The sequence below is a fragment of the Paenibacillus sp. FSL H8-0283 genome (assembly GCF_045040675.1).
Lineage (GTDB): Bacteria > Bacillota > Bacilli > Paenibacillales > Paenibacillaceae > Paenibacillus > Paenibacillus amylolyticus.
Genome location: NZ_CP150295.1, coordinates 230,687 through 346,029, shown reverse-complemented (window position 1 = coordinate 346,029; position 115,343 = coordinate 230,687). Strand labels below are relative to the sequence as shown.

At 47.6% G+C, this 115,343-nt stretch carries 90 protein-coding genes, 17 tRNA genes, 3 rRNA genes and 1 riboswitch (2 of these 111 running past the window's edge); of the genes, 23 read left to right on the top strand and 87 right to left on the bottom strand.

What is annotated here, in order from left to right; genetic code table 11:
- The 4 genes from MHI52_RS01650 to MHI52_RS01635 form a co-directional block, all read right to left on the bottom strand.
- Positions 1 to 214 carry the 5' portion of a cold-shock protein gene (locus MHI52_RS01650; protein WP_017691121.1) on the bottom strand. 14 nt of this gene lie to the left of the window's left edge, so 214 of the gene's 228 nt are visible here — the first part of the coding sequence; it begins with the start codon at positions 212 to 214; the stop codon falls past the left edge of the window.
- Between the two features lie 188 nt (positions 215 to 402).
- Complete coding sequence (locus MHI52_RS01645) at positions 403 to 603, bottom strand: cold-shock protein (protein WP_024633772.1); 201 nt, start codon at positions 601 to 603, stop codon at positions 403 to 405.
- A gap of 395 nt (positions 604 to 998) precedes the next feature.
- Positions 999 to 1,235, bottom strand: coding sequence for a DUF6953 family protein (locus tag MHI52_RS01640; protein WP_036607962.1), 237 nt, complete (start codon positions 1,233 to 1,235; stop codon positions 999 to 1,001).
- 150 nt (positions 1,236 to 1,385) lie between these two features.
- A complete protein-coding gene (locus MHI52_RS01635) occupies positions 1,386 to 2,174 on the bottom strand; it encodes a CPBP family intramembrane glutamic endopeptidase (protein ID WP_405158319.1) in 789 nt (262 codons plus the stop codon).
- Positions 2,175 to 2,478: 304 nt separating this feature from the next.
- Between MHI52_RS01635 and MHI52_RS01630 the strand changes: the two genes are divergently transcribed.
- Complete coding sequence (locus MHI52_RS01630; RefSeq protein WP_405158318.1) at positions 2,479 to 3,150, top strand: phosphatase PAP2 family protein; 672 nt, start codon at positions 2,479 to 2,481, stop codon at positions 3,148 to 3,150.
- Positions 3,151 to 3,284: 134 nt separating this feature from the next.
- Here the strand turns inward: MHI52_RS01630 and MHI52_RS01625 are convergent, their stop codons facing one another.
- Positions 3,285 to 4,064 (bottom strand): AraC family transcriptional regulator, encoded by a 780-nt coding sequence (locus MHI52_RS01625; RefSeq protein ID WP_036607966.1) that lies wholly within the window; start codon positions 4,062 to 4,064, stop codon positions 3,285 to 3,287.
- 112 nt (positions 4,065 to 4,176) lie between these two features.
- Here MHI52_RS01625 and pyk point away from each other — a divergent pair, with 112 nt between their 5' ends.
- Positions 4,177 to 5,592, top strand: a complete 1,416-nt coding sequence (gene pyk, locus MHI52_RS01620; RefSeq protein WP_036607968.1) for a pyruvate kinase — start codon at positions 4,177 to 4,179, stop codon at positions 5,590 to 5,592.
- A gap of 145 nt (positions 5,593 to 5,737) precedes the next feature.
- Here pyk and MHI52_RS01615 read toward each other — a convergent pair whose 3' ends face one another.
- Complete coding sequence (locus MHI52_RS01615; RefSeq protein ID WP_339190260.1) at positions 5,738 to 7,267, bottom strand: PAS domain-containing protein; 1,530 nt, start codon at positions 7,265 to 7,267, stop codon at positions 5,738 to 5,740.
- Between the two features lie 177 nt (positions 7,268 to 7,444).
- Positions 7,445 to 7,894 (bottom strand): SRPBCC family protein, encoded by a 450-nt coding sequence (locus MHI52_RS01610; RefSeq protein WP_282319669.1) that lies wholly within the window; start codon positions 7,892 to 7,894, stop codon positions 7,445 to 7,447.
- 226 nt (positions 7,895 to 8,120) lie between these two features.
- Between MHI52_RS01610 and MHI52_RS01605 the strand changes: the two genes are divergently transcribed.
- Genes MHI52_RS01605 through MHI52_RS01595 form a run of 3 tightly spaced genes read left to right on the top strand, consistent with a single transcriptional unit; the run spans position 8,121 to position 10,262 of the window.
- Positions 8,121 to 8,660 (top strand): SUKH-3 domain-containing protein, encoded by a 540-nt coding sequence (locus tag MHI52_RS01605; protein ID WP_405158317.1) that lies wholly within the window; start codon positions 8,121 to 8,123, stop codon positions 8,658 to 8,660.
- Positions 8,657 to 9,394 carry a WecB/TagA/CpsF family glycosyltransferase gene (locus MHI52_RS01600; protein ID WP_253505032.1) on the top strand — a complete coding sequence of 246 codons (738 nt, stop codon included), beginning with the start codon at positions 8,657 to 8,659 and terminating at the stop codon, positions 9,392 to 9,394. Before MHI52_RS01605 ends, MHI52_RS01600 begins: the two co-directional genes overlap by 4 nt.
- Positions 9,395 to 9,422: 28 nt before the next feature.
- Positions 9,423 to 10,262, top strand: coding sequence for a DUF6597 domain-containing transcriptional factor (locus MHI52_RS01595; RefSeq protein ID WP_405158316.1), 840 nt, complete (start codon positions 9,423 to 9,425; stop codon positions 10,260 to 10,262).
- Positions 10,263 to 10,278: 16 nt separating this feature from the next.
- Here the strand turns inward: MHI52_RS01595 and MHI52_RS01590 are convergent, their stop codons facing one another.
- Entirely contained in the window at positions 10,279 to 10,812 is a 534-nt protein-coding gene (locus MHI52_RS01590; RefSeq protein ID WP_253505025.1) for an MOSC domain-containing protein, read from the bottom strand.
- Positions 10,813 to 11,069: 257 nt separating this feature from the next.
- Between MHI52_RS01590 and MHI52_RS01585 the strand changes: the two genes are divergently transcribed.
- The 3 genes from MHI52_RS01585 (at position 11,070) to MHI52_RS01575 (ending at position 12,972) form a co-directional block, all read left to right on the top strand.
- Positions 11,070 to 11,435, top strand: a complete 366-nt coding sequence (locus MHI52_RS01585) for a DUF1304 domain-containing protein (protein ID WP_081745883.1) — start codon at positions 11,070 to 11,072, stop codon at positions 11,433 to 11,435.
- Positions 11,436 to 11,511: 76 nt separating this feature from the next.
- Complete coding sequence (locus tag MHI52_RS01580; RefSeq protein WP_405158315.1) at positions 11,512 to 12,351, top strand: DUF4261 domain-containing protein; 840 nt, start codon at positions 11,512 to 11,514, stop codon at positions 12,349 to 12,351.
- A gap of 261 nt (positions 12,352 to 12,612) precedes the next feature.
- Complete coding sequence (locus MHI52_RS01575; RefSeq protein ID WP_036607981.1) at positions 12,613 to 12,972, top strand: hypothetical protein; 360 nt, start codon at positions 12,613 to 12,615, stop codon at positions 12,970 to 12,972.
- A gap of 148 nt (positions 12,973 to 13,120) precedes the next feature.
- Here MHI52_RS01575 and MHI52_RS01570 read toward each other — a convergent pair whose 3' ends face one another.
- From MHI52_RS01570 to MHI52_RS01395, 36 genes are all read right to left on the bottom strand, one after another.
- Positions 13,121 to 13,627, bottom strand: coding sequence for a GNAT family N-acetyltransferase (locus tag MHI52_RS01570; RefSeq protein ID WP_253505021.1), 507 nt, complete (start codon positions 13,625 to 13,627; stop codon positions 13,121 to 13,123).
- The gene (locus MHI52_RS01565; RefSeq protein ID WP_253505018.1) at positions 13,624 to 14,151 is read right to left on the bottom strand and encodes a hypothetical protein; all 528 of its coding nucleotides are present in this window, start codon (positions 14,149 to 14,151) and stop codon (positions 13,624 to 13,626) included. Before MHI52_RS01565 ends, MHI52_RS01570 begins: the two co-directional genes overlap by 4 nt.
- 330 nt (positions 14,152 to 14,481) lie before the next feature.
- On the bottom strand, positions 14,482 to 15,489 hold the full coding sequence (locus MHI52_RS01560) for a LacI family DNA-binding transcriptional regulator (protein WP_253505015.1): 1,008 nt from the start codon (positions 15,487 to 15,489) through the stop codon (positions 14,482 to 14,484).
- Positions 15,490 to 15,619: 130 nt separating this feature from the next.
- The gene (iolB, locus tag MHI52_RS01555; RefSeq protein WP_074093115.1) at positions 15,620 to 16,426 is read right to left on the bottom strand and encodes a 5-deoxy-glucuronate isomerase; all 807 of its coding nucleotides are present in this window, start codon (positions 16,424 to 16,426) and stop codon (positions 15,620 to 15,622) included.
- 110 nt (positions 16,427 to 16,536) lie between these two features.
- Complete coding sequence (gene iolG / locus MHI52_RS01550; protein WP_047841170.1) at positions 16,537 to 17,589, bottom strand: inositol 2-dehydrogenase; 1,053 nt, start codon at positions 17,587 to 17,589, stop codon at positions 16,537 to 16,539.
- 69 nt (positions 17,590 to 17,658) lie between these two features.
- A complete protein-coding gene (locus MHI52_RS01545; RefSeq protein ID WP_282319683.1) occupies positions 17,659 to 19,134 on the bottom strand; it encodes a CoA-acylating methylmalonate-semialdehyde dehydrogenase in 1,476 nt (491 codons plus the stop codon).
- 98 nt (positions 19,135 to 19,232) lie between these two features.
- Positions 19,233 to 20,243, bottom strand: a complete 1,011-nt coding sequence (iolC, locus tag MHI52_RS01540) for a 5-dehydro-2-deoxygluconokinase (protein ID WP_047841171.1) — start codon at positions 20,241 to 20,243, stop codon at positions 19,233 to 19,235.
- A gap of 199 nt (positions 20,244 to 20,442) precedes the next feature.
- Positions 20,443 to 21,345, bottom strand: coding sequence for a myo-inosose-2 dehydratase (iolE, locus tag MHI52_RS01535; RefSeq protein WP_127551649.1), 903 nt, complete (start codon positions 21,343 to 21,345; stop codon positions 20,443 to 20,445).
- A 53-nt stretch (positions 21,346 to 21,398) separates the two neighbouring features.
- Positions 21,399 to 23,264 carry a 3D-(3,5/4)-trihydroxycyclohexane-1,2-dione acylhydrolase (decyclizing) gene (gene iolD / locus MHI52_RS01530; protein ID WP_340983709.1) on the bottom strand — a complete coding sequence of 622 codons (1,866 nt, stop codon included), beginning with the start codon at positions 23,262 to 23,264 and terminating at the stop codon, positions 21,399 to 21,401.
- Between the two features lie 391 nt (positions 23,265 to 23,655).
- Positions 23,656 to 23,726 (bottom strand) — tRNA-Gly (locus tag MHI52_RS01525).
- An 11-nt stretch (positions 23,727 to 23,737) separates the two neighbouring features.
- Positions 23,738 to 23,811, bottom strand: a tRNA-Pro gene (locus MHI52_RS01520).
- Positions 23,812 to 23,818: 7 nt separating this feature from the next.
- Positions 23,819 to 23,897: transfer RNA gene (locus MHI52_RS01515), tRNA-Leu, on the bottom strand.
- A gap of 17 nt (positions 23,898 to 23,914) precedes the next feature.
- Positions 23,915 to 23,991: transfer RNA gene (locus MHI52_RS01510), tRNA-Arg, on the bottom strand.
- Between the two features lie 7 nt (positions 23,992 to 23,998).
- Positions 23,999 to 24,073 (bottom strand) — tRNA-Gly (locus MHI52_RS01505).
- Between the two features lie 10 nt (positions 24,074 to 24,083).
- Positions 24,084 to 24,164: transfer RNA gene (locus tag MHI52_RS01500), tRNA-Leu, on the bottom strand.
- Positions 24,165 to 24,170: 6 nt separating this feature from the next.
- Positions 24,171 to 24,246 (bottom strand) — tRNA-Lys (locus MHI52_RS01495).
- Positions 24,247 to 24,256: 10 nt separating this feature from the next.
- A tRNA-Tyr gene (locus tag MHI52_RS01490) sits at positions 24,257 to 24,342 on the bottom strand.
- 9 nt (positions 24,343 to 24,351) lie between these two features.
- Positions 24,352 to 24,427: transfer RNA gene (locus MHI52_RS01485), tRNA-Thr, on the bottom strand.
- 20 nt (positions 24,428 to 24,447) lie between these two features.
- A tRNA-Phe gene (locus tag MHI52_RS01480) sits at positions 24,448 to 24,523 on the bottom strand.
- 17 nt (positions 24,524 to 24,540) lie between these two features.
- A tRNA-Asp gene (locus MHI52_RS01475) sits at positions 24,541 to 24,618 on the bottom strand.
- Positions 24,619 to 24,645: 27 nt separating this feature from the next.
- Positions 24,646 to 24,719: transfer RNA gene (locus tag MHI52_RS01470), tRNA-Met, on the bottom strand.
- 17 nt (positions 24,720 to 24,736) lie between these two features.
- A tRNA-Val gene (locus MHI52_RS01465) sits at positions 24,737 to 24,812 on the bottom strand.
- Between the two features lie 6 nt (positions 24,813 to 24,818).
- Positions 24,819 to 24,890, bottom strand: a tRNA-Glu gene (locus MHI52_RS01460).
- A 4-nt stretch (positions 24,891 to 24,894) separates the two neighbouring features.
- A tRNA-Asn gene (locus MHI52_RS01455) sits at positions 24,895 to 24,970 on the bottom strand.
- Position 24,971: 1 nt separating this feature from the next.
- A tRNA-Ala gene (locus tag MHI52_RS01450) sits at positions 24,972 to 25,047 on the bottom strand.
- A 34-nt stretch (positions 25,048 to 25,081) separates the two neighbouring features.
- Positions 25,082 to 25,155, bottom strand: a tRNA-Ile gene (locus MHI52_RS01445).
- Between the two features lie 38 nt (positions 25,156 to 25,193).
- Positions 25,194 to 25,310 (bottom strand): 5S ribosomal RNA (gene rrf, locus MHI52_RS01440).
- 143 nt (positions 25,311 to 25,453) lie between these two features.
- Positions 25,454 to 28,379, bottom strand: a 23S ribosomal RNA gene (locus tag MHI52_RS01435).
- Positions 28,380 to 28,686: 307 nt separating this feature from the next.
- Positions 28,687 to 30,239, bottom strand: a 16S ribosomal RNA gene (locus tag MHI52_RS01430).
- The 16S, 23S and 5S rRNA genes sit together here with 17 tRNA genes alongside, the layout of an rRNA operon.
- Before the next feature lie 632 nt (positions 30,240 to 30,871).
- Positions 30,872 to 31,420: a GNAT family N-acetyltransferase gene (locus MHI52_RS01425; protein WP_340983710.1), complete on the bottom strand. Its 549-nt coding sequence runs from the start codon at positions 31,418 to 31,420 to the stop codon at positions 30,872 to 30,874.
- Between the two features lie 51 nt (positions 31,421 to 31,471).
- Positions 31,472 to 33,076, bottom strand: coding sequence for a response regulator (locus MHI52_RS01420; RefSeq protein ID WP_340983711.1), 1,605 nt, complete (start codon positions 33,074 to 33,076; stop codon positions 31,472 to 31,474).
- The gene (locus MHI52_RS01415; RefSeq protein ID WP_340983712.1) at positions 33,073 to 34,941 is read right to left on the bottom strand and encodes a sensor histidine kinase; all 1,869 of its coding nucleotides are present in this window, start codon (positions 34,939 to 34,941) and stop codon (positions 33,073 to 33,075) included. The genes MHI52_RS01420 and MHI52_RS01415 overlap by 4 nt, the downstream gene beginning before the upstream one ends.
- A 28-nt stretch (positions 34,942 to 34,969) precedes the next feature.
- Complete coding sequence (locus tag MHI52_RS01410; RefSeq protein ID WP_100526499.1) at positions 34,970 to 35,818, bottom strand: carbohydrate ABC transporter permease; 849 nt, start codon at positions 35,816 to 35,818, stop codon at positions 34,970 to 34,972.
- The gene (locus MHI52_RS01405; protein ID WP_036616398.1) at positions 35,815 to 36,765 is read right to left on the bottom strand and encodes a carbohydrate ABC transporter permease; all 951 of its coding nucleotides are present in this window, start codon (positions 36,763 to 36,765) and stop codon (positions 35,815 to 35,817) included. The genes MHI52_RS01410 and MHI52_RS01405 overlap by 4 nt, the downstream gene beginning before the upstream one ends.
- Positions 36,766 to 36,812: 47 nt before the next feature.
- Positions 36,813 to 38,153: an ABC transporter substrate-binding protein gene (locus tag MHI52_RS01400; RefSeq protein WP_315371281.1), complete on the bottom strand. Its 1,341-nt coding sequence runs from the start codon at positions 38,151 to 38,153 to the stop codon at positions 36,813 to 36,815.
- Between the two features lie 262 nt (positions 38,154 to 38,415).
- Entirely contained in the window at positions 38,416 to 40,659 is a 2,244-nt protein-coding gene (locus MHI52_RS01395) for a glycoside hydrolase family 88 protein (RefSeq protein ID WP_315371283.1), read from the bottom strand.
- Positions 40,660 to 41,258: 599 nt separating this feature from the next.
- Between MHI52_RS01395 and MHI52_RS01390 the strand changes: the two genes are divergently transcribed.
- Positions 41,259 to 42,086: a methyl-accepting chemotaxis protein gene (locus MHI52_RS01390; RefSeq protein WP_405158314.1), complete on the top strand. Its 828-nt coding sequence runs from the start codon at positions 41,259 to 41,261 to the stop codon at positions 42,084 to 42,086.
- Between the two features lie 162 nt (positions 42,087 to 42,248).
- Here the strand turns inward: MHI52_RS01390 and MHI52_RS01385 are convergent, their stop codons facing one another.
- Positions 42,249 to 43,067, bottom strand: a complete 819-nt coding sequence (locus tag MHI52_RS01385) for an endonuclease/exonuclease/phosphatase family protein (RefSeq protein WP_282319695.1) — start codon at positions 43,065 to 43,067, stop codon at positions 42,249 to 42,251.
- 301 nt (positions 43,068 to 43,368) lie between these two features.
- Here MHI52_RS01385 and MHI52_RS01380 point away from each other — a divergent pair, with 301 nt between their 5' ends.
- Together MHI52_RS01380 and MHI52_RS01375 are read left to right on the top strand one after the other, a co-directional pair.
- Positions 43,369 to 45,126, top strand: coding sequence for an SWIM zinc finger domain-containing protein (locus MHI52_RS01380; RefSeq protein ID WP_405158313.1), 1,758 nt, complete (start codon positions 43,369 to 43,371; stop codon positions 45,124 to 45,126).
- 5 nt (positions 45,127 to 45,131) lie between these two features.
- Complete coding sequence (locus MHI52_RS01375) at positions 45,132 to 48,152, top strand: SNF2-related protein (protein ID WP_353884095.1); 3,021 nt, start codon at positions 45,132 to 45,134, stop codon at positions 48,150 to 48,152.
- 112 nt (positions 48,153 to 48,264) lie between these two features.
- On the opposite strand, the gene MHI52_RS01370 is transcribed toward MHI52_RS01375, so the two are convergent.
- Positions 48,265 to 48,732: a hypothetical protein gene (locus tag MHI52_RS01370; protein ID WP_353884083.1), complete on the bottom strand. Its 468-nt coding sequence runs from the start codon at positions 48,730 to 48,732 to the stop codon at positions 48,265 to 48,267.
- Positions 48,733 to 49,115: 383 nt separating this feature from the next.
- Here MHI52_RS01370 and MHI52_RS01365 point away from each other — a divergent pair, with 383 nt between their 5' ends.
- Positions 49,116 to 49,799: a type 1 glutamine amidotransferase domain-containing protein gene (locus MHI52_RS01365; RefSeq protein ID WP_127546516.1), complete on the top strand. Its 684-nt coding sequence runs from the start codon at positions 49,116 to 49,118 to the stop codon at positions 49,797 to 49,799.
- Positions 49,800 to 49,903: 104 nt separating this feature from the next.
- Here the strand turns inward: MHI52_RS01365 and MHI52_RS01360 are convergent, their stop codons facing one another.
- The 4 genes from MHI52_RS01360 to MHI52_RS01345 all read right to left on the bottom strand — a co-directional run bounded on the left by MHI52_RS01360 (position 49,904) and on the right by MHI52_RS01345 (position 55,319).
- On the bottom strand, positions 49,904 to 50,863 hold the full coding sequence (locus tag MHI52_RS01360) for a 2-keto-3-deoxygluconate permease (RefSeq protein ID WP_353884082.1): 960 nt from the start codon (positions 50,861 to 50,863) through the stop codon (positions 49,904 to 49,906).
- A gap of 6 nt (positions 50,864 to 50,869) precedes the next feature.
- Positions 50,870 to 52,327, bottom strand: coding sequence for a glycoside hydrolase family 1 protein (locus MHI52_RS01355; RefSeq protein WP_036616385.1), 1,458 nt, complete (start codon positions 52,325 to 52,327; stop codon positions 50,870 to 50,872).
- 79 nt (positions 52,328 to 52,406) lie between these two features.
- Complete coding sequence (locus MHI52_RS01350; protein ID WP_405158312.1) at positions 52,407 to 54,335, bottom strand: beta-glucoside-specific PTS transporter subunit IIABC; 1,929 nt, start codon at positions 54,333 to 54,335, stop codon at positions 52,407 to 52,409.
- 138 nt (positions 54,336 to 54,473) lie between these two features.
- Complete coding sequence (locus MHI52_RS01345) at positions 54,474 to 55,319, bottom strand: PRD domain-containing protein (protein ID WP_405158311.1); 846 nt, start codon at positions 55,317 to 55,319, stop codon at positions 54,474 to 54,476.
- Positions 55,320 to 55,648: 329 nt separating this feature from the next.
- On the opposite strand from MHI52_RS01345, the gene MHI52_RS01340 reads away from it, so the two are divergent.
- From MHI52_RS01340 to MHI52_RS01310, 7 genes are all read left to right on the top strand, one after another.
- Entirely contained in the window at positions 55,649 to 56,185 is a 537-nt protein-coding gene (locus MHI52_RS01340; RefSeq protein ID WP_405158310.1) for an RNA polymerase sigma factor, read from the top strand.
- Positions 56,169 to 57,293, top strand: a complete 1,125-nt coding sequence (locus MHI52_RS01335) for a DUF4179 domain-containing protein (protein WP_405158309.1) — start codon at positions 56,169 to 56,171, stop codon at positions 57,291 to 57,293. Before MHI52_RS01340 ends, MHI52_RS01335 begins: the two co-directional genes overlap by 17 nt.
- A 34-nt stretch (positions 57,294 to 57,327) precedes the next feature.
- Positions 57,328 to 57,909 (top strand): VanZ family protein, encoded by a 582-nt coding sequence (locus MHI52_RS01330; protein WP_405158308.1) that lies wholly within the window; start codon positions 57,328 to 57,330, stop codon positions 57,907 to 57,909.
- 201 nt (positions 57,910 to 58,110) lie between these two features.
- The gene (udk, locus tag MHI52_RS01325) at positions 58,111 to 58,743 is read left to right on the top strand and encodes a uridine kinase (RefSeq protein ID WP_036616377.1); all 633 of its coding nucleotides are present in this window, start codon (positions 58,111 to 58,113) and stop codon (positions 58,741 to 58,743) included.
- A 112-nt stretch (positions 58,744 to 58,855) separates the two neighbouring features.
- Positions 58,856 to 59,185 (top strand): chaperone CsaA, encoded by a 330-nt coding sequence (csaA, locus tag MHI52_RS01320; RefSeq protein WP_062837691.1) that lies wholly within the window; start codon positions 58,856 to 58,858, stop codon positions 59,183 to 59,185.
- Between the two features lie 344 nt (positions 59,186 to 59,529).
- The gene (locus tag MHI52_RS01315) at positions 59,530 to 60,801 is read left to right on the top strand and encodes an S-layer homology domain-containing protein (RefSeq protein WP_405158307.1); all 1,272 of its coding nucleotides are present in this window, start codon (positions 59,530 to 59,532) and stop codon (positions 60,799 to 60,801) included.
- 448 nt (positions 60,802 to 61,249) lie between these two features.
- Positions 61,250 to 64,189 carry a DUF5704 domain-containing protein gene (locus tag MHI52_RS01310; RefSeq protein WP_405158306.1) on the top strand — a complete coding sequence of 980 codons (2,940 nt, stop codon included), beginning with the start codon at positions 61,250 to 61,252 and terminating at the stop codon, positions 64,187 to 64,189.
- 708 nt (positions 64,190 to 64,897) lie between these two features.
- Positions 64,898 to 65,091: riboswitch (cobalamin riboswitch) on the bottom strand.
- Positions 65,092 to 65,170: 79 nt separating this feature from the next.
- On the opposite strand, the gene MHI52_RS01305 is transcribed toward MHI52_RS01310, so the two are convergent.
- Positions 65,171 to 65,998 carry an AraC family transcriptional regulator gene (locus MHI52_RS01305; protein ID WP_047841510.1) on the bottom strand — a complete coding sequence of 276 codons (828 nt, stop codon included), beginning with the start codon at positions 65,996 to 65,998 and terminating at the stop codon, positions 65,171 to 65,173.
- 202 nt (positions 65,999 to 66,200) lie between these two features.
- Between MHI52_RS01305 and MHI52_RS01300 the strand changes: the two genes are divergently transcribed.
- Positions 66,201 to 67,502: an alpha-glucosidase/alpha-galactosidase gene (locus tag MHI52_RS01300; protein WP_405158305.1), complete on the top strand. Its 1,302-nt coding sequence runs from the start codon at positions 66,201 to 66,203 to the stop codon at positions 67,500 to 67,502.
- A gap of 117 nt (positions 67,503 to 67,619) precedes the next feature.
- Here the strand turns inward: MHI52_RS01300 and MHI52_RS01295 are convergent, their stop codons facing one another.
- From MHI52_RS01295 to ytxJ, 11 genes are all read right to left on the bottom strand, one after another.
- On the bottom strand, positions 67,620 to 68,321 hold the full coding sequence (locus tag MHI52_RS01295; protein WP_405158304.1) for a response regulator: 702 nt from the start codon (positions 68,319 to 68,321) through the stop codon (positions 67,620 to 67,622).
- Position 68,322: 1 nt separating this feature from the next.
- Positions 68,323 to 69,918 (bottom strand): ATP-binding protein, encoded by a 1,596-nt coding sequence (locus MHI52_RS01290; RefSeq protein ID WP_405158303.1) that lies wholly within the window; start codon positions 69,916 to 69,918, stop codon positions 68,323 to 68,325.
- A 4-nt stretch (positions 69,919 to 69,922) separates the two neighbouring features.
- Positions 69,923 to 72,262 (bottom strand): histidine kinase, encoded by a 2,340-nt coding sequence (locus MHI52_RS01285; protein ID WP_405158302.1) that lies wholly within the window; start codon positions 72,260 to 72,262, stop codon positions 69,923 to 69,925.
- 92 nt (positions 72,263 to 72,354) lie between these two features.
- Positions 72,355 to 72,915, bottom strand: coding sequence for a potassium-transporting ATPase subunit KdpC (gene kdpC / locus MHI52_RS01280; protein WP_405158301.1), 561 nt, complete (start codon positions 72,913 to 72,915; stop codon positions 72,355 to 72,357).
- Positions 72,916 to 72,976: 61 nt separating this feature from the next.
- The gene (kdpB, locus tag MHI52_RS01275; RefSeq protein WP_405158300.1) at positions 72,977 to 75,118 is read right to left on the bottom strand and encodes a potassium-transporting ATPase subunit KdpB; all 2,142 of its coding nucleotides are present in this window, start codon (positions 75,116 to 75,118) and stop codon (positions 72,977 to 72,979) included.
- A 72-nt stretch (positions 75,119 to 75,190) separates the two neighbouring features.
- Complete coding sequence (gene kdpA, locus MHI52_RS01270) at positions 75,191 to 76,870, bottom strand: potassium-transporting ATPase subunit KdpA (RefSeq protein ID WP_405158299.1); 1,680 nt, start codon at positions 76,868 to 76,870, stop codon at positions 75,191 to 75,193.
- Positions 76,871 to 76,929: 59 nt separating this feature from the next.
- Complete coding sequence (locus tag MHI52_RS01265; RefSeq protein WP_353884092.1) at positions 76,930 to 76,992, bottom strand: potassium-transporting ATPase subunit F; 63 nt, start codon at positions 76,990 to 76,992, stop codon at positions 76,930 to 76,932.
- A gap of 36 nt (positions 76,993 to 77,028) precedes the next feature.
- A complete protein-coding gene (locus MHI52_RS01260) occupies positions 77,029 to 77,211 on the bottom strand; it encodes a hypothetical protein (RefSeq protein WP_405158298.1) in 183 nt (60 codons plus the stop codon).
- 121 nt (positions 77,212 to 77,332) lie between these two features.
- Positions 77,333 to 78,529, bottom strand: coding sequence for a helix-turn-helix domain-containing protein (locus MHI52_RS01255; protein ID WP_405158297.1), 1,197 nt, complete (start codon positions 78,527 to 78,529; stop codon positions 77,333 to 77,335).
- 38 nt (positions 78,530 to 78,567) lie between these two features.
- Positions 78,568 to 79,335 carry a hypothetical protein gene (locus MHI52_RS01250; RefSeq protein WP_405158296.1) on the bottom strand — a complete coding sequence of 256 codons (768 nt, stop codon included), beginning with the start codon at positions 79,333 to 79,335 and terminating at the stop codon, positions 78,568 to 78,570.
- Between the two features lie 112 nt (positions 79,336 to 79,447).
- On the bottom strand, positions 79,448 to 79,987 hold the full coding sequence (gene ytxJ / locus MHI52_RS01245; protein WP_405158295.1) for a bacillithiol system redox-active protein YtxJ: 540 nt from the start codon (positions 79,985 to 79,987) through the stop codon (positions 79,448 to 79,450).
- Positions 79,988 to 80,207: 220 nt separating this feature from the next.
- Between ytxJ and MHI52_RS01240 the strand changes: the two genes are divergently transcribed.
- A complete protein-coding gene (locus MHI52_RS01240) occupies positions 80,208 to 81,065 on the top strand; it encodes a hypothetical protein (RefSeq protein WP_405158294.1) in 858 nt (285 codons plus the stop codon).
- A 116-nt stretch (positions 81,066 to 81,181) separates the two neighbouring features.
- On the opposite strand, the gene MHI52_RS01235 is transcribed toward MHI52_RS01240, so the two are convergent.
- From MHI52_RS01235 to MHI52_RS01225, 3 genes are all read right to left on the bottom strand, one after another.
- Complete coding sequence (locus tag MHI52_RS01235; protein ID WP_047841503.1) at positions 81,182 to 81,610, bottom strand: VOC family protein; 429 nt, start codon at positions 81,608 to 81,610, stop codon at positions 81,182 to 81,184.
- 166 nt (positions 81,611 to 81,776) lie between these two features.
- The gene (locus MHI52_RS01230) at positions 81,777 to 82,337 is read right to left on the bottom strand and encodes a hypothetical protein (protein WP_282319709.1); all 561 of its coding nucleotides are present in this window, start codon (positions 82,335 to 82,337) and stop codon (positions 81,777 to 81,779) included.
- Positions 82,338 to 82,416: 79 nt separating this feature from the next.
- Entirely contained in the window at positions 82,417 to 82,644 is a 228-nt protein-coding gene (locus MHI52_RS01225) for a hypothetical protein (protein WP_017691180.1), read from the bottom strand.
- Between the two features lie 177 nt (positions 82,645 to 82,821).
- Between MHI52_RS01225 and MHI52_RS01220 the strand changes: the two genes are divergently transcribed.
- Both MHI52_RS01220 and MHI52_RS01215 read left to right on the top strand, forming a co-directional pair.
- Positions 82,822 to 83,697, top strand: coding sequence for a type II CAAX prenyl endopeptidase Rce1 family protein (locus tag MHI52_RS01220; protein WP_405158293.1), 876 nt, complete (start codon positions 82,822 to 82,824; stop codon positions 83,695 to 83,697).
- A 16-nt stretch (positions 83,698 to 83,713) separates the two neighbouring features.
- Positions 83,714 to 84,475 carry a MerR family transcriptional regulator gene (locus tag MHI52_RS01215; protein WP_405158292.1) on the top strand — a complete coding sequence of 254 codons (762 nt, stop codon included), beginning with the start codon at positions 83,714 to 83,716 and terminating at the stop codon, positions 84,473 to 84,475.
- 58 nt (positions 84,476 to 84,533) lie between these two features.
- Here the strand turns inward: MHI52_RS01215 and MHI52_RS01210 are convergent, their stop codons facing one another.
- The 22 genes from MHI52_RS01210 to MHI52_RS01105 all read right to left on the bottom strand — a co-directional run.
- The gene (locus MHI52_RS01210; protein ID WP_405158291.1) at positions 84,534 to 85,406 is read right to left on the bottom strand and encodes a sugar phosphate isomerase/epimerase family protein; all 873 of its coding nucleotides are present in this window, start codon (positions 85,404 to 85,406) and stop codon (positions 84,534 to 84,536) included.
- A 12-nt stretch (positions 85,407 to 85,418) separates the two neighbouring features.
- On the bottom strand, positions 85,419 to 86,294 hold the full coding sequence (locus MHI52_RS01205) for a sugar phosphate isomerase/epimerase (protein ID WP_282319713.1): 876 nt from the start codon (positions 86,292 to 86,294) through the stop codon (positions 85,419 to 85,421).
- Positions 86,295 to 86,332: 38 nt separating this feature from the next.
- The gene (locus MHI52_RS01200) at positions 86,333 to 89,479 is read right to left on the bottom strand and encodes an alpha-mannosidase (protein WP_405158290.1); all 3,147 of its coding nucleotides are present in this window, start codon (positions 89,477 to 89,479) and stop codon (positions 86,333 to 86,335) included.
- Positions 89,476 to 91,788, bottom strand: a complete 2,313-nt coding sequence (locus tag MHI52_RS01195; protein ID WP_282319715.1) for a glycoside hydrolase family 3 N-terminal domain-containing protein — start codon at positions 91,786 to 91,788, stop codon at positions 89,476 to 89,478. Before MHI52_RS01195 ends, MHI52_RS01200 begins: the two co-directional genes overlap by 4 nt.
- A gap of 45 nt (positions 91,789 to 91,833) precedes the next feature.
- Positions 91,834 to 94,053, bottom strand: a complete 2,220-nt coding sequence (locus MHI52_RS01190) for a helix-turn-helix domain-containing protein (RefSeq protein WP_164783175.1) — start codon at positions 94,051 to 94,053, stop codon at positions 91,834 to 91,836.
- 175 nt (positions 94,054 to 94,228) lie between these two features.
- Complete coding sequence (locus MHI52_RS01185) at positions 94,229 to 95,866, bottom strand: extracellular solute-binding protein (protein WP_282319716.1); 1,638 nt, start codon at positions 95,864 to 95,866, stop codon at positions 94,229 to 94,231.
- Positions 95,867 to 95,995: 129 nt separating this feature from the next.
- On the bottom strand, positions 95,996 to 96,904 hold the full coding sequence (locus tag MHI52_RS01180) for a carbohydrate ABC transporter permease (RefSeq protein ID WP_017691189.1): 909 nt from the start codon (positions 96,902 to 96,904) through the stop codon (positions 95,996 to 95,998).
- Between the two features lie 15 nt (positions 96,905 to 96,919).
- Entirely contained in the window at positions 96,920 to 97,897 is a 978-nt protein-coding gene (locus MHI52_RS01175) for a sugar ABC transporter permease (protein ID WP_074093076.1), read from the bottom strand.
- Between the two features lie 314 nt (positions 97,898 to 98,211).
- Positions 98,212 to 99,624 carry an alpha-L-fucosidase gene (locus MHI52_RS01170; RefSeq protein ID WP_405158289.1) on the bottom strand — a complete coding sequence of 471 codons (1,413 nt, stop codon included), beginning with the start codon at positions 99,622 to 99,624 and terminating at the stop codon, positions 98,212 to 98,214.
- Between the two features lie 694 nt (positions 99,625 to 100,318).
- Entirely contained in the window at positions 100,319 to 101,377 is a 1,059-nt protein-coding gene (locus tag MHI52_RS01165; protein WP_405158288.1) for a Gfo/Idh/MocA family protein, read from the bottom strand.
- A 251-nt stretch (positions 101,378 to 101,628) separates the two neighbouring features.
- Positions 101,629 to 102,495, bottom strand: a complete 867-nt coding sequence (locus tag MHI52_RS01160) for a sugar phosphate isomerase/epimerase family protein (protein WP_405158287.1) — start codon at positions 102,493 to 102,495, stop codon at positions 101,629 to 101,631.
- A gap of 267 nt (positions 102,496 to 102,762) precedes the next feature.
- Positions 102,763 to 104,544 carry a beta-galactosidase gene (locus MHI52_RS01155; RefSeq protein WP_405158286.1) on the bottom strand — a complete coding sequence of 594 codons (1,782 nt, stop codon included), beginning with the start codon at positions 104,542 to 104,544 and terminating at the stop codon, positions 102,763 to 102,765.
- Position 104,545: 1 nt separating this feature from the next.
- Positions 104,546 to 106,006, bottom strand: coding sequence for an alpha-L-fucosidase (locus MHI52_RS01150; RefSeq protein WP_405158285.1), 1,461 nt, complete (start codon positions 106,004 to 106,006; stop codon positions 104,546 to 104,548).
- Positions 106,007 to 106,036: 30 nt separating this feature from the next.
- The gene (locus tag MHI52_RS01145) at positions 106,037 to 106,801 is read right to left on the bottom strand and encodes a copper homeostasis protein CutC (RefSeq protein WP_340983751.1); all 765 of its coding nucleotides are present in this window, start codon (positions 106,799 to 106,801) and stop codon (positions 106,037 to 106,039) included.
- A gap of 448 nt (positions 106,802 to 107,249) precedes the next feature.
- The gene (locus MHI52_RS01140) at positions 107,250 to 107,441 is read right to left on the bottom strand and encodes a hypothetical protein (protein WP_017691199.1); all 192 of its coding nucleotides are present in this window, start codon (positions 107,439 to 107,441) and stop codon (positions 107,250 to 107,252) included.
- A 189-nt stretch (positions 107,442 to 107,630) separates the two neighbouring features.
- Positions 107,631 to 110,414, bottom strand: a complete 2,784-nt coding sequence (locus tag MHI52_RS01135) for a glycoside hydrolase family 3 C-terminal domain-containing protein (protein WP_405158284.1) — start codon at positions 110,412 to 110,414, stop codon at positions 107,631 to 107,633.
- Between the two features lie 267 nt (positions 110,415 to 110,681).
- The gene (locus tag MHI52_RS01130) at positions 110,682 to 111,770 is read right to left on the bottom strand and encodes a low temperature requirement protein A (RefSeq protein ID WP_405158283.1); all 1,089 of its coding nucleotides are present in this window, start codon (positions 111,768 to 111,770) and stop codon (positions 110,682 to 110,684) included.
- Between the two features lie 116 nt (positions 111,771 to 111,886).
- The gene (locus MHI52_RS01125) at positions 111,887 to 112,840 is read right to left on the bottom strand and encodes a ring-cleaving dioxygenase (protein WP_405158282.1); all 954 of its coding nucleotides are present in this window, start codon (positions 112,838 to 112,840) and stop codon (positions 111,887 to 111,889) included.
- Between the two features lie 86 nt (positions 112,841 to 112,926).
- Complete coding sequence (locus MHI52_RS01120; protein ID WP_145326414.1) at positions 112,927 to 113,154, bottom strand: DUF896 domain-containing protein; 228 nt, start codon at positions 113,152 to 113,154, stop codon at positions 112,927 to 112,929.
- A gap of 246 nt (positions 113,155 to 113,400) precedes the next feature.
- Complete coding sequence (locus MHI52_RS01115; protein WP_339285034.1) at positions 113,401 to 114,444, bottom strand: SPFH domain-containing protein; 1,044 nt, start codon at positions 114,442 to 114,444, stop codon at positions 113,401 to 113,403.
- 78 nt (positions 114,445 to 114,522) lie between these two features.
- Positions 114,523 to 115,329: a TPM domain-containing protein gene (locus MHI52_RS01110; protein WP_340983755.1), complete on the bottom strand. Its 807-nt coding sequence runs from the start codon at positions 115,327 to 115,329 to the stop codon at positions 114,523 to 114,525.
- On the bottom strand, positions 115,326 to 115,343 hold the 3' portion of the coding sequence (locus MHI52_RS01105) for a TFIIB-type zinc ribbon-containing protein (protein WP_338707501.1). The gene runs 1,014 nt beyond the window's last position; only the last 18 of its 1,032 coding nucleotides appear in the window; the start codon falls outside the window, past its right edge; its stop codon occupies positions 115,326 to 115,328. The genes MHI52_RS01110 and MHI52_RS01105 overlap by 4 nt, the downstream gene beginning before the upstream one ends.

The following is a 115,343-nucleotide window of genomic DNA, read 5'->3' as shown; positions in this document are numbered from 1 at the left end:
CTTTAGGCATCGTTTTCAGATTACTATTCGAATTCTCAAGCAATGGTAGCATCCTAGTCGTGCTGACCATCTCAGAAGCACATATCGGACAAGTAGGTACGTTATCAAACGCAAAATTGTCCCGCATCCATCCTTTGCACGTATCACTCGTACATTCCCAGATTGCCGCATCAGCTTGTGGAATCTCTTCCAACGGTTTTTTGCGATTATACATGACTTCTACCCCCTTTGTTATGGAAAAACATCTAACCGACGTTATTTCACAGAAGACTACACTTAGCGGAAGTTTAACGTCCCACCGGACTCCTGCCTCGACAACTAATGGGCCGACTTTTATATAACTGATCAAAAAAAAGAAGCTGCCTTTACCATTATAACATGTTAAAGGCAGCTATGCTTTAATTACAGTTTTACAACTTCTTCTGCTTGAGGACCACGGTTTCCTTGTACAATTTTAAATTGTACGCGTTGACCTTCGTCCAGCGTTTTGAAGCCTTCGCCTGTAATAGCGCTGAAGTGTACGAATACATCTTCTCCGCCTTCAACTTCGATGAAACCGAAGCCTTTATCAGCGTTGAACCATTTTACTGTTCCGTTTTGCATGTGAATTACACCTCCAAATAAAGATTAACATGTTCCTTTGTTCTTTGCAGCAAGCAAATAAAAATTCACACATTGAAAAAGGTACCAGTCATAAACCTATAAGTGATCGCCCTTTACAATATATGAATTAGGTTTTCCACTCTCTACAACTTGTTTTTATTATAACTCCATTTCAGCCAAAAAGCAAATCTTTGTATTTTCTTTTCAAACAGCTTTGGAAATACATGTTATTAACACGCGTGGGGCCAGGGTTTATAACGCTTATGTGCCTGATCACTTGTGTACGGTCTTATGAAAGGATATGCAGATCTAATCCATCTTATACATTTTTTATATAATATTCTGACATGCATATCCAACACAACCAACGAATCATCTTACTCCAGTATAACACACTATGTCCATGCCCACATAAATGCATCCCGATCCCAGGCGATCTGCCCACGATGAAGCTTTCGGAAAGCTTTCTTCACTTCCTTGGACAATGATGTATTGCCGTTCTCGTTCACAAAAACAAACTCTTCACCAAAATGGGTCTTCACATATTCTATGGCAGCTTCCTGATGAAGTGTTCCTGTGAATTTAATCTCCTGTACCATCCATTCTGCTACACCTTGTGCTGTCTTCTCCACTATATCACCTACTGTCTAAACCTATTGTACGGATAGGCAGACCTCGTATCATGAACATATCTGTCTTCCCGCCAGACTGAAGTATACCATGATCCAACTGCTGACGGGAAACTGTATGATAACTACTTCGAAGCAATACCCGCAATACCCTTAATGAACAACCGTATTCGCTTGCTCACTCCCTTTGGATGGAATAGACGAATTTGTTCGAATGCTCCACACTAACCATGCACAGTAAGCAATCAGTACTGCCAGTATAAACAGATCGTAAGGGAGTGTACCTGTGTCCTCCAGATCATTCCCTAGAAATTGAATCAGATTATGTATGAAATGAAACAATATAAGCGGTACGATATTTCCGTTCTTCAGCATCAATAACGCCAATACAGCTCCCAGGAGTAGCGCATAGATCAATTGTATGATCGTATCCGTCATATCCTGACCAGACAATGCGTTCAATAGATGTGTAATGGAAAACAAGATGCTGGAGGTCACAACTGCGGCCACTGCACTTTTTTGAAGCAAGGTCTTGAAGATAAGCCCCCGATAGATCGTTTCCTCAACAAAAGCTACGAGCAAGGTAAAAAAGATGAAAAAGGCTACCCGTGACAAGCTCAGCTCCCAAAATCCTTTCAGGGCAAGTGTACCCAGTACAAGGAGTAGTGGAATATAATACTTTGCATGGCCAGCTGGGATACTTCGCAAAGATCGGAAGCCAGTCTCTCTCCACTTGCGCCTTAACGTCAGATAGATCATCAGAACAATGGCGATGGGTGTAAAGGAAATGAGTACAGGGGAAGTGTAGTCGAGTTGTTTTATCGTTGCAATGGCCCCTGCTGCAAATACGGCTAACAGGAGAAGCAGCTCAATAATCACAACGGTGAGTACAGGTTTCCGCTCGGAAAAGGAATGTTTTGGCTTGGCTTGCGGATTAATCATACATTTGCCTACCTCGTTTCATTTATGTTTTCCGTTGTCATAAGAACTTATATGCCAATATAGTTGTATCACATTATCCGTATATTGAATATTCCTATTATGGATAAAACTATAAAAGTAACAAAAAAGAGACTTATCCTGACTTCTTTTCCCCTAAAATCAGGTATGGCTTATACCTTTATCTGTCCATTATAGTATTACAAGAGTTCAAAGTTGCAGGGGTGTGGCGACTCTTCAGCGTCTTATATCTATGAAGTACCCATAACGATAGACTCACAATGCATAATGAAATCAGGAGGATACTATGAAAGCATTCTTTCAGCGCTGGGGGCATTTACTGGCTATTCTGTGCATACCGCTCCAAGGCTCCATTTACGTATTTCTAGGCAGCAACACCGGAAGTGATGTCTTCTACAATTATGCTTGGATTGACACACAGATTCCTTTTCTCAAAGAATTTATTTATCCGTACATTAGCTGGATGCCCATTCTGTATCTTGGATTTCTCTATTTGGGTCTGACGAACAAGTCGCTATTCTGGCGTACGTTGATTACCTATAATGTTGGTGTCATGGCTGCCAATGTCTGTTTTGCGGTGTTTCCTACCCATGTCCCGCGCCCGGAGGTCGGCGGAACTGATCTGAGCAGCGTGTTAGTACAGTTTATCTATACCAATGATGCGCCCTTCAACTGTTTCCCAAGTGTTCACGTTCTGACCAGCTATTTGCTGTTTATTGTGATTAACAGACACTTGAACTTTAGGCCTTTGGCACGGATTTCTTGGTCGGTATGGCTGTGGTTGATCATTGCTTCGACGGTGTTTGTAAAACAGCATTCCTTGCTGGACATCGCTGGAGGCATTTTGTTTGCTGAGGGAGCGTATTGGACTGTACATGTCTTTGCTCTTCGTCTTGGGCAGGCACGAAAAAAAGGCAAGCAGCCACTCACAGCCTCTAACCCAAGCAGTCATGTATAACGACATTTATTGATGTAACAGGTGGGATGATGATCCTGCTATACAGCAAAAGAGGGCATAGGCCCTCTTTTTTTGTACTCATTGAATTAAACCTACTTATATAGAAGAACTTTATTTGGGTTGGACTACGCGTTTCACGCTATAGGTGGTCGTTCATGAAGAAGGTCAGACGGTGGACTCCCGGTTATACGTTTGAATATGCGGTAAAAATAAGACAGGTCCCGGTAGCCGAGAAATTCGGCAATTTCCTGGATGGAGAGTTGTGACTCAGTGAGCAGATATATGGCTCGTTTCATCCGTTGATCATGGACATATTGACTGATGGTCTGATTTGTCATGCTTTTGAATAATGCGGCAGCATAATTGGGAGTTTTATTGATCTCGTCCCCGAGTTCTTCCTTCGTCACTTTCTCCCGATAATGCCGCTCAATATATCGCTTCATCCGTTCAACATGATTATGCCTCTCCGGCGGGATAACTCCACGATCAAGCTCCCTGTTCATATAAATCAACACTTCCATCAATAAGGCTTGGCTCATCATGACATAATAAGACGGACGCTCCTGCCATTGTTGATAAATAGCGCTCATGCGTTGATGGATCAGTTCGTAACATCCAGGTTTATGCCGCAAAGCCTCATACCGTTCCAGTGCAGGCAGAGTTTCGGTATGGTCGCGTTGCAATTGAATTACAATCTGTGTGTGCGTTACTGTAGGAATACTCTTGCCGTAATATGGGGTACCACCTGGAATGAGGAGCAATTCCCCCTTTTCCATGATCTGTTTATCACCGTTCACCCAATATACACATTTTCCATAAGTAACCAAGCTAAGCCGCCAAGTTTCTTGAGATTGCACAGCTTCTTCGTACCAACCGACACCATTAATATGTCGTACTTCAAGTGGAGTGACCATAACACACCTCATTATCGGACTATACTCTAATCATTGTACTATAGTTCATACCCTGATTCGACAGAAAACGCTACAATACACATATAAGCTTAAATATGAGGAGGAAATTAGCATGTTAAAAACAAAAATTATTTGTACCATGGGACCTGCTTGTGACTCAATCGAATTGTTAAAAGTAATGATTCAGGAAGGTATGACCGTTGCCCGTCTGAACATGGCTCATGGCGAACTGGAAGATCACGTTACACGGATTAATAATATCCGCAAAGCAGCTTCCGAACTGAACACCTATATACCGATCATGATGGACATCAAAGGGCCGGAAGTACGTATCGGTAAACTGAAAGAAGCATCCTGCCATCTGCAAGCTGGTAAAGAGTTGATCCTGACTACCGAAGAAATTCTTGGTGACGCTGAGCGTATCTCGGTAAACTATCCGGAACTGAACCTCGTTGTGAAACCTGGCGATCGTATCCTCATTGATGATGGCCTTGTGGATCTGACTGTACTGTCTGTGGAAGGATCCGATATCCATTGTAAAATCATCAGTGGCGGCATTCTGAAACCACGCAAAGGGGTTAACTTGCCAGGAATCAAAACGACATTGCCAGGTGTAACCGAGCGTGACGTTATGCACATCGGATTTGGGATCGAAAACGATATCGAAATTATCGCAGCATCCTTTGTTCGTAAAGGTGATGACATCCGTGAAATCCGCAGCATTTTGAAAGAACGCGGTGTAGACCACGTTCAGATCATCTCCAAAATCGAAAACCAGGAAGGTATGACCAACCTGGACGATATTATTGAAGCATCTGACGGCATCATGGTAGCTCGTGGAGATCTCGGGGTTGAAGTTCCGATCGAAGACGTACCAATGATGCAAAAAGAAATGATCGATAAATGTAACCGCGCTGGTAAACCAGTTATCGTAGCTACACACATGCTGGAGTCCATGCAAGTGAACCCACGCCCTACTCGTTCCGAAGTTAGTGACGTGGCCAATGCTGTACTTCAAGGTGCTGACGTTGTGATGTTGTCCGGTGAATCAGCTGCTGGTAAATATCCGGTACAATCCGTGCGCACGATGGCTGCTGTTGCTCGCCGTGCTGAAACGATGATCGATTACAAAGAGCAATTCGCACAAAAATCGGCTCAACAGATCGCTGATATTACTGAAGTTATCAGTCAGGGCGCTGTAAGTTCTTCCCTCGTACTGAATGCAAAAGCAATCATCACTTCAACTGAGAGTGGATTCACAGCACGTATGATCTCCAAGTATCGTCCAAAAGCACCAATCATCGCAGTTACACAACATGAAGAAGTATTGGCGAAAATCTGCCTGCTCTCCGGTGTTATTCCGGTTATGGGCGACAAAGTAACCACAACGGATGAAATGTTCGAGTCTGCTACGCGTAACGCAATCAAAACAGGTTACATTGAAAAAGGTGATATCATTGTGTTGTCCGCTGGTGTTCCAATCGGTCAATCCGGTAATACAAACCTGATCAAAGTTCAACAAGTTTAATTCAATAACTGAACTGAAGCTATATATCTTAGCTATAAAATAGAAATAGAAATACAAAAAACCACCGGGAGCTGAAATGCTTCCCGGTGGTTTTTTGTTGATGTTGTTGCCAATGATCGTGATGTTATAACAAACGGCTTCGAGATTATAGATTCCTCGAGTAATTAACCAGATCCTGTGACATGGTGTTGATCTCATCCATTGAAGCATTTACCTGCTGTGTCAGGGCAGCCTGATTTTGTGTTAACGTGGACATATTACCGATATGTTCAAGAATCTGATCAATCAATGTTTTCATCTTCTGCATGCTATCTTCGATATTTACTGTGGCCTCCGAACTGTGATCAGCCAGTTTCCGCACTTCACCTGCAACGACGCCAAATCCCAGTCCCAGCTCTCCCGCTCGTGCAGCTTCAATGGCTGCATTCAACCCCAGCAGATTGGTTTGACTGGCAATCTCTCGAATAAATACGGTGATATTCTTCGTATCATCTGCACTGCTTTTCACTTGAATGGCTGCATCGGCAGATAATTCCTGCGCAGTCACCAGATCCTGTGCCTGATCGGTAATCGAGTTGATTCCACGTACCATCTCGCCAATGGACTCCGACAATTGTTTTGTTTTCAGATTCATGGCTTCCACGATCTGTTCCTTATTCTTCTCATGGGTAACATCTCGAATGGTTCCAGCTACACGGAGTGGTACTCCATCCTGATCCCGAATGGTCTCCCCACCCGCGTGATACCAACGATACTCCCCGTCTTTGCGTTGCAGACGATAATCCAGATCGTACGGTGTACGACCACTGTAATCGTTCATATGTCTGGCAAATTCGTTGATCGTCCGATCATGGTCTTCCGGATGAAGTCGGCCGCTCCAGCTGCTGAACACATTCGGGAAATCCTGCTCGTCTTTAAACCCTAATTCTTTACGGAACTGGGGTGACCACCAAAATTCGTTATTTGGATTAACTACATCTCCAGCCACAACGGTCATATCCCACGGAGCCTCCACCAAGGCGCGGTTAACCAGATCATATCGGGTGACGAGTGCTTCCAGCTCATCAGACTTGCTCTTCTCCTCATGAATATCAAACATGATGCCCAGGAGTTTGACCGGAACTCCAGCCTGATTTCGGATGACTTGTCCAAGGCATCGGAACCAGCGGATTTCTCCACTTTTTGTAATCATACGGCTGATGACGTTATAGGCAGTTGTTGCTCTTGTGTCATTCACATGTTTCATAATCTCCTGCACCAGTTGAGGTCTGTCATCCGGATATATCGATTTGGCCCAGCTTGCAAATGAATTGGGATAATCCTTGGCATTATGGAACCCTAACATTTGGCGGAATTCATTCGAAAATGTGACGATATTATTGTTATCCAGTGGATCACCAGCAACAATTTCAGATTCCCATAATCCCACGTTCATCGCCTGATTCAGCATTCTAAGGCGCATTTCCGCGTCTTCGTTTTGAGCTTTCATCATATGTACTGCTTTTTTGATATTACTAGCTATTTCATCGGTATCCTGAAACTCAATGCCATCTTCGATCCATGTGTCATAGTCGCCCTTTTCTGCGTTTGCTACCAGTTTACGACTATACTCCAATAATCTCTGATGAGTATCTGTACGAAGGTGTTTGGTCGAATCATTACGTTTACGAAACATGCTCATTTCTCCTCTTAGCTCATATGTTATATATTTCGACATTATCAGACATTAAGTGTAGAGCAATGGTCTTAATTTTGTATAAAAACAAGAACCAGCGCTGAAACAGCACTGGTTCTTATATTAAATGCCTTTATTTTTTATGAAAATAAATCTTAAATGACTACCTCTTCCCAGCTACCAGCCAAAATTCAGTGTTTTCCCCGTCTCCACCCAAGTTTTGATGCTGCTTAGAATCATCCACCAGCTGCTCTGTGCATTCGCAACGGAAGGATGGTTATCTGTAAATTGATCATTGATCAGCGTCAGCTTCGTACACTCACCTACAGTTTCCAACTGGAAGACCACTCTGGATTGAAGCTCGGCATGATTCGCATGGTACGACGGTCCAGGATGCTCCTGATAACTAAGTCTGGACAACGGTTCAAATTCTAATATATCTCCATACACATGGACAGTCTCCGCACCATCATTGCCCGGTCCTACATAAGCAAACGGCTGACCTGGTTGGAAATTGGTGCGGAGTTCGCTGCCGAAAAAACTATTCCGTGTGCCGTCTGGTGATATTAGAGCATTCCACACCTCTTCCAGTCCTGCATTGATATAGAATTCATATTTCAGTTCCATGGACTCACTCCCTTTATGTATTGGATACGCGATCTGCCAAGCTCGCACTCCTATCCTATCGTTATACCCCAAAGGCCGTATTGTAAAAACGCGACAACAGGTAAAATATAAGCTCTTTATGTTGCTGGGAATGTTATACCATGATCCCAACGGATTGCGCCTATATAGTGCTTTCCCAGAAGATCAGATATACTAAACTGGAATGAAATAACAGGAGTTGTTCAATATGACTGGAACGTCACAATCCTCATTGTTACCCTATCAACAAATGATTCAGTTGCTGCAGAAAGCGGGTTGGTATGAGAACCGATGCGTTGACATCTCGGCATACATAGAGCAGTGCCCTACATCCGCAGATTTATTTCCGGCTGCCCGATCGTTTCTAGAAGAGTTTTGGGGAATAGATGAAATTATATATTTTAAATACTATAGCCACATCTCCGGGGAAGTGCTGGCTGAAAGCCCCTGGCATGAATATGAAGTTCATTTTATTCCGAATGCTGAAGAGACACTACGTTGTTCCACAGAGATGCATTCGATCTTGAAATACGCTAATGAAGATTGTTATTGTCTTGGATTAACCGGATACTACTATTCCGCAGTCACAGCCATTGGCCGTTCGGGCAAACTGTATCTGTTACACGACTATGATCCAAACGTACATGCATTCGATAATCTGATTGACAGTATGATACATGAACTTCACATGCATAAGCTTGTTCCCCATTCACTCATGGGATGGAATAAGAAAGGAAATGAGATATGAGCCAATCAACCAATATTATGGGTATCCCTTTTCCCAATGTCACGATGAATCAAACGGTTGCAATCCTTGGTGAAGTTGTAGATCAGGGAAGCAATGAACTGTTCCATGTCATCACAGGCAATCCCGAGATTGTTATGTCCTGTCAAAAGAATGCCTCTCTTCGCAAGGTTGTCGATCAAGCCGGGTTGGTCACGGCTGACGGTGCTGGCATTGTGATGGTATCCCGTTTCCGCGGCGGTCAATTGACTGAACGGGTAACCGGTTGTGATCTGCTGTTTCGTTTATTAGAGGAAGGCAATCAAAAACACTGGTCATTCTACATGCTGGGAGCAGAAGAAAGTGTCAGTGAAGAGGCCGTGAAAGTTATTGCGCAACGTTATCCGGGAGTTGTTGTAAAAGGTAGACATCATGGTTACTTCCAGGCAGATGAGGAACAACAGATTGTGGAAGAGATTTGTACTGCTCAACCAGACTTTCTTATCGTGGCTCTTGGCGCCCCCCATGCGGAACACTGGATTAACAAGTATCGCCACCAGTTGAACGCTCGTGTAGCCATAGGTGTTGGAGGCAGTCTCGATATCGTGGCTGGCAAAACCAAGCGTGCCCCTGCGATATGGCAGAAGTTTAACCTGGAATGGCTCTATCGCCTCCTCAGTCAACCATCGAGATGGCGCAGGCAACTCATTTTACCCCGTTTTGCTGTGCGGGCATTGTTGTTCAGAGAACCTAAATAATGTGAGATGAGCAGGAGGGATGATTCGGATGAAACAGGTAGAACAAGGAGACAGACCAAGTATGGGCCTGTTGAATCTGAATGAAGGTGACCATAAATATCAACTGACACGCCATGCTCCTTCCGAAGCACTTCGACCTTTTGTTAAACATTACTGGATCGTATCGTGGGATCTGACTGGACTTGAACCGTATCCCCAACATGTCGTGCCTAACCCTTGTGTCAATCTGATTGTGGAACGGAACAATACGTTTTTCTTCGGACCATCGGGACGTAAATTCTCCTATCTTGTGAGCGGGAAAGGTCGTGTATTTGGCGTGAAATTCAACCCAGGAGGGTTTCATCCCTTCCTTCGGGTTCCTGTTTCTTCATTGTACGGACAACCGATGAATGTATCCAATATTCTTGACGTCACAGCGGATTCCTTGGAAGACCGGCTTCTTGGGGCGGGGGATGATGCGGATAAAACCAGTTACATCGACCAGCTATTGTGTGCACACCTTCCTGCTGAAGATGCTCAAGCGAGAATGGTTAATGATATTGTGCAACAGATTGAACAGAACCGAGAGATGCTGAGAGTGGATGATCTGTCTTCTTATTGGAATATGCATACCCGAAAGCTTCAACGGCTGTTCAATCAGTATGTGGGCATCGGACCCAAAACGGTAATCAAGTTGTATCGTCTGCAAAATGCTGCAGAATGGATGGACCGCGGTCTTCACTGTGACCTGATTAAGCTATCTCAGGATCTTGGATATCATGATCAATCCCATTTCATCCGAGATTTCAAGTCCATTATTGGCAGTACACCAGAGGAGTACTTACACTCTAGACATCCCCATGGTGAGCGCCGAGGGCTGATCAATTAGAAACCTGTCCTGAAAATCAGGACAGGTGAATGACTTCTATGGTATCCCCCGCATGAATTACACCCTCCCGTTCAACTGAGCACACGATTCCACGTTTTTTGCGCGCCGCAGGCACGAATTTTTTGCGCAAACCGTCCTGTTCGTAGAATTGTTCAATCATTTTTCCCGGATGTACACAGGGAAGGTTCTCTCCTTCGCATATTAACCCTGTCCCGTTTGGAAATAGGAGCCGCGTTCCAGCAGGCAGTTCCGTCAATCGATCAATGCCACGGACCAGTATATTGGCACCAAGCCACTCTGGACGCACTTCAGGAATGTTCATTTTCTCAGCAATAAGAGCACATTCTTCCTCAGACACAATACTGATCTGGCGGCGATTCGCAATCGGTGTACCACGCTTGTAGATTTTCTGACGTGAGTCCGCCGGACGAAGCAGACCATAATGACGGTCACCCGGAATTCCTGCAAGCTCAATATCGATAAAAGGTACAACTCGGGTCACAAATGTGGATGGATCATCAGCCAACATGACGAATTGAACTGTTCCCATAGTAATCTCCTCCCTTTCCTGAGCAATATTACTTCTTTATTGTTCATTATTACCCAATGAATGGATTGTCGACAATCGGCGTATGCTTAGCTTTGTAACCATTTTTTAATTTCAACATCAAAACTCAACTGGAAAACGATAAATAATTTTAATAATACGCAATTAAATTGTTACAAATTAAATTTACTCTTTCCGTTCTTATTACAAACATTTATACTAGGATGGACAAGTAAATAAATTACATATCAGAAAGCAAGGTGTTTCCATTGATTAGTATCATTTTTGTAGCTCTTGTAGCTGTCGAACACTTCTATATCATGGTGATGGAGATGTTTATGTGGACTCGTCCACGCACAATGAAAACCTTTAATCTCACGCCGGAATTCGCCAAATCCACCAAATCTCTCGCGGCCAATCAAGGTCTTTACAATGGATTTCTTGCGGCAGGTCTGATCTGGGGACTCGTATATCCGGATGCAGCCGTTGGACAGCATATTCAGATTTTCTTCCTAGCGTGTGTGATTATTGCGGCTCTTTATGGAGGAGCAACTTCTTCACGGTCGATCATTATCAAACAAGGTTTGCCTGCGATCATTGCGTTGTTGCTAGTTCTGTTCCTGTAATTTCTGTCGAATGGTGCATTGCTTCGATTCATGTTAACTCCTTTATGGTAAGGTAGTGAATAGATAGCAGTGTACAATGACCAGAATCGTTCTGGAATTGGAAGGAGAACATGTCATGGGATTGTTTGACAAGCTTCGGCGGCGCAAAAAGGAGAAAGTACCTGCAGGTGGTGCTGTCGAATCAACGAATTACAGTGAAACCATCGTGGGTTTTGTCCTGCTGGAGCGTGACGATTGTGATTTTGGCCTCTTCATCAGGAACATGAAGAACGAATGGGATATCGAGATTGAAGAACGCCCGGAGGAGGGCAATCTCTTTTTCGAAGTGAATGGAATGCAAGTGGTGTGTGCCCACATTCCTGCGCCTGTGCCTGACCGTGAAGTTGAGGAAAATGCCAAACTCAACATCCTTTGGCGAGAAGCGGAGCAAGTTACCTCACGGCACCAGTCTCAGATTATTGTCTCTGTTCTGAACGCAACAAATGCTATTGATGGACATGTTCTGTTCACTCAAACAGCGAGTGCCTTATTACAGTTGGATCACGCACTGGCCATATACATGGCCCCACTTGTTGTTGAAGCCAGTCAATATGTTGAAACCAGCCGTGGGATCAAACATGATGAGCTGCCAGTCTCGCTCTGGATTTTCATCGGATTATTCCAAAATGCCGAAGGCGCTTCAGCTTACACTTACGGACTACGTAACTTTGGTAAAGAAGAGATGGAGATTATGCAATCGTCTGAATCCTTAAGCGATGTATTTGAGATGATGTTCATGACCACAACGTATGTGATTGAAAACGACGTCACACTGCATGATGGGGAAACACTTGGTTTCTCGGCAGAACAAAAGCTGAGCATTTCCCTTTCCAAAGGTGTAGCAACTAAAGGTAACAGTTTGAAGATTGGCTTCTAATTTACGTAGGATTTTCAATTTATCATGTTACAGTTATAGAGGCCGTCTGGAGTTCATTCTCTGGGCGGCTTTTAGCTATTTAACCTTCCCTTCCAATGAAGATATGATAACAATCCCTGAATTTAACTTCCCTAGGAATAAGTAGTCCATAAGAACCACTTAATTATGAATTTAGTTTTCATTCTCGTTATAAAAAGGTATAATTAATAGGCTTATAGTCTCATATATTACATATTATTTTATTATCGAGGAGTTGCCTACATGTCTGTTAGACGTTTGGATTCAACTAAACCTATTATTGAAATTATCTGGGAAGGTATTGTTTCTCCTGAACATGTCGAACAAACGAATACAGAAATCCAGAGAATAGCGGAACAATTGGGAAATTCGTTTGATGTGCTAGTAGATATGCGGAACATGAAGGCTTTCCCTCAGGATACCAAAGAAAAAATTGTGGAACACCAGAAACTACTGACACAGTGGGGGATGAAGCGAGCTAGTGTAGCCGTAGGTGGTGCGATCGCCAAAATGCAATTGAATCGGATCTCCAAAGAGTCCGCGCACCAGACTGAATTCCAATGGGAAACGTATGACGAGGCTTTGGCATTTTTGTTGAAATAATATTGAAGTGCTACGGACTTAGTATAATAAGAGAGATACCGATGCTGTACATGGCACACAGAAAGAGGCGTTCCCATGAGGAAACGCCTCTTCTTTTGCAGTTCCACGTGGTTTACTCAGTTTTGCCAGTGATCCGAACGCTCATCATTTAAGATTCAAGTTTACTTACACGCACCATCGTTACTGATGTACCATTTAGGGACTCCTCCACGAATCCTAACCGGTTATATAAGCGAATCGCTTGGTTATCCGGGTCAACACTGAGCGAGACTGCTTCAATTCCCCGCCGTTCAACCTCATCTAATGCGGACTGAAGCAGCAAGGTACCTATTCCTTTTCCACGTGCATCTTCCGTTACAGCCATCCCCATCTCTGGCGTAGCTGCATTCACATAACCGTATCCCGCATTCTGATCCGTATAGAATCGTAATGTTATTGAACCTAGTCTCTTGCCCTGCTGGTCAACTGCAACATACCCGAAATCCCCTTCTCTCCCCCATTCTTCAACGTATTTGGATAGTCCGGGAGTATGAATACTTTCGATTGGAAAAGGTTCATCACCTTCTCTTCTATGCAGGGATGCGTATAACATCTCCCATAGAAAGGGAATATCCTGTTCCTCAATCGCACGTACATGATAGTTGGTCTTGGTCATGTTTGCTCCTCCTTCATCTTTTCAAAAAGGCGGTCCATCTCATTCAGATTAATCTCATTGGTAATCTCGTAGTCTTCAAGTTCGTCTCTCGTTTTTGCCTCGCTGTAGATTGAGATGGACTTTTCATTATAAAACGTCAGTCCGAATCCATCGGTAAAGCGGCCTTCTTTATTAATGGTAAGTCGCCACTCATAGTAATGCGGATTCCTTTCGGAAACGTCAAATTCCCGTACTCTTTTAAGATCAACATCCTTTAATAGCTTCAGCATGTCTCTAATCTCTTTGGGATCTGTAATCGTTATTTCATCATCTTCATTATACGGTTCATTGTCGGAAATTTTCCTAATCGTCAGTCGATCCAATGTATCCAGCATCGTCATATGATCGGTGACCTCTGCTCGAAACGTCGTATGTTTGCTAGGGATATACATAGTGTATTGACCGGAGGTATACATACGCACTGCAATAGCTAAAAAAACAATAATCATGGCGATACCCATAATCATCTTGATTCGTTTAGTCATCTCAATCCCCTCTCTATACCTACACAAAACATATAAATTGGTAATTATTGATATATTCCAGTATAACATCTCACTCCTTCTGTTCCAATGTCATTTCTTATCTCTGGTCCCTCAATTACGATGACGTTTTGGGCTACACTAAATTAAAGATTTAAACAAACAAGCCGTGTTCTCCCATAGGGTGAACGCGGCTTGTTTGTTTACTTTGTTATATTGTTTTATTACCTATTCAGAACCAGGTAAGACGATAACCCTTATCCCGAGCCATGAATATTACACACGTAGACTTGGCCTCACGTCTGTTCAGCGTACGCCGAAAACTATTTGTTTTCAGCCCAATACACGGCCTGCTGATTCTCGGATGACCAGCTCAGGCTTCAGCACAATCTTCTGTGGCTCTTTTTGTTCATCCTTTAACTCTTCAATCAACAGATCTACAGCACGATGTCCCAGTTCTTCAATTGGCTGGGCAACGGTCGTAAGCGGTGGACTGGTCACCGAAGCCAGAATGGTGTTATCAAACCCTATGATGGACACATCCTCTGGAACGCGTAGCCCCAGCTCCTTGGCTGCCTGAAGAGCACCGATGGCCTGAATGTCATTACAACAGAACAAACCTGTCGGGTGATCCTTCTCACCGAGCAGCAGTAAGGCCTCTTTTTTGGCCGAGCTCAGATCAGCTGCCGATTCTCGGATCTGATTCGGTTCCAGCGTATGACCTGCCTTAATCAGTGTTTCACGGAATCCACGTACACGTTCCTGACTGCTGCTGACTTTGGACGGTTCCGACAGAACCGCTACACGGGTGTGCCCAAGTTCAAGCAGATGATCTGCTGCGAGTGCTCCGCCAAGTATGTCGTCAATAGTGACCGTATGTACCGACAGGGATGGCATATGACGGGCAATCAGAGCAACAGGGATGGACTGCTGCAAGAGGGGTGACAAAATTTCGGCATTATCGATCCCGGTTCCGATCATCATGCCATCTACCCTTTTTTGCTGGAGCAAATTCAGGTAACGCTCTACCCGCTCGTCCTTATTATCCGTACTGCAGATGACCACGCTATAACCCAATTGACGGCTACGATCCTCGACAGCTCTGGCGAGTTCTGCGAAATACGGGTTTGAGATGTCCGGTACGAGCAGCCCCAATGTATACGTCTGCTTCCCTGTAAGTGCAGCTGCGATCGCACTGGGTTGATAATGAAGGCGTTCCATGATCTCCATAATCTCAGCGCGCCGCTTCTCGCTGATCTTGCCTTTGCCATTAATGACCTGCGAGACGGTTGCAATGGATACACCCGCCTCGCGTGCTATATCGTATATGGTTGCTTTCATTGTTTTTTCCCCATTTGTGCTATATATAAATTTCGTTATACATAGATAATTGTTCTCTTCTTCTCATTATGCAGGGGGAAGTCTGCATACGCAACTTGAAGCCAGCACAATGTGCGTAGCATGAACTGTTTTACTTTTTCATCAACCACTCATGGTCAGGGTCATTATGGAATTTCCAGGTCCGGGTTGGTCCAGCCATCACGTTCAGATAGTAGACCTCATACCCCGGAGGAGCGCCTACCGGATGATATCCGTCCGGAACAAGCACCACTTCTCCGTTCTTCACTGCTAGCGTCTCGTCCACAGAACGATCATCCGTGTATATACGCTGAATGGCAAACCCCTGCTCAGGCTGTACACGGAAATAATACGTTTCTTCCAGCAAAGATTCATCCGGGAGTGCGTCCCGATCATGCTTATGTGGCGGGTAACTGGACCAATGCCCATCTGGCGTGAATACCTCAACAACGAGCAGACTGTCCGCTTCCTTCTGTTCCGGCAAAATGTTGTGAATCTGGCGTTCCAGATTGCCATATCCTCGTGCCTCAACCCCTACATCTTCGGGTGCAATGAGACGAGCCGGGTACGTGCCTTTACCGGGTGCAACACATATAGCGATTTCCAGTTCGGTACGTGCTGTGATCTGTACTTGATCGGAAGTTGAGACGTAGACCGAATACGGCGGAATTTTCTCGAAAACACTCATTCTTTTTCCGATATTATCCCATGTGTGCTCCCGGGTACTTACATTGGCGAAACCACTGAGAAGCACCACACAGAGTTCTTGATCACCGCTCTCACGGGTTAGCGTCTCCCCCTCCGCCAGCTTCGCTACCTGAAAGCCAACATATTCCCACCCCGCCGACTCCGGTGTTACGTTTATAAGTGTACCGTCTCCCTCCGGGTTGACCACGGGTTTCACAATACGTTCTGACATCTTGTCATCCACTCCTTTCTGTAATCGTCCACAACAACCTGATACTTATAAAAAACAAAAACTTGGACCATTCTTACGCTCTATTAGAAAAAAGTGACTTTAATCATCCACTATGGCGTTGCCGTTTGCGATTCCAGTGACATCCCAGGAACTTCACTCAGCTTCACAGGTCTTCCCCGCTCCATGGACATTTTTGCTGCCAGTGCAATTCGTTCTGCCTGTACTGCATCGTGGCCATCAACGATAACCGGTGTATCATGAATGATTGCATCGATAAAGAGGGCTGTCTCCTGTACATATGCTTCATTGTAGCGTTCCAGGAAAAAGTGTAACGGTTTGTCGCGCATAAGCCCGGCCGCTGTACTGATCTCAGCCGTATTTGGATGATCATTCGCCGCTACGGCGCTGCCCTTCGAGCCAAATACTTCAACACGCTGATCGTATCCGTATACTGCCTGACGACTGTTATCAATAACACCAATCGCTCCATTGGCAAAAGTCATCGTTACAATCGCTGTATCCACGTCACCATGTTCCGCAAAAACCGGATTGATCAGCACGTTGCCCTGAGCGTACACTTCTTCCACTTCACTCCCGGACAGATAACGGGCCATGTCAAAATCGTGGATCATCATGTCCATGAAGATCCCGCCAGACACCCGGATATACTCCGCAGGCGGTGGACTCGGGTCGCGAGACGTAATTTTGATAATATGTGGATCACCAATCGTACCATCCTGCACATGCGTACGTATCCGTCTGAAGTTGTGATCAAAGCGGCGGTTAAATCCAATTTGTAGCTTCACGCCAGCCTTCTGAACTGCCGCTACAGCCGCTTGGGTCTGTGCCAGATCCATGCTGACCGGCTTCTCGCAGAAGATATGTTTGCCCGCCTGGGCGGCCTGTTCGATCAGCGGCACATGTGTATCTGTTGAAGAACAGATCAGCACCGCGTCTACATTAGGCATCGAGATCAACTCGCTGCTGTTCGTTGTTACAACAGGGATGCCACGACTGGAGGCCCAAGCCTCCAATTCAGGACCTGCAAATAAGTCACTGATTCCCACAATCTCGGCATGCGGGTTACGCAGGAGATTGTCTGCATGAATTTTGCCGATCCGTCCAGCACCGATGATGCCAATTCTCACTTTGTCCTTGCCCATTCCGTTATCCTCCCTATGTGCGTCCATATGGGCTGGGCGTTCCCCTTAGCCCGAGTGATGCTCTGGTTGTTACCAGCGCGCCGTTACCATCTTCTTGCGAGTGTAGAATTCAACACCATCCGTACCATTGGCATGTAGATCACCATAGAAGGACTTTTTCCAACCGGAAAACGGGAAAAATGCCATTGGTGCAGGTACGCCCAGGTTAATACCCAACATGCCCGCATCAATCGTTTCACGGAATTGACGCATACTCGCTCCGCTGCGGGTGAACAGACACGCCCCGTTGGCAAAGTCGGAACGGTTCGCCAGCTCAACGGCTTCCTCCAGCGTAGACACTCTTGCCACCGAGAGTACCGGAGCAAAGATCTCATCCTGCCAGATTTTCATATTGCTATCAACTTGGTCGAATACCGTAGGCCCTACAAAATAACCGGATTCACCTGTCGCCTGATCCTTACGTCCATCCCGAATCAATGCCGCGCCTTCCTGCTCTCCGGCTTCAATGTAACTGAGTGTACGCTCTTTATGTGGTCCACGGATGACAGGACCGAGGAACACGCCCTCATCCATGCCGTTACCAATGGTAATGCGGTCTGCCGCTTCCACCAGCTTTTGTACCAGTTCGTCAGCCACATCACCCACAGCCACAACAACCGCACATGCCATGCAACGTTCCCCTGCTGAACCAAAAGCTGCACTGGTAATCTCTTTCACGGTTAGATCCAGATCGGCGTCCGGCATAACGATGGAGTGGTTTTTGGCACCCGCGAGTGCCTGTACCCGTTTGCCATGCTTGGATGCAGTGGTGTAGACGTATTCAGCTACAGGTTGTGATCCGACAAAGGAGATCGCTTGAACATCCTTATGTTCCAGCAACCCGTTCACGACATCATGTGCACCGTGAACGATGTTGAGCACACCGTCCGGAAGCCCCGCTTCCTTGAACAGCTCTGCCAGGCGGCCTGCCAGCAGCGGTGTGCGCTCGGACGGCTTCAGGACAAAGGTGTTACCACACGCAATAGCCAGCGGGAACATCCAGCACGGCACCATCATCGGGAAGTTGAATGGGGTAATCCCCCCAATTACGCCGATTGGGTAGCGGTACATGCCCGACTCCAGTCCTGTCGCGATGTCAGGCAGTTGTTTGCCCATCATCAGATTCGGGGCACCTGCCGCGAACTCGACGCATTCAATGCCACGTAATACCTCGCCGTACGCTTCGGCATAACTTTTACCGTTCTCCAGTGTCACCAGGCGAGCGAGCTCTTCCCAATGTTCAACCAGCAGCTGCTGGTAGCGGAACAGAATACGTGCACGGCGCGGAACCGGTGTGCTGCTCCAGGATTTGAACGCTTCTCGTGCTGTCTGAACCGCCAGATCCACGTCCGCTTGTTCGGACAGTGGCACATGTGCAATAACCTCTTCTGTAGCCGGATTCACCACTGGGTCCGTGCGAGTTGACGCTGGGGTTACCCAGGCACCTCCGATCCAGTTTTGTACCATTGTCGCTGTTGCAGACGCTTCAGAAATTCCTTTTCCCATAGCCCTGTCTCCCTTCGCTTATGTGTGATCCCTTATGTTCAACATGTTCATTGTTATAGATCTGTATGAGTACGTTGTTCAAAGTATTGCAACGTGCTTCAAGACACGGTAATCTCGCCCCGATTGCAACGTTCAATGTAGTCATTCACCTGTTCCACCGTTGGCATTGCATCCGAACAGCTGTGGCTTGAAATAACGATACTTGCTGCGCCACTGCCATACGCCATACTGCGCTCAATTGTCCAGCCCTGCATCAATCCATACAGGAACCCAGCCGCGTAAGAGTCGCCTGCGCCGAACGTTTTGACCACTTTTGCCGGATAGCTGTCCGCACGATGGGAAAGCCCTTCACGCGTATAAGCAATGGACCCTTCCTTGCCGTGTTTGATTACTACAATATTCGCTGAGAAATCAAACCATTTCTGTGCAGTCACCTGATCGCTATGATCCGGATTGTGGTCGAATGTCTCCATCATGTCGAACTCTTCACGTGTGCCGAGGATGATATCGCATTTCTCGGCTGCAAGGTTGTAATAGACCGCTGTCTCTTCGTCCGATGTCCATGTGTATGGGCGATAGTCCAGATCAAACACAATAACTGTGCCATGTTTTTTTGCATACGTTAGTGCCTGTAATACGGCTTCACGGGATGGGCTCTGCGCGAGGGCTGTGCCTGAGATTAACAGCACTTTGGAGTCAGCAATCAACTGCTCTTGTACCTCTTGCGCCTGTAATAACAAATCCGCTACATTGTCCCGGTACATCAGGATACTGCAATCCGTTGGGCTTTTGATTTCGGTAAAAGCAAGCCCTGTCACCGCTCCAGTGTCATCTGTAACTACATTTGATGTGTCGATGCCGTTCTTCTCCAAATAACTCTGGATGAATCTGCCCATCTGGTCACCCGCGATCTTACCGATAAAAGCCGTCTCCATACCCAGTCTGGACATGCCAATCGTAATATTGGCCGGAGAGCCACCTACATACTTCGTAAACGTCATCGTCTCTTCCATCGGGCGATTGATCTCATTGGCGTTCAAGTCGATGCACAAGCGGCCAATCGCGGTGAAATCCTTCTTCCTGGATACCGGAAAGGATACGTAAGTCATTGCATGTGAGCCCCTTTCTGTAGTGGGATTTTCCATGTTGTATATCGATATCTAGACTAGTTACTCATTCCATCGTAAGAACTCGTAAACGGCTAGAGTAAGTCAGTTTTATTTTCCAATCGTAACTTTATACTCTTGCTGGCCTTCTTCCTTTTTCACTTCATAGGTGCAGCATCTGACCGCTGCAATGCTGAACGAATCAGCTGTGTTGGTATAACGACTCCATATAGTTCAGGGAGCGTTTGGCATACTCATACGGGTTATGAATCGCAGGGTCCTGCTCTCCTTCAAGCATCGCCCAGCCATCGTACCCTCGTGTGATCAGTTCTTGCAGAATTGGTGCAAAATCAATGCATCCATCGCCTGGTACAGTGAACACTCCTCTACGAATACAGCCGACAAAGTCAGATTGCTCCGCGCGTGCTTCATCCAGCACATGCGGGCGGATATCTTTCAGATGGATATAGGCGATCCGATCATAATGTTTGCGTAGCAGTTCAAGTGGATCGGCTCCGCCATAATAGGCATGACCAGTATCATAGAGCAGGTACACGAGAGAAGGGTCTGTCAGCTCCATCAATCGATCAATCTCATCCGGTTGCTCTACCACTGTGCCTCCATGATGATGGTACGTAAGCTTCAACCCATGTTCGCGAGCAATAGCACCTGCTTCGTTCAACCCTTCAGCAAGAATATGCCATTCAGATTCGCTGAGTCTGAGCACTTCTTTTTCATTCGGAGTTCGTCTTGGATCAAAATGAAGTGACCCGCCTACCTCCGCCGTACTGATTACCTTACTGCCCATGGATTGCAGAAACTCCGCATGTCTGCGATAACTGTCCAGCTCCGACTGACGATATGCCGGATCGGAGAAAAGTACGGATTTCCACTGGGAGACCAGCTTGATATTCCTTTTGCTCAATTCCTCACGCAATATAGCAGGATCGGTAGGATATTTACGTCCCATCTCTGTACCCGTCAGCCCAAGACGCTGAATGTCATCCAGAATCTGTGCACACGTTGTCGCATCACCATGCTCCTTCACATCTTCACCGACCCAATTGATCGGATGAATCCCCAGCTGGAATGGCAGCTTGCTCATTGCCCCACGTCTCCTTTGTCGTTCAACATTGTGGTTCACTATATTAAACCGGATTAAATCGGTCTTGCTTTGGCACGGTTGGCTTGCATGGTGTGATGAGCATGAACTACCTTTTCTTCGGCAGATACCTCAGGTACACCCACATTCCACCATGACTCGTATCCACCTGCGTTGGTTCCAGGCACGACCGGAATCTCAATCAACGTACTCACTGTTTCGTTCTTCGCATCTCGGAGTGCTTGTTCCAGCTGTTCTGCTGTCTCCGCTCTATAGGATTTGGCTCCCATGCTTCGGGCGTGTGCAGCAAAGTCCATTGGCATGTAATCCCCGGTCAATCGTCCACTCTCGGATTCCCGATAACGGAACTCATTGCCAAACCCGTCACTACCATGTTCCCGCTGCAAATTATGAATACATTGGAATCCATTGTTGTTGAATAATAAAATAGTCATCTTCTTCTGTTCCTGCAAACTGGTCACAAACTCCGAATGCAGCATCAGATAACTGCCATCACCGACCATCGCGTACACTTCACGATCCGGCTCGGCAAGTGCTGCTCCGAACGCTCCACTTACCTCGTACCCCATACAGGAGAACCCATACTCCATGTGATACGTCTTTGGTTCAGACGCACGCCACAGACGATGCAGATCGCCTGGCAGACTGCCCGCCGCACACACAATAACGGAAGATGGATCAATGGTCCGGTTAACGATGCCAACTGCTGTAGTCTGTGCCAGCCCTGCTTCATGTTGAGCTGCATACAGCCGATCCACTTCTGCATTCCATTCAGCGCGGAGATCAGCGATTTCGGATGCGCCATATGCACATCGATATTGTCTTTCCTGCAATTCCTTTTGCAAAGCCTGCAATCCTTCGCGTGCATCTGCCAGAATGGCTTCCCCGCCTAACTTGGCGGCATCCATGCCGTTCAGGTTAATGTTGATGAATGAAGCTTCCGGATGTTGAAAAGCAGAGCGGGACGCCGTCGTAAAATCCGAGAACCGCGTACCGACGCCGATCACAACGTCTGCTTCTCTCGCCAGCCTATTGGCTGCTAGAGAACCTGTAACCCCGATGGCCCCCACATTTAGTGGGTGGTCCCAAGAAACTGCGCTCTTGCCCGCCTGCGTCTCGGCGATCGGAATACCAAATGCCTCGGCGAATTCCACGAGCTGGGCGGATGCCTCAGAATACAACACACCGCCGCCTGCAACGAGCAACGGTTTCCTGCCTCGGGCAATCTGCTCCGTTGCCCGCTCAATCGCTGCCTGTACCGGGGGACGACGATCCAGATAATGTACTTTGCGGGCAAAGAACGATTCTGGATAATCGTATGCCTCTGCCTGCACATCCTGCGGCAATGCGAGCGTTACTGCTCCTGTCTCTGCTGGATCGGTTAGCACACGCATGGCCTGTGTAACAGCAATCATCAACTGTTCAGGACGAACGATGCGATCCCAGTATTTACTGACGGCTTTGAATGGATCAGTGGCTGAGATTGTATAATCACTGCTCACTTCCAACTGCTGAAGTACCGGGTCCGGTTCCCGTGTAGCAAAGTTGTCTCCAGGAAGCAATAAAACCGGAATTCGGTTCACTGTTGCAGTAGCTGCCGCCGTAATCATATTCAAAGCACCAGGTCCAATGGATGTAGTACATGCATAGATCTGTCTACGGTTCTTCTGCTTGGCATAAGCCGCTGCCGTATGCACCATGCCTTGTTCGTTCTTGCCTTGCATATACGTCAGGCTTCCCGGACTGCGCTCCAGCGCTTCTCCAATGCCTGTTACATTGCCATGTCCAAAAATACCGATGATTCCCTTCACAAACTTGGTTTCCACCCCGTCAACCGAGATATATTGCTGATCCAGGTATCGAAGCAGTGCCTGAGCCATCGTTAGTCGAATTGTATTCATGAATTGATCGCCGTCCTTTCCTTTACGGGTTAAGCGCTTAATCTACGTTAAGTTTAAGCGCCTTACCCCTAAAGGTTAAGCGCTTAATTGATATGGTATTACAGGTTAATGATTTACGCAAGCTATTTTTGTAAGCGTTTTTATAAATTGTGATAAAGAAAAGATATTCTTGTGTTCGAACATGTGTTAGACCTTCTCTATTCGTACACTTAAAAAATGACTAAGAACAGACTTAAAAAAGGGGGAAATATATCGTGAGGATGGGATACATGTTGGTACATGCTAATCAGCCATATAGTCCGTGATCTTTGCATACAATTATGATCAATATGCCTGTGAATGCAAAAAAAGAAAGAGACGGTGAGTACCATCTCTTTCTTTTCAATATTTAAGCGGGTGATGGGAATCGAACCCACGCTATTAGCTTGGAAGGCTAAAGTTCTACCATTGAACTACACCCGCATAACAAACAATCGGGATGACACGATTTGAACATGCGACCCCCTGGTCCCAAACCAGGTGCTCTACCAAGCTGAGCTACATCCCGTTATCTATACCGGCGAGAGGACTCGAACCTCCACGGTTTCCCACTCGATTTTGAGTCGAGCGCGTCTGCCATTCCGCCACGCCGGCAAAATATGAAGTTATAATGGCGCGCCCTGAGAGATTCGAACTCCCGGCCTTTTGATTCGTAGTCAAACGCTCTATCCAGCTGAGCTAAGGGCGCAAAATATTGGAGCGGAAGACGGGAATCGAACCCGCGACCCTCGCCTTGGCAAGGCGATGCTCTACCGCTGAGCCACTTCCGCAAATAAAGGATGCGCGTGGAGGGACTTGAACCCCCACGTCAAAGACGCTAGATCCTAAGTCTAGTGCGTCTGCCAATTCCGCCACACGCGCATATAATGGTGAGTCATGAAGGGCTCGAACCTTCGACACCCTGATTAAAAGTCAGGTGCTCTACCAACTGAGCTAATGACTCATAGAAAAACTGGTGGAGGATGATGGATTCGAACCACCGAACCCGTACGGGAGCAGATTTACAGTCTGATGCGTTTGGCCGCTTCGCTAATCCTCCAGGATTACATGGTGCCGGCGAGAGGACTTGAACCCCCAACCTACTGATTACAAGTCAGTTGCTCTACCAGTTGAGCTACACCGGCGTATTACATGGTGTTATAAATGGTGGCTCGGGACGGAATCGAACCGCCGACACGAGGATTTTCAGTCCTCTGCTCTACCGACTGAGCTACCGAGCCTTACTACATTAAAAAAATGGCGGAACCGACGGGATTCGAACCCGCGATCTCCTGCGTGACAGGCAGGCATGTTAGGCCAACTACACCACGGTTCCAGATCACTTTCTCAAAGGAAAGTATAATTGCGGGGGCAGGATTTGAACCTGCGGCCTTCGGGTTATGAGCCCGACGAGCTACCGGGCTGCTCCACCCCGCGTCGTTATAAAGTTTATATGGTGGAGGCTGAGGGGATCGAACCCCCGACCCTCTGCTTGTAAGGCAGATGCTCTCCCAGCTGAGCTAAGCCTCCATAATATGACCCGTAGGGGATTCGAACCCCTGTTACCTCCGTGAAAGGGAGGTGTCTTAACCCCTTGACCAACGGGCCTTACTGGCTCCCCGAACAGGGCTCGAACCTGTGACAACTCGATTAACAGTCGAGTGCTCTACCAACTGAGCTATCAGGGAATGGTGGAGCCAAGCGGGATCGAACCGCTGACCTCCTGCTTGCAAGGCAGGCGCTCTCCCAGCTGAGCTATGGCCCCATACTCTGGTGTATTTCTTGTTGTGGTCTTGCTATGGGCCCTGGTGGACTCGAACCACCGGCCTCACCCTTATCAGAGGTGCGCTCTAACCAACTGAGCTAAGGGCCCTTATCAATTTTCGAAAAAAAATACCCCAATGGGGTTTCGCTTGGCGGCGTCCTACTCTCCCAGGACCCTGCGGTCCAAGTACCATCGGCGCTAGAGGGCTTAACGGTCGTGTTCGGGATGGGTACGTGTGGAACCCCTCCGCCATCGCCACCAAACGCGATTTGTCGAAGCATAGCTTCTTAAAATCAGATATGGAACTGAAAATCATACACACGTTATGTGATGTACCAATTTTCATTTCAGAGATCATTCTCTGAAAACTAGATTCGAAACGAAACATGCGAATTAGAACTTGCTATTGGATAAGCCCTCGACCGATTAGTACTGGTCAGCTCCATGCATTGCTGCACTTCCACCCCCAGCCTATCTACCTCGTCGTCTTCAAGGGGTCTTACATACTGGGAAATCTCATCTTGAGGGGGGCTTCACGCTTAGATGCTTTCAGCGTTTATCCCGTCCGTACATAGCTACCCAGCGGTGCTCCTGGCGGAACAACTGGTACACCAGCGGTACGTCCATCCCGGTCCTCTCGTACTAAGGACAGCTCCTCTCAAATTTCCTACGCCCACGACAGATAGGGACCGAACTGTCTCACGACGTTCTGAACCCAGCTCGCGTACCGCTTTAATGGGCGAACAGCCCAACCCTTGGGACCTACTTCAGCCCCAGGATGCGATGAGCCGACATCGAGGTGCCAAACCTCCCCGTCGATGTGGACTCTTGGGGGAGATAAGCCTGTTATCCCCAGGGTAGCTTTTATCCGTTGAGCGATGGCCCTTCCATGCGGTACCACCGGATCACTAAGCCCGACTTTCGTCCCTGCTCGACTTGTAGGTCTCGCAGTCAAGCTCCCTTATGCCTTTGCACTCTTCGAATGATTTCCAACCATTCTGAGGGAACCTTTGGGCGCCTCCGTTACTCTTTAGGAGGCGACCGCCCCAGTCAAACTGCCCACCTGACACTGTCCCCGCACCGGATTACGGTACCAGGTTAGAACCTAGATACGATCAGGGTGGTATCCCAACGTTGCCTCCACGCAAGCTGGCGCTCACGTTTCAAAGGCTCCCACCTATCCTGTACAGATCGTACCCAAATTCAATATCAAGCTGCAGTAAAGCTCCATGGGGTCTTTCCGTCTTGTCGCGGGTAACCTGCATCTTCACAGGTATTAAAATTTCACCGGATCTCTCGTTGAGACAGCGCCCAAGTCGTTACGCCATTCGTGCGGGTCAGAATTTACCTGACAAGGAATTTCGCTACCTTAGGACCGTTATAGTTACGGCCGCCGTTTACTGGGGCTTCGGTTCACAGCTTCGGATTGCTCCTAACCACTCCCCTTAACCTTCCAGCACCGGGCAGGCGTCAGCCCGTATACTTCGCCTTACGGCTTCGCACAGACCTGTGTTTTTGCTAAACAGTCGCTTGGGCCTTTTCACTGCGGCCCCCTCGTGCTATTCACACTACCGGGGCACCCCTTCTCCCGAAGTTACGGGGTCATTTTGCCGAGTTCCTTAACGAGAGTTCTTCCGCGCGCCTTAGAATACTCTTCTCGCCTACCTGTGTCGGTTTGCGGTACGGGCACCATCACCTGGCTAGAGGCTTTTCTTGGCAGTGTGAGATCATGACCTTCGCTACTATAATTTTCGCTCCCCATCACAGCTCAGCCTTACAATGTGCGGATTTGCCTACACATCAGCCTTACTGCTTAGACGGACATCCATCAGTCCGCGTCACTACCCTACTGCGTCCCCCCATTGCTCATAACGGCTTACGGTGGTACAGGAATTTCGACCTGTTGTCCTTCGACTACGCCTTTCGGCCTCGCCTTAGGTCCCGACTTACCCTGAGCGGACGAGCCTTCCTCAGGAACCCTTAGGCTTTCGGCGGATCAGATTCTCACTGATCTTTTCGTTACTCATACCGGCATTCTCACTTGTATAATGTCCAGCGCTCCTTACGGTACACCTTCAACCCTTATACAACGCTCCCCTACCCCTGATGCAAAGCATCAAGCCATAGCTTCGGTGGTGTGTTTAGCCCCGTTACATTTTCGGCGCAGAGTCACTCGACCAGTGAGCTATTACGCACTCTTTCAATGGTGGCTGCTTCTAAGCCAACATCCTGGTTGTCTGTGCAACTCCACATCCTTTCCCACTTAACACACACTTGGGGACCTTAGCTGATGGTCTGGGCTGTTTCCCTTTTGACAATGGATCTTAGCACTCACTGTCTGACTCCCGGAAGTAAGTCTATGGCATTCGGAGTTTGACTGAGCTTGGTAACCCTTGCGGGCCCCGCACCCAATCAGTGCTCTACCTCCACGACTCTGTTTTCCGAGGCTAGCCCTAAAGCTATTTCGGGGAGAACCAGCTATCTCCGAGTTCGATTGGAATTTCTCCGCTACCCCCACCTCATCCCCGCATTTTTCAACATGCGTGGGTTCGGGCCTCCAGTGCGTGTTACCGCACCTTCACCCTGGACAGGGGTAGATCACCCGGTTTCGGGTCTACGTCCACGTACTAATTCGCCCTATTCAGACTCGCTTTCGCTGCGGCTCCGGCTCTTCACCTTAACCTTGCACGGGAACGTAACTCGCCGGTTCATTCTACAAAAGGCACGCCATCACCCCTAAAACGGGCTCTGACTTTTTGTAAGCACACGGTTTCAGGTTCTATTTCACTCCCCTTCCGGGGTGCTTTTCACCTTTCCCTCACGGTACTGCTTCACTATCGGTCGCTAGGAAGTATTTAGCCTTGGCAGATGGTCCTGCCGGATTCATACGGGGTTTCACGTGCCCCGCACTACTCGGGATCCGTCTCGGAGGGAACAGACTTTCAACTACAGGGCTTTTACCTTCTTTGGCGGGCCTTTCCAGACCTCTTCGCTTAACCGGTTCCTTTGTAACTCCATGTGAGACGTCCCACAACCCCAAAGAGCAAGCTCTTTGGTTTGGGCTTCTCCGCGTTCGCTCGCCGCTACTGACGGAATCACTATTGTTTTCTCTTCCTCAGGGTACTTAGATGTTTCAGTTCCCCTGGTATGCCTCTGCATAACCTATGTATTCAGTTATGAGTAACTGGAAATTACCCCAGCTGGGTTTCCCCATTCGGACACCCCCGGATCAAAGCTTGCTTACAGCTCCCCGAGGCAGTTTCGTTGTTCGCCACGTCCTTCATCGGCTCCTAGCGCCTAGGCATCCTCCGTGTGCTCTTAGTAGCTTAACCTCGTGCTCCGGTTTCGACTGCTCGCTTCTCTTGTTTTGCTTGCGCAAAGCCAAAAGTCGCTCCCACCCGATACCATCGTACGTGCAATCTACCTTATAAAAACACTTCACTTGTTTACACAAGATCAGCTTAAAGGAATGTTCTAATTCGCGTTTGTTTCGTTTCGATATCTAGTTTTCAAAGAACAAGCTCCATGCAAAAGCAAGCTGTTTGAGAGTTTGAGCTCTCAAAACCGAACAACGAGTGAGTGTTTTGCAGCTAAGCTGCGTATTTGAATGTTTCCGTTGCAGGAAACGATTCTCCATAGAAAGGAGGTGATCCAGCCGCACCTTCCGATACGGCTACCTTGTTACGACTTCACCCCAATCATCTATCCCACCTTCGGCGGCTGGCTCCTTGCGGTTACCCCACCGACTTCGGGTGTTATAAACTCTCGTGGTGTGACGGGCGGTGTGTACAAGACCCGGGAACGTATTCACCGCGGCATGCTGATCCGCGATTACTAGCAATTCCGACTTCATGCAGGCGAGTTGCAGCCTGCAATCCGAACTGAGACCGGCTTTGTTGGGATTGGCTCCATCTCGCGATTTCGCAGCCCGTTGTACCGGCCATTGTAGTACGTGTGTAGCCCAGGTCATAAGGGGCATGATGATTTGACGTCATCCCCACCTTCCTCCGGTTTGTCACCGGCAGTCTATCTAGAGTGCCCACCCGAAGTGCTGGCAACTAAATATAAGGGTTGCGCTCGTTGCGGGACTTAACCCAACATCTCACGACACGAGCTGACGACAACCATGCACCACCTGTCTCCTCTGTCCCGAAGGAAAGATACATCTCTGCATCGATCAGAGGGATGTCAAGACCTGGTAAGGTTCTTCGCGTTGCTTCGAATTAAACCACATACTCCACTGCTTGTGCGGGTCCCCGTCAATTCCTTTGAGTTTCAGTCTTGCGACCGTACTCCCCAGGCGGAGTGCTTAATGTGTTAACTTCGGCACCAAGGGTATCGAAACCCCTAACACCTAGCACTCATCGTTTACGGCGTGGACTACCAGGGTATCTAATCCTGTTTGCTCCCCACGCTTTCGCGCCTCAGCGTCAGTTACAGCCCAGAGAGTCGCCTTCGCCACTGGTGTTCCTCCACATATCTACGCATTTCACCGCTACACGTGGAATTCCACTCTCCTCTTCTGCACTCAAGTCACCCAGTTTCCAGTGCGATCCGGGGTTGAGCCCCGGGATTAAACACCAGACTTAAATGACCGCCTGCGCGCGCTTTACGCCCAATAATTCCGGACAACGCTTGCCCCCTACGTATTACCGCGGCTGCTGGCACGTAGTTAGCCGGGGCTTTCTTCTCAGGTACCGTCACCTTGAGAGCAGTTACTCTCCCAAGCGTTCTTCCCTGGCAACAGAGCTTTACGATCCGAAAACCTTCATCACTCACGCGGCATTGCTCCGTCAGGCTTTCGCCCATTGCGGAAGATTCCCTACTGCTGCCTCCCGTAGGAGTCTGGGCCGTGTCTCAGTCCCAGTGTGGCCGATCACCCTCTCAGGTCGGCTACGCATCGTCGCCTTGGTGAGCCGTTACCTCACCAACTAGCTAATGCGCCGCAGGCCCATCCCCAAGTGACAGATTGCTCCGTCTTTCCAGTTTCCTTCAGGCGAAGAAAACAATTATTCGGTATTAGCTACCGTTTCCGGTAGTTGTCCCAAACTTGAGGGCAGGTTGCCTACGTGTTACTCACCCGTCCGCCGCTAACCATCCGAGAAGCAAGCTTCTCTTCAAGTCCGCTCGACTTGCATGTATTAGGCATGCCGCCAGCGTTCGTCCTGAGCCAGGATCAAACTCTCCAATAAAGTATTGAAAAGAGCGATAAGCTCATTTTGAATCTGACGAGATTAAAAATCTCATTTGTGCTCCAGTCGATCCAAGCCAAGGCTTGTCTCAAACTTTTGCGTTCATTCTGCAAGCAGAATGTTTACTCACTCGTTGTTCAGTTTTCAAAGATCAAACTTGTTTTTGTTACCGAGTATTGTTCTCCTCAGCAACTTTTATATCATAACACTTCCGAACCAACTTAGCAAGCTCTTTTTTTAAGTTTCTTTCGAAGCTTATTTTTTTTGCCTGCGGCACTTTGTTTCTCGTGTTTTTTTGGCCGGAAATAGAATATATCATATACACAACACAATTACTACTTGTAAAATATCCCATCTGAAAACTTATTATATATTTGATTCAATCTCTTCATAATCTCTTTTTCCAATGGCAATATCCTCTTACTATATCCTATATACACTCACCGGTCTAATCTATCTCAATAATAGGTTGTGAATAGACTCATTCAACATCATTACATTCGTTCTATAAGATAAGAAACATAATACATCTTCTCAATAACACTGCTATCTATTATGTCGGTATCAAATCTAATAATTAAACTCCGTAAGCTGTGGGCTTATATAGATTCTTCTTTTCACTTTTTATACCATTATAAGTCTCTGAACCTGCCCATCACTATCGTGTCGTAATACTGTCCATCCGCATGTCTACGATCCTTTTTCAAAATACCTTCGATCTCGAAGCCACTCTTTTGGTATAACTCGATTGCCTTTTCATTGGATGCCAGCACGTTCAACGTCATCTTCTCTACACCAGTCTGGTCTGCCCATTCTATCGACTTCTCTAACAAGTTCTTGCCAATCCCATGCCCCCAGAACTCTCTGGATACACACACGCCGAACTCAACTTTATGGCAAAAGCGCTTCAGCTCTGTACCTTCACATCGGGAGTATCCCACAATCTCACCCGCTACTACAGCAACAAGGAACAAATTCCGTGACTTCTCAGTGTCCAAATGGATGATCCGCCTAAACCCGGCTGCGTCGATATACGCCTCGCCCTCTTCACGATCCATGTTCTCGGTCTCCCCATCGATTTGTACACGTAGTGAAGACAAGGCCTCAGCATCTTTTTCCTCTGCCGATCTAATGGAGTAAGATAAGCCTTTAATGTAATATTCCTGCTGATCGATCATCATAAGAACCATACCTCCTCTTCCACTTTATTTAATTACTATACCTGTATCGCTCTACCCCACCTCAGACGGACTCTTGCCCGTAAGCATTTTGAACACCTGGCTAAAATACGTTGCATTACGGAACCCCGTCATCTCGCTCACCTCATATACCATGTAATGTCCCGACTGCAACAGTTCCAACGCCCTCTGAATCCGGTACCCGTTCAAATAACTCACGAAATTCTCACCGGTCACCCTTTTGAACAGTTGACTCAGATACTTCGGATGTACAAACAGCCCCTTGGCGATCGCTTCAAAACTAATCTCTTCGGCGTAATGAAGCTCTACATACTGTTTCACCTGCTCGATAAGTTTATTGCTTTTCTTCTCGCCCATCTCCTTACGTATCTGTTCCAGCCAGTCGCAGATAATACGATCCATCCAGTTTACCAGATCATGCAACGCATATTTCGATTGAATTTCACGCAAAAAATCACTCATCGCCAGCGGCGGCGTTAACATAGGATGAAGTCGGTTCCAGCTATGCATCAACGTGTCGAACAGACTGACGGCCACAACCTGTACATCCTGTATCCCAACACATTTCCCCTCTTTCAGCAAAAGGCAAATATGATGCCATACCTCTTCGGCCAGGTCAGGTCGAATATCCGCCCAAGCCTCGTTCCATTGACGAAGCAATAATGAATAATCGGTCACACTTGGTTCTGTTTCCTCTGATGTTTCATAGTGGTAGATACGACTTCCACCTTGAAACTCTGCTTTTTCCACCGCTTCCCTGCTCTCGAGATAGGAATCTATCACCTCACATGGGTGACTCTTGGATCTTCCGATTCCAGCACTCACTTCAATTTTCAGATACGTAAAGATCTGATCGATCATCCTCTCCACGAATGGCAGGCATTCTTTCAGATGATCTTTATCTCCTAATAGAAGCAACACAAATACCTGATCCGAATAATCAACAATCTCTACCTGACCATTCATGCGCGCCGCGTGCTCCTTCACCGTCTCCTGAATAATATCGGCCGCCCCATAGCGGAGAAGCTGCCAATCCCGTTCTTTCATCCGTGTCAAAAATACGGGGCGATTCAGTTGCAGACTGATGGCGCGTGTCTGGGAGGACATATGAATGCCTATATAGTCCATGCGTTCTTTGGGCAGCTCGTCTGCCCGATATCGCGTAGTCAGCAGTTCGTGAAGAAATTGTTTGCGCAAATACGGAAGTACCCGTCCGACCTCCTGCTTGTATGTCCGCTCCAGCCGCTCATGCCGCTCTCGCACATCTTGTTCCAGTAGCACCTCCCGCAGCACAGACTCAATCTCCTCAACCTCTGCCGGCTTCAGCAAAAAGTGATTCACCCCCCAGCGCATGGCTGCCCGGGCGTTCTCGAATTCGTCATATCCACTAAGAATGATGATCGGCAAGTGGGGATGATCACGTCGCAACGTCTGTGTGATCTCAAGCCCGGTCATCCCCGGTAGATATACGTCAGTCATAACGACATCTGGATGCATACGGTGAAACAGCTCCAGCGCATCCAAGCCATTGGAAGCAGTGCCTGCAATGCTGAGGCCCAGAGAAGGCCAATCAATATGATCTGTTAATGCCTTTACAATATGAGGATCGTCATCAACAAGCATAATGGTCTTCATCATTTTTCACCGTCCAGCCATAGATTTAATTGCTCGTCGGTCTCAATACGCGGCAGCGTAATGGTCACTTCCACGCCACCTGACTCTCTATCGCTCAGTTGAACACCATACCTCTTCCCACAATAAAGCTGGATGCGCTGATGTACATTCCGTACGCCGATGCCACACGTCTCTTCGAGTTTCCACCCCTCCGGCAAACCCCGCCCATTATCCGTGATACGAATGACGATATCCTCATGCGGACCAACCTCTTCGTGCATATGCACCTGAATTCGAAGTGTGCCTTCTTCAGGGTGCCCGTGCATAACGGCATTTTCGATGAAGGGCTGCAAAATGATCTTGGGAATGTAACAACCGCGAATATGCGGATCGATCTGCTCCTGATATTGAATGGAGAACGGCAGCCGCTCTGACTGGATGTTAACGTAGCAACGGGCATGTTCCAACTCATCACGAACCCGTATAAACAGTCTCCCTCCACTCAGCCCGATCCGTAACAGCTTACTGAGTTGTACAATCATGCGACTGATATCCTTGGCTTCGTAATCAAGTGCGCGCCAGTGGATCATGTCGAGGGTATTGTATAGAAAATGGGGTTTGATCTGGGCCTCAAGCAAGCCCGTCTGGGCTTCACGCTTGGCCCGGCTCTCATCCTTCACCTGTTCCATCAGCGTCGTGAGCTGTGAAGCCATGTGATTAAAGCCATAAGCCAAATGGGCATATTCCTCCGTAAACGAAAGTTGGACCCGGGTATCGAAGTCCCCTTTCTCCAGTTGTCTCATTCGCTTGATTAATTGTCGCAAAGGTCCGATGATCTGCCTTACAAACAGGTACGCCAGCACAGCCGAGCATAATAGTCCCAGCACGGCGATGCCGAGGATCTGCCAGCCTGCTTGTCTGAGCGGAGATAACAGTGTATATACCGGAATAGTCTGTACGAGGCGCCACTGAAGCATGGCTGGCCTGGAGTACAGCACCAATTGAGCACCTCCAGGTTGGCCGGAAACTACTTCGTACCCGTCTGCACCATGCTGTACATGTTCCTGAATCCATGCACTATCTATAATAGAAGAAGATGAATTTACAGCTTCACCCGTTTCCTGTACTGTACTAGCTTCATTTCTTCGATCCGCCCGTTCATTCTCCCCTGTTGGATCAACTCTCCCCATCTGCATTACGACATTACCAGCCGTATCTACCAACAGGACTTTTCCATCAAGCACCATGGGTACATCGGCAAACCTGCGTACGATGTCCGCTCTACTCAGTCGAATGAGCACATAAGCAACCGTTCCACCACGACTGTCGAAAATCCGCTGGGCGTATCCGACCAAGGATTGGCCTGATTCGTTCTCACGCAGCGGAACCCAAGCCGCATCAGCCTTTTCCAGCGTAGCAAACCAAGAGTCGTGTGCGATGGTGTCCACCGGAAATATGCGATCAGCCATAGTCACTGTCACTTCATTAAAGGCATCCGTATACAGTTCAATGGAAGTGATGCCTTCACTCACGACCATGGTATGATCCAGAATTCGAGAGACCTCTCTCCGCTGGTGAATCTGTGCAAGCCTGCCCGTATCAGCCGTTTCGAGCAGACTGGACAGTTCCCGATTGCTTGCCAAAGCATAGGAAGTTCCGGTTACCCCTGTGATGAAATCAAATCCCCGACGTGTGCTTTCGTTCAGAAGAGCCAGGCGTGCTTTGCTAATCTCGGCAAATGTGACTGCTGAGAAAGACTGATATGCCAGCCAGACCACAACCGAGACGAGCAGGAGGTTAAACGCAATAAAGCAAGTCACCATCAACGTGGAGAGCTTGCTTTGTTGCAGCTTTTGATTAATAAATGAAGACCATCTTCCTTTCCTCATGGAAAAATCAACTCGTTTCGTCTTGGAATTACCCTTTGAGCCCAGAGGTCGCGATTCCTTCCACGAAGTACTTTTGACACACGATAAATACGATAAAACATGGCACCAGCGACAACACCGACATGGCAAACATCGGGCCCCAATCGGATTGAGAGCTGGAATCAAGGAACAGGCGCAGACCCAGCGGCACAGTGTATTTGCTAACGTCACTCAGGTAGATCAACTGACTGAAGAAGTCATCCCATGTCCACAAAAACGTAAAGATCATCGTAGTGACCAGTGCCGGAAAAGCAAGTGGGATGATGATTTTTGTGTATATTTTCACAGGACCGCATCCATCAATGGTAGCCGCCTCATCCAGCTCTTTGGGCAATCCCCGGAAGAACTGCACCATGAGAAAAATGAAGAAGGCGTCGGTCGCCAGCCATTTTGGCACCACAAGCGGCAGATACGTATTCACCCACTCCAGGTGGTTGAAGAGAATATACTGCGGGATCAGCGTCACATGATGGGGCAGCATGATCGTCATAAGCATCAGTCCGAAACAGATGGCTTTGAAACGAAAATTTAGTCGGGCGAAGGCATATGCAGCCATAGAGCAGGAGATGACATTGCCCAGCACGGCGCCAAGCGACAGGATGACAGAGTTGGTCAGAAAGCGGGCGAACGGGTTGCCCTGAATTCCCGACCAGCCATTCATGTAATTTTGCCAATTCCATTCCTGTGGCCAAAACCAGGTCTCTGTAAAGATCATATGTCCCGGTTTGAATGAGCTGCCCAGCATCCAGAGGATCGGGTAGAGCATGACAAAGGCGATGCCTGAGATCAACACATGTTTGCTGACGACCCATGCTGTAGAGTTTCGTTGTCCAATCATGATTTCCCACCATCCTCATAGTGCACCCACAGCTTGCTACTGCGGAATACGAGCAATGTAAATACGCCAATCAGGATGACCAGCACCCAGGCCATCGCGGAAGCGTAGCCCATCTGAAAGAATGAGAATCCTTTTTTGTACAGATACAGAGAGTACATTAAGGTTGAGTTCACTGGTCCTCCGCTACCGTTACTGATAACAAAAGCCTGCGTGAACGATTGAAAGGACGTAATCAGCTGCATGACGAGATTGAAGAAGATGACAGGTGACAGAATCGGCAACGTTATATAGAAGAATCTCCGCAGAGGACCTGCACCATCTACCGCTGAGGCTTCATCATACTCGGGTGGAATCTGCTTCAAGCCTGCCAGGAAAATAATCATCGATGATCCAAACTGCCACACGGATAACAGCACAATGGAGTACAGCGCATACTTCGGATTGGCAACCCAATCGGGCGCCTTAATGCCTACCATGGCAAGAACACTATTGAGTAGCCCGTCCCCACCCAGCATTTTACGCCACAACATCGCAATCGCCACGCTACCTCCAAGCAATGTCGGGATGTAATACACCGTACGGTAAATACCGAGTCCTCGAATCCCTTTGTTCAGCAACATCGCTACAAGCAGCGCGAAAATCAATTTGACCGGTACGGATACAGCGACATACGTGAAGGTGACTTTGAGCGACTGGGTGAACAGTTTATCCGATGTAAACATCGTGGTGTAGTTATCCAGACCGACCCAGGAAGGGGCGGCCAGGATACTGTAATCGGTGAAAGAGATGTATAACGATACCAACATTGGACCTAGGGTAAGGAATAACAATCCGACAAGCCATGGGGCGAGAAACAGAAGTGCGGCTCCATTATGCGCATATCTCCGTTTTACCCGCCGGGTAGTTACACGCTCGATTCGGGCTTGACTGACCTGTGATGTCGTCATCTTCGCAACCTCCCCGCAGAATTAGAAGTGTGAGACAGTTTCAATCATTATTGACTCGATCCAAGCGTAGCCTTGGCTCCTTCAATAAACTGGGCAATGACATCTGGAGTATTACCTTGACCGAAGGCGATCTGCTCGCTTGCGCTCTTGAAACTTGTGTCCACTTCAGCAAATCCTTGCGGGTATGGCGGGTCAATCTCGCTGGAGTTCTTCGATACAGTATCGATAAATTGGAAAATGGTTTGCTCCGCTTCCGGCAGCGTAGGCTGCATCTGTTCACGAATGCTGGAATTGACCGGCACCCCACGTTCAGAACCAAGAATAGCGGTTGCTTCTGGATCATTGACCATGAAATCAATGAACATGGCAACTTCCTTTGGATGTTTGGTTTTACCATAACCGGAGAGGAACTGGCCTGGTTTCAGATATTCACCGATTTGCTTTTCACCTACACCATGCGGAAGCACTTGTATGCCAAGCTTATGATCCTGGTTTTTGTTCACCTGCTGGAATGTCAGCAATTGATTGGACCATGCAAAGTCCATGGCGGCTGTGCCCAGTGAGATCGGTCGTGTCTCCAGCGCATTGGTTGTGGATGCCGTTATCTCCGCTGTAGTCACTCCACCATTCTCGCGTAGTGCGCTCCACATATCGAACCATTGTTGAAGCTCCTCGCTGGTAGCTGTCATTGTGCCACCATCAAACAATCCTTTCCCGGATTGCCGAATAAACACTTCAAACATGTTCGTTGTACCGGAAATGTCTGCCGATCCATAGAACCCCTCACCTTTGGCTGCGGCGATCTTGGTTGCAATATCCCCAAAATCCTTCCATGTCCAGCTCTCTTGTGGTTCTTCTATACCTAATTCCTGAAATACGGTGGCGTCATATATGACACCTGGTGCGTTTACTCCGAGGGTAATCGCATATAATTTATCGTCAATCGAACCGGCTGTAATCATGCTCTGATCATGATCCTCTGTCCGCAGCTCTTTGCTCTCTGCAAACGGAGTCAGGTCAAGCAAGGCACCACGCCGGGCAAAGTCAGTCAAAAAGGCGTAATCCATCTGGATGATATCTGGTGCATTTGAACCGGCTACCTGTGTAGTCAACTTGTCAAAGTAACCGTCCCAACCGGAATATTCAGGTTTAATGGTGATTCCCGGATGTTTCTCTTCAAACAATTGGATCACTTTGGTCGTCAGATCATGTCTGGTCTGTGATCCCCACCAGGTCATGCGCAGTTCAATCTTGCCTGATGAATCTCCTTCACTTCCACTTGCTTCCCCAGAAGAAGAAGATGTATCGGCGGCCCCTCCAGAACAGGCTGTAGCGAACAATAACAGGGACAGACAGAACAGGGTTACCCACTTTTTTGTAATCATCATAAATGAATTTCCTCCCCTTTTTGCATTTATGGAATCGCTTACAAAACCTATTGTATCGGTCTATTACTGTACATGACATAAACAAAAGTAAGCTTTCCTGTCAAAAAAGTAAGGAGTTACAGGAATCAAAAACCACCAGGAATGATATTCCCGGCGGTGATGATCCCGTCTCAAATATGATTACGGATATACAACCGTATTACGTGGAGCAGAAGACTGTTGTATAGAAACGATAGTATGAAAATCAGACCTCGGCGGTCTGTCAGGAATGTGAGACGGCAGGTGAAGACACGCTGTGTTCAGCCAGATGTTTCTTCATTTTTGCTACTTCAGTTCCTGCCAGCATCATAATGCCTATTCCGTGATTGTCATTGGTAACGGTACGCAAGTCCTGATCATAATACTCTGCCGTAAACGCATATCGTGATCCGCTACACACGCCATGCACACTCCCTTGACGATCAATGGCTTTGCAGATAAGTCCCTTCCAAGCCCGCTCGGCAGCTGTGACGTAAACTTCAGGGTCTTTGAACCAGCCAAAGCGTACACCTCTCGCAAAACCATAGGCAAACATCGCCGTGCAGGAGGCTTCTTCATACGTCTGCGGAACATTCAACACCTGATGCCACAACCCGCTTTCCCCTTGAAGCGCTGCGTACCCCTCACACAGCTCATTGAAGAAATCTATTAAGGCTGGGCGCTCGGGATGCTCTGTTGGCAAAGCTTCCAATACCTCTGTCAAGGAAAACAGTGTCCAGCCATTTCCCCTTCCCCATGGAATCTGCGTTGCCTGTCCGTATTTGAAATCATACACATGGGACATGATCTTGAACTCAGGCATAAACAGATACTTCCGATACAGTGAAAATTGTCTGGCGGCTTCATCCAATGCGGCTGAGTTGCCTGTCACCCGTGCATAACGAACGAGAAACGGCGTGCTCATATAGAGGTCATCTGCCCACATGGTATTCTCGGCATACTCCCCTACACATGTGCGATAAAATGCACCATCCTCCTGCCGTTCCAGGCGGGAAAGCATGAAATCTGCAATCCGTTCAGCAATCGGAAGAAACGTTGGTTCATGACACTCTGAATACGCTTCTAGCATGGCTGAACCAAAAGAACCACAGTTATCCAGCATTTTCAGCATGACCAATTGTTGATTGACTGCCGGGAAACCATACTGCTCCCGATCCCATAAGGAGTATTCATACATCTGGGTACATGCCTGCACATGCTCAGCCGCATAACGTGTAATGTCCGGTCTTTGCAAATAACGCCCCGTCCGTAATAGACCATATACAGTGACACCCAATGGATAATCCCAGCGACCATAATTGGTCACACTGCCCACTGTCCATTTGTTGCTTAACATCGCGTTCTCATAATAAGGTCTGATCCAAGCATCCGGTCGATCTAAGCGCCAATACGTCTGTTCTAAACCCGTTTGATACACTCGGTCCGTTCGAGTCAGATCCGCCAAGTCCGGTTCAACCTCCGACTCAAAAGGTCCAACATATAACCAAGACTCTCCATTAGCTCCGTGCACACGCTGAGGAAGTTCCAGTGAGAGCGGCTTGCCCGACACGGTTGCGTTCAAATTAAAATGCCAAGGTCCCGCCGTATCGTCATATTCACTTCGGACAAGCAGGTCACTCCGCCCAAAAGAGGCTGGTACATCCACCTCGAACGGACCCGCTTCCTTCACTTGCGCCACAGGCTTGCCGCTAATCCATATACTTAGAGAACCGGAAGATTGACCTGACAATCGCACTGCATTCCCGGTTGAATCGTTATTGTTCAGATGGGTCCAAGCATAAGCATGCTTACCAGCAAGATTTCCGAATATTCGCTCGAAAGCTGGCTTGGTTTTAACTTCATCAGACCAGCCTGTCTCAGGCAGCCAGTTCAAGCTGACGTCTGATTCTTTTCCAAGCAGGTCCGGTTGTTTACTCGTGGCTGGGTTCGGTTGGGAGAACACCCACCCCGCTTGCCCCTGTCTCTCCTGAAATGGAGCATATACATTCAAAATGCGCACTTTTCCTTCATCTGACCCAAATTGGCAGCCAAATCCGGCAGGGGTGTTTTTCATCTCCAGCCAAATGGTGTTCCAACCAGGCTTGATATCGATGCTGAGCTTCACCGTTGCGTCTGGACTAATCTCATCTATTACGGTAGAGCGATAGACCAACTGCTCATTGAAATAGAAACGAACAGGCCCATAACAGCGGACCAACACGTCCAGATTCCGGTCCTCGTCCCCCCAAACCAATGCAGCTGCGTAGGATATATGGTCTTTAGGCGCATCAGGAAAGCGTTTACCTAAATTCAGATCATAAAGCCCTTTTTCATTTTGCAAAATACCAGACTTCTGGAATACCCGATATACAAAATCAGCCTGTGCATTGGCTCCAATATACCTCTCGGCCAGTACCTTCAACACCTGATCCTGATCTTCTCCAAATCGGTAATACATGCTCTGTGGTTCACTGAAATAGGTCGTCATCGATGGCACACATCCTTCTCCCGTTGAAATAAAGTCTTATATCATAACATTCATACCATCCACACTGGAGCACCAAACTAATATGCAGTAATAAAGTATAGCGCTTAACCTAGGTGGGTAATCCCCTTACCGGGAAATAGGTATGTCCCTTGGTTATCTTCTGAATAGACGAATAATAATCCCAGTATAACTGACATGTTCTGTGGTGGCTACAGATTTTTGATTACGCTTACAAAAAATCAGAAGATTTGGTTTTTCCTTCGCCAATTACACCTTCATTGGGACATTAATTCAAAAAACGGAAAATGTTACCGATATAGAAACTATATATGTTGAACTAATCATTTACACAGAAACGTAGAGGACAGAAAAAACTGAAAAAGCGAAGCGTTCGCCTAAAAGATTTCTGAAAGAAAGCTGCATCGTAAGCATACGCTATCACCGGATTTTTCCCTTGAGAAAAGGGAATCCAAAAAATCTGGGGATAACAGCGATTGGAAGGTTATTCTGTCATCGGAGTGTACGTGTGAATATATCTTTAGTTCAACTTATATAGATTGAAAAATTCCACTTTTTGTATCGGGAAGGAAAGATGCACATTGAATACTCTTGAATCTCTGGTAAATGCTATGCCTTTTGTTAGCCAAATGTTCCGTGACGACATATCCATATCCATTAATGATCATGAGAAAGTATTGTATTTTTCCGAAGCAAAAAGTCTGGAGATTGGCGTGAAGGTTGGGGATGAGCTGCATGATGATTATAAACATTTCAAAATGCTCACCAACAAGGATACACGTACCGTGGCACGTATGCCTGGTGATCTGCAAGGCAGACCCTTCGACGCCATCCTTATTCCCATTAAGGAAAACGATCAGGTCGTGGGTATATTGGGTGTGAACTACGCACTGGATAGTCACATGACACTGGAAACGCTGATCCGTGAAAATGAAACAACCATTAATGCGCTCGTCGGCGGCATTCAGCAGATTGCGGCACATTCCGAAGAACTCTCTGCAACCTCGGAAGAGATTCTGCGCAACTCCAAAAAAGCTTCAGAGAACTCGGTCAGTGTAAGTAAAGTAACAAACGTCATTCGTGAAGTATCGGAACAAACCAACCTGCTTGGACTCAACGCCATGATAGAGGCAGCCCGTGTGGGCGATCAGGGGGCCGGATTCGGTGTGGTGGCCAGTGAAGTACGTAAACTGTCGGATCATACGAAACAAGCAGCAGCTGATATCGAATCTTCCCTAGGCAGCGTGCAAGATTCCATGAAACATATGGAGCAGGAGATCGGTCAGATTACAACCGCAACAGTGGATCAGGCCAAGCTTGTTACCGAGTTCATGGAAAGTATTGAACAGCTTAGTGAGACAAGCGCGAATCTGAAAAAGTTCGTACATCAGATGCTGGCGCTCGAATAACAATAGAGTTCCACAACAGAAAGAACAAACGATATGAAATGTACATAACAAATGATTTAGAATGTGAAAAGCCTCCGGCCACTTCCCTTTACAGGAAGTCAGCGGAGGCTTTGTTTCGTACTTGCGGTGATATCACCTTTACGGTTTATGCTCACACGGCTGTTATATCTCTACAGCGACGCCAAAATGGTCAGATACTACCGGTCCGTTTTTACCGTTCAAGACCACGGTAGAAGATTTAGCCTGAATCGGACGATTGGAGAAAATATAGTCGATCCGAAGATCGCGTTTGTTATCTGCCCAGCCGGCAATGGCCTTCACCACGGTTGCTCCTTCATCCTTTTGCAATGCTGTGGTGTACAGGTCATTCCAGCCTTTATTCATCATATAATCATAGCCTTCACCACGCACTTCCGCGACATTATTGAAATCACCCATTATATATAACGGCTGGTCCATGTAGGGGGCAAGCTTGCTCTCCGTCAACTCCCACTGTCCCTTGAAAGGTTCCTGCGCATCATCCCACCAGTTATAATGTCCGTTCACAAACCAGGTTGCTTCACCTTGGACGACTGTCTGAATTCCCACAATCTTGCGTGTACGATAGTTGTTATAATCTCGCATGTGGGACACGTATTCCCCAAAAGCCTGCTTAATCGGCGTCCGGCTAAGGATCGCCAGTCCTTCATCGTATTTTTGGAACCCGACATGCGCGGGAATCCACGTCCAGTAATATTGTTCTGTCAGCTGCTGAAGCAGGACGTAGGCATAGTTGTCTTTTTTAATCACTGCATCGGGTTCAGTAGCATAATACATCTTCAGTTCTTCTTCAGAAAGCGCGACTTCCTGCATCGATTGGTTGACCTCCTGCATGGAGATCACATCGAATTGATGTGTATTAATAAAATCAGCCAGCTGACTGATCTTGTTCAGTTGATCCTCTTCCGCCCAAGCGTGTGTGTTTAACGTAAGTATTTTCATATGCTCTCTCCTGTTGTGTGTAGTATGGCCGTTTCCCCGGCCTGCATCGTTCCTGAAAGGAATACATACCATAAGCATACACAATATGGTGCAATCATGCATTCCGTCCGCCAGCAGAACCGACGTGTTCATCCTGATTCCAGTTGGTCTAAAATAACTTCAAATTCTTCATAACCCATGCACGGATTGGCTCATAACTGATATGATGGATACAACAAATTTACAACATCACGTCATAGACGTGGTGATTACTGAACCTATGTTTACCCCAGGAGATGGAATGATGAACATACCAAATAACATGAGGATGGATGATGCGCAGTGGCAACAGTTGATCAGGCAGGTTGCAGAGCATTTTAATAACCTGACGATCATGCGCGGATTCCAATATTATAAACAGAAACGTGTCGGACCATTAACCTATTCCGAACAACAAGGGATCTCGGCCGTTGTACAAGGATCGGAAGAGTACGAGGTCACACTAAGCATGCAATCCCTGACTACAAGTCATTGTACCTGCCCGGTGAGTTCCGTATGCAAACATATGACGGCTGTATTAATGAGTTATGCCGAGCAACTGGAGCGACCTGTGCATGCGATTGTGAATGCGCACTCCAGTACTGCACTCAAACAAACGACCAAACCCGTCGGGGCCATGTCCGCAGGACTATCCAGTTACACAGAAGCCGATGAACAGCAGGATATAGACATTCCGGACAACCAATACAGCCAGATCAAAGAACGTGCAACAGAGCTTGCTGATCTCGAAATCTCGGAATGGCACGAACTATTCCACTCATGTCTGAGACGGCTGGGTACTGGCACAGCAAGCACATCCTACGTACAGGAAGCAACGGACGAGCTGTATGCCATTAAACCAAGGCTGTCCGCTGCAATGGACCAACTTTTTGAACTACATGTGCAGTTGCACCTCATCCGGTTCTGCGTGCCGCCGGCTCGTAACTCAATCACTCATACCCCCGTGTACTTGAGCTACCCTGCCCAGCTCGCGGTGGATGCACTTCAGAAAGACATTGAACGGATCTTTAACCATCCGCTAGACCTGTTGGGTCTAAAGGGAAACAAGCTTGAACAACTTTGGAACAGACTGGCCGAAACCTCGGCTTATTTACGCAAACAGATGATGCCTGAGACAGCCAGCATGATGTTCTTCACTCCGATCTATCGACAACTGTGGTTGAACTGGATTGTGCCTGAGCTGCAAGGGTCGCGGGACATGTTAGTGTCGGAACAGGCCATCTTAGATGATATAGAACGCAATATAACCGCCGCTTCGTCACCTTCCCAGTCAGGTGGGAGTGTCTTGGGTAGCGCTCAAAATAATGGAAGTAGTAGTGATAGACCAGGCAAAGCCGTAACACTGCCCCTGCCGCTAGTACTCGCGCAGAGCTGGATGCACTTCCATCTGGGGCAGGATGATCAGGCATGGCAGAGACTCATCCATGGAAGCTCGGCCTACGGTTTCCCGCCAGAACAACTGTTGCATTTTCTCCATGTACTCGCAGATTCGGCTGAATGGAAGCGACTTGGGGATTGGCTGGTACAACTTGGACCCCTTCTGGCGAATCGGCGTAACACACCTTTGAATGATTACATGCATCTATGGGATACGGCCATTCAACATCTGCCCGATGCAGAGAACCGTATGTGGGACACGCTTGTCAGTATGCTTCCCCACTCCCGCCCCGCCTACGAGGATGCTATGCATTCGCGTGGACAGTGGCGCAGATGGATTGATTTTCAGCTGAGTACGGGAACGGAACCTCTCGAATTCCGCGTAGCGATGCTGCAACCAATCGAAAAAGATGCACCTGAGCTGCTGCTTCCCTTCTATCATCAGGCAGTGGAGCGTTATATCGGACACAAAAACAGGGACGGATACAAGGCAGCAGTGAAGCTGCTGAAACGTCTGTCCAAAATCTATAAAAAAATGAAGCAAGAAGCGCACTGGGAGCAATTCATCACCACACTCGCCGTTCGTAACAGTCGGCTGCGCGCCCTGCAGGAAGAGCTTCGGAAAGGTAAACTGATCTCATGAGCTTAATTCATCCTTACACTGAAACGATTGAGGTTCACGTCGCTTTAACCGGATATGGCGATGCTTTGTTTTACGGAGCACTCAACACACACCACTTTGTACCGGGACAGTCGCTTAAGCAGCGATTGTTCGCTTGGCATGCGCCTTCCTTCTACGGGACCGAACTGGAAGTTCGGCAGATTGAGGAGATTGAGCTGGTTGTTCTGCCTGCGGAAGAAGTGATTCCCTTTTTTGCCGAGATGCATACGCTGCTTCATATTGAATGGAAGTGGGACGAGCAAGCGGAACATCTGATTCGACTAGCTCCAGCACTGGCATCCTCCATAGAGAAACGAAAATACGTACCTAGCTTCGAGGCCTACCGTGCAGGACAGCTTCAGTGGACCTGGGACCCGGATAGCTTGAAAAAGCAGGAGCGGGCATCGCTTACCAAGGCGATTCAACAGACCGACGAGAGTTATGCCGAGGGACTTGGGGCGGCCTATTCCGCCTTCGTATTCCAGCGCTGGTACAGTTCGGAGGAAGCTGCGACCGATCTGCGGCGTGAATTTCCGCAGTTGTTCCCAGAGCGTGGCACTCTACCCAAGACAGCCGGGATGGATGCTCAGTCCTGGCTCGTATCCATTGGCTGGAAAGCAGATGCCGCACCATTCAGACCCATGCTGCAATTGCAGGAGCCGGACGAGGATGAGCCATCTTGGCGGCTGCGATTGGTGTTGCAGAACAAGCTGGATGCCGCCGTATTGGTGCCCGTCATGCTTGATTCACGGGGCAGACTTGAAGGGGAGTGGCCAGAGGTATGGACACCGTTCATTCTGGATCGTTCCGCCGGGTGGCTGGATCAGCTGCGTGCACATCTGCCGCGTCTCGGAAGCTCCATTAGTGGCAGGCGGGATGTGCTGAGTGATCCTTTGGGAGATCAGGAAGCCTGGCAGTTCCTGACGCAGGATAGCGGGCGGTTACTCGCAGCGGGCTGGCAAGTTCTGCTGCCTGGTTGGTGGGAAGCAGCCCGTAAGAAGAAACCAAAGCTGCGTGCTAAGGTGCAGCCGGAGGAAGGCAGTGAGCGGGGACAGTCGTTCTTTGGACTGGACTCGATTATTCATTTTGACTGGCGAATTGCAATTGGTGATACGGATCTCAGCGAAGATGAATTCGCCGACCTTGTTGCCCGTAATGAACGATTGGTTCGCTTCCGCGGAGAATGGGTTCCTCTCGACCCCGACCTGTTGGAACAGATACGTCGTGCCATGGGCGGTGTAGATCGGGAACAGGGACTCTCATTCCAGGATATTCTGCACCTGCATCTGCTACACAATGAGCAACGGGAATATCGCAACCAGAAATGGAAGGAAGGACAGCAAACCGAGGAAGAGCAGCAACCACAGGATGATCAGAACATTCGGCTGGAAGTAGAACTGAATGAGCATCTGAACCGGGTTATTGCACAACTCGGGGGCGGACAAGGCGGCGCACCTTCCCTGCCCATTCCGACAGGGCTTCATGCCGAGCTGCGATCGTATCAGAAGGAAGGTTTTGCATGGCTTGGTTTCCTGCGCAGATTCGGACTTGGGGCATGTCTTGCCGATGATATGGGTCTCGGGAAAACCATTCAGTTCATCACGTATCTGTTACACATCAAGGATCATGAACCACGTAAGCCGGGACAAGCCCCGGTTCTTCTGATCTGCCCAACCTCCGTACTGGGCAACTGGCAAAAGGAAATTAGCCGCTTCGCACCCTCCATTAATGTCAGTCTGCATTACGGAGCACGCCGATTAAGCGGAGAAGAATTCCGGGAGCAGACGGAGCAGGTGGACATTATCATTACGTCCTTTGCTACGGCTACACTGGATCAGGAAATGTTGCAGACTTATACGTGGGCATGCATCTGTCTTGATGAAGCGCAGAATATCAAAAACGCCCAGACCAAACAGTCCCTGGCTGTCCGCAGTTTCCCGGCGAAACACCGCATTGCCATGACAGGTACGCCGATCGAGAATCGGTTATCTGAGCTGTGGTCGATCTATGACTTTATCAATCCAGGATATCTGGGCAACGCCCGGGCATTCCAGACTCGCTTCATCAGTGCCATTGAAAAAGATAAAGATGAGCAGCGCATGCAGGATCTGCAGCAATTAGTGAAACCATTCATGCTACGCCGTAAGAAAAAAGATCCCAATATCCAGCTTGATCTGCCGGACAAAAACGAGATGAAGACTTATATTCACCTTACGGGCGAACAAAGTGCATTGTATGACCAGTCCGTACAGGCCCTGATGGATAAAATGAAAGAGCTGGAAGGCATCAAGCGCAAAGGTGCCATTCTATCGGCGTTAACCCAGCTCAAGCAGCTGTGTGACCACCCTCTGCTGTTGACCAAAGAGGCTTTGCCTGAGGAACTGCCTGAAGACGGCGCATTAACATCTGCTTATGACGTGTACAGTCCGCAAGATATGGCGATGCTGATTAGTCGCTCCGCGAAGCTGGAACGACTGATGGAACTTGTCCGCGAATTACGGGACGAGGGCGAGCGATGCCTGATTTTCACCCAATACATCGGTATGGGTCAGATGCTGCAACAGGTATTGCGTCAGGAGTTGCAGGAACCTGTGCTATATCTGCACGGGGGTACGTCCAAAACGGGACGGGATCGTATGATTGAGGAATTCCAATCCCGTACATTGCCTGAGGATAAGCAACCGTCCGTCTTCATTCTGTCCATCAAGGCAGGCGGTGTGGGATTGAATCTGACCGCAGCCAATCATGTCTTCCATTTTGACCGCTGGTGGAACCCTGCTGTTGAGAATCAAGCCACCGACAGAGCTTATCGGATGGGTCAGACCAAAGATGTTCAGGTGCATAAGTTCATCTCTCTTGGCACATTAGAGGAGCGGATCGACGAGATGTTGGAGAGCAAACAGCAGCTCAGCGATAACATCATCACAAGCTCTGAGAACTGGATTACCGAATTGTCCACGGATGAGTTGCAGGATCTGTTCACTCGGCGTCGTGACTGGTCGGGCTAACTTGGATTAGATGAGATATATCATAAAAAAAGAGAAATACAAAAAGAGCGAAGTTTAGGAAAGTAAATTCCGGCTTCGCTCTTTTTGTGTTGTTGCAGTTAATTATCCGTTCTTAACGCATGTTACCGATGATGGATGATCTTGAATCCTGCATTTTTTTGACAAAGTTTGTCATGACATCAAACGCTTCATTGCGCTTGTTGGACATGGACTGCAGACGAAGCATGTCCATCTGTTGGGAGTTGCTTGCAGCATCAATTTGACCTTTCAGCTTTTGAACAGCTGCTTCATCCCCGTTTTGCTGGGCTATCTGCAATTGAGAGTTCAAATCCGCGATCAGTTGATTACGGTTCTGAACTTCCTGAATTTGCGATTGCAATTGCGCATCCAGCAATTTGGCGCGTTCTTGTTGGACCATCATCAAAGCTGTTTCGATATCCATACTGCTGCTGATGTTGATCGGTGTTACGCTAGAGATGTTGGAGACTGAAACTGTGCTCGCTGAAGCTGAAGAGACAATGGATACTGCAGCAACGGTAGCAACTACGGTTGAAGCGAAAAATTTGCCTGAACGTTTCATGAATGTTCCTCCAAGTATATATGTAATATGTACCAGTTTTTCGTTGGCATCTTCCGCCATTCTAAATCAAAAGAACTAGTTGTTCAATCAAATTAACATCAAATTTGAATTAATTTCGATATCGCTTACACACGCCTACCTCCGCTTACAATTTGAGTAAATTAAGCAGGGCATAATAAGTAAAAGTGCATTCTTACAGGCATATTTACTACGACTAGATTGTTCTTTACTCCTACGCTTGAAAGTCACATTGGAGATCGACGATATGCTCATGATTTTACTTTAGAAAATGGTTATGTTATATTTAATAATATATTTTACACAATTTAATTTTGTGATATTTATTATAAATTTATGTTATATATTTTACGGGAGGTTTTAATATGAAAAAGATACTGGTTGTTCTAACAAATGTAGATAAGTACGCAACGAAGGATGAGCCTACTGGCTTGTGGCTGAGCGAAGCAACTCATTTTATTGAAGAGTTTGACCATAATGACAATGTTCAGATCGATCTGGTTAGCCCTAAAGGCGGGAACGTACCTCTTGATCCGAAAAGTCTGGGCGACTCTCTGGATGAGAGCACCAAAGCCTATTTCGAGAACGAAATGTTCATGAACCAATTGAAAAATACGTTGAAACCTAGCGAAGTAAACGCGAGTGACTACGATGCAATCTACTTCACAGGAGGTCACGGTACAATGTGGGATTTCCCGGACAATGCCGAACTTCAAGAGCTTTCTCGTGATATCTATGAAAAAGGTGGCGTTGTATCCGGCGTGTGCCACGGGGTTACAGCCCTGTTGAATGTGAAGCTGTCCAACGGCCTGCTTTTGATCAACGACAAAACCGTTTCCGGCTTCACGAATGAAGAAGAAACATTGGCTCAACAAACCGAGTATGTTCCTTTCCTGCTGGAAGATGCTTTGAGAGAACGCGCTGCACAATACGATAAAGCTGCTGCATTCAGCTCCTATGTCACAACAGATGGCCGCGTGGTCACAGGACAGAATCCGCAATCTAGCAAAGCTGTAGCTGAAAGTGTTAAACAACTGCTGGGTCTGTAAAATAAACCGATCGATCCCTCTCCTCCCCCAGGAGATCATATAGATGTACAAAGCAAAACAGCACGTGATCCGTCATAATCTGACAGAACACATGCTGTTTTTTTCTAGTGATTTGTCGAAGCAGAAGCTTCCGTTGCTGTTCCTCCAGCCAAACGCTTCACGATATAAGGCACGGTCACCGACGTCAGGATCACGGCAAACGCAATCTGAGCGATAGCTGTGTCCACATATGGCGCATACGCCGGATTGAACCCGGCAGCCATCGAAGGCACCACCATGGATAATCCAGCAACCGAACATGTCGCAGCCGCTGCGTAACCGGGCCGTCTTAATATCGTGCGATCGATTCCAATGAGCGGCAACATGCAGATCAGCAAAAATAACACCGTGACCAACAAACCGGACAGACTGGACTGAAATGCAATACGCAGATCAATATTGGACCCAAAGCTGGTACCTAGAAAAGGTAGTAGAATCAGTGTTCCCGGAGCGAACATCTTCTGTATGTTGCTATCCAGGTTACCAAGCAGTATCCCGATCAAAAAAGGTACTAGTGTAGCAAGTACACTGAGATAATCGATACCGACACCGCTTGCCGAATTCAATATCATGACCGGAATAACCGGTACGGCGATCAGATTCAGAATGCCAAACGCAGCACGATCCACATCATCTCCATACGTGTTCATCAAGGCCAGATATAATCCCGGATTACAACTGGTCAGAACAGCGATGAAAGCTACCGCAGAAACTCCTCCGACACCACTTATGCCAAAAAAGTGTACAAACGCCCAGCCGAACAGACAGCTGATGAAGATACGGGAGATACAGAGCACCCCTGCTCTCTTCAAAGTCACCAGAAGCTGTGACAAGTTAAGCTGTGTTCCTGATATCAGTAATATCATACCGATCAGCGCCATGGTACCTTTCGATGTGAACAGCGCTGTTGTTGGATCTCCGATCTGAAAAAACGATGGAAACACCGTGTTGATCACCGCGGCGGCCAGCATAGGAACAATCAGCAAGCCGCCGGGTATTTTTTTGATACGACCCAAAATGTTCATGGTGCGTTACAGTTCTGCTCCGTTGGTACGGATCACATTCTGATACCAGAAGAAGGAATCCTTACGATATCTTTTCAGCGTACCATTTCCATAATCATCCTGATCCACGTAGATAAACCCGTACCGTTTGCTCATCTCGGAAGTCCCTGAACTGATCATGTCGATTGGCCCCCACATCGTGTATCCCAACACCTCGACCCCATCCGCAATGGCGAGTCCCATCTGTTCGATATGTTTGCTCAGGAAATCAATCCGGTAAGGATCGTTGATCGTTCCATCTTCATTTAGTTTATCGTAGAAACCTGAGCTATTCTCCAGAATGAAGACAGGTTTTTGATACCGATCATAGACGAGATTCAGCGTATACCGCAGGCCAATGGGATCAATCTGCCAACCCCACTCGTTAGCGGGCAGATGCGGGTTTTTATATACACTGTGTACATTGCCTGCCGTTAGTTCGAGTTGTTCGGTATCACTACTGGAAATCATCGAGTTGTAATACGACATCCCCACAAAATCAGCCGTGTGTGCGCGAATGCTATCCAGATCGCCATCCTCGATGTTCAACTGGATTTCCTTGTTTTTGAAATACGTTTTACTATAGTAAGGGTACTCGCCTTTATTGAGCACATCCAGGTAGAATTGATTTTTCATCTGATCATCCTGTTGCATCTGGAGTGCGTCCTCCGGCTTGCAAGTGTAAGGATACGTTGTAAAATAAGCCACCATACTTCCGATCTGGTTATTCGGATCAATCTCATGAGCCATCTTGGTTGCTCTGGACGCAGCTACAAATTGATGATGCAGCCCCTGGAACAACATTTCCTCATAATTTGGAGCATCATAATCAATGATTCCCAGCGTTTTGGCCGATGCTTTCACGCTCATGTTGATCTCGTTGAATGTCACCCAATATTTCACTTTGCCCTTGTAGCGATTAAACAGCACATCACAATAGTTCACATACAGATCGATCAATTTGCGGTTATACCATCCTCCGAACTTGTCCATCAGTACAATTGGTGTATCAAAGTGACTGATAGTGATCAAGGGCTCCATACCGTGTTTAAGACATTCATCAATAACCTGATCATAGAACTCTAGTGCCTTTTCGTTCGGAGCGGCATTGTCGCCACCCGGAAATACCCTGGCCCATGAAATGGAATAACGGAATACTTTGAAGCCCATTTCAGCAAACAAGGCGATATCCTCACGGAAGTTATGATAAAAATCGATTCCCCGGCGCTTCGGATATTTCACAGTATCCGGGTCATTCCTGGCCTCTTCAATCATCTCCCAATTCACTCTGATCTGCTTGGTCACTTTGCGGTCGTTCTTCTCGTTAAATTTCATCACTTCAGGGATGGTCAGACTCTTGCCGTCCACATTATAAGCTCCCTCGGCCTGACAGGCAGACAGTGCACCGCCCCATAAAAAATCTTTTGGAAAATTGGAATTTGTCATTTTAGTTTCCTCCTGTTATTACGTGTTATTAAGACCATCTAGCTTGTAACTTGTAGCTTAATGAAAAGATGAGCAGTTCTTACGGAATCAGCTTGATCAAAGGTTCACTCTCCCGGATCGGGCCGCTGGTCGCTGTAGTCAGCACATCTCCGTACTGTTGCATGTTGGTTACCACAATCGATGTAATGGAGTTATAACCTGCTGACGTAATGCCCTTCGGATCAAAATCAACCAATAAATCCCCTTCCTTGATTGTCTGTCCCTGTTCGATATGGGCGTTAAAATATTTCCCTTTCAGACTGACGGTATCCACTCCGATATGAATCAGGATCTCGACACCATTCGCAGCTTTCAATCCGATGGCGTGCTTGGTGCGATAAAGTGCTTCGACTACCCCGTCAAATGGAGCATATACCTTGCCATCTGTCGGAACGATTGCAATGCCTTTACCCATCAATTCTTGGGCAAACGCTTGATCCTCCACTTCAGAGATGGGTTTGATCTCCCCTGTCATTGGACTAACGATAAGCATGTCAGAAGATGTGGATGTCTGGGATGATACGGACGCTGGAGTTACCTCTGAGGCAACGACTGTCTGATTGCTATTTACTTTATTCGTAGCTTGTTGCTTCGATTTATTTCCATCTGTATCTTCCTTGATGCCCGCCAACAGCGTGAACACAAACCCGAGTACAACTGCGGCAACACAACCAATAACGACATACATGTAACGATCCGATGAATACGTGCCAATTGCCAATATACCTGGAAGTGAAATTGCATTCGCTGTTGTATGCACCAAGCTGTAGAATCCACCAACTAATCCTCCTGCCAGACAACCTGCGAAAAACGGACGTTTGTATTTCAGCGTTACACCATAGATCGCCGGCTCGGTAATCCCGAATAACGCAGTGAATCCACTCGAAGCAGCCGCTGATTTCATCGTTTTACTCTTCGTTAGGACAAACACACCGAAGGCTGCTCCAGCCTGAGCCAAATTCGCCGCCAGTGCCGTTGGTAACAGCACGGTTGCACCCAGGGTAGCCACTTGTTGAACCTGAATCGGCATGATGGCATAGTGCATACCGAACATAACCATGATCGGTTTGAAAAATCCAAGGATCGCACCAGCAAGAACACCTGCAGTGGAGAACAATGAGTTAATGCCATTCGTCAACCAGTCACCGATATATGAACCTACTGGTCCAAGCACGATCAGTTCCACTGGAATCATAATGAACAAAACAATCATTGGGGTAAGCAGGACCTGCAAAAACTTAGGAATTACTCGATTAACAATTGGATACACATAACTCATAATCCATACCGCCAAAATGATTGGAATGACGGAAGAGGAATATTTCATCAACAGAATCGGCATGCCGAGAAAATCAATACTGTTTACACCCGTCTCAGCAATCTGAGCCGCAGCGTTCAAAATGGTTGGATGCATTAGTCCCGCAGCAAGAGCTACCGCCAAATAGGGATTGGTTTTGAAACGGTTTGCTGCACTGACAGCCAGGAAGAATGGCATGAAGTAGAAAATGCAGTCCCCGATCATGTTAATGATTGTCAGGAAACCGGAGCCTTCTAGGTAACCCATGGCAGTTATAACGGTAGCCAAACATTTGATCATCCCGCAACCAACAAGTGCTGGCAGAACAGGCGTGAATATACCTGCGATGGTTTCAAGCACTACATTGATGGGGTTACGTCTCTTTTTCGGTCCACTGTCTGTAGACTCCGTAAGCTCTCCAATCTTGTCAGAAGTTAGATTCTTCACTTCACTATATACCGCGTCTACTTTGGCACCGATAACAACCTGAACCTGTCCACCGGAGTTTTGTGCCTTGAGCACGCCTTCGAGCTGATCCAGCGCCTTGAGGTCTGCTTTGTTATCATCCTTCAAAACGAATCTCAAACGGGTTGCACAGTGTGTCAGACCCGATATATTTTGCTCGCCGCCAACGAGATCAAGTACGTTTTTAGCCAAGTCTTTGTTGTTCATGACCCTTCTCCTCTACATGAATAAATTGGATATATAAAAAATGACCAAGCCGGGGAATCGTCATTCCCTACGCTTGGTCATGCCTGATCGAATCAGTAACAGTCCAATATGGATTATTCGGTTAGTTTTTCATTAGGTTCATTCCGTTGGTTCATTCGAAATCAATCGTTGGATATGCAGAATCAGATATAATTTTTCATCATCCGAACAGGTCCAGCCGTAATTATTTTTCAGGAAGTCAGCAATCTTCTCCACACAAGCCAGTTCTTTCGGAAACTTCTCCTTCACCATCAGGAAAAGCGATTCATTCTCATCCTTGAGCGACTTACCGCTCATCTGCCTCAGAATGAAATACCGGATATGTGTGGCAAAGCGCGTGAAATGGATGGAATCCTCCTGAAAGTCAATTTTGAGGGCATATTTGATCACGGACAGGATCTCTCCCGTAACTGTAGTCACCTTGGTGGTATCCGTCATCTCTCCCGATCCAACCTGTGCATTAACAAAATGCAGAGCAATCAATGTTGTTTCGGCTGCTGGCAGAGCGATATCCATTTTTTCCTGAATCAGCTTCAGCGCAGCCTCCCCCACCCGGGTCTCGTCCGGATAGAGTGTCCGCACTTCCCATTCCAGCGGGTTTTTGATACGGATACCTTCTCTGGTTCGGGTTAATGCAAAACTGATATGGTCGGACAGGGTGAGAAGCAGATTCGGGTTAAATGTTTTATTCAGGATCTGACTGCCCAGCTTGATGACTTCCTCCGCGAGATAAATATCCTCAATCGGAATACTGTTCAGCAGATCATACATACGGATATTTTTTGGTGCTACAAATATTTTCTCCACCAAGTCCGTCTCCGTCAGCTCGTAAGGCGTTTTCAGAAATCCTACACCCTTGCCTACGACAAAAACCTCTTCGTTATGTTCATTAATAGCGATGGCTACGTTATTGTTTACTTTCTTGATAACCTTCAATGTTCTCACCCCCCAACAAAAATAAAAAAAGACCGAAAGCGATTACAGTAAAGCAATCGAATTCGGTCATGCCTGGTTTCCCCAGTAACAGTCCGTGTTATGAATATAAGTTTATTATAATGCTGTTTTCGAGAAAGTCAATCATCCAATCTTAGGGAAAAATCAACCTCTCTTATCATTGAAGGGAACGCAGAGACCCGATACGTCAGATATAACAATGCCCTTTTTTAAAACTATAAAAAGTAAATGTGACCATATGCCCTACTCGCCAGTCTAATTCATATAAAAACCAGCCAAGTGCTGGCTTCATCCCTCCAATACGAAAGGAGCTGTTATCCATGGGTTCAACCGATCTCGTTAACCAGACCATCCAAGGAGATCGTGAAGCCTTTATCCGGCTTATTCGAGACATTGAAAACTCTTTGTACAATACGGCAAAATCCATGCTGCGAAAAGAGGAGGACGTGGCCGATGCCATTCAGGAGACAATCCTGAACGCATACAAATCGGTGCATACACTCCGGGAACCCCGGTATTTCAAAACCTGGCTGTTTCGCATCCTTATCAATGAATGCAACACGATGTTGTCCCGCCGCTCTCTCTCCACCGCTTATGCGGAAGTACCTTCAGAAAAGCGGGAGCATTCCAGTCCCTACGATGAGGTCGATATGCGAGAAGCGGTAGACCGTCTGGAGGAATCGAAACGAATTGTTGTCGTTTTGCATTATTTTGAAGACCTGTCCCTCCGTCAAGTCGCCGATGCCCTGAATATTTCCGAAAGTGCAGTGAAAATGAGACTTACTCGGGCAAGGCAGGAGTTATATCAGAAATTCAAAAATTTTCGGGAGGTAAACTTACATGTCAAACCCGTTTAATATCGATCAGGAACTAAAGAACAAAGCGAAGGAGCGTCCTCTGATGTCTGAACTCGTTCGTAACCGGATTGATGCCACACTGGAATCTCTGCCGACGTCACCAAACACATTGAAAACGGAACAGACTTTGCGCTCCAGTCGCCGGAACAAGCGATGGCACAAGGCTGCAGCTGCGACGATCGCAGCCGGAGTGTTGGGCGTTACCGTATTTGCATCCGGCTTTGTATCACCGGCCATGGCTGCCTCCTTGCGCAATATTCCACTCGTGGGCAGCCTCTTCAGCTCGATAGAAGCTGATATGGGTCTGCGAAGGGCGGGCAACGAAGGCTTAACTACTCCTGTTAACAGCAAGGTTGCTTACCAGGATGTGAAGCTCGAAGTGCTTGAAGCGGTATATGATGGTACACGTGCTGCGTTTCTGGTTCATTTCACTGCACCTAATCTGAATCAAGGCGAATATGACAATGGCAGGGACATCGTGAAACTGAGCAGCGGAATTGAGAATGTCTTTTTCAAAGTCGACGGAACCCTTCCGAATAGTGGACTGTTCTATAGTTCGGTAGGAGAAACTCAGCCAGATACACTGCTCTTTGAGCAGGTCATTTCCTCCGATCAGGGAACGGCACATTGGCCGGATCAGTTCGACGCCAAAGTTCAATTGACGTTGCAGGGCATCGATCATGAGTTCGAGCTTACGGTTCCATTTACCAAATCAACAGAAAACATTCATCAGGTTCTGCCTAACACAGCCATGACCAACGATCTGTATACGGCCGCTGTTAAGGAAGCTGTGGTTTCCCCTGTCACTACTCGTCTAACTACTGTTATCAGTTTGAATGATAAGAATACTCTTACGGCAAAAGAGCAGGAACAGCTGAGTCACATCGGATTTGCCGTCTCTGATGATCAAGGGCGGCAACTGACCTCACTTAGCGGCGAGGGCACCTATAAGGGAACCCAATTAACATCCGAACGCATATATGCCACAACTGCCAAGGATATAAAATATCTGATAGTGAAACCTTTTGAGATCAAGGATGACTTCGCTGAAGAGGTTAAAGATAATCAATTCATCAAGGGAATGGAAATGAAGATTCAGCTTCAATAGCCTAATATTATTGCCTTATCGAAGGAGCCATTCCATGTCCATCCAATATTCAATCTCATCTCCCATCGTACTTGGCCCATTATTCGTTCTGGTCCTGCTCGCCCTGATGCTCCATGCCAGGGTGAGCAAAACCAGGTACACGGTCAGACAGTATGTGTCGATGCTCGTATTTGCCATATATATGTTGGGTGTTATGCATTTTGTATTTTTCCCTATCGACGTGAACATTGGAATCTATGCCAATCAAACGCCATGGTATCAAAGCATTCAATGGATTCCGCTCCTGACCGCGGATGCACCAAGCTTTCTCCTAAACATTGTGCTGTTTATGCCACTGGGGTTCATGCTTCCTTTCATAAAGCCTTGGATTCATTCGATGCGAACAGCAGCATTAGCGGGATTGGCTCTAAGTTTCCTCATTGAAATAACACAGCTCCTGCTCCGAATAACCTTGGGCAACGGTCGCAGCACCGATCTGAACGATATAATAGCCAATACAACAGGAAGTGTACTTGGTTTTATCATCCTGAATCTGTTCACCAAAAGTTCCATCGGCCAGCGACTAATGGCATTATGGGAGTCACCACAGGGAGTATCATCCAAAAATATGCAGTAAAATGAATATGAGCATGCATAACGCCCCTTGAAGGCAAAACATGGTCCATTCACCAAGATGAAAAAAGTCGAGTGCTATGGTACAATGAAGGAATTGTGTATTCAGAGACAGACATGTGGATAAAGGCCATGAAAGAAGGATTTCTGATGCGCTTTTATCCATTCATCATGCTGCCATTTTAGGGAGGCTTATGGAACAACCATGCTCATTATTGGTATCGCCGGAGGAACCGGCTCCGGTAAAACGACGGTAGCTCGCTCCGTCATAGACCGTCTGGGATCAGCTAAAGTTACGTTTATATCCCAAGACAATTATTACAAAGACCAGTCGCAGCTCACACCTGAGCAACGCCGACTCACCAATTACGATCACCCGTTTGCATTCGATAATGATCTGTTGATTGAGCATCTCACCCTGTTAAAAAAAGGCCAAGCGGCGTATGCCCCCGTATATGACTTCACCATAGATAACCGTGCTGCCAATGAGACCGTTGAACTGGCACCGAACCATATTGTCATTGTAGAAGGATTGCATGTGCTGATTGACGAACACCTTCGCAGTCTAATGGACATCAAAGTATTTGTTGATACTGATTCCGATGTGCGGATTTTGCGTAGAGTGCTGCGGGATATTGAGGAACGCGGACGCACGATCCAATCCGTGTACAAACAATATCTTGAAACGGTAAAACCGATGCATGATGCTTTTATCGAGCCATCCAAAAAGTATGCCGATATCATTATTCCAGAAGGCGGACATAATGAAGTAGGTATTCAGATGTTATCCATCCTCACCGAGAAATACCTCACCGGAGAGAATTGGAACGGCGCTTAATTTGTTTCAAAGCAACACAACAGAAATCCAGGTTACGATACAGCGTAATCTGGATTTTTTGTTGATTTTTCATTTATAATAGTCCCCAATAGTTGAAAGGAGATTTACCCCTATGGCTACTTTTGAAGAGTTCATGCAGCATGACATCCGGGTTGGTACCGTGGTGGAGGCCGAACCCTTCCCCAAGGCTCGTATTCCCGCTATTAAAATGACGATCGACTTCGGACCACTTGGCCTGAAACGTTCCAGTGCTCAGATTACTCAGCGATACACGCCTGACATGATCATTGGCAAACAGGTCGTTGCTGTAGTTAATTTTCCACCTCGGCGGATTGCCGGTTTTGTCTCTGAAGTACTTGTGCTGGGCGGCGTGCCTGGTGAAGGCGATGTTGTCTTGCTCACACCGGATAGTCCGTTACCTAATGGAACACCGATAGCCTGACTTTATTTTGAGTAAGGAGAATAGGGCTTTTCAAATGTATGGAAATCGAGTATTCTTGATTTATTGATTATTGAATTGACTATTGATGGAACTACATATGTTGGAAACCTTAAAGCATAAGGCTATGAATCTGCGGATTCGTGGCCTTTTTTTGTGTTTTTTGAGGAAAAGTAGGTCTGGAGAAGTAGTAAGGATTGAGCGGAGAGGAGGAGTTTTGTTGATAAATCATACCAACAGCCTAGTTATACATGGTAGAATATTGATTATTATTACAAATTTATTATCTAGTAGCCTGAAAAGTACATATCAAGGAGAGAAATTCACAATTGAGAGGAGTAAGATTCATGAAAAAAATGATGATTTCTGGCGTAACGGCATTAGCTTTATTAACAGGGGGTATCGTAGGTTTTGGAGGCGTTGGGAGTTCTGTAGAAGCCGCACAAGCTACAACTACATTCAAGGACGTTCCTTCTACACACTGGGCATCCGCAGCGATTAATTCGGCCGTGGAACAAGGTTATTTCATGGGGTATGCCGACGGGTCATTTAAACCAAGTTCACCTGTCACTAAAGCTGAAATGGCAAGTATCCTGGGACGTTTATCCGACCAGCCTAATGCATCAACACAAGAACAAAACAATTTCACGGACATACCCGAGTGGGCAAAAAGTGGTGTCTCTATTGCTATAGCAAAAGGTTTTATCAGCCCTTCTAATTACAAGGGAAAATTGGATGCCCAAGGCGCTCTTCAGCGAGGCGAAATGGCTACTTGGCTAACGCAAGGGCTAACCGTGGTTGATCCTGAGTACAAACAAGCACTCTCTGATGTAACCAACACCGTTGTGCCTACAAAGGAATATTTCACTGGTAAACTCGCAAGCGCTCAAAAAAATGCAGTAGCCGTTGCGCTGGGAACAGGACTGATGAGTGTGGCAAACGATAAAACATTTGGCGTTGATCGTACTACAACACGAGCTGAAGTAGCTGTATTGATCGCCCGTTATGCAGCAGTTGCCAAGACAAAACCTGCCGATTTTCAGGGTTTGAATGAACTGCGAGCAGTGGGTTTGACGGGGACGAATTTGAATATTATTGCGCCTAAGTATCAGAAAGCAGGACCAGAAAAATTTTCTGAATCGTATGATTACAGCAAAGTAACTGGAGATTTTGGGAAAGTTCGTAATCAAGAATTAGTTACAGTAACGAATTATGCAGATCTGAAGGTCAAGAACTGGATCATCGTCAATCCATATGTAAAAGAAACTGAGAGAAGTATCTATTATCCTGTTTTCGTTGATGAAAAAGATAGATTACTAAGAGGCGCTTATTATTCTTTCACAGAGTTTGATATTAGTATTAAGAACTCTATGAATCAACTGCAAGCCGGTAGTCTTATCCATTCCCCAACTATTAATGCTCTAACTTCACCAAGCACCAAAGCTTTTAGCGAGTACGGACCTAAACATATAAATGATTTACTCGGACCCAAAGGCGTGTTTATCGTAAAGAACCCTGTTTACTGGGGCCATGGTCTCTTACATTTTGATAAGTCACTAAATCCTGGAGTACGCCTGACGCTCAAAGATGGAACAAACTATACTGTAGTTCCAAATTAAACTATGAAAAGGGTGTTCCAATGTGCAGTTCTATAAATCATTAAAAAAATTATTAATAGCATATATAACATTGTGTATATTGTTCCCAACCCCTTCAGTTGTTTTTGCTGGAGGGGGGCCTGGAACAAAGCCAGTGTTAGAAGCCTCTCATATAGTACCTCCATCACCTGCAAAGTCTCAGAAAAAAGTAATCCCCGTTGAGGGCAGTGGAATGTCTAATATCGGTGTTTATGTTTACCAGCTCGATAATTTAAGATGGCGTGTAGATGGAGAATGCAACGGCCAAACATTAAGCAATAACCCCGATACTAACAAACCAAACTCATCATTAGTTTGCGTAAATCTTTCACTGGATGCACCAAGCTACAAACCCTCTGAGTACTTTGATCGTTCCGGTCAGAGGTATTCTAGAAGTGAATTAACTACAATTTCGTTAAAGCCCATGTACATGGATAACACACAATATTACTTACCAGGAAAACCAATCTTGGTTAGTGTGGAATCATTTGACGGTGATACGGTGAAATTTACAACTCAAATGGGAGGTGCGATTGAACCAACAGCCCACAGACCCTATAATCCACCTAAATTCTCTGCCGACTACATATTCAATACGGATATATATTGGCGGGCCTTTGCCGAAATAACCAAAGAGATCAACCTCACAGCTGGCGGGCAACTTAGCTTGAACCAGTCCAAACAATTGAATGCAACGGTCAAAACAAAAAATGGAGATGGAAACTTTGGAGCGGAGACCAATGTAAACACTGGAAGCGGTGGTACAACTACATGGGAATCATCCAATCCTGGTGTTGCTACCGTTAGTAATTCCGGATTAGTCCAAGCTGTCAGTAGGGGAACTACAACCATCACCGTACTGTGGAAGAAAGATGGATTTCAGTTAACTACCACAACAAACATTGGTGTTGAAGAGAGCCCAGGTACTGGCGAAGGCGACGGTAACGGAGGCGGTGGAGGTTGCACACCAACGATTGGACCACCTTCTGCTGGAACCATCATGAGCATGAATGATCTTGATCCAAATACCAACGGTGTTATTAAGTCAGATAACAGAGATAATGAAACATTCAATGTGTTAAAAGGAATCCCTACTTCCGAGTCACTCTACACAAATGCCTTTGCTGACAATTATCTTTTTAAACAAGCTTGGGCGAAAATGAGCGGTAAAGTTACATACAACTGTAATGTCACAATCTCGTACGACAGAGAGTGGACAGTACCTGGACCAGAGGAATGTGATGATGATGGTTGTACACCAGGGCCACCTGTACCCGCGAACGACACGGTACCCAAGCCATACAACTTCCAGATCACAAGAGACTACTCCTACTGGAAAATTAACAATCTGGAAGTATACAAGATCGCTAAAGCAACCATGAATAATTACGCTTTGCCCGGTGAGACCGTTACGATGAATCCAACAGGATACACACCACCAACACTAGAGTCTAAAAATGATGAAGCCGTAGAAAGCCATGTACGACCAGGACAAACCTCTTCAATCTCATATACTCCACCCAAATTAACAGGTGGTTTGAACCAACCTCCCAGTGTGCCAGATGATACATCACGGTTAAAAGGGATGGCTGAGTCCAACACACCTCAAAGTAAAGTGAATAATGATCTAGTGAAATTCAACAACACAACCATTATGAATGATGTGGAAGCAACCAAAGATGGCCCGACGCCATCCAATATTCCTAATCCAACAACGATTGGGCGTGATGTGCTGTACAAACCGGGTAACATGATCAGCAATTCCCTGCTGAATAAGGCAAACACCACAAGCTCTGGTGAAATCTATTATGATTTGCTACCGGGTAACGTGAATGGGGGTGCCAATAAAATATTACCGATTAACGGCATCAACACGGTCACGGTACACACCCCTGTCGTCAACTACGCCTGGGTATCGGATGATCAACCGCATAATCAGAAAACCGTACCGGACCCAACCAGCGCTGCACTCATTCTGGAACGTCCGTTCATTGTGCGAATTCCCACATCAGGACAGCACTTGGACGCAGTGAGTTATCCCGGTTATGGGAATCGGGACTATGCCAAATATTTTCGAATCAAACAGGTGCAATTCCCGTTTGATGTCTATAATGCAGATCGGAGCCAGTTTATCCCTGCTAAGACATGGGTGGATATTCCGGTCAATCAACTGGACACCACATTCTATCTCCCTGTATGGGTAGACGAAGGCAAATACCATATTGTATTCCGCAATATTGCAGAGAATGCACCTGCAAACTTTACCGAGCAACAGGATGCCAATACCAATCTGGCACATCATGTTGCAGCAGATACCGTACCGGTAGATGTCATCGGAAGGTTATATGATTTTCACGTCACTGATATCTCCGATTACAACTGGGAAAATGTATTTCGCAAGCGGTTGGGTAGTCCCGAACCAACGGGCTATAGCTACTGGACCGGGATGAATAGCATTGATGGTGATCCGCGAGGTAACCTGGCTCCATTTGTATTGCCTATTCGACCAGGAAGCCATCCGGTGCAGGGATTCGCTAACGCGACTGTGAAGACAGGATACCATTTCAAGTTTGATCTGAAGACCAAGGGCAATATGTTTGGCAAACAGGATGGTATTCGAATTACACCCACTTTTGCTTTTGTGAGTAAAGACGGGTCCTCCCGACAAGAAGTGGATCTGTACTACCATCGAGGCCAGGAACGCCTAATCCGTATCGGATCGGCACAGGATATGGAGAAACGCTTTGTTGTGCTGAACTCACGGCTTCGAAATGTACCCGGCACAGAGTTAGGTGATACAGCACGTTATCAGTATACTTATGAACTGACAGCGGAAGAACGCAGCCAGCGTACGTTGGCAGAACATATGGTTCGCCTAGTCGATCAGACATCTCATGAAAAAACATGGGTAGGTCGTTATGACTGGATGATCCTGTCCGCTCCGATTCGGACACTCATCGGGCCCAAATCGGAAATTCCTTCCGTGGTCAACGTGGACCGGGCCAATGCAGCAATCCAGCGTTGGTACGGGGAGTACAGCTTGCCAGCCGATGTATATGCTGTACCAAAAGGGACGGATCTCGAACCCCTCGCCCGACAAAATCAGCTGGATGAGAAATCGAAGATTTTTCTAAAGAATGGTTATATCGTAGTCAACTTCAACATGGAGAGCCTGCGGAATGGAAATACAGAGGCGCCCCATCTGCAATACATTCATGCACCACTGATGAATCAATGGCAGTTGGAAGGTTTCAACAAAACGCCAACAGACAGTCAAGGCAGAACCTGGCCGCTGAAGGATGGCGACATTGTCTTTTACCATGCTGATCAGTCCAGCCGGAATGACTTCCAATCCCAAGTACCACACTAGTTTGAATCTCTCATGTCAGTACGACTGGCAAAGCAGATGTAGCCAACTACATGTGGACAGAAGAGTCTATATGCGGAGTACCTCTCCAAAATAGACTGACTGTCTTTATAGCGATAATCACCCAATGAAGCAATCAATAAATATATGATGAAATAGCCATGAAGTGCCAGACTGAGTACTATACAGCCTGCGCAAACCTATGGTGTACTGAATGACATAGGTGCACCGAACCACATACGATAAAGCATTCACAAGTGATTCCGGTGTCACATCCCAACTACACACAACATGCCTGTTATACAACAAAAGGGTTATCCTGAAAGTCATCTATGGACTTCTGGCGTAACCCTTCTTGCATCATTCTCATTTTATAACCTTACTTAGACTATAAAGAAAACCCGCACATCCGTATTATCCTGACAGACTTTCTCCAGGAGACAGGTAGCTTAGCTGGAACGTGATGTCCAACACTACGATTACTAGTTGTAATAGTCGTTTAACGATATATCTGCTCAAACGCTCTAACGTCCTTCCCCAAAACTTTATGTATGTGCCATGATGTTTCTCCGTCCACAGCTCCGCTGAAAACTTATAAATTCTATCAAAAAGGCGTCCATCTCCGTGTTACTGGATGAGGACGCCTTAAACAAACAGATTTCCAGAAAAAATCATGCTTTCTAAACACCTTCCTATCTCCCGTAGGGTACTACTGTGTTTGTAAAACCTGGCAGGTCTCCTGGCTCCAGAATCATCGTCACTTGCAGCTCCTTCCCGGCTTAAACCAGTGGATTATCGCTACCTGACTCCTCTGTTACAGTGGCGGGACCGCGCCGGTATCACACCGGACTTCCCTATTAAGCTTCCACCATGACGGGCAAAGCACCAAGTTCTACATATTCAATTACACTTCTGTATCAGTATAGCGGGGGACGACGTTTAATGATCAAAACTTTTCTTTTAAATTTGAAACACTAGATGCGTCTAATCTCGATTTCTCGAACCCTTTGGAGACACACCCGTCACTCGCTTGAACATCTTGGAAAAAAGTAATGGGTCCGTATAGCCGACAGAATGGGCCACTTCACTGACCGACAGCCCTGGATTATGAAGAAGTTCGGCAGCCCGATTCATGCGGTACTCCAGAAAAAAGGACTGTAGCGACATGCCATATCGCTCTTTGAACAATCCCGACAGATACGTGCGATCCAGCCCCACAGCTTGGGCAATATCCAGAATGGAGGTTCGCTGGCTGTACCTGTTCTCCATAAACTGCACCGCCTGCCGGATATACGTATCTTTGCTCGAAAGAAGCTGCCCTATTTCTTCCTCCAAAGGCGAAGAAGAGATTAATTCTGCCATCAAGCGGTACAAGAGACTCTGATTCATCACATCGCCTCCCGGACGCGTAGAAGCCTGGACCATCTCCGTATACAACTGTTCCATCGTATTTGTATCATGGGCATCATATATCGGGCGCTCCGGGCTCAATTGGGCACGTTGCATGAATGCTTTGGCTTGTACACCCTTGAATCCAAACCACGAATACGTCCAGGGCTCCTTCGGATCTGCCTCATAATGAATGAGTGTGTCCGGGAGAATGACAAAACCCTGTCCCTCGCTAAGCTTGTATTCCTGATCTCCCATGTACACGGTGCCCCGTCCTTCATGGATGTAATGAACAATGTAAGAATCACGTACACCGGGTCCCCAATAATGCGCAGGATCACATGCCTCCCACCCGAAAAACAACAACATCAGCTCCATCTGTGTCCAGCCTGCGGGAACCACATTCATCTCAATGCGACTCATTTTCCGCCCTCCATCCTGACTTCTTTCCGCTTACCTCTTCATTTAGTCTATTTATATTATAACATCTAAAGTGCTTCCATATTAGTTGGAAGCGGGAACAAAAATGGGATTATGCCATGTTTGAAAGGGTTTGAGCCATAGTTATATGTGCCGAATCGGCCTATAGTTGGGGTACAACATTTTTCAGGGAGGTTAAACTTAAATGAATAAAATTACGTTTCTAGGTGCAGGCAGCACCGTCTTTGTCAAAAATGTATTGGGTGATGTCATGATGACCGAAGCACTGCAGGATTTTGAACTGGCATTGTTTGATATCGATGCTGAACGTCTGAGTGATTCAGAGCGTTTGCTGACCAGTCTGGCCCATTCACTCGGAAGTCGTTGCGTTGTGAACGTATATCATGACCGAAAAGAAGCGCTACGCGGGGCCAAATATGTCATCAACGCCATCCAGGTCGGTGGATATGATCCATGCACCATTACAGACTTCGAGATTCCGAAGAAATACGGACTGCGTCAAACGATTGCAGATACACTCGGTATCGGCGGAATTTTCCGTAACTTGCGGACGATTCCGGTCATGCTGGATTTCGCCCGAGATATGCAGGAAGTATGTCCAGATGCGTGGTTCCTGAACTACACCAACCCGATGGCCGTGCTTACCAACGTCATGAATGTGCATGGTGGGATCAAAACTGTAGGATTGTGTCATAGTGTTCAGGTATGTGTACCACATCTGTTTGATGCACTGGGGATCGATCAGACAGATGTTGTGGCTAAGATTGCAGGGATCAACCACATGGCGTGGCTGCTCGAAGTTACCAAAGACGGGCAGGATCTGTACCCCGAGATTAAACGTCTGGCGAAGGAAAAACAGAAGGAACAGCATGACGACATGGTTCGTTATGAGCTGATGCAGCGTTTTGGCTATTATGTAACGGAATCCTCTGAGCATAATGCCGAGTACCACCCTTACTTCATTAAACGGAATTACCCGGAGTTGATTGAACGCTTCAACATTCCATTGGATGAATATCCACGCCGCTGTGTGAACCAGATTGAAGGCTGGAAAGAAATGCGTACCAAGCTGTTTGCCAGCGAAAATATTGAACATACCCGCAGCCGTGAATACGCATCGCATATTATCGAAGCGATGGAGACGAATAACCCGTACAAGATTGGCGGAAACGTTATGAACAACGGACTGATCACCAACCTGCCTCGCGAGGCTTGTGTTGAGGTACCTTGTTTGGTGGATGGATCAGGAATCAGCCCTACGTACATTGGGGATCTGCCTCCACAACTCGCGGCATTGAACCGGACAAACATCAACACGCAACTGCTAACAATTGAAGCGGCAATCACTGGAAAAAAAGAACATATCTATCACGCCGCCATGCTTGATCCACATACAGCTGCAGAGCTGTCTATCGATGACATCGTAGCGATGTGTGATGAGTTGATTGAGGCTCACGGCGACTGGTTGCCAAAATACACGTCATAATACAAAAGCACCGTTTCCTTTGCAGCTAAAGGGGACGGTGTATTGTTCGTTCTATAGCGCTCACCCGCTGAAGCGTACATCACATCATTTATAAGAAACGCCCCGCTCCATTAAACCTTATTCTGCAGGAAGCAAAAAGCGATAACCAATGCCAGGCTCCGTTTGAATATATCGGGGATTCGTCGGATCTTCCTTTAATTTTTTACGCAGATGTCCCACATATACCCGGAGGTAATGACTGTCAGACTCATGATGATGCCCTCCCCATACTTGCTGCAAAAGCTGACGCTGGGTGATGATTTTCCCTGCATTGGAGGCAAGCACTTTCAGCATCTCATATTCCGTTGGGGTTAATTTGACCAAAGTCCCCTCCAGTTCCACCTGCCTTTGGGCCAGATCAATCGTGAGTGATCCGAAGCGTAGTATTGGCTCATCCGTCGTTTTGGCTACATGACGAAGCGCCACCCGAATACGGGCGACCAACTCACCCATGCCGAATGGTTTGGTTACATAATCATCTGCACCACCATCCAACGCGGCAATTTTGTCTCCCTCCTGATCCTTCGCTGTCAGCACAATAATTGGCACTTGTGACCATTCGCGAATCCGGCGAAGTACCTCCATGCCAGACATGCCCGGCAGACCAAGATCAAGGATGATCATATCCGGATGTACAATACTGGCCTGAATAACACCCTCTTCGCCATCCCCGCACTCGTGGAGTTCGAATTGGTGTGCCTGAAGGGTGACCTTGAGCAATTTGCGAATCTGCGGCTCATCATCGATCACCAGTATGCGAGCCCCTAGCGGTGCATTCATGTTATTCTTCAACCTCTCCTTGTTCTGAATAGGGAAACCGTGATCCGTGAGCCTCCATGGGAATATCTATGCGCATTCTCGTTCCCCCGCCCGGATTCGGCTCTGCCACAATGGTACCTCCGTGAACTTCCACAATGCCTTTGCAGATCGCCAGACCAAGCCCCGTTCCTGTGACATGCTGAGTCGACTCCGAGCGATAGAACTTATCAAATATACGTATTCTTTCCGCTTCCGGTATACCGATGCCTTGATCAGCTACCACGATCGTCAATTGACTTGGACTCTTATCACTTGTCACAGTGATGACAATCAGGCTCTCATCGGGTGAATATTTGATGGCGTTACTGACGATATTGACCAGTACCTGCTCCAGTAATACTTCATCTCCGTAAATGAAGGCCGGATCATCAGGCAGTTCAACTTGAATGTTACGATGCGGACTGAATTCCCGAACCTGTGTCAGTACAACGCTGATCATGTCCCCCACGTCACACCATTTCCGATTCAGTTGCAACATGCCGCTCTCCAGCCGAACCATACCCAGCAGATTCGTGACGAGACGATTCATACGCAAGGCTCCATCCCGAATGTTGCCTGTTAATTCTCTCCGATCCTCGGGTGTAAAAAGCGTATCATTCTCCAACAATCCCGTAGCCGAGCCGATAATGGCGGTTAGGGGAGTACGCAATTCATGGGAAACAGAGTCCAGCAGCGCTGTGCGTATGCGCTCCGATTCGGCAGTGATCTGCGCCAATCGGGCCTCTTCCGCCAGCTTCACTCGGGCAATGGCACCTGCCGCCAGACCTCCGCATGCTTCCAGCAGACGAAGCTGTTCTTGCTGCTCATGAATCTCGCCAGCGTCCATGCTCACGGCGAGCACGCCATGAATCTGCTCCTCTGTGCGTAGCGGCACGTAAAGTCCGGGAGATTCCCGTAAAGCGGATGATCCTTTACCCGCGATCTGTCCGTGATGATACACCCATTTGGCAATGGCAATCTCCGACTCTCCATCTCCCCAGCCATCCTTTTCCCCTTCTGATGCGGATGCAGAAGAGCTTGTAACCAGCAGATCCCCCTGTTTATCCGGAAGATACACAGCCGCCGGCTTACCCAGGGTAAGCGATACTTGGGTTGCAATGTTAACCAGCAACGTATTCAGATCCGTAATGGCTGTCATCTGACGACTCAATGCGTACAGGGAGTTAGTCGTGGCCTCACGTGATTTTACCATCTCCAGTTGTTGTCTCAATCGACCCGCAAGACTCGCCGTCAGGATCGCCACCGCAAGATACACGACAAAGGAGATGAGATATCTCAGATCTTCAACCGTAAAGCTCAGATATGGTGGTACAAAAAAGAAGTCAAACATAATGACGCTAAAACTCGCGGCATATATAGCTGGTCCCATTCCCCAATACACGGCACTCACCAGTACGGGAAATAGGTATATCAGCGCTACATTAACCAAATCACCACTCATGCCGATGGCATGAAGCAGCAAGGTTAACAGCGTCACCCCGAGGGTCACCCATACATATTCCGGAACCCGTTTCCCATGGGATGCCCGCGTTTCTTTTTTTATTCGTTCAGACAACATCCATTCACATCCCGCTCAGTTCATAATCGTAATCTGCAACGATCAATATATCCAGATGCCGCGACAAGCGTACAAGTCGGTTGACCACCGAGCCTGAGCCGCGGTAGCCATTCAGCCACCATACCCGTCTTGCCTGCCCGACCACCAACTGGGTTGCTCTCGCCTCCGATGCCTTTCTTGCCAACATCCCAGGTACATCGCGCAGCCTTGGACTGTGATGAATATGAAATTGACCACCAAGCCGAATCGTCAGTTGCTCCAAGGCTTCCAAATGGCACTTCACTTCGTCACTCATGGACTCGCCGATGTGGATATGATGTACATGCCAGATGGCTTTTAGACGAAAAGCCATACGGAATCCGCGCCGGATCAGCCGCTCGGCATGACGATCACTGCTTACACATACAAAGACTGCTTCCTGTCTGCGCCAAGGTCCTCGAAGTGCAATTTTGGCCTGCTGTGCTTCAAGCCGTTCATCGACATCGTCCGCCAGCTCGCGCAGGGCAAGTTCTCGCAAGGCAATCAGATTGCCGATTTTGAAGAAATTCGCAAGGGCTTGCTCGACCTTGGCAGTTGCATAGATTTTACCCTCCCTCATGCGCTGCCGCAAGGCCTGGGGCGCCACATCAATCAACTGCACCTCATCCGCCATCTGAATGATCCGATCGGGTACGGTCTCGCGGACACGAACACCGGTAATATGTTCAACGGCATCATTCAGACTTTCTAGATGCTGTACGTTCATTGTGGTAATCACCGAGATGCCTGCATTCAGCAGGAGCAGAACATCTTCATAACGCTTTTGCCGGACACTCCCGGGTACATTCGTATGCGCCAGTTCATCCACAAGCACCACTTCTGGGCAAAGATGCAGAATGGCCTCCGTGTCCATCTCTTCCAGACGAGTTCCCTGATAAACGCGCTGCGCGCGAGGGATCACAGACAGGTTGCCCATCTGCTCCACGGTTTCTGCCCGTCCATGTGTCTCCAGCAAGCCGATCTGCACATCGATGCCCTTGCGGAGCAAATCATTGCCTTCCCGAAGCATCATGTAGGTTTTGCCTACACCTGGTGCGGCTCCGATATATATTTTGAATGTGCCTCGCTGAATCTGGCCAATCTGTTCCTTCATTTCCTGCTCGCTTAGTCTGCGGTATGTCAGCGACTCCACGTCGTTAACTTTAGCCGGAACCACACGTTCACCCTCCCGGGCTGCTCGATCAGCAACCAGAAACAGATCAACACCACGTAATCTGCGTAACAGCGAGTTAACAACGGACCCTTGCCACAGTTCCTGCCAGCGCGTACGCCGGGAGTGTCCCAGCACAATCCGGGTAATCTGGTGCTCCATGGCATAACGCGCCAGCGTAGACGGGATGTTGCGACGATGTAATATAGACAGTTCCTCCATATGGCCGCCAAACTTCTCCACCAACTTGATCATATTACGCCGAAATACGGTTGCCTCCTTGGTTAATGGCTGCTTCATATTCCGAAAAACCACAGCGCACAAATCACCATTCAATCGTTTGGCAATCTGTTGTCCACGCCGGATATAGATGGAGCCATTCCAATGATATTGCGTGGACACCAGAATCCGTTCCATGATGCCTGTTGTGACGGTAATTCCCATCTCCTCCCGATGCTCACGCAGGGATTCATTCACCCCTTCCGCAACCAATCTCAGGGCCAGTTCGCGCAGAATACCCAGATTGCCTTGACGAAATACAGCTTCTCCCTCATGCCCCTTCAGATGACCTTCTGCAAGACGGCTCAGTATCGTTTCCGGCGTGACGTCTATCAGCTTCACTTCATCCGCAAGCTCCAATGTATCGGCAGGTACCGTATGTTCTGCTGCGATCCCCGTAAGTTGTCGTGCCAGCTCGGTATACCCTTCCAGCTCATACACATTCACCGTTGTCATGACACTGATGTTGTTTCGGAGCAAAAACTGAATATCCTCCAGCCGGGTAGCATACCGAGCACCTTCTCTGTTGCGATGTGCCAAACCATCCACCAGCACAACCTCCGGATTACGCGCCAATAGTGCATCCAAGTTCAAGTCCTTCATCTCTACATCATCATTCTCGCGTAACCAGTGAATGCTTGGAATCCGTTCGAGTGCGCCAAGTTGCTCCACCGTTTCCGGTCTGCGCATCGTGGACACGGCGCAGATGACCACATCAATGCCCTGCTCACGCAACGTATTCCCTTCTCGTAACATGTGATACGTTTTGCCCGATCCGCTGACTGGGCCGATGTAGATTTTGAGCGTACCCTGCTGCAGCTTCGTAATCATCTTCAACATCTCTTCCGGTGACTTGCGCTTGAAGCTGTCTTCCATCCGTCCCACTCCCCCTTTCCTTTAAAAATATGAAGAAAGAAATGGAGAAAGCCCCTCCCGATATATCGTGAGCAGGCTAATACATTCGTCCTTTATTTCAGTTCTGCTGTCAGCGCCATATTCAGAGCCGTTACATTTACACGCGGCTCCCCGAATATACCCATTTGCCGGCCTTCCGTATGCTCATTTACAAGTTGCACAAGCTGCTGTTCACTAAGCCCTGTAGCTTCGCTAATGCGCGGGATCTGTGCCTCAGCTGCTTCGGGAGAGAGATCCGGGTCAAGTCCAGAGCCTGAACCCGTCACGAGATCAGCAGGGATCTGCTGCAGTCCCGGGTTTCCCTGCTGGAGCTGAGCCATCTTTTCCTTCATCTCGCTGATATACTCCTCTGAAGCTACGGCGCGATTTGAACCGGCTGAAGCCGTTGGGTCATAACTGGCATTCGATGCCCGGGGCTGGAACAGCCCCGGCGATTGTATTTCCTGCGCAAGCAGTGACGAGCCGATGATTTTCTCATCTTGCGTAATCAGACTTCCATTCGCCTGCGCAGGAAAGAGAAGTTGGGCTACACCAGTCGTTACAAGCGGGTAGATTAAGCCGCATATCAGCATAAGCACAACGGATAACCGTACGGCGGGCAAGAACATGTTCATACAGATCACTTCCTGAATTCATTAGGATAAAAGAATAATGTTGATAAGCGTTGTTATCTCATTAAAGAATCCCCGACAGAACCATGTCAATCAGCTTAATGCCGATAAAAGGTACAATCACACCACCTACGCCATAGATGAACACATTGCGACCAAGCAGTCGTTCGGCTGACATCGCCCGGTACTTAACCCCTTTCATCGCGATGGGAATGAGTAGTGGAATAATAATGGCGTTGAAGATTAACGCCGACAGGATCGCAGACTGTGGCGAAGCCAGATTCATAATATTCAGCGCCTGAAGCTGCGGCATGGCGAGAATAAACATGGCTGGAATGATGGCAAAGTATTTCGCGATATCATTGGATATCGAAAAGGTTGTGAGTGCGCCGCGTGTAATCAGCAGCTGCTTGCCAATGGAGACTACTGACAATAATTTGGTCGGGTCAGAGTCCAAATCAATCATGTTGGCCGCTTCTTTGGCCGCCATGGTGCCCGAATTCATCGCCAGGCCCACATCGGCCTGCGCCAGAGCAGGAGCATCGTTGGTACCGTCGCCCGTCATGGCGACGAGTTTGCCCTCCTGCTGCTCTTTTTTGATCGCCGCAATCTTGTCCTCGGGCTTCGCTTCGGCAATAAAATCATCCACGCCCGCTTCCAGCGCTATGGTCGCTGCGGTTAGCGGATTATCACCTGTACACATAATGGTCTTGATGCCCATGGCGCGCATCTCAGCGAACTTCTCCTTCAGCCCTGGCTTCACAGTGTCTTTCAGATAGATCACACCATAGATTCGTTCATCGATGGCCACAGCAAGTGGCGTACCTCCGGCCTTTGCAATACGATTTGCAATCTCATCCAGGTCACCCGGTATACGGCCTCCTTCGGAAGTTATATATCTTTTGATCGCATCCACCGCACCTTTGCGGATCTTCATTCCGCCACTTAGATTTAGACCGGACATCCGGGTCTCTGCCGTGAACTCCACATTTTCCGTATTGGCATACTCCGTCTCAGACCAACTTTGGCCTTGTTTGCCTGCCAATTCCACAACAGAACGCCCTTCCGGGGTCTCATCTCGCACAGAAGCCTGTAAAGCAGCCCGCGTCATCTCTGATGAAGTAATGCCCTGAACTGGAATGAATTCAGATGCCATACGGTTTCCGTATGTGATCGTTCCTGTTTTGTCCAGAATCAGCGTGTCGATATCCCCAGCTGCTTCCACCGCTTTACCTGACATAGCGAGCACATTGAACTGTGTAACACGGTCCATCCCGGCAATACCAATGGCGGATAACAATCCACCAATTGTGGTTGGGATCAAGCAGACGAGCAGTGCGATCAATGTCGCCAGATCCAGTCGAATACCCAGGTAATTTGCCATCGGAACCATCGTGAGAATGACGATCAGAAAGATTAGGGTTAATACGGCGAGCAGGGTTGTCAGTGCAATTTCATTAGGTGTTTTCTGGCGCTGTGCACCCTCAACCAGAGAGATCATCCGGTCAAGGAATGACTCACCCGGATCGGTCTGAACACGAATGACGATATAATCGGACACGACACGTGTACCTCCGGTAACGGAGGAGAAATCGCCTCCTGCTTCCTTGATGACCGGGGCGGATTCTCCGGTAATGGCTGATTCATCAATGGAGGCCAAGCCTTCCATAATTTCACCGTCCGTCGGGATCAGTTCACCAACTTCCACACGGACCATATCTCCTTTTTTCAACTGGGTCGAAGACACTTGCCGGATTGTTCCATCCTTCTGCACCAGATTGGCCAGGGTGTCCGACTTCGTCTTGCGTAACGTATCCGCCTGAGCCTTACCTCTGCCTTCTGCAAGTGCCTCCGCGAAGTTGGCGAACAGCAGCGTGAACAGCAAAATGAAAAACACGGCAATGTTGTACCCGCGCCCAGCCTCGGAGGCGGTGAATAGATCGGGATTGATGCAGAGTAAGAGCGTAATGAATGTACCAACCTCGACAATAAACATGACCGGATTTTTGATCATGACCATCGGATTTAGCTTTTTAAACGCATCGAGTGAAGCCTGAAGTATAATATCCTTGCTTAACGACCGTTTCGATCCGGGATCACGTTGAATATTACCTCGGTTGTTATCCGGCTCATTGCCCTTCGTTCTAAACATTTCTGTATCCATGTGTTGCATCGTCTGCTCCTTCTTTCGTTCGACTGCATTCATCGTGCACTGCCACCTCCGTACGTTACGTCCTTATACCATACCAATTCCTCTGTTGCTCCCCTGTCATATCCCTCATTGAATCATCGCCAGATGCTCTGCAATCGGTCCAAGGGCAAGCGACGGGAAGAACGTAAGCGCACCGACTACAATGATCATCATGACCAAAATGCCAGCAAACAGAGGTGTGTGTGTCCGCAAGGTGCCCGTGGTTACCGGTACAACCCGTTTTATAGCGAGTGAACCCGCAATAGCCAGCATGGCGATCATCGAAACATACCTTCCCAGCAGCATAACGATACCAATCGCGATGTTGTAAAAGTCTGTATTGGCATTTAGTCCAGCAAAGGCCGATCCATTATTGGCTGCACCCGAGGCAAAAGCATAGAGAACTTCAGTCAGGCCATGCATGCCCCCGTTCGAGATGGACGCAATGGCTTCGGGCCGCATAAGCGCGATTGCCGTTGGCGCAAGAATAATCAAAGGATGAATGAGCAAGGCGATGGATGCGAGCTTCACCTCTTTGCCCTCGATTTTTTTGCCCAGAAACTCAGGTGTCCGTCCCACCATTAATCCACAGATAAACACAGCCAGAATCACATACAGCAGTCCGTTGATCAGCCCTACCCCTTTGCCCCCAAACACGTTATTGAGCATCATCTGAGCCAGTGACACCAGACCTCCAAGCGGAGTAAGCGACTCGTGCATATTGTTGACCGAACCTGTTGTAGCCGCCGTCGTGACTGCCGTGAATAAAGCCGATTCGGGTATGCCGAACCTGACCTCTTTCCCCTCCATATTGCCCTGAAGGCCTGCTGCATCCAACGCGGGTACACCGCGATATTCGGAGACAAATACGGTGGTCAACATCACAAGGAAAAGAAAACTCATCGCTGCGAATAATGCCCAACCCTGCTTCCGGTTATTGACCATCAAGCCGAAGGCGTATACCAGTGCAGTGGGTAACAGCATCATACAGACGATATGCACCAGATTGCTCAGGGCCGTCGGATTCTCGAATGGATGTGCAGCATTGGTTCCAAACCAGCCACCACCGTTGGTGCCAATGTGTTTGATCGACTCCAGTGAAGCGACCAGTCCACGTGTGATCGTCTGCTGCGCGCCTTCCAGCGTGGTTGCATTCACCGCTCCCGCAAGCGTCTGAGGCACCCCCTGGAATACAAGGAACAAGGCTACGATGAAGCTCAGCGGTAAAAAAATCCTCGTAATCGACCGTACAAGGTCGACGTAAAAGTTCCCCAGTTCATCCCGGCGGCCTATCAGCCCGCGAATGAACGCAATAGCCACCGCGAATCCGGTCGCTGCCGACGTAAACATCGGAAACGTCACGGCCAGCATCTGTGACAGATACGACAGGGCATTCTCGCCCGTATACGACTGCCAGTTCGTATTGGTCATGAAGGATACGGCCGTATTAAATGCCTGCGCCGCTGGCATATTGCCGATCCCATCCGGGTTAAGTGGCAAATACTTTTGCAGCCGCAGCACCAGAAACATCAATACCAACATTACAAAGTTGGAGAGGAGAACGGCCGTGAGGTACTTTTTCCACCCCATGGATTCGTTCTCGCGTACTCCCATTACTCGATAGAGCAGTCGCTCCGGTCCACCAAAAATCCGATCCAACCCCGTTCGCTGTCCATCAAACACGTTCACTATATATTTTCCCACCGGTTTCACCAGCAGCAGGATGATAAGCAGCGTCACCGCTACTTGCACTACACCGATACCCATATCCGCATTTCCTCCCTATTCGACGTTCCCTCTTTCCCGTATTACGCACATCGCCAGCATTAGAATTTCTCCGGCTTCACCAGCACATAACCGAGATAAATCACCAGTGCGAGCACAATCATGCCGATGACGATCATCTGGCTTCCCCCTCTCTACCCTCAAGCCTTCTCGCAGAATCTCACAAATCCCCAAAACACTGCAAACAGCAGCACAACCAATCCAATCATCGTGGCATCATTCACCATGCGCCCTTCCTCCCTCTCTCTACCGTTCTCTGCACCTGCTACATGTAAAATCGTAATACGAAACGCTGTAAAAAAGGGGTAAAGAAATGCCTCCACAGGTGTAAAAAAAGCGTAAAAAAGACCCGCCCTCCTCAGCAATAGGCTGAAAAGAACGGGTCTATCATCATTTTTATACGAAACACTTCATTACGTGCCAATCTATTACCTACCAGTCATTTCAGAAGCTACGTGTAGGCATTTTCCTAACATTTTGCATACTAGTTTGTGGCTTCTCCGTCATGTACTTGTTAAAAAAGTCCGTGTTTATTCCTGTCATATGATGAAAGAAGGAAGTTTCCACTTTCCAATCCTCCTCAATCATATAACGGATATCCATGAGACCTTTTTTTGAGAGCAGGTCAATAATGGTTTTGATTCGCATCGGCTTTTGAAGCGGGATTGTAGAATCGAACGGCTCTCTTTCCAAATATCCTCTTCGGTGCATCGCCGCATAAAAGTTACGATGATCCTTAGCTTCCATCATTCCTAGATGTGCTGCTCTGTATCCCAACACTTGCAGTGAAGTCTTCCATTTCTTTTTCAAGTCGAGATATTGATCGGGATTTGTCTTGTGCGTGATATCATTCATGTCTAATGAAAACTCTTCCTCAGGCAACAAAAAGGCACCCGCAAACAGATTGGCTTCATTCTCAATCAATTTGTGTTCTTTTCGATCCAGATTGACAAACTCCAGACGATAATGAAGCAACAAATGACCAAGTTCATGTGCAATATCGAAATTCCTACGAACCGCGGAACGTTTGATGTTGCCCAGTATGATAAACGGACGATCGTTTCGTGTCCAAAGGCTGTATGCATCAATTTCTTCACCAATTGCTTTCTCAAAAACGAAAACACCGCTTTTTTCAATCCAGAACATCAGGTTCTCATTCGTAGATGGCTCCAGATTAAGCCGTTTCCGTGCAAGATGCGCAACATAATGGATCTGAGTCGCACGATCATCATCTGAGTGATTCATATATTCAATGGCCTCTTCCCGCAACTTGATGATGTTCAGCGTAGGGAGGCTGATCTGAGCGGTAATATAATTAATGAACGTGTCCAGATATTCTACATGCTTTGCTTCTGTCTGTGTCTTGGATATCACATTCATCACTTTCGAACGATAGGCAATGTTCATAACATCAATATTGGCGGAATTCATATGCTGTGCTAACATATCTTTTGCATAAAAATACTTGCTTTTCACACTGAAAATGCGTTTCAACTCATTCACAATTGGCACTTTGGGAGAGGTATAAGCATTTTCATATTGCCAGACTGCTTGTTCTGTCACACCTAATTGTTCGGAGAGTTGCTTTCTCGAATATCCATGCATGATCCGTAAATTGGTCAAATTTTCACCAACGAACATGCTGCTCCCTCCTTACTGGACTGCGAACTACCAAGGAATCAACCCCGCTGTTCTTCTTCCAAAATCTCAATATCATAAGCCGCCGGATCAACGATATCTTCCATATCTGGTGCAAGTACCTCACGGTCACTCTCATTTAACTCAGCACCTGAGATCAGATCCGACAAATCTTCTATAAAATAAGCTATATTATCATGCGGATTGGGCAGATAATGCTGAACCTTCGAAATTTGGTATGCATCATCAATGGCATAAGTGAGTATATGAAATTCATTATACGTAGATGCAAAATGTTCAAGTTCTTCTTTCACACGACTAACCTGACTCTCTGAGAGGGGAAAAGACAGTTGCTCTACTCTTTCGACCTTACCATGTCCAGTATGGATGGGTTGGGTTAGAGAGAATGTTAAATCTTTATTAATCTTGGAAAGATCATGTAAATACGTACGGAACGCACCCTTGTTATCTCCAGCCGCAGGTATCTTAGCTCTGGAAAAACTATTTTCGTTAAAGTAGGCAGCGTTCTTAATCAGAAATAGAACTTTTGAATCTTCGTGTGTGAACTGAAGGTAATCCCACGTTAAACCTGCTTTGGATTTTTTGTGAGTGAATCCTTGTTCACCGCGTTCAATGCAATAATCTGCGATTTTGCTTTCGATAAAATTACCCTTAGTCCAGGCAAACGCTGAACTAATCTTCATATTTGCTTTTCGATCTTTACGGTGCTCAATATAGTCATGGTATCCTTCAACAATAGCATCAACAATCATCTGACTATGTTCCGACTTGAACTTATATTGTTCCATATGGATCACTCCGATTCAGGAATATGAAGACAAGTTATATTTTAATCGAATTCCACATGCAAAGATATGATTTTTTTTGTTATTTTTAAAGTGAACCTGATTTCAATGGCCTTTATCCAAATGGATTCTGTGCCCACTGCAATAATCTTTTCTTCGTGATTTTGCCATGGGAGGTATGTTTGACAACTTGCCCCTGATCGAGCAGAAGCACCTGTGGTGACTCATGATGAACCTCTGTCTCTTCCGCAATGTAGCGGGACAACGAGCGATTTTCAATCACTTTGACGATGCGGTAGTCCATAGGTTGTTTGGGATCTGATGCATGGGTGCCTACAAACGCCATAAACTCTCTGTACGCTCTCGCACTGGTTGGACAAGTCGTGCTGTGTTTCAGGATAAGCACCGGATGATCCTGCGAGCGATGAAGCGCTTCTTCCCAGTCATCTGGTTTATGCAATTCATGGACATGTTCGCTGAGCATATGTTCCGAGTCTGACCCCGCACGTTTGCTAACCACCGAACCAATCACAATGCCAAGCGCCAAGCCAAAAGCAATCCCGAGTCCAAGTTGCTTCGTAGCCATACCAATGCTGACTCCCATGGCAACACCTATAGCAAGCCATACAGCTTGATGATTTACTTTTTTCTTCATGCAGATCTTCCCTTCCTGAAATATGTATATCAAGGCAACCTTCCCACCTTACATTCTGATCAAATTATAGCATAGGCCTCTGTTAGCAGGCGTTGATAATCTTCATCTCCGAGTACAGATTTCAGCGTTTCGATTTATGCAAAATGCTCATTTGTGATACACTGGTTGTAATTTGGAAACGATGAACATGAAGAATGGATTGGAAGGGCGGAAATTCCATATGACATACGCATTTATGATTGAACCGCAGGATTTTATTGCGCTGGATAACGAAGATGAACTGATTGAGAAATGTCAGGAGTGGGGCCTGCTTTCCGGTAAAGCGACCAAACTCAAAACGTTCTATTATAAAGGAAACGGTCTGAACATGCCGTGTACCATCATTGGATATGTGGATCACATGGCAGCCGTTATTCAACTGGATAATGGACAAAAGCATTGTATTCACCCGTCGTATCTGAAGGAAATGCAAGCGTCCAGTTACAGCGCCAGAAGCATAAGTAATGTCGGGTCAGATCGCAGCACAGAACCCTCAACTTCGGATACAGTCGTACCAGTTACCCCTGCTGAACTAACGCAAACTCCAGATGCCTTGGTTAATCCGGATGAAATTCCGTCGGATCTGGATGATTCGGACGACACGGACACAGATGAATTCTCCTCGGGGATGAAGGGTGATCCGGATGGGCTAGTAGAAGAGTATGTTGGACCTCAGTCTGAGGCAGCCAGTGATGCCAAACCCAAAGCCAAAACAGCGAGCAAAGCTAAGAACGTCAAGATTGATCTGCCCGAAGGCAAAGTGAAGATGAGTGCCGTTGTCAAAGAGTTCACCACCGTACCGAATCACTTCTCTGACAATGACGATGAAGTCATCATCTATGAAGCAGTTACCATTACAGAGCCAGACGTCATTGATGTTGGGGAAGCCTGGTCAAGCCACAGTGCCACCGTTAAGAAACAGGAACTGGAAGTGGGAGACGTTATCACGTTTGAAGCGAAAATTATCAAGAAGAAGCTGACACGTAACCCGGTTCCCTATAAAATCAACAATCCTTCCAAGATTCAGAAGGAAGACTAATCAAGGAAGATTAATCACGAGTCATTACAAAAAAAGCAAAAAAACCTCCACAACTGCTCAAAGCAGATTGCGGAGGTTTTTGCCATTTGAAGTTTATATTAGTGAAGAATACACTCTTAAGCTTGTCCCGGTGTAGCACTAATCTGAAACTGTACGCCAAACTTGTCGACAACCGAGCCGTAGGCTGGACTCCAGAACGTTTCTTGTATCGGCATTTTCACTTCGCCACCGTCTTGCAACTGGTTGAAAATCGCTTTGGCTTCATCCGCCGTATCCGTGTTCACAGTAACCGTAACATGATTACCTACAGTGTACGGCATACCTGGAAACGTATCAGACAACATTAATACCGAGCTGCCAATCTGCAAAGAAGCATGCATAATACGGTCTTTCGCTTCTGGCGGGATGGGGTGATTCGGGTCAGATGGACCGTCGCCAAATGTTTGAAGCGCGAGCACTTCGGCTCCAAATGCCTTTTGATAAAAATCTACCGCTTCACGTCCATTACCGTCTGTAACCAGATACACATTCAAGCTGATCGACATGCGTTCTTCATCTCCTTGGGCTCTTGTAATTATACGATTCACGCCACTTGCGACATGAGTATATATGAACAGGTTGTCCTTTGACAAGCGTATATTTCTACACTCATCTCTGCGGACCTTTACACGATTAGGGTTACCAACATATTCTTAATCCATCCCTCTCCCACTACTTCTTGCGCCTGCGTATATAGTAGAGAACAGCGATCAGAACACCAGGAACCAGTGCTGCAAAACTGGCATAGATCAGACACCATTTCAACAGGGTACATATCGGAGTGAGTTCAGCAAGCACAGGCGTACGTTCAGGATAACGATACATGAACAGGGACGCACCTATATTTTCAAGCATGTCCATAACCCAACCTAAGACCGGAATCAGATTCACCCAGCGCCAACGACTCTTTACCGGAAGCACGCGATAGAGTATCGATAACAGAACAACCAAGAGGAACAGATATGCCAAGGGCCATATGAGGTCAAATGTGAATCGTGCCTGAATATAGGCGCTCCGCCCTGCTTCACCATACTGCTCAGCCATCTGATAAAGATCATTTGCAGTGTACAGAAAAGAGGAATCCGGGGACTGCCCACCACCTGTGGCCTCCTCCGACTTTGCCGCCTGCCAGGGCAGAATGAATGCAATAAAACAAGCAAATACAACAACCGCAGCTGCAACCCATTTCCAATTCACCCACTGATAGAACCAATTGGACACTTTTTTCAGCACGTTCTGTCCCCTTTCAGATAAAAAAAAGACCACTCTCCCGAATCCTGTCGGTAAAATGGTTGTGTTCAATCCTATGAAGTTATCGAGCTTGAACGATGTTATCTATTTCACTTTTCAATAAGAGGTATCGGTGAACACTTCTCATGATCGGGACCTTCGTTAGTTTGTTCTTGTCCACGTACAGTTTCATCTGGTCTTTGGTCAAACCAAGCAAACTTCCAGCTTCCGATACCGTCAACACTACCTCTGGGTTCGTAGCATTAAACGTCCTCTTTACTTTCTGATTCCAGTCCTCGAATACCTGCATAGATCAGTGACATCTCCTATCCATAGCCAGTTATTATCAGGCTGAATATATCCAGTATACCACACTTGTGCTGCTCGTAACTTAATCCTTGCGCAGAACCATATTCTGATAGGCATATTTCCTGCTTGACCCTGACGTTAACTCGAGGGTTTATACTGGCTTCAGGAGGGGATTAGCATGAGTATGTCAACTGAACATGTAATCAAGAAACGACGCAGCAGTGGAATATCCATTATTGGGATGAGTTGGTTGACGATGACATTGGGTCTGTTTTTTGCTACACTCGCAGGGGAGTTTGTCAGCACTATTGGTGCTGCTGAATGGATGGTTCATCTCATCCAGGCTGTTGTCATTATTAGTATCGTCTTACCCGTATTATTCGTCATTCGAAGACACTTCCATATGAAGTCCGTTCTTCTTCCTCTGACAGGAAAAAGCATAATTCACTTGCTCTTTGGCGCATTATTTGCCACTTCTCTGGCCTTCATCGGGTTAGCGATAGCCAGTATGAACAACTGGATTACGATTACGGAGTGGCACTTCTCAGCCGAGTTCTTGCTTGCTGTCGTACTTAATAGTTGTATTGCTTTCTTGTATGAAGCTTTGCCAGAGGAACTATCCATGCGAGGCATGGTCTATGATGGATTACGCTCCAGACTGCGACTTCCTGTGTTTTTCGCTTATGTAACTCAAACCATACTCTTTCTGCTGGTTCCAATGAGTGTCAGCCTATTGCAAGAGCTCGTCGGTATGGATGCCGGAAACCGGATAACCTTGGATTATATGATCCTGCTCTTGACCTATGGTATTACGTTACAGCTTCTGCGCAGTTTGACCGGTTCTCTATGGGCCTCCATCGGATTTCATGTCGCTTACCTGGAAGTAGCCCGATTCGTTGTTATGCCAGGTGATAGACCGGCATTGTTAAGCTATACCGCGCAAGATAATGGGTTGGCCGAAATATTTATTTTGTATATGATGATAATCTTTGTCGGTGGGATCATTCTGGCGGTGCTCAATGCATGGCGCTGGTGGAGAATACATAAATCATGAGGGAGGGATCTGCCAGTTGTATACCGTTGGACAACTATCCAAACATACCGGAGTATCCATCCGAACACTGCATTATTATGAGAAGCTGGGTTTACTGCGACCGGTCCGGAATGAGAACAATCAGTATCGCTTATATGGTGAAAAGGATATTTTACGGCTTCAGCAGATTACCATTCTGAAGAAAATGCATTTTACATTGAATGAGATTGGAGAATTCCTCGATCAGGATGCTGTTCGCTCTGAACCAGAGAGTAATCTCACTTTATGGAATAATACGTTGGAACAACAACTGGCCGTCGTTAAGGAACAGCAGGAGAGATTAAGCAAGGTCGAGCATCTTCTTTTTTCAACTATATATGCCATCAGAGCCTCCGGTAAAATCAGTCTGGATGAGATGCTGGGTTTCATCCGTGAACTGGATCAGCCTCAGGGCAAGTTCCGACAAGATGTTTTTACACCTGAAGAAATGGAATCGTTACCTCTGAATAATCAGAACAATTCAATATCCATGGGATGGGCTGATATTCTTAAAGATGTTCATACATGCAAGATGGAACCTCCGGATTCCGAAGCCTCACGGTTACTGGCCATTCGAATCTCTGATTATGCTGAAAGGGCTTTTCAAGGGAATGCAGAATTGGCAGAAAAATATTGGGATTATATCACCCCAGGGGATGATCGGTCAGCTCGTGTATATGGTATGACAACGGATACCATGTGTTACATCGAAATGATCCTGGACCGATGGACAGTCCAGAATCCTGATGATCAACAATAAGAGCCACTTCGAAAAGTGGCCCTTGATCCATTCCCTTATTATGTTTCATCATGCTTCGTTACGCCTCTTCCCAGAAGCGACGCAGGTTGTCCATGGCGATTTTGGATGCGGATTTGCATTCCTCCATGCCTTCGAACTCCACTGTAATATTGCCATCATAGCCGGAGTCTTTGATCAGCTTTACAATTTTACGAATTGGAATGTCACCTTGTCCAACGATCGCTCCTCGCAGGAAGTTACCGTAGGCTGTCGTAAACCATTCACCCTCACCCGGATGCTCATCATAAGGACGGAAGTAAAAATCTTTGAAGTGGACCAGAGAAGCGTACGGCAGATTTTTCATGACACCGACGATCGGGTTCTCATCCACACACATGAAATTGCCAATATCAAGTGTTGTTTTGAAGTTCGGACGATCTACAGCATGCAGAACACGCTGCACCCGATCACTCGCCTGCACGCTGAAGCCGTGATTTTCAATGGTTGTCGTGATGCCAAACTGCGCGGCATAGTCCGCAATGATCTGGCTTCCCCGCACCATCAGCGGCAGATTTTGCTCGAACCAGACGATGGTCATCTTCTCCTTTGGCAGGGTAAACGCCGTGACGTCATGACGCAGATGTTTTACACCCATCCGGTGTACGACATCCACATGTCTTTTGACCCGAGCCATCTCCTCTTCAAACGCCTCTTCCGTCTCCTGCACGAAGTTCGCTGGCAGCGAGTAGTTGGACAGTTCAATACCCTTAGACGTTGCCCGTTCCCGAATCGCATCCGCCAGATCGTGATTATCCTCAACAGTGTAACCGTAAGGAACCATTTCCATATGCTCGCCGCCGTTCGCCGCAATCCAGTCGATCACATCCAGCACCGTCATCTCACCCGAATTCAAATCGTTCAACAAACTATACGTGCTCAGGCCCACTTTCATCTGCTCAGCTCCCTATCGATATTGTTGGATAAATTGAACCGCCTTGCGAATGTCCTGCTCCGGTTGATGACCAACCTCGCGTTCAATCGTCAGATAACCGGTGTAACCAATCTCCTGAAGCGCTGCAAAGTATCCGTCAAAATCAACGCCACCCTCGCCCAGTGGCACCTCACGGAAGAAGGCTCCGGAAGAGACCATTTCGGCAATCTTATCGTGATCCATAGGGGCATAACCAACCGCTCCGTATACGTCTCGTGGGTCAACTTCCTTCAGCCGTACACCATCCTTCACATGAGTATGTACGATGTAATCCTTGAGCAGATGAACGCCCTGCGCCGGATCATCTCCGGTCACCATCACCATATTCGCCGGATCAAAATTCACCGATACTCCGTTGGTCGATAACGTATCCAGGAAACCTTTCAAGTCAGCAGCCGTTTCCGGTCCTGTCTCAATGGCAAAGTATGCGCCAACACTTTTCGCGTATTGGCCCAGTTCCTCACAAGCAGCATGCAGTGTGGCATAAACTTCTGATGAAGGGTCATGTGGAACAATGCCGATATGTGTAGTGACAATGTTGGTGCCTAGATCGAGGGCCAGATCCACGATCCGCTTCGACTTCTCTACTTTCCACGGATTATCTTCCTTGACCTGAAAACCATGTCCACCCAGGTCGCCAACCAGTGCTGAAATTTCAAGACCCAGAGAATCGATGTAACTCTTCAACTCTTTGCGCGCCGCAGGTGACAAATTTTCAGGGTCCATCTCTCCCTTGACGGCGTAGATCTGCACACCTTCTGCACCTACGTCTTTGGCTTTGTTCAACCCTTCCCGTACACCTACGCCAAAGCTATCCACGATGACACCGATCTTATTCGTTAATTTCATGTCATACCTCCTGTGATTGAGTGAGTAACTCTACGTTCTCATGTAAATGTAAGGTTCGACTCATTACTGATATCAACAAGTTTCACCGACTTGATCTCATACGGTTTGAATGTCAGTTCAATTGTGCCGTTTGAACAAGCCAACGGATGGATCTCATCCTCCAGAAGATTAATGATGGATGCTTTGATTTCCTTTTCAGCCCACTGAACCTGCACCGTTTCCCGACCTCCGGATGATTCGTAGAAGCGCAGCACCGTTCCCGAGCCGTCTTCCGCAGCCTTAATAGCATCCAGAATGACATGCTCACTGTGGAACCGAACCCAAGCATGTTCAGCTGGCAATTGACCCGAAGACGGGTTCGCTGTCACAACCTCCACCGGATGATTCAGCTCCATCGCCCGGCGAACGACGGCAGCTTGTCGCCAATCACCCTGGTGGGGCAGGATCGAATACGTGAATTCATGATCGCCTTGATCGGCATGTTCATCCGGCCATTTCGGAGCACGAAGCAGAGACAGGCGGATCGTCCGATCCTTGATGTCATACCCGTACTTGCAATCATTCAGCAAACTCACACCGCTGTTGCCCTCCGAGATATCCGCCCAACGATGTCCACAGACCTCGAACTGCGCCTGCTCCCAACTGGTGTTGTTATGAGTTGGACGCTCCAACGCTCCAAACGGAATTTCATAAGCCGCTTTGGCTGCCACCAGGTCCACCGGAAATGCCACCTTGAGCAGTTTATGGCTCTCATTCCAGTTCACTTTAGTACGGAAATCAACACGCCGCTGGTAACGATGCAAAATGATATCCTGACTGATCTCCGATTGATTCAACTTCCAGACAAAGCGTAGTACATCTCGCGTAGCCCCGCGCTGTACAATCTCTCTGGAGATCAACTGCACCGCACCAGCTCGCTGGGATTCAAATCGTGGATCGATATCCCATGCATCCCAGTACGTCGGTTTGTCGTGGAAAAACTGCCACTCATTCGCCCGATCACCAGGCTTCAGCCAGTCACGTCCTACCGTTTTGTCATACCATCGAGTGATCTCTCCCAAGTCATTAAACTCAAGCGTGTAAAATTCAGTTTCCCACGTGGAAGGGAAGGATTTTTCTTCCCTTACTGGAAGGATAACATCCGATGCTTCGCACAGCCATATGGTTGTATACCCAAAAGCAGGAATCGATGGAACATGCACGAGTAGCGTATACTTGTCTTCCTTTTGTTCGAGATCACAGGTCAAACGGTTACCTTGACGATCAAATGCTGCCATCTTGGCGAGGTGAGCATCCCCTGTAATGGTGATATTTTCTCCGCGTTTCCAGCCGAGGCTGTTGAATATAATATAGGGGAGACCATCGACTTCATCTGTTGCAATGTTCTCCGCAAGGGTATCCAGCGTTTCCCGCAGTGCGGATGTACCCAGTGCAAATACTTTCGTGTACTCCTCGGTGGACGTTACGTAAACTTCTGGAATCGACGTTCCCGGAATAATGTCATGGAATTGGTTGAGCATAATCAACTTCCAGCCTTCATCCAGATCATTCTTCGTGTGCGCGCCGTAAGCCCCGGCAAATTGCCCCCAGATTTCCGCTTCCCGATATAATACCTCTGCCTTACGGTTGCTACGTTTGTTCCTCGCATGAGTTGTATACGTTCCGCGATGCAGTTCCAGATACAAGTCCCCGTGCCATTTCGGCAACGTCGGATTATTTAATGATATGTCTTCAAAAAAAGCCCCTGCTGTGCTGAATTTACTGATTGGCTGTCCAACCATCAAATGGGATCGCTCCGCAAACTCCACCATCTCATTCGTCACGCCACCACCACCATCGCCATGTCCGTAAAGCAACATTTGCTCAGGGTGCACATCCTTTTGTTTAAATGATTGCCAATGTTCATCCACATCTTTGGGACGCGTATGTTCATTCACCCCATGATTCAGATATGCCAGCACGGAAGTGCCATCTATGCCTACCCAGTCGAAGAGGTCATACGGAAACGCATTGGTATCATTCCAATTCAGCTTGGTGGTCATAAAATAAGGAATATCCGCGAGTTTCAGCATCTGCGGTAAGGAAGCGCAGTAGCCAAAGGTATCCGGCAGCCACTCGATGTTGGAGCGTTTGCCAAACTCCGCCTGATAGAAGTTCTGTCCATACAGAATCTGCCGAACTAACGACTCGCCACTCGGAATATTCAGATCCGGCTCGACCCACATGCCTCCGACCAGCTCCCAGCGTCCTTCAGCAATACGGGCTTTAACTCGCTCGTACAGCTCCGGGTAATGATCCTTCACGAAGGCGTACAACTGCGGTTGGCTCTGGGAATACACAAAATCCGGGTACGTATCCATCAAGGTGCACATGGTCGAGAACGTGCGACTGGACTTGCGAACCGTCTCACGTACAGGCCACAGCCAGGCAATATCAATGTGGGATTGTCCAACCAGATGCATGAAGCCACTTCGATATTCCTCCGGGTCTTCCTGCTGTACTGACTGTGCTAATACATATTCGAAGTTCTGTATCCAGGTTGCATCATTCCAGCGTTCCGGGTCATTGTACATGTTATCCATCACCTGATGAATAGCCTGAACAAGTGCCATCCGCTTGGGCTCCTTCTCGTTATATGCCCGGAGCGACTCGGCGAGTACCGTCACGCTGTACATCAGGCTCTGCAGTGGCTGATTGATATGAACCAACGCTGCCCGAATACCCTGAATAGGCGGCTGAATGACAGCTTGTCGGTTGAGTGGGTCATGCGGCTCTGGAATCGGATCGTAGAGTTCAATCTCCAACTGCGGTGTATTTCCTACCCGACTTCTCGGAAGGGGGACGAACCCGTGGTTCCGGTCCAATCCGTGATAAGGTATGCCATTCACCTTAAGTAGCCCTTCTCCTCCAGCCTCGAAGATCAGCCCAACAGCTTGATCTTGCCATTCCGCCGGAATCTCCACACGTTTGCTCAGAAAATACGTCGTGCCGTGTACGCTGTTCAGCGGATTCAAGCTTTGCATGGCCTTTTCTGCCTGTTCATCTTCATTTTCATATGCCTGTTCGTACTCGTATTCCCCTGGCCGAATGTATCTGGCCCTCTGCATCTCCCACGCTGGAAGCTCGATCGTATCCAGCCATTGTCGCTGTTTCAGATCTTCGATGAATCGCTGAATTCGAATCATACCTCCACCCCCACCTTCTGAATGTGCAGACTGCAGGCGGTCCAATCCATAGAATTGCAGCCAACCATGAGCCTGAATTCACCCGGTTCTACGACAGACTGGAGACGGGAGTCGATCAGTGCGAGATGTTCTTTTTGCACAGGGAATGTAACGGTCTGGGTCTGTCCTGGCTTCAGATGAATTTTACGAAAACCCTTAAGTGACATTTCAGCCCGCGTAACCGAAGCCGACACATCCGTGATGTACAACTGCACAACCTCACTTCCCGCAACCGCTCCGGTATTCGTGACTTCAACCATCACCTGAGCTTCATCGTCCGGGCCGATGATTTCTGGCATTACTCTTACATTCTCGTATTTGAATTCGGTGTAGCTCAGTCCATATCCAAACGGGTACTGCGGCGCCAGATCCATCTCCAGATACCGTTTGCCACGAGTGCGTTTGGCATGATAGTAGACCGGAAGTTGCCCAACATGCTTGGGAATGGAGACGGTAAGACGACCAGATGGATTCACGTCGCCAAACAGAATATCCGCAATCGCGTTACCACCTTCCTGTCCGGGGTACCACGCTTCCACAATGGCATGGACATGCTCATCAATCCAAGGTTCAGCAATGGGGCGGCCGTTAATATACACAACGATAACGGGTTTCCCCAGCTTATGTACCTCCTGCACCAGCTCCAATTGAACACCCATGAGATTCAAAGACGCCCGGTCAATGCCCTCACCGCACTCCATATCGTTCCATGGATCATCGGTTACCACAGACGCACCTGTCCGCAAGTCGATCGTACCTTCACCAAAATCGCGGGCGCTGGAACCACCCATCACCATCACGATGACATCGGCCCGTTCCGCACAGGCGAGCGCTTGCGCAAAACCCTCCCTGGAATCGCCTTTAATCCGGCAGCCGGGTGCGTACAGCACCTGACCCGAATCCACACCAAGCTTGCGCGTAATGCCATCCAGTACCGTGACGATCTGTTCTCTCGGTTGTGGCGAGGTATAGTCTCCAAGCTGGTTATAGATATGGTTCGCGTTCGGACCAATGACAGCTAGCTTTGGACCTGTTTTGGCAAGCGGAAGAGTATTTCCTTCATTTTTCAGTAAAACAATCCCCTCTTGTGCAACTTCCCTCGCCAGCTGAGTATGGTCTTCACATCCGATGACCTGTTCTGCAAACTCTGGATCAACGAAAGGTTTTTCAAATAACCCAAGTCTGAATTTCATCTCCAGCACTCGCCACACAGCCAAGTCCAGATCCTTCTCTTCGATCAATCCCTGCTCAAGCGCCTGACCAAGATGTTTGCGGTACATGTACCCGGACATTTCCATGTCTACACCTGCCTGAAGGGACTGCGCTACGGCCTGCTCCCCGTTCTCAGCGGTGTTATGTCCATGGACCAGCATCTGAATGGCGCCAAAATCAGTAATGACAAACCCATCAAAACCCCACTGCTCGCGCAGAAGGTCATTCAGCAGATACGTACTGGACGTGCATGGTACGCCATCAATTTCGTTATATGCGGTCATCACGGAGCAAGCCCCGGCTTCCACTGCTTTTTTGAACGGCAACAGGTCTATTTCATGCAATTCACGTAATCCCATATGCACAGGTGCTGCATTACGCCCACCCTCCGAACTGCCATAAGCCGCAAAATGCTTAAGTGTAGCGACAATTGTCTGGTTGGAGTCGAGCCGATCACCCTGTAGTCCCTTCATGGCTTCTACTGCAAATTCACCGATTAGGTATGGGTCTTCGGCAAAACATTCCTCTGTCCGTCCCCATCTCGGGTCACGTACCACATCAAGCACCGGGGAATACGTTGCCGCTCCCCCCTGGCTCCGGGTCTCCACAGCGATGGCTTCACACATCTTGCGGTATAACTCCATATTCCACGTGCTGCCCACCATTAACGGTACCGGAAATACTGTCGCCCCGATCGCCATATGCCCGTGGGAACACTCTTCCCCGAACAAAATGGGAATGCCCAGCCGGGAATGCTCCATGGCATACTGTTGAATAACATTCGTGGCAACGGCTCCCTGCCGTGGGGTAAGCCCCGTTTCCAGCGTCACTTCAGTCCATGGATCGGCCCGAAGCACACCATACAGAGAACCGACACCGCCCTGTTCCATGTCCGCTTTGAACTCTTCCGTCACCTGTACTGTACCATCAGCTGCTTTATCATAGGTCTTCCATCCCATCGGCTGAATGAGTTGTCCAATCTTCTCTGCCGTTGTCATCCGTCCGATCAGATCCTGAACCCGCTCCTGAATGGGAAGCGAAGCATCTTTATAGTCCATATGCACATTCTCCTTATGCGTTCGGAATTAGTTAGGCGCGTGCACTCACATGGCTTTGCGATAGTCACTTGGTGCCACACCCACCACGTTCTTGAAAGCCCGGTTGAAGGAATTATAGTTCGTGTATCCCACTTCCTCACTGATCTCCTGAATGGCCTTATCGGTCTCCTGCATGAGCAGCTTAGCTTTTTCGATGCGATGACTAATGAGCAGATCCACAAACTTCTCCCCAATCTCATCCTTGAAAAGCTTGCTCAGATACTTCGGATTAATATCGAATAGATCACTAAGGTAGTTTAGTGACAGATCAGGATTGTTGTAATGCTCTTCGATGTATTTGCGAATCTCCAGAATATGTGATCTGTGTTTTCGGGAACAATGCAGCGTCTGCATCTGCAGCGCCAGTTCCCTGAACCCTTCCCAACACAGCTCACGCAGATCGTCTAACGTCTCCCAGCCCTCAAGCCTTGGGAGAAGTGGGGTGAATATAGCAGCCCATGACTCCTGGTACTCCCGTGGAAGTTCGGCGAATTCCCGATTGTAATGTTGAAATAACAATTGGATTGTATTCATAATCTCCTGACGGGACAGAACGGACTCACTGATTTGTTCAAACAGTCTCTCAAAATGCTTTTCCCAGATATCGTCCGACAAGCGCATTGCCTGCACGAGCAGTGAGATGGTCTTCAGAAACTCATACACATCATTGGTCGAATTCGGTACATCGCTACAGGGAATGATGCGATTCATGCCCAGTACAGCCTTGTACTCCAGCGCGTGCACAGCTTCTTTCAATGAAGCTCTCAACCCCCGAATATCAACAGCAACCCGACCAACACCAATGGTCACGGTGAAGTTCAGATACTGATCGATTCTGTCCAGATAACCAGCGAGCAATCGATGCTCGGTCTCCTCGGCCTGTTCCATTGCCGGAATCCAGAGGATGGCGTACAGACGCTGATCGGAGATCCATTCAGCCCATACTTCCGTTCCTTCATGACGCGCACTCTCCTGCAGGATACTGGATAACACAAATTTCAAGAGGGATTGGTCCTGATCATGATACTCCGTCACAAATGCATCATACCGATCCATTTCAACTACCATGACGGCCCAATGATGCTCCAGCTCAGGCAGTTTGAACTTCTTCATCTCCGCTGTCAGCTCCGTGCTCGTAAAGTCTCGTGTGCCCTCCAGCAACTCCTGAAAGAACATTTTTTTCTGCAAAATCAGATTCTCTTCGTGCTCCTCCTGATATTGCCTCGTCTGATCAATCATGCGTTCCAGCGTTGTATGGATGAATCGAAACTCATTCTCCTTGCCATAGCCCAGCCCCGATTGCTTCTGCGAAGAAACGGTCTGAATTAACGTGACAATCTGCTGAATCGGCTTGTAGTTTCTGCGGGTAACATAGATCACCCACACCACACCAATCAACACAACCACTACAGCAAAGGCAAACCAGATATTATAAAATTGCAGCGTCCATTTGACGATTTTTCCATTGTTGAGACCTGTCTGCACCTTCCAACCACTATAACTCGACGTAAATTCGGAGAAGACTTCTCCCGACGTGGTTTTAGTAGAAGCTGCAACCCCTCCTGGCATGCTGCTATCCCACAGATTGCCGCCCGAACGGTTGAAGATGTTCACAAACGTAAATTCCGGATCATACATCTGCATAATGGATTTCCTCAGGGTACTCAGGTCCACATTTGTCACCACAAGTCCTTTGCCGTTTCCTACACTTCGCACAATCGTAATCACCTGCTCCGTCGCTTGCGAAGGAAAAGCTCGGAACGCTCGTGCCCCTGCCCACTTCTGTTCATCCCTTGACCGGCTATCTGCAATAAAGTCTGCATCCGGGAACTCTTCAATCGGAACAGCCTTCCCGTTACTGAAGACCGTGCCATCCCCGTATCGAACGAGATAAATTGAATCAATCAGCGGATACTCTATTTTCAATTCATCAACCACCTGGACCGCCTGAATGCCGGCATACACATCATCGCTGCCAGATACCGAGAAATAATTCTTCAAGTTAGGGTTGGTCAAAATCTCACGCAGTACCTTGAAGTCGATGGAACGCAGGGAGTTGTCCAGATATTGCGTGACCTGAGAGGCCAGAAATTCATTGGCCTTGAGCGCTTCTCTACGGTTCTGTTCATTGAATACTTGAAAGAAAATAAAGAATAGAATGGTCGTCACAATAAAGAAAACAGGCAGATACGATAACAGCAAACGTCTAAACCAATTGTTGTTCATCTCCGAGATCCCCCCACCGTTACTGTTCATGCTGAATGACGACAAACATCTGTGCTGATCGCTAATTTTCCATAAATATTCAGTACATTATATCGGATGACGTGGGGTTGTCATAGGAGAAGACCGTCCCGGTCACGGGTGACAGACGGGACAGCCTCTATATTGAATCCTTCAATTATTGATTCTTCTCAATGGCACGCTGGTAGATCTCAAGGTAATTACTCAGTCCGAGACCATCAAAGCCTTTGACATACGAATCCCATTCCTTTTCAATGCTCTTGCTGCCAATAATGAACTGTGCCATATTCGTCTGTACATAATCCTTGATGGCCGTAGTCAGTTGTGCAGCTGATTCCGTATCCTCTGGACGAATAAATACGTTCGCAGGGTATACTTCTTTGGGTGCATAAGGTTCATACACATTGGTAGCTTGAGCCAGACGTGTACCATAACCCTCTGCTTCTAAAGGATTCTGTCCTTCCGCAAACAGATTACGGAACGTGTTGGACAAGTCATGTGCTCCAATCTGTGACCAACTCTCGTTCACAACAACGTTTGGATCACGCTCAGGCAGGTTGTAGTAGCTGTATTTGGCCGGCTCGCCATTGATGTTTTTCTCATCGGCATCTGCCTTCTTCCAGCCCTTGCCTTCAGTTGGTCCATACTCCGCGTACAGCGCACCTTCTTCACTGAACATGTAGTCTACGATCTTGATGGCGGCAATCTGCTGTGCTTCTGTCGCTTTGTTCGTGATGGCAAACTCAAACTCACCTACGCTCTGCGTGGCGCCTGTCGTCTGCACTCCATCTGGTCCTTTCAATGGAGGAACGATCTCCCAGTGCTGGTGACGGGTGATATCTTTGTCATAAGTATTCACGAGATAACTGACCAGCGCCGTTGTAATGGAGCCGACCACTTCATCGCCTTCCTTGTTCCCCAGCTGTCCAATCGCCTGATCATTCTGTGTAAAGGAAGCCGGATCAATCAGGCCATCTGCATAGAGCTTGTTCATGTACTCCAGCCCTTTCTTCCAGCCTTCCTGATTGGCGGCAAAACTCACCTTGCCATCGTTCACGATCAGATATTTGTCGTTGTCATTGTATATAAAGCTATTCATCAGGTAGGCATCAATGTTGCCATTCCATACATACTTGTTCGGTGCGCCTGTAAGTGGAATCTCGTCCGCTTTCCCGTTACCGTTTGGATCTTGTGTCTTAAACGCCTTCAGAACGGTATACAGTTCATCAGTTGTGGTTGGCATTTTCAGGCCCAAATTATCAAGCCACTCCGTGTTGATCCAGTATTTCTGTGCATACGTACAGTGGTAACATTCATTGAAGATAGGCAGCGCATAGATGTTGCCATCCGGTGCCGTAATAGCTTCTTTGAAGTATGGCTTCTCTTCCATAATCTTGGTCAGATTCGGACCATACTTCTGAATTAGATCTTGTAGCGGAAGGAACACGCCCTGTTTTCCATAGGTTTGAAGATCTGAGGTGGTAAACTTGCCGTGAAGAAATACTTCCGGATAATCACCACTAGCCAGCAGCAATTGTCTGCGATCCTGCAAGGCGTCAGTTGGGGCCAGATCCCATTTTAGGGTAACGTCGAACTTGTCTTCGATAAATTGGGTGAATTCATTCTCTTCCATGGACGCTTTGCCTTGCGGAGCAAAGAGGGTCATGGTTACAGGACCGCCGCTCTCCCCGCTACCGTCGCTACTTCCACCCGACTCCTCGGATGAACTGCATGCGGACAACAAAGCCACCGAAGCAAAGACCAGAAACAACATCGAAATCCAAGATTTTCTCAATCTGACTCCTCCTTTTTGTTCATAACGGCAAATTATTGACTTGTACTGCACGTTTATAAAATCGACCCCGGAAGCCGGCGTGTTCCTTCCACCTCCTTTCAAGAGGCAACCAGGCTTAACTCACAAGGATTAACCTTTGAGGGAACCCACCATGACCCCTTTAACAAAATGCTTCTGTACAAATGGATACATGATCAGAATTGGAATACTCGCCACAACGATCAGTGCATATTTCAACACCTGCTCGAACCCTTGGTCCCGCATCTGTTGGCTGGTATTGGCGAGCATCGCCGGATCAGCCGCGTTCAGGATAAGCAGATTGCGAAGCACGTATTGCAGAGGGAACAATTTCTCGGAACGCAGGTAGATCAATGCATCAAAGTACGCATTCCAGTGACCTACGGCATACATAAGTGTCATGACCGCCAGAATGGGCTTTGATAAGGGAAGAACTACGCTGATCAGATACCGGATATCTCGGCAACCGTCCATTTCCGCGGCCTCCCCGAGTTCTTCCGGAATGGAAGATTGGAAGAAAGTTCTTGCCACGATGACCTGGAATACTGCGAGTGCCCCGGGCAGCCACATCGCCCAACGTGTATCGAGCAGGTGCAAATCCTTCATCAAGAGGTAGGTGGGAATCAGACCGCCATCAAAGAACATCGTGATCATCATGAAAATAATGATGGCACCTCGTCCATAGAACGATTTGCGTGACAAAGGATACGCCAGCATGACGGTCAGCACCACGTTAATGAACGTGCCCACCACGGTATAGATGATCGTGTTATAAAAACCGAGCATAAGCTGTTGGCTTTTGAAAATGGAGATGTACGCCTTGATGTTAAAGTCTACCGGGAACAGCCACACCTGACCGGATGTCACGGCTCGTGAAGAGCTGAACGAAGAACTGATGATATACAAAAGCGGATAAAACACTGTTAGCAGTATGGCGAACAGAAAGATATAGTTGAATGTCATGAAAATGCGGTCACCGAGTGGGTCCTTGATCCGGTTACGATTAATCAGGTTGAACATGGATAAACTCCTCCTTTACCACAAGCTGTTCTGGGATACTTTGCGCGATATGCCGTTGACGATAACCAGCAGGATCAGGTTGATAATGGAGTTGAAGAACCCTACTGCCGAGGAGAAGCTGAAATTCGCCCCGATCAGACCCACCTTGTACACATACGTGGAGATGACCTCCGAAGCGCTTGTGTTGAGTGGATTCTGCATCAGGTATATTTTCTCAAAGCCCACGCCCATAATGCTGCCCAGACTCAGAATCAGCATGATAACGGTGACTGGAACGAGCGACGGGAGGTCGATGTGCCATATTTTCCGAAGCCTTGATGCGCCGTCCATCTTTGCTGCTTCATAGAGAGATGGATCAACACCAGCAAGAGCTGCGATATATATAATTGATGAATATCCCATGCCCTGCCACACACCTGACCAGACATAGATCGATTTGAAGTATTCCGGAATACCCATGAAGTTCGTCATCGGGAAGCCGAGCAGTGTGAACAGCTTGTCTACTACGCCCACATGCGGGGAGAGCATCAGAATGATAATGGATACCATAACAACCGTTGAGATAAAATGCGGAGCGTAAGTGACCATCTGCACAGTCTTTTTGAAGTAACCCGTTCGAATCTCATTCAGCGCCAGCGCCAGAAGGATCGGAATGGGGAAACCGGCAATTAAGGAATAAAAGCTGATGCCTATCGTGTTTTTGATTAACAGCCAGAAGTTTGGAGATTGGAAGAAGGCTTCAAAGTGTTTGAATCCGACCCACGGGCTTCCCCAGATTCCTTTGACTACACTGAAATCCTTGAAGGCGATTTGGACACCCACCATAGGGATGTACTTGAAGATCAACAGATACAATACCGGGGGCAACACGAGCAGGTAGAGTTCCCAGTGTTTCTTGAGGCTTTTGATGAATGGATGCTGCCGCTTGGGCTCCACATGTTTCCTCTGTTGGAGTTCCATCTTGGCGGGTATGCTTTCCGTAGCTCGACTCATTTGCGTCACTCCTTCTACACCTCAAGTGTAATAATACATTACATTTACATCCCTTAAACATCCTTTTTTCTGTTCCTAGTTCCTTGTTTAACAAACATGATGTAAACATTCATATCAGGTAGCGCTTTCTTGATTTGATAGTACATCGCCCGATAAACTTTTATCAATTTGCAATTTTCTCCGACTTCTCTTTATTCCACAAACCCTTGTGTGACAAGCGATTGCGAGCCGTTTCTATTGGGAATCGTGTTCCTTATGTATGAATAAAAAAATTCCGGAGGTGGTTATATCTCCCCCGGAATTGACATGGCATTCTATGCGCTTGTGACCAATCTGAACGTATGTGTGATCGGAGCTTCACTCGTTGCAGCGGATTGTGGCAGATCCACAAGAAGTCCGTCTCCCGTTTCTTGATACGAAAGTACGTCATCGCTACCAACGAGTTCGATCCGCTCTACCTTTTCCAGATAAGGAATGATTAACTGTGGTTGTACGGTCTCATTCTCGTTTCGGTACAAACGGAAGGCATATACGGTGTTGATCTCTTCCTTCTGAGTGAAAGCCCAATCTTTCGTAAAATATGGTCCGCAGATCCGGGTTCCATAGATGCCTTCTCCATGAGTACCCAACCATTCACCGAGGCCCTTGATGCCTCGAATTGCCCCTTTTGGCAGACGCCCATCGGGTTGTGGACCTACATTCAGCGCCAGGTTACCGCCCTTGGACACAACTTCAAGTAGAATATGTGCCAGCTGTCTTCCCGTTTTATACTGATCATCGAATCCGAAGGCAAAGGAGTTCCCCACCGTAATACAGCTCTCCCATGGAATGTTCATCGGATGTTCCGGTATGGTCTGCTCGGGGGTAACGATATTCTCATACGGCCCACCCACGGTGCGATCTGCGGACAGAAGCCAAGGTTGTGTGGTCTGACGCGCCCGTTCCACGACTTCTCCCAGCCTAATATCCTGACCATGGCGACCTTCGCGCACCCAGCCGGCATCCAGCCACAGACATTCGATCCGCCCGTAATTCGTCAGTAGCTCCATGATCTGCTCATGTGTGAACTCCACGAATTTCTCCCACAGCCACGGATACTTATGGGGATCATACGAGGGCCCGCGCCACATATGACGTCCACGCTCCATGCCCGGTGCCCAGTAATACGGGGTATGCCAGTCCGCTTTGGAGAAATACGCTGAGATGCCCAGTCCTTTGGCCCGAAATGCATCAAATAATGCTCCACAGATGTCCGCATACTTATGGGTATGAAAAGGCGTGTCCTTGCCCGTAATCCGGTAATCCGTCGTCTTGGTATCCCACATACAGAAACCGTCATGGTGCTTGGTGGTGAACAGGAAATATTTGAACCCGTTATCTGCCGCCATTTGTGCCCATTCCTCAGGCTGGAAACGAATCGGATTGAAGGTTTTGTTCAGATCAAAATATTCCCGCTTGAAGTCTTCCATGTCATCCGTCCAGTCGATGTCATCGCGAGACCAATCGCCGTCCTCATCGCTCAGCGCCCAGGATTCCACGAGGCCAAGCTGGGAATACGGCCCCCAGTGCATCATCAACCCCAGCTTCTGATCCTTGAACCACCCCAACCGCTCATTCAGCAGCGGATCTTCCGGTTTGATCCATTCATCCTCTTTGCTAAAATTGTGCACGCCGGCTTCGACAATCTGCTCTTCCTGCTCCAGTACGGTTTCTTTGGCTTCGCTCATCCTGTTTCATCTCCTCTGGATTGGATAAAAGATAAACCATGCATGTTACGCCTGGTCACTCCGAGTGCAGTACCATCTTTCGATCGCTGTTATCCCCAGATTTCTCTTATTTCACTGTATAATTGTTAGAAATCCAGTGATAAAGGCGAGCGCTTCGCTTCTTCAGATTGGTTCTGCACTCTCCGTTTTGGCGTAAACGCTAGTTTAACTATTAAGGGGCGTAGTAACTCTGTTATTTCGAGTGCGGTGCCATCTTCAATCACTATGGAACCCTTATTCCCCTCGCTTCTATAGGGGAATCCAAGCGACTGATTTCTGACGAATGGGTCGAAAATTTTCTAAGGAACTCAGGGCGTCTTATTTAGCCTTTTGGTCCTCTTTTTAAATTGTAAGGAAGATCAGACACGTTATTTTCCGAATTTAGCTGGTAAAAACGCTGTAAACTGCTGTTTATTCTCATATAGCATGTGTCAGGTTCCTTAGATTCCTGCCAGCGCTTCGAATCCTTAAATAAGACGCCTGAGATTCGTTAGCACTCGCTCCCTGCTCTACTCCAACCGCGGGCCAAGAAGCCGACTCCGAATCCCGCCCCGAGCGGAGCTTTTCATTGAAAAGGAGCGAAGTGCTCATAACTTTTAATGCCACGGGAGTAGTAAAGTATCAACTATAGTATCAACGAAATACAATCCTACCTTTACAGCGTGATTTCGCGGCCCTGGCGTGCCGATTCGTAGATGGCACAGAGCATTTTCATCACTTCGACGCCGTCTTCAACGGGGCTAAGTGTTTCTTTGCGGCCCTGTGTGCTATCGATAAAATGGTTGATTTCATTGCGGAACGATCCCATAAAGTCGAATGATTTGAAATCTACCTGTGGGGTCATGTTCAAAATGGTGTTGAATTTCTCACCGATGATCGAAATTTCCGGCTCCAACTCGGCACCGCCTTTGTCGCCATATAGTTTGACCGAGGTCTCATCCGCTTTGGCATGAAGCGTGAAGCTGACATCCACGAGTAGGCTCGCGCCATTCTCAAAACGAATCAGGGCATTTGCCATATCCTCAACGGTGTTCTGATCTGCATCATAATCCGCTGCTTTGTAGAACGATAGATTGTTAATGTTCGAGCGGTTCCCTAATCGGTTGGATACGTTAGCGGAGACGGATTTCACCTTCGGTCTGCCCATCAGATACCAGCATATGTCGATCACATGTACCCCGATATCGATCAGCGGGCCGCCGCCGGAGCGGTTGATATCCGAGAACCAGCCACCCGGATTGCCCAGACGACGCAGACTGGAGGCTTTGGCATAATAGATCTCGCCCAGTTCACCCTCGTCGATAAACTTCTTCAGAATCTGTGCATTGTCGCTATAGCGGCGAACAAAACCGACCTGAAGCAGCTTTCCGCTACGGTGAACGGCCTTCTCTACTTCGAGCGCATCCTCAACGGTTTGGCATAGTGGTTTCTCACACAGCACGTTTTTGCCCGCGTCCAGAGCAGCAATACTAATCTCCGCATGGGAGTCGTTCCATGTACAGATGCTGACGGAATGGATCTCGGGCATTGCGAGCAGTTCCTTATAATCGGTAAACACATGAGGTGCATTATATTGCTTCGCCACTTCTGCGGCACGGTCTGCATTCAGGTCACAGATAGCGTATATTTCAACGTCAGGGTTACTGGCATAGGCTTGCAAATGGCAATCGGATATGGATCCGGCACCGATAACGGCGACTTTCAATTTGGGCATAGTGCTGATTCCTCCATCGTTTTCATATGAATTGACTCAAGAAATTATACTCGGCTTAACGTAACGACGGTGAATGCTTGGACTTTCGGCCGCTGTTGTCTGCAAATTTCTTTTATTAACCGCTCTAGCGGTTGAAATCCGCAGACAAAGGCGGTCGCTAACGCTCCTACAGTTCCAAGCTTCCCCTCTGTTACTCACGCCCTCTTTAGAATTTGATTCAATTTTATTTCATTTAAAACAAGTACTCAGCCCTATGCCTCTTCCCATAGGCGGCGGACGTTTTCCATGGCAATGCGTGAGGCGGTTTTGCAATCCTCCATGCCTTCAAATTCAACCGAGATATATCCGTCATACCCGGATTTTTTCAATACACGGAATACCTCAGGCATGTCGATATCGCCATGGCCCACAATGGCACCGCGCAGGTAATTGCCATGCGAGGTTTGGAACCAGCCTTCACCGGGGTTCCGGTAGGAAGGTCTCCAGTAGAAGTCTTTGGCGTGCACGATCGACGCGTACGGAATGTTATTTTTCACGGCACTCACCGGGTCTTCGTCCACACAGAGGAAATTGCCGACATCCAGCGTGGTCTTGAAGTTGCTCCGCGCCGTTTCGTGTAACAAACGCTGAATTCGCTCACTCGACTGCACATAGTACCCATGGTTCTCCACGCTTGTTGTGATTCCAAAATCCGCTGCATAATCGGCTATCCGCTGACAGGCTTTCACCAGTACCGGTAGGTCAATCTCGAACTGTGCTACGGTTCCCTCTGGTGCAGGGCGGAAAGCCACGTCATGACGCATCAGCTTCACGCCGAGCGCAGCAGCCACATCCACATGTCGCATCACATTCTGGATCTCTTGCTCCAACGCTTCGGCGTCCTCCTGCACAGCAAAGTTAGCGCCGATGGCGTAATTGGAAATGTCGATCCCAACCTCTTTTGCCACAGCTTTAATCTCATCAATCAACTCCGGATTATCGATCAGACTGAATCCCATCGGTACAATCTCCACATGTTCCCCGCCCTGATCGGCGATCCAACGAATGGCATCTGGTACGGTTAATTCTTTACGATCCAATGCTTGTTGCAGACTGTAGGTGCTGAGTCCAACTTTCATTTTTCCTCATCCTCTCCTTTAGGACGTGTCTCAAAACTCATTGAAGTGCATATTTTACCGCCTTTTCGCCCCCTGCTGCGTCACTTTCCCTTGACGTGCCCCGGCACGCCTACGGAAAATTTCCTTGCTTGGAACGAAAATTCGGCAAAATCTGCGTCCTTCGGAGTTTTCAGAGACGCCCTAGTCGATGTCCATACCCAACGTATACCTTTTTCCGGCGGACACGACAATTCTCAATAATCGTTTTGCTCTACTATTTTCCTTTTTCTAGCCCAAATCCTGTGTATCTACAAACGTTACGGCCAGTTCAGACGTCTGATGAAGCTCGAATACGATGATTTCATTCTCACCTTCACGAAGGAGCGGGGCTGGTACATATAACGTTTTTTGCGGTCCTTTATTCCAGTAGCGCCCCAGATTGAATCCGTTTACAAATACAACCCCCTTGGTCCAGCTATCCAGTAGCAGAAAAGTATCTCTTACATCCGTGATATTAAACTCTCCTCGATAAAATGCTGGTCCCTTTACTTCATTAACTGTTTCGTTAATTGCCTCGCTAATCACATCACTAAATTGTAAACCCGACAGATCAGTTAATGGCAGACAATGAATCGTCCAATCATATAAAAATTGAAAGCCATGTCGTACCCCCTCCGTAATCCCCTTCGGATCTCTCAGGTATGGACCATAATTAATTCGCCCCATATTTTCGACAAGGATCAATAGTTCTGCGCCCTCTGGCGGTACTTCAAAGGAAATCAATAATTCCGTATTGCCCCGCTCGAACACACCTTGAAATTGCCCATCAACAAACACAAGCGCACGGTCATGCACCTCCTGAACCACCAGTTCCTGTCGCTCCCTTGGGCCGGATATTCGGGTCTGATAACAAATAAAGCCATAATCCTGACCCAGCTTCTCCATTGGTTCCGGATTCGTACGCTGCACCGGGGCTGATATCCGGTCCATCTGCGCCAGTAATGACGCCTGTTGGGTCAACTCCACCCGCCCATAAGCGATGGTCCCCTTCGATTCTGGTAGCACAAGCTCACCCAGATCTTCATTGCTATACCGAGCAATAAGATTACGCACCGCATGGAACTTCGCTGTCGGCTCCCCGGATTCACTAAGCAGTGAATCGTAGTCGTAACTTGTAATTGTGGGTTCGTATTGATCCTTCTGCTGACAGTTCGCCCCGTTGTAAAATGCAAAATTCGTTCCACCGTGGAACATATAAAAGTTGACTGAGGCTCCTGCTCGAAGCATCTCCTCAAACACACCAGCCACATCTGTGGCTTCTCGGGTGTGATGTGACTCACCCCAGTGATCGAACCAGCCGTTCCAATACTCCATGCACATCAAAGGTTCATCCGCCTGATATTCACGCAACTTGGCGAACGCTCCTTCCGTTCCTGATCCAAAATTAACTGTAGCCAGATGCCCCGGGACTGATCCCGCTTGCAGCATGTGGTCTGTCGGTCCGTCCGAGGTAAATAACAACACATCCATACCGCGCTCTACCATGCCATCACGTAAATAATGCAGGTAACTCGCGTCGTTCCCGAAGCTGCCGTACTCATTTTCAATCTGCATTGCAATGATCGGCCCGCCATGGGTGCTCAGAAGAGGTTTCAATTTGGGCAAAAGCACATCATAATAACGATCCACATTCTCCAGAAATTTTGCATCACTACACCGCAGACGAATTTCATCATCGGCAAGCAGCCAGGCAGGTAATCCGCCAAACTCCCACTCGGCACATATATAAGGACTTGGACGAACAATCACATGCAGACCCACATCTCCCGCAATGCGAATAAAACGTTCCAGATCAGCCATGCCTTCAAAACAATACCGACCCGGCTGCGGCTCATGGACATTCCACGGCACATACGTTTCCACTGTATTGAAACCGCAGGCTTTCAACTTGAGTAACCGATCCTCCCAATATTCGGGGACCACTCTAAAATAATGGATGGCACCCGACAAAATCCGAATGGGCTCACCATCATACATAAATTGTGAACCTTTATACGTCAGCACCGCCATGTTACAACCCTCCCCGCTCGCTCAGATATATGCCTAACCCGGACAACGTAGGGCACCATCTGGATTCATGAATGCTTAAACGCATCTTTCTCGATGTAACCTGTGGGAAACAGCAAATTCGCTTATACCCCACCACCGTCCCCTTGTAAAACTCTTCCCAACCACCATCTGCCCTCTGCGACTCCAGCGTAAAACGCTCAATCCGTTGGCCTGTCTGGATATGTTCCATCAGCACCACCCGGTCAAACGATCGTTCCCCCTGCAAATCCAGCTCGATCCAAGCCTGCTCCGTTCCTTCGTGAGGACACCAATACGTATCCCGTCGTTCCGTGAGCACTTCCGATACGGCATGTTGTTCATCCATCGTCTCCGATGCTTTTACCAGCGCCTGCAAGGCGAAATTTTCCTGAAAAATGGTGCGCAGTGAATCTCCCAATTCCTGTAGTCGCTCCACATCCCGCTCGTGAATGAGACCACGCGTATCCGGTGGCAGATTGAGTAAAAAGGTGGCGTTGCCTCCCACTGCGCCGTAATAAACGGCGAGCAGTTCTTCCAATGTTTTGACCTGATCATCTTCACTGGCATGATAGAACCATCCTGGGCGAATTGAGGTATTCACCTCGGCAGGGTACCAGATCAGTTGGTCACCTTGGGAACGAATGACCTCTCGGCTTCCCAAATCACTGTCCTGCGTATTGATCCTTGTGGCGAACTCACCATCATCCACCTGCTGCGATTGCTCCTGGATCTTCTCATTATCCTGCATATGCGCTGGCACAACGCTCCATTCCGATTCCCGCGTATGCCCCGCTTCATTACCGCACCAGCGAACATCCGGGCCACATACCGATATGACAGCCTCAGGCTGAAGTTCACGAATAAGCGCATAATAGGCGTCCCAGTCATAGACCTGCCTTTTGCCATTCGGACCCTCACCACATGCACCATCGAACCATACACAGAAAATGTCGCCATAATTCGTAAGCAGCTCGCGCAACTGTTGGAGGAAAAACTCGTTATACCTCTCCGAATCTCCGTAGGAGGCTTCATGCCGATCCCAAGGAGACAGGTACACGCCAAACTTCAATCCGCCCTCACGGCAGGCATCGGCGACTTCCTGAACCAAATCCCCCGTACCATTCCTCCACGGACTAGCCGCGACCGTATGCGCTGTAAACTGACTGGGCCACAAACAAAATCCATCATGATGCTTACATGTCAGAATCAGCCCCTTCATCCCCGCAGCCTTGCACGCCTGCACCCATTGCGTTGCGTTCAGTTCAGAAGGATTGAAAATCGCCGGGTCTTCCTCCCCAGTGCCCCATTCCTGATCCGTAAATGTATTTACCGTAAAATGAATAAACGCGTAGAACTCCATCCCCTGCCATCTCAGCTGGCGTTCGGATGGGCTGACCTGTGCTGCGGACTTAATCCATTCGGCTGGTTGCAGTTCACGATTCATGGCGTATCACTCCTTTTATTTAGCGCATCCCTATATTATTGGACCACCCTTGCTTGGACCACTACTCAGTGCACTACTGTCCATGAATGGCCGTGATGCAAGCAATAACTGCTGCTTGGCTTCTTCAACCAAATGTGGATCAATGGGACAACTAAAGCTGCCTTTGTACCTCACGCCTGATCCCATATGGATTTCCGTGATACCCGTCTGACTCACTAGCTTTTGAATCCGCTCTATGGTGATCCCCGACCCTGCCATGACAGCGATGTTCAAGGTTTGCCCCAATTGCTGAAGCTGTTTCAGTTCCAGTATGGCTTCAGGCGCTGTCTGTTTCCCTCCCGATGTAAGCACACGCTCCACGTTGCCCAATGTGTTAATGGCCTTGAGCGCCTCAGTCAGGCTTGTGCTCACATCAATTGCACGATGAAACGTAACGCCCAAACCCTGAGCTTCGGCCATACATGATTGCAAGGATATGAGGTCGACTTCACCAGCTCCGGTGAGGGCACCGATCACAATGCCAGCGGCTCCAAGTTCCCTCGCCACGCGTACATCCCGGGTCATGGCGTGGATGTCATCTGCGCTATAGCGGAACGAGCGGCTATGGGGACGGATCATGACATACACCGGAATGGATACCTGGGACACCACATGCTCCATGACACCATAACTGGGGGTAAGTCCTCCTTCAGACATCGCAGACACCAGCTCAATCCGATCAGCCCCTCCCTCCTCAGCTACTCTGGCATCTTCCACATTCACAGCAATGACTTCCAATACAGGCTGTCTTTCCATAAGGTCGCTCCCTTCACTTCATCGTAGATTATTCCAGAACCGTTAACCCGTATCGATACACATCTCTCGAACTGCACACAGCTTGATCCATGACATAAAGGACCGACTGAACGCTTCATCAGCGCTCCTACGGTCCTTCTTCATCATTATGGGCGACGGTCAGCTTCCCGGAACGCAATCCGAATAGGCTGACCTTCCTGAAAGATATATTGTTTGTGGGCAATGATCTTCATGATTGGATTCTCCTTTGGGGACCGGAATGGGCTAGCAAATAGAGAGTGCAACGGATTTCATCACTTCATCTAATGAATTTTGTTATTTTTGTTATTTATAATGTTATTATCAATTAGCAATAGTCTAAAACGTTAGGATCAGAACGTCAATACAAAAAAGACACCCCGAGGGTGTCTTCGTGTCTTGGATAACCTTCTGGTTATCCGAGCTTTTTCTATTTTCTGCGCCGAGCCTTCGTCATTCGATTAAACATAATCAGTGCAGCAATAATCATGGCTATCATGGCAATATTACTCGCCACTTCTTGTGATAATCCGAAAAGAACTCCCAGGTTAGTCACCAGGCCTCTTACAATCAGCGCCACCACAACCAGCAGGATTGGACTCAAAAAATTATAATTTCTCATTCCTCGCAACACCCCTGACCCCATTGTTCAGAACTACGAATCTCATAACACTATCATAACAGTAGCTATTCTGTGTTACAACAAAGGACACCCGCGTACAGTGTCCTTTGTCTTATACCAACGTATTCTACTTTTGATGACAGAACAACCTTTCGATTGCTCTTATCACCTGATATTCCCGATTATCTTCTACACCTGTTTGAATTCGATCCAGTCAATCTGGAGACCTGGTTTGGTGAAGTCCAGTTTCAATTCATACAGTCCTGCTTCAAGATCTATTTTGACAAGTTTCTGTCTGATCCATTTGCCTTCTGTACCATTCGTTTGGATGGTGGTCACCAACTGATCATTCAGGAGCAGGTTACATGCACTTTGAGCCAGTTCCGGTTCAGGGGACATGATCTGTACGATAATCCGGTAATGGCCTGCCTCGTCCACTTTCATGTAGACGGGTTCAGCTACTTCAGGTTTCACCTGTGCGTTCTCAACCAGTGCCTGAGCTTGTGCAACAGATAGGGATGCATTCGCTTGGAACGAAGCGACGTTCTCCACTATCTCGTGTTTTCTGCCGGACACCGGTGCATTCATGATGAACTTGCAGATGTTGATCGCCGAGCGTTGCAGCTCTCCGCGCGTGAGTGTTCCATTTTCCAAGGATTCAATCGTGTTATCGTCCCAGCCATTAATCTCTGCGCCGTAGTTCGGTACAACCATGTAGAGATCATTCTGCGCACGAATCATCCAGTTGGTGTATTTGCGATCAGCTTCTCCACCTTCGGTCACATCATTCATAATCGCCCACCAGTCGGTCATTACGATTCCCTCGAAATTCCATTCGCCACGCAAAATCGTGGTGTTCAGGTCGTAGTTTGATGCTGCCCAGTGTCCGTTAACCGGGTTGTAGGAGGTCATGATGGAGTTTGCTCCGCCTTCTTTTACAGCGATTTCGAACCCTTTCAGGTAAATTTCACGCAGTGCACGTTCGGACACAACAGCATCTACTTTACTGCGGTGTTTCTCCTGGTTGTTGCAGGCAAAGTGTTTCAGTGTGGCATTGGAACCACCCTTCATGATACCTTTCGTACATGCTGCGGCAAATACACCCGAGATCAGTGGATCTTCGGAGAAGTACTCAAAGTTCCGGCCATTAAGCGGGCTCCGGCGGATATTGAGTCCAGGTCCGAGCAGGGTATCCACCTGATTTCTTAGCAATTCCTGTCCTTCCATCACATACAACTCTTCAACAAGATCCTTGTTCCATGTCGCCGCAAGCAACGTACCAATGGATACCTGTGTTGCCTTTTCGCCACTATCCATACGAATACCGGACGGGCCATCTGCCGTACATGCTACCGGAATACCGTAGTTAAACAGGCTGTCGCTGACACCACCAAATGCAGATGCCGTCCCCGAAGTAACGAGCGGACTGCTCATGCCTTCACCACGGACAATCGCTGCCAGATCCTGATCACTCAGTTGAGCGATGAAGGTTTCCAGACTCACTTTGCCAGCCTTAACGTCACTCAGCTTGTGGCCCTGGTTACCTGTCTGCTCCAGCGTTTGCGGGAGATTCTGCTCAATCCGGTTCGCCATGGATATCTTACGTTTCGGTACTTCTGCATAAGTCAGTTCATAAGATCCATCTTCCTTGCGCGAACCTGGTTTCATCCGTGTAAAATCTTCAGTTGGGGCCATCGCTTCTTGCAGTTGCTCCACCAATTGAAGAGATTCAATCACATATCCATCCTGGCCATCAATGCTGATATGCTGCACTTGTTTCACACTGGTTCCTACATGCAGTCGGTATGTGCCTTCTTCCAGAACATATGCGGAAGCAAGACCTGTAACGCCTGCATCATCGTAAGATGCCATGGCATGGATCGGGAAGCTGATCGTCAGAAGTTCTGACTCGCCCGGCTGCAACAATCCTGTTTTACCAAAAGCCACCAAAGCCTTCACCGGTTGTCCCAGTTTGCCTTGTGGTGCTTCATAATAAACTTGCACAACCTCTTTGCCCGCATATGTTGTACCTGAGTTGGTCACATTTACACGAACTTCAATGTAGGTTTCGCCGTCTTTGGACACGGATTTTGCTTCCTCGTGTTGGGCCAAAAACGTTGTATAAGACAGGCCGTAACCGAATTCAAACTGAACGCGCTCAGGTCGAAACGTTTCGAAATAACGATAACCTACATAGATATCTTCCTGATACAGGTTCTTGAACTCATTGCCGTAGTTGCTGGTCGAAGGGTAATCTTCGATGGAATATGCAATCGTATCTGTCAGTTTACCGCTTGGTGTAACGTCCCCCGCCAGCACATCGGCAATCGCATTACCACCCTCCATACCGCCATGCCAGGAGTAAATTACGCCTTGGATCGGATGTAGATACGTTTCGTTTAACCAGCTCATGTCGATGATATTTGAGACATTCAACACAACGATTGTGTGTTCAAATTGCGAAGTAACTTGCTTTAACATCGCTTTCTCATCTTCTGTCAGTTGGTAACTTCCTGGCGCATCCGCATTATCCTGGTCTTCTCCTGCTGTACGTCCAATCACAATAATGGCTTTGCTGGATTTGCTTCTAGCCTGTGCAACCAGTTCATCCGTCAAAGGCATTTCTTTCTGATTCCATGGCTCGGCCGCCCATACTTTTCCGCCATCATCAAATGGATTTTCCTCAATCCACTTCTCATAGACAGCTGCCAGCTCTTCATTAACCGTTATATTCTTTTTGCTGCGCAGACCATCCAATAGATTCGTTGTATAAGCCACATGTACACTACCGCCTGAACCTGTGCCGCTGCGATAATAATTGACTTGAATCCGTCCAAAAACTGAAACGTTTTCGTTTTCACGAAGTGGAAGCACTTGGCCTTCATTTCTGAGTAAAACGGCTCCTTCTGCGGCAACCGTACGACTAAACTCTGCAAACCCTTCCAATGGAACTCCGATTTGATGTGTGCTCAATGATTTCCCTCCTGATTGTCATCCCCATATCTACGAATCGCTATATACAAAATGAACTAACAAAACGTGCGCTCATTTGATATAAAAGATATTCTATGATCTGGTAGATTCACTTGTTCATAGTCTCATATTAACAGATTCTATAGAAGAAATTAAATTAGATTTGTGCTTTATTTATATTATTAAAAAATGTCCAGAATTAGCGGCATAATAAAAAGCCACGGACACCTGTTGTCCGTGACTTTTCTTCATTTTATTTTACTTATATCAAGTCGTAAGTTTCGCATAAACCAGGAAGAATAACATGTCTTCGCCCATGATCACATAAGCAGGAACCCGGTAGACCAGATCAACAAGGACAAATGCCACCAGTAAGCCCACCATGACTGCCAGATGACGTGGCCGGAGTCGTAGATGTGCGTGTCTGTAACGGTGGAACACAAGTGATGTCGACAAGAAATACAGTAACGCTGATCCAAATACAAACCCCAGCATGAACACATAGTTTAACTGATTCTGATATAACAGTTGAATTGAGGCAGCGATCATACTCATGGAGATGTAGATGAACAGATGGCCGTATATGATCGCTTGCCCGGCAGTCTGAATCTCTTTGCTGACCTTTTTCTCTACGTTGTCGAAGTATTGCCACCATATCGCAATGACAAAGATGGACGTAAAGGCAGCAAACAAGATGGATTTCATATCCCAATGATCGGCTTGCAGCACAGCGATAATGCTTACCACCGATTCCCCCAGCAGGATAAGTGTAAAGAGCGCAAAACGTTCCAACAAGTGATGGGTCTGAACTGGTACCTTCACCAGATTTTTGCGTCCGATCAGCGGAAGCACGATGTCAACGGCAATCCCCGCATACAAAATCACGTAACGCAGCCAGGAATCGAAGAACAATGAACCTGATGAGATCAATATGCCAATGAGGAAACAGATACCCAAATAACGGGCCGCTTGCTGCTGATGCTCGCCTTTTGACTTGTGAGCCGTCAGATACTGAATCGCCGTAAATGCCCGTGAGCCGATATATCCAATGAAGAAGGACAGGTAGTATTGGTCAAAATGGGTAGAGAGGCTTGCCGTCATGACCATAACGGACAGAAGCTGAAGGATGAGGAATATTCGATGGATCAGGATATCTTGACCATAGCGGTTAATAAACAAGGTCTGACCGACCCATGCCCACCAAACAGGGATAAAAATAAGCACAAACTTCATTAAATATTCAAACGTAATTACTCCGTGTTCGGCATGCAACAAGACATGACCCGCTTTGGCGACCGCTGCTACAAAGAGCAGATCGTAAAACAGCTCCAGCCAGGTAACCTTTTTCTCCATCATCCTTCGTTGCTCCTTTAGGTTTTCTCATAATACAACGCCTGTTGCTAACTCAGTTACCTTCCCGCTGAACTGGTGACGCGCCCAGAGGAAAAACTCTGAGCGCCATCTACCTTACTTCATTGTACTGTAGCAGGTACGAGCGTTCTGACTTCGATCGGCTGCAGGTTACCTTCAATTTGAGGGCGGTATTTCTCAAACCACTCAGGCAGCATCAATTTTTGTCCAAGTGAATCAGCAGGTTCATCTTTGGCAAAGCCCGGAGGATCTGTAGCAATTTCAAACAGAATGCCACCAGCTTCTCTGAAGTAGATTGCGTTAAAGTACTGACGATCCCGCACTGGAGTCGGTTGGTACCCGTAATCACGTACAGCTTCACTCCACTGTGCATGCTCTTCATCGTCTTTGGCGCGCCATGCAATATGGTGCACGGTTCCTGCGCCGCCCATACCCAGAGCCATACGGGTCACTGGAACATCTACGACATTACCGATATCCCCGCTAGACCGGAAACGAGCATACTCTTCATTTTCACTCACTCTGACAAATCCCAAAATTTTCTCAAGAGCATCCATCGTTCTTTGCGGGTTAACACTGAACAGGACAGCACCACCGAAGCCTTTAATCGCTTTATCGGTCGGAATCCCTTCATGCGCCCAAGTGCTGATTGCTCCCTCTTCCCGTTCAACAAGCTCAAGCCGCAGGCCTTCGCCATCTTCGAATTGAAGCAGGTCTTCATTGAAGCGACTTGTTTTGGTTACCTCAATGTTATACTGTTCCAGCCGATTCTGCCAGAAGCCAATCGACCCAGGAGGAATGACATAGGAAGTGATGCCGACCTGACCTCCGCCAATTTTGCCCCGTGGTGATCCAGCGGATGGGAAGAAGGTAATGATGGTACCTGGGCTTCCGTGTTCATCGCCAAAATACAGATGATATACATCAGGTGCATCGAAGTTGATTGTTTTTTTCACGAGACGAAGTCCCAGAACTCCGGCATAAAAATCAACGTTGGCCTGTGGATCTCCTGCGAAAGCTGTAATATGGTGAATACCTGCTGTTTGAATAGTCATGATTAATTCCTCCTTGGTTTGGTAAGTGATTTATAGTAAGTTTGTATTATCTTTAAATTAAGATATATGATCTAGCGAATTGTATTCTAGTCGTTATTTTGATTGGCCTGTTTTTGTTTCAATTTATCAGGAGTCACGTCATCGCCGTTTGGATCATAGATGGTTGCATTCAGCAGAATGTCGTTGACCGAACCGCGAAAAGTTTGCAGATATTCCTGGCGAAGACGAACCTGTTCCTCTTTCTCCATCTCCGTCAATCCGCCCTCTTTGGCTTTTCTTGAAAGTTCATTTATTCTGGTCAATGTTGGGATCATCATCTTGATCTCTCCTTGTGTAATGGATTAAAGATATTTGTTTGTGGTTGTTATTTATATTTAAATTAAATATCTTAAGTTAAAGATAAGTGATTTATGAGCGGTTGTCAACACTTTTATCAAAACTAAAATAAATGGACCTGTTCCCGCTTAACGCCCTGCTAATTTAACTTGAATTCAGACAAAAAGGGATAGACCCGCAGTATTTGGTGCACTGCTAGACTATCCCTACATGTATTTATTTGATTAGCCCAGCTTTTGACCACAATTCGGACAAAAGTTGGCTCCTTCATTTTTGGCTCCACAGTTCGGGCAGAAGTTTGGCTTCTTGTTGCCTTCTGTAGATGAAGATGTATTTGAACCACCGTTGCTATTTCCCGCTGGTTTCTGGTCGTTATTTTGATTCTGAGACGAATTGGAATTATTGTTCTGGTTTTGGCCTTGATTCTGGTTCATGTTTTTCATCATTTCATTGGCCATGTTCATACCCATCATCATGCCCGCCATATCCGAAGCTGCGCCGCCGCCCTGAACTTTACCGGATGAGATGCCGTCTGTCATGCTGACCTGTTGATACTTTTGCAGATTACCAATCATCTCATGCGAAGCGGTCTTTGTAATCATATCCTGAATCTCTTTTGGATAGTTGAAACTCATCACTTGGAAACCGGTAATCCCAATGCCGATGTCCATCATCTGCATATCCAGATCTTCCTGAATACCTTTGGCAATATCCGATGCGTTGGCCTGCAGGTTGAACATATCCTTCCCTTCGCGGCTAATCCACTTCATCAGAAGCTGATCCAGCACGGAAGTGATTCGGATTTTGACATCCTCGACCAGATAACTCTGCTTGATGCCTGCAATCTTATCAATCAGGGTGACATAGTCACTTACTTTAAAATTAAATGTACCGTTCGCCCGAATCGGCATCCCGCCCGGCAGTTGTGGTGTTGGAATCAACACCGGACTTTGTGTGCCCCACCGCACGGTGAACTCTTTTGTATTTACAAACAAGACTTCGACCCGCATGCCGCTGTTGAATCCAAATTTGAATCCTTTTAATGTAGAAAGAAATGGAATGATCTCGGAATCGATATTAAATGATCCTTCGTCCTCGAAAATGCCTTCCACTTTACCGTTATTCAAGAAAATGGCGTCCTGACCCGAACGGATGATCAGTTTACTCCCCTTCTTGATCTCCCGATTGCTCCACTTCCAAAATATCATGTCATCTCTAAACTCTTCCCATTCCACCACATTCGAAAATTGATTTCTGAAAAATCCCATACTAATTCCCATCCCTTCTATTAGTAAGCATTGTGTACCCAACATGCCTGCATTAAGTTATTGCGAATGTCCGTGATGCTAGAAAGATCGGCTGCTACCGCTATGGGAATGGCCACCTTGGGTGGTGCCTCCGCCTCCGCCGCCTCCGCCGCCACCGTTGTTATTGTTCTTCTCAATCTTGTGTTTGGTGACCGTTGTACGAATGTACCGATCCTGACGATCAATTACACTGGAGTTACTGGAATCCTCATAAGTCGCACGATTGACCGTGACACGTCCTCCAGAACGATGGGTCATTACACCAACTACAATTCCTCCGATTGCCCCGGATACAGCAAGTTGAAACCACGTATTGAAGAGGATATTATCCGGGTTTACCCCGGGCTTAAGATCCATATATTCGTAGGAGAGCTCCAGATATTTTTCAAAAGCCAATCTATAATTTCCATCCGATACATCTGGGGCAATTTTGGCCGTAATTTTATCGGCTCTGCCATTATCGATGTACTCTTCCCCTTTGTGAAAACCAGCCAGATACATCTTCCGATTGTACATGTCTATTGTAAGAATAACTGCGTTTCCATGCGTTTTATCGTAACCAAATCCCTGATCGTCATAAAAGTCTTCGGTAAGCAGTTTTTCACTTTTATGCTCCTCGTTATTGGAGGTATAGATTACAAAATCCGTCTGCCGTTCCGCACCATACTGATTCGCAAGTAGATTCAATTCACTTTTCTCCTGCTCACTCAGCAGGTTGGCCTCATCGTAGATGAGATTTTTGCTCTCCGCTGCGGATACCGATGACATGGGAATCAACGGAGCAACAAGGGTGAACATAAGTAAAATGAGCGTAGCCATCACGGCCAGAGGGGTTCTTTTTCTCATAAGAATCCACCTCC

What these genes read in the sequence shown, in the direction of transcription:
- MHI52_RS01600 (WP_253505032.1), top strand. Translation starts at nt 8,657, where the DNA reads ATGAGCCAATCAACCAATATTATGGGTATCCCTTTTCCCAATGTCACG.
- iolC (WP_047841171.1), bottom strand. Translation starts at nt 20,243, where the DNA reads ATGACTTACGTATCCTTTCCGGTATCCAGGAAGAAGGATTTCACCGCG.
- MHI52_RS01575 (WP_036607981.1), top strand. Translation starts at nt 12,613, where the DNA reads ATGTCTGTTAGACGTTTGGATTCAACTAAACCTATTATTGAAATTATC.
- MHI52_RS01240 (WP_405158294.1), top strand. Translation starts at nt 80,208, where the DNA reads ATGACATACGCATTTATGATTGAACCGCAGGATTTTATTGCGCTGGAT.
- MHI52_RS01355 (WP_036616385.1), bottom strand. Translation starts at nt 52,327, where the DNA reads ATGACAAATTCCAATTTTCCAAAAGATTTTTTATGGGGCGGTGCACTG.
- MHI52_RS01160 (WP_405158287.1), bottom strand. Translation starts at nt 102,495, where the DNA reads ATGAAAGTTGGACTCAGCACCTACAGTCTGCAACAAGCATTGGATCGT.
- MHI52_RS01180 (WP_017691189.1), bottom strand. Translation starts at nt 96,904, where the DNA reads ATGTTCAACCTGATTAATCGTAACCGGATCAAGGACCCACTCGGTGAC.
- MHI52_RS01210 (WP_405158291.1), bottom strand. Translation starts at nt 85,406, where the DNA reads ATGAAAGTGGGCCTGAGCACGTATAGTTTGTTGAACGATTTGAATTCG.
- MHI52_RS01420 (WP_340983711.1), bottom strand. Translation starts at nt 33,076, where the DNA reads ATGATGAAGACCATTATGCTTGTTGATGACGATCCTCATATTGTAAAG.
- MHI52_RS01140 (WP_017691199.1), bottom strand. Translation starts at nt 107,441, where the DNA reads ATGAGAAATTATAATTTTTTGAGTCCAATCCTGCTGGTTGTGGTGGCG.
- MHI52_RS01635 (WP_405158319.1), bottom strand. Translation starts at nt 2,174, where the DNA reads ATGATTAATCCGCAAGCCAAGCCAAAACATTCCTTTTCCGAGCGGAAA.
- kdpB (WP_405158300.1), bottom strand. Translation starts at nt 75,118, where the DNA reads ATGAATGCAGTCGAACGAAAGAAGGAGCAGACGATGCAACACATGGAT.
- MHI52_RS01630 (WP_405158318.1), top strand. Translation starts at nt 2,479, where the DNA reads ATGAAAGCATTCTTTCAGCGCTGGGGGCATTTACTGGCTATTCTGTGC.
- MHI52_RS01165 (WP_405158288.1), bottom strand. Translation starts at nt 101,377, where the DNA reads ATGCCCAAATTGAAAGTCGCCGTTATCGGTGCCGGATCCATATCCGAT.
- MHI52_RS01560 (WP_253505015.1), bottom strand. Translation starts at nt 15,489, where the DNA reads ATGAAAGCAACCATATACGATATAGCACGCGAGGCGGGTGTATCCATT.
- MHI52_RS01200 (WP_405158290.1), bottom strand. Translation starts at nt 89,479, where the DNA reads ATGATTCGAATTCAGCGATTCATCGAAGATCTGAAACAGCGACAATGG.
- pyk (WP_036607968.1), top strand. Translation starts at nt 4,177, where the DNA reads ATGTTAAAAACAAAAATTATTTGTACCATGGGACCTGCTTGTGACTCA.
- MHI52_RS01110 (WP_340983755.1), bottom strand. Translation starts at nt 115,329, where the DNA reads ATGAGAAAAAGAACCCCTCTGGCCGTGATGGCTACGCTCATTTTACTT.
- MHI52_RS01360 (WP_353884082.1), bottom strand. Translation starts at nt 50,863, where the DNA reads ATGAACATTTTGGGTCGTATCAAAAAAATACCCGGCGGCTTGCTGATT.
- MHI52_RS01235 (WP_047841503.1), bottom strand. Translation starts at nt 81,610, where the DNA reads ATGTCGATCAGCTTGAATGTGTATCTGGTTACAGACGGTAATGGACGT.
- MHI52_RS01350 (WP_405158312.1), bottom strand. Translation starts at nt 54,335, where the DNA reads ATGAACAACAAAGACTTGGCTAAAAACGTACTTGATCTCGTTGGCGGC.
- MHI52_RS01315 (WP_405158307.1), top strand. Translation starts at nt 59,530, where the DNA reads ATGAAAAAAATGATGATTTCTGGCGTAACGGCATTAGCTTTATTAACA.
- MHI52_RS01170 (WP_405158289.1), bottom strand. Translation starts at nt 99,624, where the DNA reads ATGAGCGAAGCCAAAGAAACCGTACTGGAGCAGGAAGAGCAGATTGTC.
- MHI52_RS01300 (WP_405158305.1), top strand. Translation starts at nt 66,201, where the DNA reads ATGAATAAAATTACGTTTCTAGGTGCAGGCAGCACCGTCTTTGTCAAA.
- MHI52_RS01115 (WP_339285034.1), bottom strand. Translation starts at nt 114,444, where the DNA reads ATGGGATTTTTCAGAAATCAATTTTCGAATGTGGTGGAATGGGAAGAG.
- MHI52_RS01580 (WP_405158315.1), top strand. Translation starts at nt 11,512, where the DNA reads ATGACCAGAATCGTTCTGGAATTGGAAGGAGAACATGTCATGGGATTG.
- MHI52_RS01330 (WP_405158308.1), top strand. Translation starts at nt 57,328, where the DNA reads ATGTCCATCCAATATTCAATCTCATCTCCCATCGTACTTGGCCCATTA.
- MHI52_RS01385 (WP_282319695.1), bottom strand. Translation starts at nt 43,067, where the DNA reads ATGAAAATACTTACGTTAAACACACACGCTTGGGCGGAAGAGGATCAA.
- MHI52_RS01400 (WP_315371281.1), bottom strand. Translation starts at nt 38,153, where the DNA reads ATGATGATTACAAAAAAGTGGGTAACCCTGTTCTGTCTGTCCCTGTTA.
- MHI52_RS01195 (WP_282319715.1), bottom strand. Translation starts at nt 91,788, where the DNA reads ATGGACTATAAAGATGCTTCGCTTCCCATTCAGGAGCGGGTTCAGGAT.
- MHI52_RS01380 (WP_405158313.1), top strand. Translation starts at nt 43,369, where the DNA reads ATGAGGATGGATGATGCGCAGTGGCAACAGTTGATCAGGCAGGTTGCA.
- MHI52_RS01410 (WP_100526499.1), bottom strand. Translation starts at nt 35,818, where the DNA reads ATGATTGGACAACGAAACTCTACAGCATGGGTCGTCAGCAAACATGTG.
- csaA (WP_062837691.1), top strand. Translation starts at nt 58,856, where the DNA reads ATGGCTACTTTTGAAGAGTTCATGCAGCATGACATCCGGGTTGGTACC.
- iolE (WP_127551649.1), bottom strand. Translation starts at nt 21,345, where the DNA reads ATGAGCAAGCTGCCATTCCAGCTGGGGATTCATCCGATCAATTGGGTC.
- iolB (WP_074093115.1), bottom strand. Translation starts at nt 16,426, where the DNA reads ATGTCAGAACGTATTGTGAAACCCGTGGTCAACCCGGAGGGAGACGGT.
- MHI52_RS01285 (WP_405158302.1), bottom strand. Translation starts at nt 72,262, where the DNA reads ATGGAAGACAGCTTCAAGCGCAAGTCACCGGAAGAGATGTTGAAGATG.
- ytxJ (WP_405158295.1), bottom strand. Translation starts at nt 79,987, where the DNA reads ATGAAGAAAAAAGTAAATCATCAAGCTGTATGGCTTGCTATAGGTGTT.
- MHI52_RS01145 (WP_340983751.1), bottom strand. Translation starts at nt 106,801, where the DNA reads ATGGAAAGACAGCCTGTATTGGAAGTCATTGCTGTGAATGTGGAAGAT.
- MHI52_RS01120 (WP_145326414.1), bottom strand. Translation starts at nt 113,154, where the DNA reads ATGATCCCAACATTGACCAGAATAAATGAACTTTCAAGAAAAGCCAAA.
- MHI52_RS01610 (WP_282319669.1), bottom strand. Translation starts at nt 7,894, where the DNA reads ATGGAACTGAAATATGAATTCTATATCAATGCAGGACTGGAAGAGGTG.
- MHI52_RS01335 (WP_405158309.1), top strand. Translation starts at nt 56,169, where the DNA reads ATGTCAAACCCGTTTAATATCGATCAGGAACTAAAGAACAAAGCGAAG.
- kdpC (WP_405158301.1), bottom strand. Translation starts at nt 72,915, where the DNA reads ATGAACATGTTCTTGCCCGCCGTACGGTTATCCGTTGTGCTTATGCTG.
- iolG (WP_047841170.1), bottom strand. Translation starts at nt 17,589, where the DNA reads ATGGGCAAGGACAAAGTGAGAATTGGCATCATCGGTGCTGGACGGATC.
- MHI52_RS01250 (WP_405158296.1), bottom strand. Translation starts at nt 79,335, where the DNA reads ATGGAACAATATAAGTTCAAGTCGGAACATAGTCAGATGATTGTTGAT.
- MHI52_RS01645 (WP_024633772.1), bottom strand. Translation starts at nt 603, where the DNA reads ATGCAAAACGGAACAGTAAAATGGTTCAACGCTGATAAAGGCTTCGGT.
- MHI52_RS01155 (WP_405158286.1), bottom strand. Translation starts at nt 104,544, where the DNA reads ATGGCGGTGCTGACGTATAAAGGTTCACAATTTATGTATGATGGTGAG.
- MHI52_RS01150 (WP_405158285.1), bottom strand. Translation starts at nt 106,006, where the DNA reads ATGAATCGTGAACTGCAACCAGCCGAATGGATTAAGTCCGCAGCACAG.
- MHI52_RS01605 (WP_405158317.1), top strand. Translation starts at nt 8,121, where the DNA reads ATGACTGGAACGTCACAATCCTCATTGTTACCCTATCAACAAATGATT.
- MHI52_RS01570 (WP_253505021.1), bottom strand. Translation starts at nt 13,627, where the DNA reads ATGACCAAGACCAACTATCATGTACGTGCGATTGAGGAACAGGATATT.
- MHI52_RS01310 (WP_405158306.1), top strand. Translation starts at nt 61,250, where the DNA reads ATGGATAACACACAATATTACTTACCAGGAAAACCAATCTTGGTTAGT.
- iolD (WP_340983709.1), bottom strand. Translation starts at nt 23,264, where the DNA reads ATGAATACAATTCGACTAACGATGGCTCAGGCACTGCTTCGATACCTG.
- MHI52_RS01220 (WP_405158293.1), top strand. Translation starts at nt 82,822, where the DNA reads ATGAGTATGTCAACTGAACATGTAATCAAGAAACGACGCAGCAGTGGA.
- MHI52_RS01590 (WP_253505025.1), bottom strand. Translation starts at nt 10,812, where the DNA reads ATGGGAACAGTTCAATTCGTCATGTTGGCTGATGATCCATCCACATTT.
- MHI52_RS01625 (WP_036607966.1), bottom strand. Translation starts at nt 4,064, where the DNA reads ATGGTCACTCCACTTGAAGTACGACATATTAATGGTGTCGGTTGGTAC.
- MHI52_RS01190 (WP_164783175.1), bottom strand. Translation starts at nt 94,053, where the DNA reads ATGAACAACAATTGGTTTAGACGTTTGCTGTTATCGTATCTGCCTGTT.
- MHI52_RS01565 (WP_253505018.1), bottom strand. Translation starts at nt 14,151, where the DNA reads ATGACTAAACGAATCAAGATGATTATGGGTATCGCCATGATTATTGTT.
- MHI52_RS01295 (WP_405158304.1), bottom strand. Translation starts at nt 68,321, where the DNA reads ATGAATGCACCGCTAGGGGCTCGCATACTGGTGATCGATGATGAGCCG.
- MHI52_RS01415 (WP_340983712.1), bottom strand. Translation starts at nt 34,941, where the DNA reads ATGAGGAAAGGAAGATGGTCTTCATTTATTAATCAAAAGCTGCAACAA.
- MHI52_RS01405 (WP_036616398.1), bottom strand. Translation starts at nt 36,765, where the DNA reads ATGACGACATCACAGGTCAGTCAAGCCCGAATCGAGCGTGTAACTACC.
- MHI52_RS01545 (WP_282319683.1), bottom strand. Translation starts at nt 19,134, where the DNA reads ATGGGAAAAGGAATTTCTGAAGCGTCTGCAACAGCGACAATGGTACAA.
- MHI52_RS01595 (WP_405158316.1), top strand. Translation starts at nt 9,423, where the DNA reads ATGAAACAGGTAGAACAAGGAGACAGACCAAGTATGGGCCTGTTGAAT.
- MHI52_RS01365 (WP_127546516.1), top strand. Translation starts at nt 49,116, where the DNA reads ATGAAAAAGATACTGGTTGTTCTAACAAATGTAGATAAGTACGCAACG.
- MHI52_RS01395 (WP_315371283.1), bottom strand. Translation starts at nt 40,659, where the DNA reads ATGACGACCTATTTCAGTGAACCACAGAGCATGTATTACCGATTTGGA.
- MHI52_RS01305 (WP_047841510.1), bottom strand. Translation starts at nt 65,998, where the DNA reads ATGAGTCGCATTGAGATGAATGTGGTTCCCGCAGGCTGGACACAGATG.
- MHI52_RS01130 (WP_405158283.1), bottom strand. Translation starts at nt 111,770, where the DNA reads ATGATGGAGAAAAAGGTTACCTGGCTGGAGCTGTTTTACGATCTGCTC.
- MHI52_RS01175 (WP_074093076.1), bottom strand. Translation starts at nt 97,897, where the DNA reads ATGAGTCGAGCTACGGAAAGCATACCCGCCAAGATGGAACTCCAACAG.
- kdpA (WP_405158299.1), bottom strand. Translation starts at nt 76,870, where the DNA reads ATGGGTATCGGTGTAGTGCAAGTAGCGGTGACGCTGCTTATCATCCTG.
- MHI52_RS01290 (WP_405158303.1), bottom strand. Translation starts at nt 69,918, where the DNA reads ATGTTGTCTGAACGAATAAAAAAAGAAACGCGGGCATCCCATGGGAAA.
- MHI52_RS01425 (WP_340983710.1), bottom strand. Translation starts at nt 31,420, where the DNA reads ATGATGATCGATCAGCAGGAATATTACATTAAAGGCTTATCTTACTCC.
- MHI52_RS01255 (WP_405158297.1), bottom strand. Translation starts at nt 78,529, where the DNA reads ATGTTCGTTGGTGAAAATTTGACCAATTTACGGATCATGCATGGATAT.
- udk (WP_036616377.1), top strand. Translation starts at nt 58,111, where the DNA reads ATGCTCATTATTGGTATCGCCGGAGGAACCGGCTCCGGTAAAACGACG.
- MHI52_RS01125 (WP_405158282.1), bottom strand. Translation starts at nt 112,840, where the DNA reads ATGACTATTCAAACAGCAGGTATTCACCATATTACAGCTTTCGCAGGA.
- MHI52_RS01225 (WP_017691180.1), bottom strand. Translation starts at nt 82,644, where the DNA reads ATGCAGGTATTCGAGGACTGGAATCAGAAAGTAAAGAGGACGTTTAAT.
- MHI52_RS01370 (WP_353884083.1), bottom strand. Translation starts at nt 48,732, where the DNA reads ATGAAACGTTCAGGCAAATTTTTCGCTTCAACCGTAGTTGCTACCGTT.
- MHI52_RS01340 (WP_405158310.1), top strand. Translation starts at nt 55,649, where the DNA reads ATGGGTTCAACCGATCTCGTTAACCAGACCATCCAAGGAGATCGTGAA.
- MHI52_RS01615 (WP_339190260.1), bottom strand. Translation starts at nt 7,267, where the DNA reads ATGTTTCGTAAACGTAATGATTCGACCAAACACCTTCGTACAGATACT.
- MHI52_RS01205 (WP_282319713.1), bottom strand. Translation starts at nt 86,294, where the DNA reads ATGAAATTAACGAATAAGATCGGTGTCATCGTGGATAGCTTTGGCGTA.